Below are 115343 nucleotides of genomic sequence, written 5' to 3'. Positions count from 1 at the left end.
ACTTGGTTAGGACAGGAAGAGCCGCCGGGACAATACCTGGTTTCCAAGCTGGCAAACATGAACTTTTCCCTATTCCTATTCAAGAAATTGAATTATCAGGAGGTACTTGGAACCAAAATCCTGGATACGAAAACTAAAAAACATAAACAGATGAAAACATTAAAATATATATTTAGCTTAAGCATCATTTTAATCGTCTTTTTTAATTGTACGGAAGACGATAATGATTTAAGCTTTATCGAAAATGTTGCAGCACCAACCAACGTCTCAGCCTTGTTTCAAATTACACAAGATAATTCGGGCTTAGTAACTTTAACGCCGAGCGCAGAAGGCGCTGTTTCATATAACATAACACCTGGTGATAATTCAGAAATAATGAACGTAAAACAAGGTTCTAGTGCAGTCCATGTGTATGCCGAGGGCAATTACACTGTTACAATAGAAGCCATTGGTATCACTGGACTAAAAAGCGAGGTTACCAAAGATATAGTCGTGTCTTTCAAAGCACCAGAAAATTTAGTAGTAACCATAGAGAATGATGCTGCACTATCTAAACAGGTAAATGTTGTAGCAACAGCAGATTTTGCTATGTCTTTTGAGGTGTATTTTGGAGAACCTGGTAATGACGATCCTGTTGTTGGCAACATTGGTGAAGCTGTAAGTTATACATACCAAGAAGCTGGAACTTATACCATTAGAGTTGTTGTTATGGGCGGTGCTGTTGCAACTACAGAATACACCCAAGATTTTGAGGTTACAGCTATTTTACAGCCCATTACTAATCCAGAGGTGCCTCCAAGACGTGAAGATTCAGATGTAATTTCAATTTATAGTGATGCTTACACAAACTTAACAGGTGTGAATTTTTATCCTAATTGGGGGCAATCTACCACCTATACTGAAATTGATGTTAATGGAAATAATATCATTCAGTATGGTAATTTAAATTATCAAGGTATCGATTTTGGTTCTAGCATAGACGCTTCTTCTATGGAGTATTTACACATCGATGTTTGGACAGCCGATTTAGCTGCTCTTGAAATTTTCCCAATAAGTGTAGCAACAGGAGAAAAATCTGTTTCAAAAGCGCTTGTTGCCGACCAATGGGTGAGTATCGATATTCCATTAAGTGATTTTACAGATCAAGGATTATCTATGGCAGATATTTTCCAATTCAAGTTTGTTGGTGCAGCATTACCTGGTGGAGGATCGGGAACCATATTTTTAGATAACATCTATTTTTATAAACCATCTTCCATTCCAACAGCACCAGTCGTTAGCGCACCATCGCCAACAGCGCCACAAGCGAATGTGGTATCTATTTTTAGTGACGCTTACACTAACGTAGGTTTGAGTGAATTGAATCCAGACTGGGGGCAATCTACTACTTTAACAAGCGTCAATATTCAAGGGAATAATACATGGCTTTATGAAGCTTTAAATTATACGGGTATAGTAACCGATTATGGTAATCCAACTGATTTAACAGGAATGACTTTTGTTCACTTTGATTACTTTACACCAGATGCAACAACTCTTGGTTTAAAACTAGTTAACACAACAAAAGGCGATGGAGACCCACTTAAAGAAGATATAGAATATGTATCTAGTGTGACTCTGGGAACTTGGGTAAGTGTCGATATCCCTTTGTCTGCTTATACGACAGATATTTCAGCAATTACACAATTAGTATTAGAATCTTCTGGAGCAAAAGTATATATCGATAATCTATATTTTTATACTAATGGCGATGGTAGTGTGCCAACAGTTGCAGCACCGTCTCCAACCATAAACCAAAGTGGCGTTGTTTCTATTTTTAGTGATGCCTATACCAATGTTGTTTTAAATGAAGTGAATCCTAATTGGGGGCAATCCACTACGTTAGCTACCATACAAATTGGGACCAATAACGTTTGGTTATATGAAGCTTTAAACTACACAGGTATCGTAACCGATTATGGCAACCCAACCAATTTAGCAGGCTTTAAATACGCTCATTTTGATTATTTTACACCAGATGCCACCACACTTGGTTTAAAATTGGTTAACACAAACTTTGGGGATGGCAATCCACTTAAAGAAGACATAGAATACTTAGCCAATATAACTCAAGGAACTTGGGTAAGTGTCGATATTCCTTTAGTAAATTATACCACAGATGTTTCAGCAATTACGCAGTTAATCTTTGAATCTTCTGGAGCAAAAGTATATATCGATAATTTTTATTTCCATAATTAAAATTTAGAACGATGAAAAAAATAAATAATGTATTAAGTATCTTATTCATAGCAGTTTTATCTTTTACAAGCTGTCAAGAAGACGATCTTACTTTCGGAAATATTGTAACGCCTTCAAACATTGAAGTATCGGTTACTTATATAGATAATGATTCAGAATCTCCCGCACCAGGGTTGGGTAGTGGTGAAATTAAATTGTCTGCAACAGCCAATAATGCTACAGCGTATCATTTTGTAGTACAAGGACAAACAAAACTTCAAAAATCTGGAAGTGCGTCACACACGTTTACAATGCTTGGCACTAATACCTATGCAGTTACTGTAGTTGCTTTTGGAACTGGAGGCGCTTCGTCTAGCAAAACTATTGAAGTGGACGTATTGGCATTGTATGAACCACCAGCAGATCTATTAACCATGCTTACTTCCAATAGTTCAAGAACATGGAAAATAGCTTCAGAAGTTAATAAACACTTCGGATTGGGACCAATAGGAGGGGCAGAATTTGAATATTATGGTGCTGCTCCAGGAGATAAAGCTAATTCAGGAATGTATGACGACCGATATACTTTTAATATAGATGGAACATTTACACACAACGTAGGCGCAGATGGTTTTGTGTTTGGACGCGACCCATTAATTAATGAGTTGGGCGGATCAGGAGGCACTGTAAACGGTGCAGATATAGAACAATATACATTTGGGTCATACACGGCTCAATGGGTTTTAACAGCGCCTAGTGGTGTTGAAACTTTAAGCTTAACTGGTATTGGTTTTATTGGATATTATGTGGGAGGAAACCATAGTTATCAGATATTTAGCCGTTCTGCGGACGAAATGATTCTTCGGACTACAGATGGAAAAGGAGAATTTGATTGGTGGTTTAGGCTAATTCCAGAATAGAAAAGACAATGTATTAGAATAGGGAGTATTAAATCTCCCTATTTTAAATTAAAAAAGAAAAAATGTTAAAAAAAATGCTTTATATAACCAATATAATTTTAGTGTTTCTTCTGTCCTGTTCAGGAGGAGGAAATGATTCCGAAATAATAGAGGAACCACAAAAAATAATTCCAAAAAATCTATCATTTACGATAACTATTTCAGGTTCAAGTACCACAAATCCAGGTGGTGATGGTTCAGGTAATATTACATGTACCGCCACAGCAACGGATGCCGTTTCTTATGGTTTTAAAGTAGGAAGCGATGCAGAAATAAAAAAGGCTAATGGCGAATTCAATTATACATGTATTACAGAAGGATTAAATGAGTACGTCATAACGGTTTTTGCATATTCTAGCACTGGTAACAGTATAAGCGATTTTAAAAAAGTGGCTGTTTTTGTTACTGAAAGTGGTCCACAATTAGTTTGGTCTGATGAATTCAATACAGATGGTGCTCCAGACGCCTCCAAATGGGGTTACGATGTAGGTAATGGTTGTCCGGACCTATGCGGCTGGGGTAATGGCGAAAAGCAATATTACACAAACAGAGCAGATAACGTAAAAGTAGAAAACGGCATATTAAAAATAATAGCTAAAAAAGAAAACTATGAAGGGTCTGAATATACATCTGTGAAACTATTAACTAAGGGAAAATTCGATTTCACCTATGGACGAGTTGATGTTAGAGCGAAACTACCAAGTGGCTCTGGAACATGGCCCGCCATATGGATGTTGGGCGCCAATATTGATACGGTTGGTTGGCCTATTTGTGGAGAAATAGACATCATGGAACATTGGGGACATAACCCTTCCATTGTTTCTAGCGCAACACATACAACATCATGTTCTGGAGGTTGCCCAAACACTAAAGTTGGCGAAACAACCATAAGCGATTATGCTACTGAATTTCATGTATATAGTTTAGAGTGGACAGAGCATGAATTAAACTTTATTATAGACGGAAACTTAAAGTATAGTTATAAGCCAACAGTTAAAAACAGTAGCAATTGGCCATATTTTGCACCTCAGTATTTAATTTTAAATGTTGCCATGGGAGGCAGCTGGTTTTCTATAGATCCAAATTTTACAGAATCTGTAATGGAGATAGATTACATAAAAGTATATCAATAACATGAAGAAAACTAGCTTAGGTATTTTAATCATTATCTTAACGATTTTCAATGTTTCTTGTAAAGAAAATTCAGAGGATAGTTCCATTGAAAATAAAACCAACTCCATAGAAAAGAAAGTCGCCGATTTATTATCTAGAATGACATTAGAGGAAAAAATTGGTCAGATGAATCAATACAATGGATTTTGGGATGTTACAGGCCCCCAACCTTTAGATGGTGACGCAGCCAAGAAATATGAACATTTAAGAAAAGGCTATGTAGGTTCCATGCTTAATGTAAGAGGGGTAAAAGAAGTTCGGGCTGTTCAAAAAATAGCTGTTGAAGAAACAAGACTTGGGATACCCCTAATAATTGGTTTTGATGTGATACATGGTTATAAAACATTAAGTCCAATACCGCTTGCCGAAGCTGCGAGTTGGGATTTGGAAGCCATTAAAAGATCAGCCCAAGTTGCTGCAAAGGAATCTGCGGCGGCAGGTATAAACTGGACCTTTGCACCTATGGTTGATATTTCAAGGGATGCTCGCTGGGGACGTGTTATGGAAGGAGCCGGTGAAGATCCCTATTTAGGCTCAGAAATAGCCATGGCTAGGGTTCATGGATTTCAAGGTGATGATTTATCATCTCCAGAAACCATTGCTGCTTGTGCTAAACATTGGGCAGGTTATGGTTTTTCTGAATCAGGAAGGGATTATAATACTGTAGACGTTGGCACGTCAACGCTTAACAATATTATTTTTCCACCATTTAGGGCGGCAGTTAAAGCTGGGGTTAGAACGTTTATGAATTCATTTAATGAACTAAACGGCGTACCTGCGACAGGTAATGCTTATTTACAAAGAGACATTTTAAAGGATGCATGGCAATTTGATGGGTTCGTAGTTTCAGATTGGGGGTCCATTAACGAAATGATAGCACACGGCTATGCAAAAGATAAGAAGGAAGCAGCAGAATTATCGGTTATCGCTGGATCGGATATGGATATGGAATCGTATGCTTATGTTGATGAATTGGCTAATTTAGTAAGAGAAGGAAAAGTAAAAGAATCTCTTATTGATGATGCCGTAAAACGTATTTTACGAGTCAAGTTTGAATTAGGTCTTTTTGAAGACCCTTATAAATATTGTGATGAAATTAGAGAAAAAGAAGTAACAGGAAGTAAAGAAATTCAAGACGCTGTGTTAGACATGGCTAAAAAATCCATTGTTCTGCTTAAAAACGAAAATGAAATACTTCCTTTAAAAACGAATGGTTTGAACATCGCTTTAATTGGTGCTTTGGCAGCCGATAAAACCAGTCCGTTAGGAAGTTGGAGAATAGCGGCCGAAGACAGTACGGCAGTATCTGTTTTGGAAGGAATGCAAAAATATCCAGACAATAAATTGACCTATTCAAAAGGAGCAGATTTAACGATAGGTAAAACAGAATTTGCCATAGAGTTGAATATTAATACCGAGGATAAAAGTGGATTTCCAGAAGCAATTGAAACAGCTAAAAAAGCAGATATTGTCGTCATGGTTTTGGGTGAACATGGGTTTCAAAGTGGTGAAGCTAGAAGCAGAACAGATTTAGGTTTGCCAGGCGTACAACAAGAACTTTTAGAGGCTATTTATAAGGTTAATAAGAACATTGTTTTAGTGCTAAATAACGGAAGACCTTTAACAATAACTTGGGCAGATAAACATATTCCAGCAATTGTTGAAGCGTGGCAATTGGGCACACAAAGCGGGAACGCCATAGCACAGGTTTTGTACGGTAATTATAACCCAAGTGGTAAGCTACCTATGTCTTTCCCAAGAAACGTAGGTCAAGTGCCTATTTATTATAATCATAAAAACACGGGCAGGCCTGTTCTTCCTGCTCCAAATGAAGTGTTTTGGTCCCATTATACAGACGAAAGCAATGATCCCCTTTACCCATTCGGACATGGTTTAAGTTATACCACTTTTGCATATACCAATTTGATGGTTGATAAAGTTTCAAATGACATCTTTAATGTTTCTGTAGATATTAAAAACACAGGAAAAGTAGTTGGTAAAGAGGTGATGCAACTATATATTCAAGATGTGTTTTCAAGTATAACAAGACCTGTAAAAGAGTTGAAAGGGTTTCAAATGGTTGAATTAAAGCCAAATCAACAACAAACGATCAAATTTAATTTATCAGAAAATGACCTAGGATTTTTTAATAATGAAGGAGAATTTGTGCTGGAACCTGGTGAATTTAAAGTATATGTTGGAGGAAGTTCGAAAACGGTTTTAGAGTCTAACTTTATAATTGAAAAACAATCCATTAAGTAAACCATGATATTTTTATCATAAACATAAAAGTTAGTTTAGTATTCAATTTAGTTAGTGTTTAAAGGTATGTTATTGGTTAGCATACCTTTTTTTCTTTTCTTTGTAACGAACCCCTCTAAGTAAGTGATGTTACAAGACATTTTAAGAGCAATTCCTTTTGGCATTCTATTGGCATTTACCGTAGGCCCTGTTTTTTTTGTGCTTCTTGAAACAAGTGCTACAAAAGGCTTTAGAAGCGCCTTAATTTTTGACTTTGGTGTTATGCTAGCAGATATTGTTTTTATTTTGATAGCCTTTTTTAGCACCAATAAGCTTTTAGAAAAGATTAAAGACGATCCTAATTTTTTAATTTTCGGAGGAGTTTTATTATTCATTTACGGTTTTATTTCATTCATTAAAACATCAAAATCGTTTAGAGACATTGTTAAGGAATATCATAAAGTAGATATTCAAAAAAAGTACGGAAAGCTATTTTTGAAAGGGTTTTTACTCAATTTTATTAATATCGGTGTTTTGTTGGGATGGGTTGCTATTATTGTGATAGGCAATACGTTAACAGAATCTAAAGACGGCGTGGTTGTGTTTTTGAGCACTATTTTAATTGTTTATTTTTTAATTGATTTGATAAAAATGAGTTTAGCTAAAAAACTAAAACATAGGTTAACACCAAAAAGAATATTCAAAACCAAAAAAATAATAGCTTTAGTGATTCTGGGGTTTGGGGCATTGCTTTTAGTCCAAGGATTTTTCCCTAAGGAAAAAGAAATGATTAAGGAAAGATTTGAGAAAATTAACTCAAAAAAATAAAAGCTTCCAGAGTAAACTGAAAGCTTTTATTGAGGTGTCGAGCGGATTCGAACCGCTGTAGCAGCTTTTGCAGAGCTGAGCCTAGCCACTCGGCCACGACACCAATTTTAAAAAAATCTATCAAAATAATTTTGATAAACAATTGAAATTGTCATTCCCGTGACAACGGGAATCAGTTTGCAAATGTAAAAAAAAATAAGACTTTAATATTGTTAAAAATTATTTTTTACGCTTATCGGTCATTTTAATCGTAACACATTCCACATCACCACCTATAGGCGGATTTAATTTACTAACCCAAACAGTTGCTTTTTTTACTAGTTTATCTTCATTAAAAATCCTATCTAAAATGCGTCTGCAAACCGTTTCTAGTAAATAAGAAGGCTTGTTCATCTCTTCTTTAATAATTCGGTTTAAAAACACATAATCAACGGTATCACTCAAACTATCGGATTTGGCTGATGGTTGTAAATTAGCCTCAACTTGTAAATCTACTCGATAGCTGCTACCTATTTTAGTTTCTTCTTTTAAACAACCATGATGAGCAAATACCCGAATATTTTCAACTTTTATAATTCCCATTATTACTATTTTTAAGTCACCAAAATTACCTAATTTTACACAATATTTTGTTTAAAAAATTAGTTTCTATCCACAAGAAACTGCAACCATACATTTATGTCTGAAGAAAAAAAACCACTTAACTTTTTAGAGCAAATTATAGAAGAAGATTTGGCTAATGGATTACCAAAAAGCAAATTGCGTTTTAGGTTTCCTCCAGAGCCAAACGGCTATTTACATATTGGGCATACCAAGGCCATTGGTATAAGTTTTGGTTTGGGAGAGAAATATAATGCGCCGGTAAATTTACGTTTTGATGATACCAATCCAGCAAAAGAAGAACAAGAATATGTAGATGCCATTAAAGAAGATGTGGCTTGGTTAGGGTATACTTGGGATAAGGAACTGTTTTCATCAGACTATTTCCAACAGCTCTACGATTGGGCAGTAATGTTCATAAAAGAGGGCAAGGCTTATGTGGACTCACAATCGAGTGAAGCTATGGCCGAACAAAAGGGAACACCTACACAGCCAGGTATTGATGGACCTTATAGAAATAGAAGCGTAGCCGAAAATCTTGATTTATTTGAACGCATGAAAAAGGGGGAGTTTGAAGAAGGCTCACACATTCTTCGTGCAAAAATAGATATGCAACACCCAAATATGTTGATGCGGGATCCTATTATGTATCGTATTTTAAAAAAGCATCACCATAGAACAGGTAATGATTGGTGTATTTACCCCATGTACGATTGGACACATGGAGAAAGCGACTATATTGAACAAATATCACACTCCTTATGCTCCTTGGAATTTAAACCTCACAGAGAGCTTTATAATTGGTTTCTAAAGCAAATTATTGATGAAGATAAACTGAAACCAAAACAACGAGAGTTTGCGCGTTTGAATTTAAGTTACACCATTATGAGCAAGCGTAAACTGCTCAAATTGGTAGAAGATAAGATTGTAACAGGTTGGGACGACCCGCGTATGCCAACTATTTCGGGGTTAAGACGTAGAGGCTATACACCAAACTCCTTACGAAAGTTTGTTGAAACGGTAGGTGTTGCTAAGCGAGATAATGTTATTGAAGTATCCTTATTGGAGTTTTGCATTCGTGAGGATTTAAACAAAACCGCACCTAGGGTTATGGCGGTTTTAGACCCTGTGAAACTAGTAATTACCAATTATCCTGAAGGTAAGGAAGAATGGTTGGAAGCTGAGAATAATCAAGAAGATGATTCTGCTGGTTATAGAAAAGTGCCATTTTCAGGAGAATTGTATATTGAAAAAGAAGATTTTAAAGAAGTCGCTGGAAACAATTTTTTCAGGTTAAAATTAGGAGGCGAAGTACGTCTTAAAAATGCATACATTATCAAGGCAGAACGTGTTTTAAAAGATTCAAACGGAAACATTACTGAAATCCATTGTACGTATTCTGAAGACACCTCAAAAAAAGTGAAAGGCACATTGCATTGGGTGTCTGTGAAGCACGCCATTAAAGCAGAAGTTAGAGAGTATGACAGATTGTTTGTGGACGAAGCACCAGATAGCCATTCTGAAAAGGATTTTATGGAGTTTTTAAATCCGAACTCATTAAAGATTATCGATGCTTTTGTGGAACCAAGTTTAAAAGATGCTAAAGTAGGAGAGCGGTTTCAATTTCAACGCATTGGTTATTTTAACGTAGATAACGATTCCACAAAAGAGAAATTAGTGTTCAATAAAACGGTTGGATTAAGAGATTCTTGGGAAAAACAAAAACCTGTTGAAAACACAAATAATCTTCAAAATAAACAGCAAAACAATACGTCTCAACCACAAAGGAAAGCCATTGATGTTATTCAGCAATTAGGTAAAAAATTCACCAATTTTCCAGAGGAAAAACAGTTAAAAGCGAAGGCAGAAATTCAAGAATTGGCTAAAGATATTAGTTACGAAGACCTACAACCTTTATTTAATACAGCAGCAAAGAAGGTTGGGACTCGAATAGCCGTAACCATTGCTTTGGATGTTTTGCTCAAAGGCGGATTACAATCTAATACCGAAATTAATGAATTTATTGCAAAGGCTTTAGAAGACGACAATGAATTGTTGAAATCAGAAGCACAATTGGTATGATATAGTTATATCTTTCTAAAAAACAAGTACTTATAATAAATTTAGTTATATTTATATCCTAACTTTAAACTAGCTACTATGGATTTTATTAACCCTGTTGCAATCGTTCTTGCCGCACTTTCGGCAATGGTTGTTGGTTTTGTTTGGTACAACCCCAAAGTTTTTGGAACCGCTTGGATGAAAGCTGCGGGTATGTCTGAAGAACAATTAAAAACCGGCAATATGTTTAAAATATTTGGCTTGGCCTTATTGTTTGCCTTTATATTAGCATCGGCTATGCCAGCTATTGTCGTTCATCAAATGGGCGTTTATAGCTTGGCCCAAGGCGAATTAGGAATATTACCAGAATATAATGCCTTTTTAGATGTTTACGGCGATGCTTTTAGAACCTTTAAGCATGGCGTGTTTCATGGTGTTTTTGCGGGTATTTTTATTGCATTGCCTATTTTAGGGACCAATGCCGTATTCGAACATAAAAGCGCGAAATATATTTTTATAAACGTTGGTTACTGGATTGTTACTTTAGGTATTATGGGCGGTATTATTTGTGGTTGGAAATAATATTTTATAGATTTTTAACATTAACAAAGACTGAGGTGTTATAACTTCGGTCTTTTATTTTTCTATTGAAAACATATCATATCTATTATTCTTATAAAGAGCTTCCCAAGATTTGGGATAGCATTGTGAAACATGATATTTTTCTACAGCGCCACTATTTAAAAGCTTTGGAAAATGCGTCTCCAGATAATATCCAACTGTTTTATGTGGGCGTTTTTAATGACAATGAATTAGTAGGCGTCGCTATCATTCAACGGGTTCAGTTGTACTTAAAGGATATGTTTAGGCAAACGAAAGTGTCCTGTTTTAAGGAGTTTTTCAGGGCTATGGTTTCCAAAGTTGTAAAAGGCAATATGTTGGTTGTTGGCAACCTAACCCATACTGGCCAACATGGTGTTTTTTTTCAGTCCGATAAAATAACCCAAGCAGAATATTTAAATACAGTGTATGAGGCCATAGAAGCGCTTAAAAAGAACATTAAACAAAATCAGCATAAAAACATAAGAGCCATTATGTTTAAGGATTATTATGAAGACAATTTAATTCATAATGAACAAGGTTTTTTCAATACCTATAAACTACATAAAGTATCTGTTCAACCAAATATGGCTATGCCCATAAAACCAAGTTGGGTTTTAAATGATGATTACATTAAAGATTTTAACAAGAAATATCGAGATAGATATAAAAGAGCAAAAAAGAAATTAGGCGCCATTAAACTTATTGAGTTGGATACCATAACTGTGAAAACGGAATCCAAAAGTCTTTACAAACTATATTTAAATGTATCTAACAACGCCAAGTTTAATACATTTTTTCTTCCGGAAAACCATTTTTATAGTCTAAAATTAGAGTTAAAAGACAGATTTAAAGTTTATGGTTATTTTTTAAATGAAGAATTAGTTGGTTTTTACTCCCTAATTTTAAATGGCAAAAATTTAGAAACTTATTTTTTAGGTTATGATACGGAACATCAATACCCAAACCAATTATACCTAAACATGCTTTATGATATGGCAAATTTTGCTATCGACAATAAGTTTGAAAATGTTGTTTATGCTAGAACCGCTATGGAAATTAAATCTTCTGTCGGCGCCACTCCGAAACAAATGGTGGTTTATGTGAAACACACGAACAAATTTATAAATAGTATCTTAAAACAGCTTTTTAAATTAATGGATCCAACTCAAAAATGGGAAGCAAGGCATCCTTTTAAGGATTAAGTTTAACAAGTTTTTAGCACCATTACTTTTGATAAGTCTTCATTTTAGCGTAATTTTAAGATTAAACATTTTTTATTATGGATGCGACGATACAAAAATTATTGACCAAGATAAGTGAACGCGTAAGAAGTATAGAAGAAAATTACCCTGAGCTACAAAAATATTTGGATGAAACTAGAATAACATTACCACAAAGTAATGATGATTCACAAATAGATAAAAAAGATTTAGAGGATTATTTAAATAGTCTTGACTCAATGGTTGATGAGTACAAAAAAGCCCCATAATTTTGGGGCTTAATTGAAGTTTTGCTAACAGGGTTATTCCTCTTTCTTTTTATTTTTAGCATTTTTCATTGCTTCACCTATTTGATTACTGGCCGTAAAACTGGCAAGCATATCATTTAACATACTATTTGCTGCTTGTGGCGAATTTGGTAATAAAATAAGGTTACTATTGGTATGCTGACCGATAGATTGCAATGTATCATAATGTTGTGTTACCACAATTAACGCAGAGGCTTCTTGCGAGTTAATACCAACTTTGTTTAAAACCATGACAGATTCCTCCAAACCACGGGCAATTTCACGGCGTTGGTCGGCAATACCTTGTCCTTGTAAACGTTTGCTTTCTGCTTCTGCTTTTGCTTTTTCAACGATTAAAATTCTGGCCGCATCCCCTTCATATTGAGCGGCTGTTTTTTCTCTATCGGACGCATTAATACGGTTCATGGCAGATTTTACTTGGGCATCTGGATCTATATCGGTAACTAGGGTTTTAATAATATCAAACCCATAATCTGACATAGCATCATTAAGCTCTGCTTTTACTGCCAAGGCAATATCATCTTTTTTTACAAACACATCATCTAATTTCATTTTGGGTACTTCGGCTCTAACCACATCAAACACATAAGAGGTAATTTGATCGTGTGGGTAGTCTAGCTTATAAAAAGCATCATAAACCTTATCTTTTATCACTCGATATTGTACCGATACTTTTAAACGGACAAACACATCATCCAAGGTTTTGGTTTCAATAATAACGTCTAGCTGTTGAATCTTTAAACTTAGGCGACCAGCAACCCGGTCAACTAAAGGAATTTTCAATTGTAAACCAGAATGGCGGATACTTTGGAATTTACCAAAACGTTCAATAATGGCCGCAGATTGCTGTTTAACAGTAAAAAAGGATGAGATTAAAATAACTAATCCTAAGAAAATGAGTGGGAGATAAATAAAATCAGACATGATAAAGGTTTTAAAAAAAGTTAGAGAATTAATATACAAAAATTATGTTATATTTGAGCATTTAATACAAATGTATGCATTATAAACGCCCTTTGCTATTTGTAGCTCTAACAATATGTTTTGTTACAAAAAGTTTTTCTCAGCGTCCAAGTTATCAAATTACGAATGGTATTGGGATTTTCGCAGGAATTACAAAATTTAACATTACAACCGATAATTTTACAACGGCCCAAGGTGATGGTTTTGGGGGAGGCTTAAGTGCTACGGTTGACATTCCCCATAAATGGTACAATGTGAGTTTTGGCATGCAACTTTCTGAAAACAACATAGGTATTTCCGCAAGGCCAACCATAGTGAGTACCGAAGAAGCATTTGTTGATTACAAAATGTTTGCCGCCCAAGTAGCCATGCTCATGCATATTAAGGTCATTGAAACGTATTTTACCATCGATGTTGGACCTATGATTCAATACAACGGTAAACTTGAAGTTAAGGACAAGGGACAGAAGGATTATTATATAAATAATTATACGAATCTAACAGCAACAGATATTATTAACATTTCCCAATTTAATTTTAATGGTGCCATTGGAGCCTCTGCTGGAATAAAAAACTTTAAGCTGAAAGCGCAGTATATTTATGGTTTTACCAATATTTTAAAGAAACTTGAGAAACAAGACATTGACACTACAGGAGGGGATGATCGATTTAAAGGCAACCAAAATATGTTATTGTTAGGAGCTATGGTTTCGTTTTAGCTAGTGTTCTGTCACTCTGAACTTGTTTCAGGGTCTCATCATACAGTATTCAAGATATTCTCAATACGCTCAACCGTTTCAATTTTACCAATCATAAACATAATTTCAAAAACATCTGGACCTTGTAAAGCACCAACCAAAGCTAGGCGTAATGGCATCATCACTTTTCCAAAACCAATGTTTTTATCAGTAATCCAAGCTTTAATATCTGTTTGAAGGTTTGCCACTGTAAAATCATTGACTGTTTGGATGATAGTAACTAATTCAAGCATTAATTCTGGAGTGTCTTCATTAAATGCTTTTTGCACGGCTTTTTTGTCATACGTTTTTGGTGCTTGAAAAAAGTAAAAACTCAACTCCCATAAATCACTAATAAACGTGGCACGTTCTTTTACAAGGCCCACAACAAGTGCAGCGTAATTAATATCAATATCTGTTAATTGATTGTATTGGGCCACAAAGGCTTCTGCAAGCTCCATATCATTTTGTTCCTGCATATAATGGTGATTAAACCATTTTATTTTTTCTGGATCGAAACGTGCGCCAGATTTATTAACGCGTTCCAAATCAAATGCATTAATTAATTCATCAAGACTAAAAATTTCTTGTTCTGTTCCTGGATTCCAGCCTAAAAAAGCCAAGAAGTTTATCATGGCTTCCGGGAAATAGCCATCTTCTTTATATCCTCTGGATATGTCGTGGGTTAGTGGGTCTTCCCATTGTAAAGGAAACACAGGAAAGCCCATTTTATCACCGTCACGCTTGCTTAATTTTCCAGTACCCGTTGGTTTTAGAATTAAAGGTAAATGCGCAAACTCTGGAGCTTTCCAACCAAATGCTTTGTATAATTGATAATGTAACGCTAATGAAGGCAGCCATTCTTCACCACGAATAACATGGCTAATTTCCATTAAATGGTCATCTACTATATTTGCTAGATGATACGTTGGCATCCCATCACTTTTAAAAAGAACCTTATCATCTAAAATATTAGTGTCAATTTGGATATCACCACGAATGATGTCTTTAAGATGTAATGTCTCATCTTGCGGCGATTTAAACCGAATTACGTATTCGTCACCAGCATCTAATTTGGCCTTTGTTTCTTTAGCGCTTAGCGATAAGGAGTTGCTTAATTTTAATCGGTTATGCCAATTGTAGATAAAGGTTTTCCCTTTTTCTTCATGGTCTTTTCTGTGGAAATCAAGAATTTCTGCCGTATCAAAGGCATAATAAGCATCGCCAGAAACAATCAATTGTTCAGCATATTTTTTATATAAATGTTTACGTTCACTTTGTCTGTAAGGACCAAATTTTTCGTTTTTTCCTGGGCCTTCATTAAATGGGATTCCACACCAATTTAATGAATCAACTATATATTGTTCGGCACCTTCCACATAACGGTTTTGGTCGGTATCTTCAATTCTAAGAATAAAGGTACCTTGATGTTTTTTTGCAAATAAATAATTGAATAGTGCAGTACGCACGCCACCGATATGAAGCGGCCCTGTTGGACTTGGTGCAAAACGAACACGAACGTTTTTGGACATATTTTGTAATTTTGTATGCAAAGATACAATTAACACATTATTATAAACTGTGTACTAAATAAAATTGTAGTTTAGTAAGTTAGAATAAAGCAGAGGATACAGAATGAATCAATTCCAAATTATTCAAGAGAAGCTTGAGGCATTTATTAGGCGCTATTACACTAATGAATTGCTTAAAGGTGCGATTTTGTTTTTTGCCATTGGTTTGTTGTATTTTTTATTCACGCTTTTTGTTGAATATGTTTTGTGGTTAAACACAACGGCGAGAACCATTTTGTTTTGGCTATTTATATTAGTTGAACTTGCTTTGTTGTTTAAATTTATCTTTTTGCCTTTAGCTAAATTGTTTAAGCTTCAAAAAGGGATTGATTATGAAACGGCTTCAAAAATAATTGGTAAGCATTTCCCTGAAGTTAATGATAAGTTGTTGAATGTGCTTCAATTGCAAAAAGAGACTGCACAATCCGAATTATTGTTAGCGAGTATTGAACAAAAATCTTTTGAATTAAGTCCGATTCCATTTAAAACCGCTATTAATTTTAAGAAGAACATTCCGTACTTAAAGTATGCCGCCATTCCAATCTTAATTTTATTGATAACGTTTTTATTTGGTAAGGTTAATTGGTTTAGTGATAGTTTTAACCGTGTGGTGCACTACAAAACAGCGTATGAACCACCAGCGCCATTTCAATTTTTTGTAGTTAACAATGATTTAAACGCTATAGAAAACAATGATTTTACTTTAGTTGTTAAAACTGCGGGAGACGTTATTCCTGAAAGCGCCCAAATTGTTTATAACGATGAAACGTATTTTTTGCAACAAAAGGGCATTGGTGAATTTGAATATGTTTTTACTAAACTTAAAACATCAACAGAATTTCAACTCACAGGAAATGGTGTGACATCGAAACCTTATACCGTTAGTGTTGTAGAAGCACCAACCTTATTGGCTTTTGAAATGGTTCTGGACTATCCTAACTATATTAAAAAGGCCTCAGAAGTTTTAAAAGGTACCGGGAACACAGTAGTTCCTGAAGGCACCAAAGTAACTTGGCAGCTTAAAACTAAATCTACTGACCATGTTTCCTTATTTTCAAAAGACACCATGGCGTTTGAATCGGAAAAGAGCAATGTTTTTAAAGCTTCTAAATCGCTTTATAATAATTTTGAATACACATTAAGCACAAGCAATAAAAATCTTAACAATTACGAAAATTTAGCCTTTAGAATAGACGTGGTTAAAGATGAATATCCAGAATTAAATGTAAAAATTGAAAAAGACACATTGGATATGCAAACGCTTTATTTTTATGGGCAAGTGAGCGACGATTACGGGTTTAGTAAACTTCAGCTTGTTTATTATCCTTCTGATGATGAAACGAACAAACAGTATGAAACGATTTCTTTATCGTCATCAAACATTTCTGAATTCATTACGGCGTTTCCTAATAATTTAAGTATTTCTGAAGGTATTCCGTATGAATTATATTTTCAAGTATTTGATAATGATGCCATTAATAAGTTTAAAAGCGCTAAAAGCACTGTATTTTCATACAGAAAACGCACTAAGGATGAAGAAGACCAAAGGAAACTTAATGAGCAAAGTGAAACTATTAAGGATTTAGATAAATCTTTAAAAAAGTTTGATGAACGAGACAAGGAGTTAGAAGAGCTACAGCAATATCAAAAAGAAAAACAGACTTTAAATTTTAATGATAAAAAGAAATTAGAATCATTTTTGAAGCGCCAAAAGCAGCAAGATGACATGATGAAGAAATTCAATGAAAATTTGAAGAATAATTTAGAAGAGTTTCAGAAAGAGAGTAAAGAAGAAGATACTTTTAAAGAAGACTTAAAAGAACGTTTAAAGGATAATGAAGAACAGCTCAAAAAGGACGAAAAGCTTCTTGAGGAACTGGAAAAACTTCAGGATAAAATTAACAATGAGGAATTAGTAAAAAAGCTTGAAGAATTATCAAAACAGAACAAGAACAAAAAACGTAGTTTAGAACAGCTGCTAGAATTGACAAAAAGATTTTATGTAGAAAAAAAGTTAGATAAGCTAAAAGACGATTTGCTTAAAACCGCTAATGATCAGGAAAAATTGGCTGATGAATCTGAAGAGAATAATACAAAGGAAAATCAAGATAAACTTAATGAGGAGTTTGATGATTTTAAGAAACAGCTTGAAGATTTAAAAAAGGAATCTCTAGGTTTAAAAAAGCCCATCGATATTCCTCAAGACAAACCTCAAGAAGACGCTATTAAAAATGAGCAGCAAAAAGCATCAGAAGACCTGCAAAAGAAAGACAGTGAGAATTTAAAAAACGCTCAACAAAGCCAGAAGAAAGCAGCTCAAAAGATGAAGCAGTTGAGTGAGAAGATGCAATCATCCATGCAAGCGGGAGGAGGGGAACAACTTCAAGAAGATGTTGATATGTTAAGACAAATACTTGACAATTTGGTTTCGTTTTCTTTAGACGAGGAAGATTTGATGGACCAATTTAATTCTATTGATGCTAATCATAATAAATATGCAACTTATTTAAAAAAGCAAAACAGCCTTAGGGAAAATTTCGAGCATATTGATGATAGTTTGTTTGCATTATCCCTTCGTCAACCTAAACTTTCTGAAACTGTTAATAAGGAAATTACAGATGTTTATTTTAATATAGATAAAGCTATAGATCAATTTGCTGAGGGTCGTTTGTTCCAAGGCGTGTCGAACCAACAGTTCACGGTAACGGCTGTTAATAATCTGGCTAACTTTTTAAGTGATGTTTTAGATAGCATGCAAGAGAACATGAGTATGAGTCCAGGTCAAGGCCAAGGCGATATGCAATTACCAGACATTATTATGAGTCAAGAGCAACTTAATAAAATGATGGAGGAAGGCATGAAAGAAGGCGAATCTGGAAAGCCCCAAGAAGGGGAAGGCAAACAAGAAGGAGAAGGTAAAGGCGAAGATGGTGAACAAGGAGAGGATAAGAAATCTGGGAAAGATGACAATAATGCTGGGGGTGAAGGAGAAGGGATGAACAACGATTTAGATGGCAAACTCTACGAGATATACCAACAACAACAGCAATTACGTGAAGCTTTAGAAAAGCAGCTTGAAAAAGAAGGATTAAGTGGTTCTGGACAAAGATTATTGAAGCAAATGGAGGACGTTGAATTAGATTTACTCAACCAAGGTTTTACAAACCAAACACTTCAGAAAATGATGGAATTGCAACATCAATTATTAAAACTCGAAAATGCGACTTTCCAACAAGGGGAAGACAATAAGCGAGAATCTGAAACAAATAAGAATCAGTTCGAGAATAATGCAATCAATCAAATTCCGGCAGCTAAGCAATATTTTAAAACTACAGAAATATTAAATAAGCAAACCTTACCTTTGCAGCAAATTTACAAAACCAAAGTGCAGGAATATTTTAGAAGAGATAATGATTCAATTTAATTATGAAACAGAATTTTCAGTTGAAAATGAAGATCAACTGGCTAGTTGGATTTCCAATGTTATAGTTTCTGAAGGGTTTAAGGAAGACGACATTAATTATATCTTTTGTGATGACGATTATCTTTTTAAGTTGAATGTGGAATTCTTAAACCATGACACTTTAACCGATATTATTAGCTTTGATTACTCTATCGGAAAAATTATACAAGGTGATATTTTCATTTCTATAGAACGTGTTAAAGAGAACGCTAACGATTTCAAAGTCTCATTTCTTGACGAACTTTACAGGGTTATGGTACATGGTATTTTACATTATTGTGGTTATAAAGACAAAACTGAAGAGGACGAAAAATTGATGAGGAGCAAAGAAAACCACTACTTGAAACAGCTGGTTTAATATTCGGCAAATCAGTGTATATTTGCAAACTTTAAAAACCATTTTAATTTACTGTTCCACGTGGAACGTTTTAATTTTAGATTTATGTTTAACGAGATTTATGATGTTATAATTGTTGGAGCCGGTCACGCAGGTAGTGAGGCCGCCGCCGCCGCCGCTAATATGGGCAGTAAAACATTGCTTGTTACTATGAATCTACAAAACATTGCACAAATGTCTTGTAATCCAGCCATGGGTGGTATTGCAAAAGGACAGATAGTTCGAGAAATTGATGCTTTGGGTGGCTATAGTGGTATTGTTTCCGATACGTCGGCCATACAATTTAAAATGCTTAACAAGTCTAAAGGACCAGCTATGTGGAGCCCAAGAGTCCAAAGTGATAGAATGCGTTTTGCTGAGGATTGGCGTTTACTTTTAGAAAGCACGCCTAATTTAGATTTCTATCAAGAAATGGTTTCTGAATTGCTTATTGAGAATGGAAAAGTAGCAGGTGTTAAAACGTCGCTTGGTGTTGAGATAAAAAGTAAAACGGTTGTCCTTACTAATGGTACTTTTTTGAATGGATTAATTCATATCGGCGACAAGAATTTTGGTGGTGGTAGAGCAGGTGAAAAAGCTGCTACAGGTATTACGGAACAATTGGTTACTTTGGGTTTTGATTCTGGTAGAATGAAAACGGGAACACCTCCAAGAGTTGATGGACGATCGTTAGATTATTCTAAAATGATTGAGCAGCCTGGTGATGAACTACCAGAGAAGTTCTCTTATTTGGATATTACAAAACCTCTTCAGAATCAGAAGTCTTGCCACATGACTTATACCAGTGAGTTGGTTCACGATTTACTTCGTGAGGGTTTTGATAGATCGCCCATGTTTAATGGACGGATAAAAAGTTTAGGGCCTAGATACTGTCCATCTATTGAAGATAAGATTAATCGGTTTGCAGATAAAGACAGACATCAATTATTTGTTGAACCAGAAGGGTGGAATACTGTTGAGGTTTACGTGAATGGATTTTCAACATCGCTTCCAGAAGACGTTCAATTTAAGGCTTTGCGTTCTGTAGTTGGTTTTGAAAAAGTAAAGTTTTTTAGGCCAGGTTATGCTATTGAATATGATTATTTTCCACCTACGCAACTAAAGCATACGCTAGAGACTAAGCTTATTGATGGTCTTTATTTCGCAGGTCAGATTAATGGAACAACAGGGTATGAAGAAGCCGCTTCCCAAGGTTTAATGGCCGGTATTAATGCGAGTTTAAAAGTTCAAGAAAAAGAACCCTTTATTTTAAAAAGAGATGAAGCTTATATAGGTGTTTTGATAGATGATTTAATTACAAAAGGAACTGAGGAACCTTACCGAATGTTTACATCTAGGGCAGAGTACAGAACGTTATTGCGTCAAGATAATGCCGATTTGCGATTAACCCCTAAAGGTTTTGAGATAGGTTTAGCTAGTGAAAAGCGTTTACGCAGAATGGAACAAAAGCACAATGAAGCTGAAAAATTTGTTGCTTTTTTTGCTTCGACTAGTATTAAGCCTGAAGAAGCAAATCCTGTTTTAGAGTCTAAAGAATCTTCTTTAATTAAACAATCAGATAAAATGTTTAAGATTTTTTCTAGACCAAATATCACAATTGATGATATGAGAAAGTTTGGTGCGGTTGAAACATATATTCAAGAAAACAATCTTGATAACGAGGTTATCGAACAGGCAGAAATTCAGGTTAAATATTCAGGTTATATTTCTAAGGAAAAGAATAATGCTGACAAACTTAGCAGACTTGAATATGTAAAAATCCCGAAGAATTTTGACTATTCCCAAATTAAATCAATGAGTTTTGAGGCTAGGGAAAAACTTAAAAAAATACAGCCGGTTACGGTGTCGCAAGCTTCAAGAATCAGCGGTGTATCGCCAAATGATATTTCTGTTTTATTGGTTTACATGGGAAGATAATGTTATTGTTCCACGTGGAACGTAAATTTTTGCTAAAGCAAAAAAAGACTTTTTTAAATTTATTTATAAAACATTTTATCTTAATCCAGAAGAATTACTAATAAGTAAACATTCATAAATTCGTGGCAAACGAAAACTCAAATAAGACCTTTTTAAAAGTAAAAGATCATTCTGTATCGCAGGAAGAATTTGATTTAATTCAGAATTCAAAATATGGCTATTTAGAAACGTTTCCTAAACCATCTTCAGATAAATTACCAGATTATTACAAAAGCGATAATTACATTTCGCATACAGATTCAAGACGTAATTTGTTTGAGAAAGCTTATCATTTAGTCAGAACGTTTTCTTTGAATAGAAAATTGAAACTCATTAATTCCTTTTCTTTAAATGGTAAAACGTTATTAGATGTTGGTTGCGGAACTGGCGATTTTTTAGAAGTTGCAAAAAGTAATAACTGGACTGTTTTTGGAATTGAACCCAATGAACAGGCTAGGAGTATTGCCAATAAAAAAACGGAAAATGCCATTTTTGATGTAGATAAACTTTTAGAGTTTAATGCTTCTAGTTTTGATGTGATTACATTGTGGCATGTATTAGAACATTTGCCAAATCTTGAAGAACAAATTAACGTTTTTAAAAAATTGTTAAAGCCTAGGGGATTCTTAATAATCGCTGTTCCAAATTATAATAGTTTTGATGCCATGCATTACCAAGAATTTTGGGCTGCTTATGATGTACCTAGACATCTTTGGCATTTTAACAAACAATCCATCTCCAACCTGTTCAAGGACGTCTCTATGGAAGTTGAAAAAATCAAACCGATGTATTTTGATGCCTTTTATGTAAGTTTATTGTCGGAGAAATATAAATCGGGAAAAATGAATTTTTTTAAAGGATTTTGGATTGGATTGTTCTCAAATTTAAAATCTCTACAAACAAAAGAGGCATCTTCCTTAATTTATATCATTAAAAACACCTGAAATTTATTTTAACAACCTTTAATGCTTTATTGGGACATTAAAAGCAGAATAACCAAGACGGTTTTAGTAAGTGTCTTAAAAGACCTAAAAACCCTGTTTCAATAATAACTAATTATTATTATGATCAATTAAAACGATAATTTTTAGTTATAGTTTAAAATCAGTCTAAAATCTCTTTTTAATTTAGTTTACTTTATTACATTTGTCCGAATTATAATAAACCAATAAAATGAAAAATTTATTTTATATTGTTGTGCTGCTAATGGCATTTACTTCTTGTGAAAAACAAGCTAAAATTGGATTTGTAGATAACGGCACATTGATTAATGATTATCAGAAAAAGATAGACCTTGAAGCTAAATTCCAAATAAAGGAACAAGCTTTTAGAAAAAGATTTGATAGCATTGATAATGCTTTCCAAGTTGAGGCTCAAAAATTTCAAGCTGAGGCTAATAAAATGGCACCAACTACAGCACAAGAAAAATATCAACAGCTTACGCAGCAAAGACAAATGATTGATCAGCAAAAGCAGGGGGAAGCGCAACAATTTCAACAAGAGTTTCAAACAGAAATCGACACTTTAATTGTAGCTGTAAAAAACTTTGTAAAAGATTACGGAAAGAAGAATGGTTACACTTATATTTTAGGGACAAGTGATGCTGCTGCAACTGTGTTATACGGTACAGAGGAAAACGATTTAACAAAAATTATTTTAGAGGATTTAAATGCTGCCGCTAAGAAATAATATTTAAATATAATATTCAAAAAGGCTTAGAAATCACTTCTAAGCCTTTTTTTGTTGCTGTATTTAAACTTTTAAATGTATTTCAATCAGGGTTTTTATGAAGTAAGCGTGTTAACTTTATAGACAAATCGGTCAAAATAATTTTCGAATTTCCGTTACGTTCGATATGGTAAATCGCGTCTTGTAACTCGTCGCTAATTTCTAAAATATTATTGCCGTGAACAAAAGGGGCGAATTTTTCAAGTTTAAAAGTTTCTGTTTTTGGCTCTAAATAAATTAATTCTTGTGCTTTATAATTCAATAATAAAGCTTGTCTAAAAAAATCTAAACAATAGTTTAAAAACTGTTTTTGGGTTTCCCTTCCCGTTTTTGAAATTGTATCGCTCCATGAAATTAAATCGTGTATGGCTTCTTTGTTTCCTTTAGCTTTAAAAGCACTTCGTATCCAGAATATAAACCATTCCTCAAACTGTAAATCTTCAGAATCTTGATAAACCAAATCACACGCCTTATTATAATTACCATTGGATTGATGAGCTATTTTTGTAGCAAGGGAAACATCTACACCATAATTTTTAATTAAAGCGTCTACAATGACATTTTCTGCAAGTGGCGGAAATTGTAATATCTGGCAGCGAGATTTTATGGTATTAATAATTTGTTCTTCGTCTTCAGTAATGAGAATAAAAACCGTTTTACTTGGTGGTTCTTCAATAAGTTTTAAAAGTTTGTTGGCACAAGCCGTATTCATTTTTTCAGCCATCCAAATAATCATCACCTTATAACCACCTTCATAAGCTTTTAGCGATAAGGATTTTACAATATCTTGGGCTTCATCTACACCTATTTGCCCTTGTTTATTATCAACGCCAAGCAAATTATACCAATCAAATAAATTACCATAAGGCTGTTCTTTGACCAATTGGCGCCATTCTTCTAAATAATGACTGGAAACGGGGTGACTTTTAGCTTTATCGCTTGTAGTTACAGGAAAGGCAAAATGCAAATCTGGATGGGATATGTTTTTAAATTTTGCAACACAATCATCTTTACTGTCGTCACTTTTATTGGCACATAAAATAGACTGAGCATAGGCAATAGCCATAGGCAATGTACCACAACCTTCATTTCCTACAAATAATTGAGCGTGAGGTATTCTACCATTGTAAACACTTTGTGTTAAATGGTTTTTTATGTGTTCTTGACCTAAAATATCTTCAAAAAGCATCCGCAAACCTACACAAATTTTTACTATTAAATAGCATCAAATAATGACAGATGACTTCTTTGTAGGTTACCTTTGTCAAATTTAATACAATGAAAAACATCAAAGGAAACATAGTTTTTTTAAAATTCTTTATGGGTTCAATCGTTTTCGTTTAAAAACACATTTTCCAGCTGTTTTTAATTAATTACATTTGTGAATCTAATTAGTTAAATTATATATATGAAAACGCTAAACGATTTTAATTTCAAAAATAAAAAGGCATTAATACGTGTAGATTTTAATGTGCCTTTAAATGAAAAATTTGAAGTGACCGATGCCACTAGAATAGTGTCTGCAAAACCAACCATTATAAAGATTTTAGAGGATGGTGGAAGCTGTATTTTAATGTCCCACTTAGGAAGACCTAAAGGAGTTCAAGACGAATTTTCTTTACAACATATAGTAAAAGAAGTAGAAGATATTTTAGGGGTTGAAGTTAAGTTTATAAGCGAATGTGTAGGCGAGAAAGCGGAAACCGCTGCTACAAACCTGCAACCAGGAGAAGTATTGTTATTAGAAAATTTACGTTTTCATAAAGAAGAAGAAGCTGGAGACAGGGATTTTTCAGAAAAACTAGCAAAACTCGGCGATATTTATGTAAATGATGCTTTTGGTACAGCGCATAGAGCCCATGCATCCACAACAATTATTGCAGATTTTTTTCCAAAAAGTAAATGTTTTGGATATTTATTGGCGCAAGAAATTGAAAGTATAGATAAGGTTATGAAAACAGGAGAAAAGCCTGTTTTAGCTGTACTTGGAGGTGCTAAAGTATCTTCTAAAATCACTATTATAGAAAACATCCTTGATAATGTAGATCACTTGATAATCGGCGGAGGTATGTCTTTCACTTTTGTTAAAGCTCAAGGAGGAAAAATAGGTAATTCCATTTGTGAAGATGATAAGATGGATTTAGCCTTAGATATATTAAAACAAGCTAAAGCTAAAAATGTGCAAGTTCATATTCCTGTGGATGTTATTGCTGCAGATGCTTTTAGTAATGACGCCAATACGCAAATTGTAGACATAAATAAAATTCCAGATGGATGGGAAGGCGTTGATGCCGGTCCGAAATCCATAAAACAATTTCATGATGTTGTTATGCAATGCAAAACAATCTTGTGGAATGGTCCGTTAGGTGTTTTTGAAATGGAAAGTTTTGCAAAAGGAACCATTGCCTTAGGAGACTCTATTGCTGAAGCAACTAAAAAAGGAGCATTTTCATTAGTTGGTGGTGGAGATTCTGTTGCTGCGGTTAAACAATTTGGTTTTGAAGACAAAGTAAGCTATGTAAGTACTGGAGGAGGTGCCATGTTAGAGAGTTTAGAGGGAAAAGTATTACCTGGGATAGCTGCAATCATCGAATAATTTGAATTAAGTTTTTAAATTAACTTAAAAAATACGATTTTAGCCATATATAGCGTTCATTAACAACTGAAACGACATAATATGGCTAAGATCTTATCAACATTTTTTTTCTTCACGTTTTTGGTTTGTAGTTCGCAAATCGAAAAGACCGTTCCTATCATCGAACAAAATCCCAATACGTTAGTTGATAGTACCACGCTAATTTTGAATGACATTAAAACAGTTCAAGATACTACCATATTTAAAGCTGTTTTTGATAATGAGCATGCTGCATCATTAGATAAAAAATGGCTGGAAGATTTGTATAGTAATACACTTTTTGATAGTATTTACGAATCTGTGACAGAGCTTAATTTTGAAAATGTAGATTATCCAGAACTTCCAACAGACACTTTAAAAGCGAGATTAAAAGAGCTTGATGCCAGAACTCCTTTTAATGTAGAATACAATCCGGCTTTAGAAAGCGTTATTAAATCATATTTAAAAAACAGAAGGGAATCTTTACAGAAGCTAATAACCTTGAGTGCTTATTATTTCCCAATGTTTGAGCGGGAATTGGATAATTATAATATTCCTTTGGAAATTAAATATTTGGCAGTCGTAGAATCGGCTTTAAAACCAAGAGCAAAATCAAGAGTAGGAGCCACTGGTTTATGGCAGTTTATGTATAGTACAGGGATATTATATGGGCTAGATGTAAGCAGTTACGTTGATGAACGTAGTGACCCTATAAAATCAACAGAGGCAGCAGCAAAATATTTGGAAAAATTATATGAAATATTTGGTGATTGGGATTTGGCTTTAGCCGCCTATAATTCAGGACCAGGTAATGTAACAAAAGCTATTCGTCGTTCTGGGGGATATCAAAATTACTGGAACATAAGGCACAATTTACCTCGTGAAACCGCAGGTTACCTACCCGCATTTTTAGCCAATATGTATATTTTTGAATATGCTGAACAACATGGTTTTAAAAAATTGAAACCAGAATTTGCCTATATAGAAACAGATACCATTAGAGTAAAACAAATGATTACTCTTGATCAAGTTTCTGAAGTGACCGATGTAGATATAGAAGAACTTCAGTTTTTAAATCCATCTTACAAATTGGATATTATTCCTCATGTTAAGGGAAAAGATTATACGTTACGTTTACCTATGTCTGTGCTTGGCAATTTTGTAAGTAATGAGGATACTATTTATGCCTACGCTAAAGCAGAATTCGATAAAAGGGAAAAACCATTGCCTCAATTTTCTGAAACAAAAGACAAAACGATTTATGTGGTTAGGTCTGGAGATTATTTAGGGAGGTTATCTAGAAAATTTGGTGTAAGAGTCAGTCAAATTATGCAATGGAATGGTCTGAGAAGTAATGACATACGTGTTGGGCAGCGGTTAACCATTTATCCAAGTAATTATGTGGCTGCTACAAGTACTGCAAAAACCGTATCAACACCTGCAAAGACTTCTTTAACAAGTAACATTTCTGGAGATATTATAACCTATACAGTTAAAAGTGGCGACTCCCTTTGGAGTATTTCACAAAAATTTCCAGGAGTTTCTGTTCAAAATATTAAAGATTGGAACGATATTAGTGGTAGTAAATTAAAACCGGGAATGAAACTTAAAATATCTAAAGGATAATTCCTTCTAACCTAATATTTATTATGCAAAAAGTTCTTTTAGTTACAGGTATATTGTTACTTGTTTTGTCGTGCAAAGATGGGAAGTCCTCCAATGAAAAAGTTTATTTAGATTCTACAGGAAAGATAAACGACGTGTCGGTTGTTATGGATAACGATTTGTGGAGTGGTACTATTGGAGAAGCTCTTAGAAACATGCTGGCATCACCTGTTTATGGCCTACCACAAGATGAACCAATGTTTAATATCAACCAAATACCTTCTCAAGTTTTTTCTGGGTTTGTTACAAAAAATAGGACCGTTCTTATAATTAAAATTGATAAAGAAGCATCCATTTCTTTTGATAATGATGTATATGCAAAGCCTCAGCGAGTTATTACTATTTCAGGAAAAAATAATCAAGATATTATAAATCAAATTAATGAAAATGCACCTAAAATAATAAGCACGTTTAAAAATATAGAGATATTCCATAAACAGCAACAGATTAGAAAAGTATTATTCAATACGAAGTCTATTCAAGAGAAGTTAAAATTAAATTTAGATTTTACTACGGCTTACAGGATTGCAAAAAATGAAGATAAATTCTTTTGGATTAGAAGAGATATCAATACAGGGTTTTTAAACATCCTGCTTTATGAATTGCCGTATGATGCGATAAAACGAAATGACAGCATTATAAATCAAATAATCACCATTAGGGATTCTATTGGTAAAAAGTATATAGAGGGGCCTGTAGAAGGGTCTTATATGACTACTGAAAATGCCTACACACCGTTTAATACAGAAACTATTTTAGATAATAAACCAACTTTAGAGACCAAATCCATGTGGGATGTACATAACGCTGTTATGGCAGGCCCTTTTATAAACTATGCTATTGAAGATAAAATAAATAATAGGTGGGTCATTGCAGAAGGTTTTGCTTATGCGCCTTCAGTTGAAAAGCGAGATTTAATATTTGAATTAGAGGCCATAATAAGGTCAATTAAAATTCAATGATATATTTAAATTATATAATGATAAGACAAAAAGCCCAACACAATATTTATGTTGGGCTTTTTGTATAAAAATAATTAAATGTTATTTTTTCTTATCGTCACTTTTATCATCATCGCCTTTACTGGCATCTTTAAATTCTTTAATGCCACTTCCAAGACCTCTCATCAATTCAGGAATTTTTTTCCCCCCGAATAACAACAAAATAACTACCACTATTAAAATAATTTGTGGAGCGCCAATAACCAATGGTAACATATATAAGTTCATAATGAATATATTTAAAGAACAAAGTTAATAATTTAACTTTAATTAAATCGTTTCTAACATAACTTTAGCAAAAAGAAAGGCAATGCGTTGATGTAATTTTATTTAATTTTGTTTTTAACATGGATGAAAGAAAAAAAAGGCCAAAAAGATTAAAGAGAAAACTACTTGATAAATACCGTCTAGTAGTTCTCAATGAAGATACTTTTGAAGAACGCATATCTTTAAAGCTTACACGGTTAAATGTGTTTGTACTGGTTTCTTTATCTGCTATTTTGTTGGTTTTATCCACCCTTATTTTAATTGCATTTACACCCTTAAGAGAATATATACCAGGATATTCTTCTACAGCATTAAAAAAACAAGCTACTCAGCTAACGTTTACAGCTGATTCTTTACAACAAATTATAAACATGAACGATAAGTATTATGAATCTATCAAGAAAGTATTGCAAGGTGATGTAAGTAAGGTAGATTTTAATAAAGACTCTATTATTCAAGCCGTTAAGATTGAAGTTAATGAAGTAGATTTAAGACCCAATCAAGAAGATTCCATTTTACGGGAAAAAGTGGATAAAGAAGATAAATACAATTTATTTGAATCTGCTAAATCAGGAACAAATTTTGTTTTGTTTCCACCAGTAAATGGAACCATCAGCGAACCCTATAATTTAAAGGAAAGACATTATGCGGTAGATTTGGTGGTTGCTAAAAACACACCTATTAAGGCTACAGCTGATGGGTCTGTAATTTTTGCAGAATGGACCGCAGAAACAGGATATGTTATTATTTTAGAACATAGTCAAGGTCTACTGTCTGTATATAAACATAATGCGTCTTTGACTAAAGCACAAGGCGATTTGGTTAAAGCAGGAGAAGTGATAGCCACCTCAGGAAACACTGGTGATTATACTACAGGTCCTCATTTACATTTTGAACTTTGGAATAATGGCTATCCTATTAACCCAACAAACTTTATAGATTTTAAATAATGCTATCAATAAAATCTGTCCTTGCAAAACCATTTGCAAAACGCATTTACAATAGTGTTCAAAAATGGGCAAATAATCCCATTGAAACACAACAACATGTTTTTAAAAACTTGATAAACCAAGCAAAGAATACACAATTTGGAAAGGATCACGATTTTAGAACTATAAAAACGTATGATGATTTTGTTAATCGAGTGCCGATAAGGGATTATGAGCTGTTGAAACCTTATGTTGACAGAGTTGTAGCAGGAGAAGAACATGTTCTTTGGAAAGGAAAGCCCTTGTACTTTGCTAAAACATCAGGCACAACTTCTGGAGTAAAGTATATTCCCATTACAAAAGAAAGCATGCCTTTTCATGTGGAATCAGCTAGAAACGCTATTTTGTTATATATCAATGAAACCGGAAAAAGTAGTTTTGTTAATGGAAAGATGATTTTTTTACAAGGGAGCCCTATCATGAAAACCCAGAACGGCATTCAAGTTGGTAGACTCTCAGGTATTGTAGCCCATTATGTTCCTAAATATTTACAAAAAAACCGTATGCCTTCTTGGGAGACAAATTGTATAGAAGATTGGGAAACTAAAGTGGAGGCCATCGTTGAGGAAACCTTGCCTGAAGAGATGACGGTTATTTCTGGAATTCCTTCATGGGTTCAAATGTATTTTGAGAAAATCCATAAAAGAACAGGAAAAAATGTAGGCGACGTTTTTAAAAATTTTAACCTATTTATTTTTGGAGGCGTTAATTACGAACCATACCGAGCTAAATTTGAAAACCTGATTGGCAGAAAAGTTGACAGTATAGAACTGTATCCTGCCAGCGAGGGTTTTTTCGCTTATCAGGACAAACAGAACGAGAAGGGCATGTTACTACAGCTTAATTCTGGTATATTTTATGAATTCATTAAAGCTGAGGAATTTTTTGATGAAAACCCAAAACGAATCACCGTAAAAGATGTTGAGATTGGCATAAACTATGTCATGATTATATCATCAAACGCAGGGCTTTGGGCTTACAATATTGGCGACACCGTTGAGTTTACCTCCGTTAAACCATACAGGATCATTGTGTCAGGCAGAATTAAGCATTTTATTTCTGCTTTTGGTGAGCATGTCATTGGTAAAGAAGTCGAACAAGCCATGCAAGAAGCAACGCATGATACAGATATTAGAGTTACAGAATTTACGGTAGCACCTCAAATAAATCCAGAAAACGGATTGCCTTACCACGAATGGTTTATAGAGTTTGAAAATGAACCTGAAAGCCTTTCGGCATTAGCCAAAAAAATTGATGAATCGCTTCAAAATCAAAATAGTTATTATTTGGATTTAATACAAGGCAATGTGTTGCAGCCACTTAAAATAACTAAGGTAAAAAAAGACGGATTTCAAGAGTATATGAAGTCTATAGGTAAGCTTGGCGGACAAAACAAAATACCACGTTTATCTAACGACAGAAAAATTGTTGAGGCTTTTCCTCACTCAAGTTTGTATAATTAGTATTACCTTTACACCGCTTAAAAATGGTTATGAAAAACAAAAAACATCACGAAAGGACTAGGGCGCAAGAGAGCTCAAATGCTATCGAAAGGATGTATATAACTATGCGCCATTTATTTAATCGCGGGTTTTATAAACCTATGGGTATTTCGGGCGAAACTTTAAGACAATCTTTATTACTTTTAAGACCAGAAATTTATGGTTCCATAGGAGAAGAAAAAGCAGAATTGGCAGGCTTACTTTATGTGATTGATAGATTGCCACAGGGTATTGAAGAATGTACTTTCATTAATTTAACAAGTGATGAAGGTTATTCCAACTCGCATTTTAAACCCATCATTCCAGAAAAAAGAAAAAGAAATTGTTATAGAATTGATGCCGAGCAAATGAATATTGAGATTACCAGAGGACGCTCAGAAATCTATGATATTTTAACGCATTTGACCTTTCTATTTGTGGAATCCCATAAAATTAGTAACCGAGTGCTCATTCATGAGGAAGGGGCAACCACTAGAGATTGGGAAAAACTTGAAAAAGCAGTATTATCAAAAAAGAAACTGACACAACCAGAACGGGAAGTCGCCATTACCCACATGGCTAATATCTTAGGAAGAACATTTAATGAACTCATATCGGTTTACGATGATTTTGCAACACCAACACAACCAGAACGGTTACTGCATATTGTATATTGGTTAGGCAAATTAGCTATAGAAGAACAACTTGATAACAGTAAGCGCACCATAACATTTAGCCCGGTTTTAAGAGAACGCCTCGGACATCATATTCATGGCGAAATATGGGCAGATTCCATTAAGGACACACTATATAAGAACGGATTGTTGGAAAGACCTATTCATATAATAAGTGCTAACATGCACAGCGTTATGAATACCTTATTTGCCCCCGAAGCTTTAAAAATAGATTTTCCAAAGAAAGATGTTTATGAAGTTTATGAGCATCTTAGTAAAAAGGAAAATCAAGACATTCGAAATAAGGTGACTATAACAGCGTTAGAAAGCGGTATGACTTTTATTGAAGATACTTCAGGTACCAATATAGACGTTCAAATTTTTGATACTAGTAAAATAGATTTTGATAAGATTGACATAAAAGCGAATAATGAAGCCTTAAAATCAAAAAAACCTATTATTTTAGTCATGGATTACGCATTTGGCGAACAGGCATATGAAACCATTGACGAGCTTTTAAAACCATATAAAGTAAAAGGGTCTAAAATTCTATTAAATGTCGAATCTGTATCTATTATGGGAAAAGCGGGTATTTTAGAAGGAGGTAAAGGAGATATCATGATTCCATCGGCCCATATTTTTGAAGGAACAGCGGATAATTATCCGTTTAAAAATGAGTTAAAAAAGGAAGATTTGGAAGGTCAAGGCGTTGATGTTTATGAAGGTGCCATGATTACCGTTTTAGGCACATCACTTCAAAATAAGGATATTTTAAAATTCTTTTACAATTCCACATGGAATGTGATTGGTTTGGAAATGGAAGGTGCCCATTACCAAAAAGCCATTCAAGCGGCGTCTAAGGTTAGAAGAAGCATCAGTCCAGATGTAAAAGTGAGATACGCCTATTATGCAAGTGATAACCCATTAGAAACAGGAAGCACATTAGCTTCAGGGGGCTTAGGGACTACGGGCGTAAGACCAACCTATCTTATAACAAGAAAAATATTAGAACAACTATTCAACTAACAGCTATAGAATCATGAGTAAAGAATTGCCACAACCACAACCATCTGAAGAAGTAGATTTAGGACAATTGTTTAAATTAATAGGCAATGCCTTTGATCGGTTTTTTAAATTTGTAGGCAGCATTTTTAAAGGCATATTTGGTGTTATTATCCTCTTTTTGCTTTTTCTTCAAAAAAACTTTATAAAATTTGTTATTGTTGGCGCTTTAGGTTTAGCTATAGGATTCTATTTAGATAGTACCAAACAAACAACATATATTTCTACTATGATTGTAGAACCAAATTTTAACAGTGTGCAGCAGTTGTACAACAATATAAATTTTTATAATGAATTGGCTGACGCTGAGGATTCTACCGCATTAGCAGATGTCTTACAAATTACAGAAAAACAAGCCGGTACAATCAAAGAGTTTAAGGTTGATTCATATTCTGATGAAAATCAAAAAATATTGTTGTTTGATAGGTTTGTCCGCAGTTTAGACACAACCACTCAAAAAGCCATAGACATGGAGTCGTATCTCAAAAATTTCAATTCTTTTGATGCACGGTTCCATACCGTATCTGTTATTGCAACAGATAATAGCATCGCAAAACAAATTCAACCTATAATTGTCAATTCCATTTCAAGTAATGATTATTTTAATCTTCAAAAATATATTAGCGATGTTAACATTCAGTTACAAGATAGTTTATATAATAAGCAATTTAAAGAGATAGACTCATTACAATTACTTTATAAAAAAGTGATGCTTAAAGAAGCAGAGCGCCCAATGCAAGGTACGGCTATTAATCTCGGTGAAAATGGAAGTAATGACAATAAAGAGCTTGCATTGATAAATAAGATGGATGAATTAAAATCTAGTTTAGTAGAACTTAATGAAGAACGCGCCAATAAATCTAGTATTTTGAATGTTATTTCTAATTTTCCCAATAAGGGAGTTAAAGTAAAAGGCATATTAAAAAGTTATAAGTTTCTTGTGCCATTAGTGATGTTGATTTTAACATTGTTTATTTTCGCACTATTATCAACGAATACTTACCTAAAGAATTATAAAAAAGATTAAAGTATGACTATTTTAATTACTGGCGGAGCAGGGTTTATAGGCTCTCATGTAATAAGATTATTTGTTGAAACCTATCCAAATTACCATATTGTTAATTTAGATGCTTTAACCTATGCTGGTAATTTAGAAAATTTAAAGGATATTGAAGACAGACCCAATTATACATTTGTTAAAGGCGATATTACCAATGAAGTTTTTATAAATGATTTGTTTGAAAAATATAAGTTTGATGGGGTTATACATTTAGCTGCAGAATCGCATGTAGATAGGTCCATAAAAGACCCATTAGCGTTTGTGAAGACCAATGTTATAGGCACGATGATTCTCTTAAATGCGTTCAAAAACACTTGGAAAGATAACTTTAGCAATAAATTATTTTATCATATAAGTACCGATGAGGTTTATGGTACTCTAGGTCGAACAGGATTGTTTACCGAAATGACATCCTACGATCCAAATTCACCGTATTCAGCTTCCAAAGCAAGTTCAGACCATTTTGTGAGAGCTTATGGAGAAACTTATGGCATGCCGTATGCCATTACAAATTGCTCCAATAATTATGGTCAGAATCAGTTTCCAGAAAAATTAATTCCGTTATTTATTAATAATATAATAAACCATAAGCCATTACCGGTTTATGGTGATGGTAATTACACAAGGGACTGGTTATATGTAAAGGATCATGCTGTTGCTATCGATTTGGTTTTTCATAAAGGAAAAAATAAAGAAACCTACAATATTGGTGGTTTTAACGAATGGAAAAATATTGATTTGGTAAAGTTGCTTTGTCAGCAAATGGATGAAAAGTTAAACAGAGAAAAAGGCAGTTCAGAAAGATTAATAACCTACGTGAAAGACCGTCCAGGACACGATTTAAGGTATGCTATTGATGCATCAAAAATCAACCAAGAGTTAGGCTGGAAACCATCGGTAACTTTTGAAGAAGGATTAAACAAAACTATTGATTGGTATTTAAATAATGAAGAGTGGTTGCATAGTGTGATTAGTGGAGATTATAAAACGTATTACGAAAAGCAATATAATAATTAAAAATGAGTAGTTACAAGGTTATATGGTTAAAAAGTTAAGAGGGGACAGCACAACTATAGATTTGAACTATGGATAAAATTAAATCTCATAAGGATTTAAAAGTGTGGCAGGAGTCTATGGATTTTGTTGTTATGATTTATGATATAACAGAACAGTTTCCCTCAAAAGAAGCCTTTGGATTGACGTCTCAATTACGTAGAGCTTCTGTTTCAATACCATCCAACATTGCAGAAGGCGCAGGAAGAAAAGGAGGTAAAGAATTCGCTAGGTTTTTATATATTTCTATGGGATCTCTTTCAGAAGTAGAGACTCAATTAGAAATTTCCTTTAGGGTAGGATATATTAAAGAGATTGAGGAAGTAAACAAACGCATCTATTTTATTAGGAACATGCTTTCAAACCTAATTAAGCGGTTGAATAGTTAGAAGGTTAAAAAGTTAGAAGGTTAGAGAGTAACGGACATTAAATGAAGACAACAGTTTAAAAATATATAACGAGTTAACAACTATAAATTAATGCTTTGGATAAGATTTATTTAAAAACACAATTAATAATTGAAATAAAAAAAACAGCTTTCAGAAGCTTTCTGAAAACGTGTTTGATATAACCACTAAACCTTATCACCTTTTAACCATATAACTATATAACCCATAACCTTGTAACTATCAAACAATGAAAGGCATCATATTAGCAGGAGGCTCAGGAACCAGATTACACCCATTAACATTATCGGTTAGTAAGCAACTAATGCCTATTTATGACAAGCCCATGATTTATTATCCACTTTCTACATTAATATACGCAGGAATTAATGAAATTTTAATCATTTCAACCCCTAAGGATTTACCATTATTTAAAGATTTATTGGGGGACGGGAAAAAGTATGGATGTAGATTTGAATATGCCGTTCAGGAAGCACCGAACGGATTGGCAGAAGCTTTTATAATAGGTGAATCTTTTGTAGGTAAAGATAAAGTTGCATTAATATTAGGAGATAATATTTTTTATGGTACAGGTTTGGCAAAACTGTTACAAGCAAATAATAATCCCGATGGAGGCATTATTTATGCTTATAGAGTACACGATCCAGAACGTTACGGTGTGGTAGAATTTAATGATCAGGGGCAAGCCATTTCTATTGAAGAAAAACCAGAAAAACCCAAATCAAACTATGCCGTCCCTGGCATTTATTTTTATGATAATTCTGTCGTTGAAATTGCGAAAAACATACAACCCAGCCATAGAGGAGAATTGGAAATTACCGATGTTAATAAAGCATATTTAAAACAAGGCAAACTAAACGTAAGCATTTTAGACAGAGGAACGGCATGGTTAGACACAGGGACATTTCAATCACTCATGCAAGCCTCTCAATTTGTTGAAGTGATTGAGGAACGCCAAGGTCTAAAAATAGGAGCTATTGAAGGCGCAGCTTACGAGATGGGTTTTATTACTAAAGACGAATTTATAGCTTTAGCAGAACCTTTATTAAAAAGCGGTTATGGTAAAAATTTATTAGGATTACTTAATAAAAATTAATGATAGCAAAAGAAACGAAATTAAAAGGTTGCTTTATATTAGAACCAATGGTTTTTGAAGACAGTAGAGGCTATTTTTTTGAAAGTTTCAATCAAAACACATTCAATAAATTGATTGGTCAGCACATAGATTTTATTCAAGATAATGAATCCTTTTCTGTAAAAGGAACATTAAGAGGTCTTCATTTCCAAAATGGTGAATTTGCTCAGGCTAAATTAGTGCGGGTTGTAAAAGGAAGCGTTCTAGATATAGCTGTAGATATAAGGAAAGACTCAGATACTTTTGGAGAATATGTTTCTTTAGAATTATCAGAAGATAATAAAACACAATTATTTATCCCATGTGGGTTTGCCCATGGATTTGTGGTTTTAAGTGACACGGCCATTTTTTCATATAAATGTGACAATTTTTATAATAAAAAAGCTGAAAGCGGCATTATTTATAATGATGAAGATTTGAAGATTGATTGGAAATTAAATCAAGAGGAACTTGTTATATCAGAAAAAGATTTGAAACTCCCACCTTTTGAAAAGGCAATTTTATGAATTTTATGAATGATACTGTTTTAAATACACCAATAACCAAATTCGATAGCTATAACCCACAACCAATAGCCATATTAGTTACTGGGGCTGGTGGACAATTAGGACTTACTATACAAGAATTATATTCTGGCATTAGTTCTTTAGATTTTATGTTCACTTCTAAATCTGAATTAGATATTACTAACAAAAGAGAGATAGAGATTTTTTTTGAAAAGTATAAATTTGATTATTGCATAAATTGTGCGGCTTTTACTAATGTAGAACAGGCCGAAAAAACACCAGATTTAGCCTATAAAGTTAACGCTGAGGCTGTAAAAAATATAGCCGAGTCCTGTAAAAAATATAATACCATATTAATTCATATTTCAACAGATTATGTGTTTGATGGAGAAAAGGGAACGCCATATACCATAGAAGACTTACCAAACCCCATTAATGAATATGGTAAATCTAAATTATTGGGGGAACATCATATTCAGGATATCTTAAACAATTATTTTATTGTTAGATCCTCTTGGTTATACAGTAAAAAGTATGGCAAAAATTTTTATAGGACTATTTTGGAGTTGGCCAACACAAAAAAGGAGTTGGCTATTACTACAGAACAAATAGGATGCCCAACTAATACCGAAAGTCTAGCAAGAGCTATTATAGATTTAATGGTTAATAAGTCAATAGAATATGGGGTAAAACATGTTTCAGATGATAAAGTGATGACGTGGTATGATTTTGCAAAAGAGATCTTGTCAGAAAATAAATTAAATAACAAGACCAAACTTGTAAAAACTAGTAATTATGTTACTTTTGCCAAGCGACCTAAAAACTCTATTTTATTAAATGAATAACAACCAAATGAAAAAAAAAGTAGCATTAATTACAGGTGTAACGGGACAGGATGGCGCTTATTTAAGTGAGTTTCTATTAAAAAAGGATTATGAAGTACATGGTATTAAAAGGAGATCGTCCATGTTCAATACTGATAGAATCGATCATTTATATCAAGACCCTCATGTAGAAAATAGAAATTTTTATCTCCATTATGGCGATTTAACCGATAGTACCAACCTAACAAGAATTATCCAAGAAGTTCAACCAGATGAAATATACAATTTGGCAGCCATGAGCCATGTACATGTATCTTTTGAAATGCCTGAATATACTGCTAATGCAGATGGCATAGGAACTTTAAGATTATTAGAAGCCATTCGACTTTTAGGAATGGAAAAGAAAACCAGGATTTATCAAGCCTCTACATCAGAATTATACGGTAAAGTGCAAGAAGTTCCGCAAACTGAAACCACGCCATTTTATCCAAGAAGCCCGTATGCTGTTGCAAAAATGTATGCTTATTGGATAACCGTTAATTACAGGGAAGCTTATGGGATGTATGCGTGTAATGGCATATTATTTAATCATGAATCACCCATACGAGGGGAAACATTTGTAACACGTAAAATAACCAGAGCAACCTCAAAAATTGCTTTAGGGCTACAAGAAAAAATATTTCTAGGAAATTTAGATGCCCAAAGAGATTGGGGGCACGCTAAAGATTACATTCGTGTGATGTGGATGATTTTGCAGGCAGATGAGGCAGAAGATTGGGTCATTGCTACTGGAAAAACAACAACCGTTAGAGATTTTGTGAAGATGTGTTTTAACCATGTAGGTATTGAACTTGAGTTTAAAGGAAAAGGAGCCGATGAGAAAGGCTATATTAAATCTTGCCACAACCTAAAATATCAGTTAGAAATAGGTAAAGAAGTTATTGCTGTTGACCCAAAGTATTTTAGACCAACTGAAGTTGATTTGCTTATTGGGGATGCCACCAAAGCTAAAGAAAAACTAGGGTGGATTCCTAAATATGACTTAGTAGCATTAGTGAAAGATATGATGACAAGCGACATTAAACTCATGGAAAAGCAACAATATCTTAAAGACGGTGGTTATAAAATTAAAAACTATTTTGAATAGGTAATCACAGTCATTACGAAGAGTTCCGATAGTTATGGGAAGACTGAAGCAATCTCTTTGTAGAGATAAAGAATTTAAACTTAGAACCAATAGGAGTAAAATTTATGAATAAGGATTCTAAAATATACATTGCAGGACACAGAGGATTAGTAGGAAGTGCCATTTTAAAAAATCTTCAGGAGAAAGCGTATAATAACATTGTGACAAGAACCCACAAAGAACTTGATTTAACAAATCAGGTTGGTGTAGAAAATTTTTTTAAAGAAGAAAAACCTGAGTATGTGTTTTTGGCAGCGGCGAAAGTAGGAGGTATAGTAGCAAATAACAGATATAGAGCCGATTTTATTTATGAAAACATGATGATTCAAAACAACGTGATTCATCAAAGCTATATTCATAATGTAAAAAAACTATTGTTTTTAGGAAGCACCTGTATTTATCCTAAAAACGCACCCCAACCCATGAAAGAAGAGTACCTGTTAACAGATACTTTAGAATATACCAATGAACCGTATGCCATTGCTAAAATTGCAGGCATAAAAATGTGTGAAAGTTATAATTTGCAATATGGTACCAATTTTATATCGGTTATGCCCACCAATTTATATGGACCCAATGATAATTTTGATTTAGAGAAATCGCATGTATTACCAGCTTTAATAAGGAAAATTCATTTAGCAAAATTATTGTACGAAGGTAGAAATGATGAGGTTATTGCAGATTTAGGGTTAAACACTATAGAAGAAGCTAAAGACTATTTAAATAAATTTGGTGTTTTTGCCACTAGTGTTGAGATTTGGGGCTCAGGAAAACCAAAACGGGAATTTCTTTGGAGCGAAGATATGGCAGATGCTTGTGTGTTTATAATGGAAAACAGAGATTTTAAAGATTTAATTCCTTCTTCCCTTTGGAGAGATGCCGAAGGCAAAGGGAAAGGGGCAGAAATAAGAAACACACACATAAACATAGGTACAGGCGAAGATATTTCTATTAAAGAACTTGCTGAAACAGTTAAAAATATAGTTGGCTTTAAAGGTGAATTAGTTTTTAATTCTAAAAAACCAGATGGGACCATGAGAAAGCTAACAGATGTATCTAAGTTAAATACTTTAGGCTGGAAGCACTTAGTTGAGTTAGCTGAGGGAATTAAAAAGGTTTATGAATGGTTTTTAAGCCAGAAAGGACAAGGGTAATAAAACAAGATTTGGATTCGGTAGCTCATGAGTTTATACTATAGATCGAATGATTTCTAACAACATAAGATATGAAGAATATTATAAAAAAGTTTGTATTAGTTATTGCCGAGATAGGCGCTCCATTTACCTTTTTTTCGTCAATTTGGTTGAAATTTGTCACAAAGGCGGGCATTGGTATATTTGGTGAAAAAATCTTCATGACTTTTGGGATTTTACCTGTGTTAGACCATTATTATCAACCTTTGATTAATCCGAAAAAACATTTAAATAAATCTTTAAGAGATGATAGAAAACTCCCAGGGATAGATTTTAATATAGATGAACAATTAAATTTGATTTCAAAATTTGACTACAATGATGAACTCATTAAATTTCCAATCAACAAAAGAAAAGACGTAGAATTTTTTTATAACAACGGATCTTATTGCTCTGGAGATGCAGAATATTTGTATAGTATAATTAGGCACTATAAGCCTAATAGGATTATTGAAATTGGAAGTGGGTATTCAACACTAATGGCGCAGAACGCAATTAAAAAAAATAAAGCTGAAAATCCTTTATACACTTGTCATCATATTTGTATTGAGCCCTATGAGATGCCTTGGCTTAGGGAATTAGACGTGGAATTAATAAGAGAATTAGTAGAAAAAACCAGCACAGATATTTTTGAAAGGCTAGAAGCTAATGATATATTATTTATAGATTCTTCACATGTAATTAGACCACAGGGGGACGTGCTGTTCGAATTTTTGGAATTGCTGCCAACAATTAAACCAGGTGTTTTAGTTCACATACATGATATTTTCACTCCAAAGGATTATTTAAACGAGTGGGTCATTAAAGATCATAAATTATGGAATGAGCAATATATTTTGGAAGCTTTTTTAACATTTAATCCCAATTATAAAATTATTGGAGCATTAAATTACTTATCCCATAATTATACAAAGAAATTTAAAGATAAATGCCCTATTTTCGCTACACAACTTGAAAGGGAGCCAGGTGCATTTTGGATTATGAGAAGCTAAAAATTAGCATAATTATAGCATTTAGGTGCTTATGAATATAAAAAATTAATTAAGATTGAATCTTAATATTTAAATAAGGCATAAAATATTTATTAAAAAAGAGAATAATGGGTACAAAGAAAATTACATTAAAAAAAGTAAAAAATAAAATTTCTAACATTATACTGATAAATTTAAGGAGGATATTTAATGTGCTTGGATATCAGATCTCAGAGAATACTGATAAAAGCAAAATATTAGAACTTATTAAGACTGTTAGGCCTTATGAAACAAATTTAGGGCTAGTAAGGTTAGGTGGCATTGAGGACGGAGGATATGTTGTTCCAAATGATTTGATTGGGATAGAGGCTTGTTTTTCTCCTGGCGTTGATAAAGAAAGCGGATTTGAAATAGATTGCTTAAAACGAGGCATGCAGGTCTACATGGCAGACAATAGCGTTGATAAACCAAATATTGACAGTTCAAAATTTAATTATAATTTTATAAAGAAACATATTGGCACAACATCTAATGAAGATTATATAACATTTACCGATTGGGTCAATAGCAGTAATATTGAAACAAATAGAGATTTGCTGTTACAAATGGATATTGAAGGAGCAGAATACCTTACCATACTTTCTGCCGACGAATCTATTATTAAAAGATTTAGAATCATATTGATTGAGTTCCATTTTCTTGAAAGATTATGGAACGATGATTTTTATTCACTGGTAGAACCTGTTTTCAAAAAACTTTTAAAAACCCATACGTGTATACACATTCACCCAAATAATTGTTCAAAAATAGTCAAACATAATAACATACAAATACCACCCGTATTAGAATTTTCTTTTATTAGAAATGATAGATTTACCAATAAAGAGCCTCAGGTTAATTTTCCAAATGAATTAGATAATACTAATTTAAATAACATTCCAGATGTAATTCTGCCTAAAATTTGGTATGCCGACTAATTTATCAAAATTATTAAAAGAGGAATTACAATTATTTTATGACTAATAAGTTCATTTTTAAAATTAGATCATTTTTTTTATCAGGAAGCGAGTTATCGATTAAAGTAAAAAAGAATGTTGTTGGTCTAATATTTATAAAAGGTTATAGTTTGATAATAAGTTTTTTATTAGTACCAATTACGCTGGAAATTTTAGGCAGTTATAAATATGGAATTTGGATCACTATTTTTAATATACTAGCTATGATTCAGATTTTAGATATTGGAATAGGAAATGGGCTAAGAAATATGCTCACCAGTTCTAATGCAACTAATAATATAAACAAAGCAAAAGAATACGTCAGTACAGCCTATATAATGTTAGGTTTTATTTCTTTATTGTTATGTGCTTTATTTATTATTCCATGGAATTATATTGATTGGGCGGGTGTATTTAACACAGACAACTCGCTTAAAAATGAGATTAAAGAATTAATTGGCATAACGTTTGTCTTGACTTTAATGTCATTTTTTTTAAATTTAATTAATATCATTTTAACAAGTTATCATAAACCGGCTTTATCTTCTTTAATTTTTGCTTTTTCAAATACAATTGTACTGGCTCTTTTTTTAATTTTTAAAGTAAGTTTAAAGGAAAATCTTATTGTTATTGGATTGATTTATTCAGCTGTTCCTATCATTGTTTTAGTGGTGGCAAGCATTTTGTTGTTTTCTCGAAATTATTATCTTATTAGACCCTCTTTCAGGTACTTTAAAAGGGAAAGAATTAATGAATTATTATCATTAGGTAGTAAGTTTTTTATTATTCAAATTTCAATATTAATTATTTTTCAAACAGATTCACTCATAATATCCCATTTTTTAGATCCATCAGAAGTAACTCCATATAGTATAGTTTACAAATATTTTTCAATAATTAGTACTGTTGTTACTATTATTTTAACCCCTTTTTGGGCAGCATATAGCCATGCGAATGAAAAAAAAGATTTTCTTTGGATAAAGAATATATTAGTAAAGCAATTTAAAAGTTTTATTCTTGTAATAGTTTTAATTTTCTTAATGTTAATAGTATCTAAACCTGTGATAAGTTTGTGGCTGGGTAATAATTTATCAATTTCTCTGAGCTTAATTATTAGTATGGCAATTTTTACCCTGATTAATGTTTGGAATATTGCTATTGGAACATTTTTAAATGGAATAAATAGGATTAAAGTTCAATTAATATGCAGTGTTATAGGGCTTATTATTAATATACCGTTATCAATTTATCTCATCAAAGAATATGGAGTAACAGGTGTTATAATAGCAACCTCGATGTCATTATTGTTTTTTTCTATTTTTGGAGCAAGAGAAGTATTAAAAGTTTTAAAGGAGCATAATAATTTTTTATTAAATAGATAATGATAAAATTAAAACAAAGCTTTTTTTTATTGGCCATAAATTTAATCAATATAATATCAGAGCTATTTGCTATTGAAACGAATTTTTTTATCTTTATAAGATCATTATTACTAAAAGCCACAGGAATTAATATACAAGGTAAATGTTTCATAGATAAGGGTTTTAGATTTCTTTACCCACGAAATATTACTATAGGTACAAATGTAAGTCTAGGACATTATAATAAAATATGGGCTTTTAACAAGGTTTACATAGGTGATTATGTACAATCTGCCATAGGTCTTATAATTATTTCAGGAAGTCATAACAGTAGCGATTTTAGTCCAATAACTGAAAATCAAGACATAATTTTAGAAGGTGAAAATTGGATTGGGGCAAACGTAACTATTATTGGAGGTGTAACTATAGGAAAAGGCACTATTATTGGTGCTGGCTCTATTGTTGTTAAAGATTTACCTCCTTACAGTATATGTGCAGGAAACCCTTGTAGAGTCATACGTAAAAGAGAACCTTCAACCCTTGTTGTTTCTCCTTTTGGAAAATATAAACCTGAGTTTTTTAAATAATGAAGGATTTATTAAGAGACATAAAAAACCTAACAGATGATTTTAGGGGCGCTTATAAAAGAAAAGGTTTATTAAGGGATGATTTACTTAAGGTTAGGGTTTCTTCTCATAGAGGAGCGTATAATGACTTTATTATAGACCAAACCCCAAATAGGTCGGGGATTATTAATAACACAATTTTCTATAATAGTTTATATTCTGATTTTGATTTTGTAATAAATAGGCCCAACAAAGGAATTAATTATAAAAAGGACAAAAGTTTTTTATTGCATATAGAACCACCATCTTACGTAAATAAATTGGGTTTATCTTCTATAAATATATTAAATAAGTTCAATAAGGTATATACTTCAGACCCGTACTTGATAGAAAAAAATGATGAGAGGTACATACCATCGGCACCATACGTACATTGGCATTTAGGTTCCAATAGCCATATCAATAAAGTCAAAGACGAATATATAATTGATTATGATTTTTTATTACATGCTGACTATCCAAAAAAAACGGATAATTTTTCAGTTATCAATTCCAATTTAATGAATATTGGAGGTCATAAAGTTAGAGCAGAATTTTTAGAAAAATTTTGTAAAACAGGTTATGATTTTAATCTGTATGGAGGTCATAAATGGTCTGAATTTAAACAGTATATAGATAATGCACCAAATGGTAAATGGTTTCCCTATTCTAAAAGCAGGTATATACTTGTCATTGAAAATGAGAAAGCACCCTTCTATTGGAGTGAAAAATTTGCAGATGCTATTTTATGTTATGCTACACCCATTTATTATGGTTGTAGCAATATGGCTGATTTTTTCCCGGAAGGCAGCTACTATCCAATTGACATACAAAGGCCGGATGCCATTGAAGAAATAATATCCATAGTGGAAAGTGATTTTCATGAAAAAAATATAGAAAATTTAATAAAAGCTAGAACGTTAATATTCGAAAAGCATAATATGTTTAGCTTTATGAATAGGGTCATAAATGAAAACTTATAATAAACAATGGTGACACTTGTTAATTTTGCAGATAAAAAATTTAGAAGAAATCAAAAATGGAACAGTGCTACGGCAAGATTATTTGGCAAAGTGGATAAAGTAATTGAATATAGTCCTGATGATATTGAAAAAAGTCAATGGGATTTGCACAAAAGTTCTCAAAAATATTCTAAAGGATTTGGGAATTATTTTTGGAAACCTTATTTAGTTAATAAGGCCTTAAGGGAAGTTAAAGATGGAGACTATTTGTTTTCCGCTGACAGTGGATCGATTTTCATTAAAAGCATTATACCACTTATTAAACATTTAGAAAAAAACAAAAAAAACATTCTTTGTTTTAGGCTTCTTTTAATTGAAAAGCAATGGACAAAAAGAGACGCTTTTATTTTAATGGATTGCGATTCTCCTAAGTATACAGATACTCCTCAAATCACTTCTACATTTGTTTTAGTGAAAAAATGCAAGGAATCCATTGAGTTTTTGAATGATTGGGAACAGTATTCGAAAGACATTAGAATTTTAACCGATGATAAAAGTGTTTTGGGCCCTGACTACCCAGAATTTTTGGAGCATAGGCATGATCAATCGATTTTAAGTTTACTTTGTAAAAAAAATAATAATGTCTTAATAGAAGGAGACATGAGTGATTATGGTTGTTTTCCATATAAATATTTATTTGATTCAAGGCATATTTTTGATAAGGACATGTTAAACAATTCTTCAAATTATATTTTTAAGGGTACAGCACTTTCGAATAGAAGAGTGCATCCGTTAATTTATTTTTTAAAACATAGTGTTAGGTCAATTTTATATAAAATAGGTATTAGGATTTAATCGTTACATAATGAATAACCCATTTTTAGTAAGTATAATCACTGTTTGTTATAATAGCGAAAACACAATTAAGGATACCATTGAATCTGTTTTAAACCAAACATATCCTCATATAGAGTATATTGTTATTGATGGAAATTCCAAAGATCAGACATTAAATATTATAAAATCCTATGAAAGAGAATTTAAAGAAAAAAGCATTTTATTTAAATGGATAAGCGAACCAGATAAAGGTATTTATGACGCTATGAATAAAGGCTTGAAGATGGCCTCTGGAGAGTTAATAGGAATTTTAAATAGTGATGATTGGTATGCTATCAATACAGTTTCAGAAATCATTGAAATAGGACATAGGGAAGATTTCTGTGTTATTTCAGGAAAGAAAACGAAAGTAGATGCTAATAAAAATGTAAAACAAACAGTCCAAAATAAAAAAAACATCAAGAAATATATATATAAAACCATGCCTTTAAATCATCCAGCGACATTTGCGCATAAAAATGTTTATAAACAAATAGGTGATTTTAATACCGACTACAGACTGTCCGCGGATTATGATTTGATTTTTAGAGCATTTAATGCCAAAGCTAAATTTATCTTTACTGATGAAGTTCTTGTCTATATGAGAAATACGGGAGCAACTCACCAAATAAAAAATCTGTTTGTCACTGCTCGAGAAGATTTATTAATAAGAAAAAGTAATGATGTAAAGCTGGCTTATTTTTATTATCTTAAAAGAATTACTTTTAACATTTTGGTAATATTTAGAAATATTCTAAGAACCCTTTTTTAGATAGATTCCATGTTAAAGAAACTATTTTTTTTATTTATTTTTTTAGCACCTTTCACTAGTTTTTTTGCTATATCTCCTTGGTTAAGATTGCCTGTTATCATTAACCAATTTCTTTTCTTTGCATTACTATTAAGTATTTTGATTAGTGGTAAAGTATTAAAAAATTGGCTAGTTAAAGAAGACTTGTTTTTAGTTGGATTTTTAATCCTTGTATGGATAAGTTTTTTCCTTGGTTTTAAAGAGCAAAGGAGTTTTAATCATTCATTAGCTTACACAAACAGCATCATTTTTTACTTCTTTCTTTCAAAATATGTTATTCATCTTTTAAATATTCGAACTATAGAAATAACGGCAATTGTATATAAATCTTTTCTGTTTTGTTCATTTATTATTGTTGTAGATTTTATTGGTATTAATTATTTCGATTTTAGTCTTAGAAAAGTTTATGCTCCAGTAGTTGATGGAGCGGTTAGTAATATGAATTACTTTGTTAGAGGAAATATGTTTAGAGTAGGCGGCGTTGCAGAAGAACCAGGACAGATGGCAAATTTTTATAATATTTATTTTGGATTTGCCTTATGCTATTTATATCAAAAAAAGGAGTTTTATAAAATTAAACGGGTTTTAATTTTATTTTTAATTTCTCATTTTGCGTTGTTTTCTAGTGCAGGTATGACATTAGCATTATTAGCATTTTTATTGATTTTCATTTGGAATAGATTAAAGAAATTTTCAATTAAAAGAAGCCAATTAAATTGGATAGCGGGAAGTTTTTTTGTTTTTTTGATTATTGGGATTATTCTTTTTTCAAGTAAAATTGAGAAGAGTATAAGTGAGTTTTCTGAAATTATAGACAAAATAACATTTAATGAGAATCCCAACGAAGTAACTTCAAGCGGAGCAAGGCTATATCAATGGAACAGAGCACTGTATAATTTTTCTAAAAACCCCATTCTTGGAAACGGACCGGGTTATGGCGTAGATGAAGATGCAGAAGGGTATTTAAGTGTTTATTTAACAATTCTATCAGACGTGGGTGTTTTAGCTTTTTTATTTTTTATTTTGTTTCAATTATCACTTCTTTTGAAAGTATTATCCACTAAAGGGGTTTTGCGAGATTTTCTTTTATTCTCTGTTATAACTTCATTTCTCCATTTAGTAATAATAGCTGATTTTTATCAAGCCCCTGTTTGGATTTTATTTATTGTAATTCAACAATATCATAGAGAAATTAAATTAAATATGCTATGAAAATCATACATGTTATAACTGCTTTTGGATTAGGTGGAGCTGAAAAACTATTGCTGGAAATTGTAAACAGGCAGATATTAAAAAATGATGTCCACCTAGTATATTTTAAGGGAACAGATTTATTATTACCCTACTTGGATAATAAAATTTGTGTAAAGAAAATTCCCTTAACCATATCTACAACAAAAGAATTAAGAAAGTATTTTAAGAATATCAAGCCAGACGTTATACATACGCACCTTGGACATGCAGATATAATAGGTATTTGGAGTGCTAGAAATTTAAAGACAAAAATATTTTGCACAATGCATAACATTTATATACAACAAAATGTATATGATAATTTTTATTTTATAGTATATAAATTTTTGTTCAAAATAGCATCTCCTCATACTAAGGTTATTTCCATTTCTAAAAGTGTAGAAAAGCATGTTTTAGAAAGATTAGGCTTACCAAAAAACCGCTCCTTTTTAATTTATAATGCCATACCCCCTAACATCATTAAAGAAAATAATAATCCAGAAAAAAGAAAAAAAGCCAATGATAAAATCACGCTTTTATTTGTAGGAAGGCTAAGTAAACAAAAATCTGTTCATACATTATTAAAAGCTGTAAAGTTATTAAAAGAGCAGGGATATCAAAAATCAATAAGGGTCTTAATAGTTGGCGATGGGGATTTAAGATTTTCTTTAGAGTCATTATCGAAAGAATTAGAAATTGAGGAAATAGTTAATTTTGAAGGACAAACTACTAATGTAGAACCCTATTTTTCTGCGTCAGATATCTTTATTTTACCATCAATTTGGGAAGGATTTGGAATTGTAATTTTAGAAGCTTTCAAATTTAAACTAGCGGTCATAGCTACTGATATTGAAGGGCCTTCAGAACTCATTGAAAATAATGTAAATGGATTACTTATAACACCCAATGATCAAAATGAATTAGCCGAAAAAATCAAATTATTAATAAATAATAAGTTTCTGAGATTGCACTTGGGCGAGAAAGGTTTTGAATCATTTAACAAAAAGTATCATATAAATAATTACATGGAAGATTTAGATGGATTGTATGAAAAAAATTGAATTATCAATTAAAGACTTATTTAAAAGAAATAATAAATTAAGTTTATATCTCACTTATATTTTTATTTCTATCTCTTTTCCATTGACTTATGGGCTTTTAATACCTGTAATACTGGGGCTTTTTACATATCAAATTTATAAGGTTTATATTAATAAACTTAAAACAACAGATTTCTTGGAAAACTGCTGGTTTATTTTAATATTCTCGTTAGTTTTTTTTAGAAGTGTCCACACCATAGTATTATTAATTTTTCTTTTTTTTATCTTCATCAAAAGAAATCAATTAGCTTCCAATAAGACAAATATATCTTTTAAATTTGAGAATTACATTTTAATTTTTTTTACTTTAATTGTAATTGATAATTTTTTTCATGGAAACTTTTTCAAAGGTCTAGACACTTATCTTTATTTACTTCTATACCCTATCTTGTTTATATCCCTCAGAAAAATACATTTTTTAATTTCACTCACCAAAACAATAAAAGTTTTTATAAGCTCTGTTTTTGTTTCTCTTTTTTATCTTACTATACTTAACATTTTTTACGCAGACAATATTATAACTACAAATATTAATTTTTCTGAATTTTTAGACCTTTCCCACGTGTACTATGGAATGTTTTTAGGCTTAGCCGGTTCCCTGTTGGTATACTTAAAAGTAAATGGTGCCTCTTACATATCAAAAAGAATAGATATTTTTTTATTCTTGATTTTGCTGTTATTTATAATTTATATAGGCGCAAGAATATCTTTAATAGCCGTAATATTAGTTACATTATTAGGGATTTACAATCTTGTTCACCTAGAATGGTACAAAAAAGTAATAATATTAATCATTATAGCCATTGGAGTGTTCTCTTTGAGTTTTAAGTTTATTCCTAGAGTCAAGCAAGGTTATGATTCTATTACGGATGTATATAAATTCGTGATAAATAAAAAGGAAGATGATTTAAAAAATTATTCATGGGAAAACATGAATCAAAGGTATTTGGTATTGGATTATACTATTAAAGAATTAAAAAACAATTTAGTATTGGGAATTGGAATAAAGAATGTAAAAGATGTTATTAGTAATAAGATAATTGAAGATGGGCATTTACATTTTGAACCTTTAAACACTCACAATCAGTATCTTCACTTTTTCTTGGGAATGGGTATTTTTGGATTTGTATATTTTATATTTTTACTATTTATTTTCTTAATTAAAGTGCCTCAAGGAATATATTTTTTATTGTTTTTTTTAATAGTTATGCTTACAGAATCTATTTTGGTTAGAGTAAAAGGTATTTCATTGTTTTTTATTTTTTATCTCATATTTTCATATAATAGAAAAGTAGTTTAGACTTTTTATTGTATTATTTCACATTTTGTTTTCTTAAAAGCAATTTCAAAAGGATAAAAGGTAATATAATATTAATATTCCCCTTTGTAAATTTGTTCTAAAATTTTAAAGTTTTTATCTCTGTCAAAGAGCATATTAGCTCTAATCCCAGAATTAACTTCCAATTGTTTTTTTAGCGATTCATTATTGTAAACCGCCTTTATACCTTTTATAAAATCTTCAACAGAATTACATAAAAACCCATTATATCCATGTTCAACAGCATCTTTGTTGCCAATTACATTATTAGCAATGATGGTTTTTTCAAGTACCATGGCTTCAATGATGGTAAAAGGCAAACCTTCCCACAGTGAGGTCTGTAAGTAAACATCAAAATCATTTACCCCCCGTAAAGCATTTTCTCTTTTCATCCAACCAGTGACTGTTATATTTTTAGCAGACAAGGTATCTTTCAATTCACCATCACCAATCCATACAAAATTTATAAATGGCATTAGTAATGCTATTTCATTAAATAAAAAGGGATTTTTTTGTGAACTAATTCGCCCCATAGTTCCTACAGTAAATATTTTCTTATTAGAGTTTTTTTCATCGTGTTTTAATTTATATACGTCATTAATTTTAACGCCATTTCTAACTAAAATGGCTTTGTTTATTTTTTTTGCATATTCATACTCTGTATCACCACAAGCTATAGTAATGCCCCCAAATACTTTAGTTATGGTCTTCTCGATAATTAAGAACATATTCTTTTTAAAATTTGAAATGTCTTCTCTTAAAAAAGAATAGCCATTTGGTGTATAATAAATTTTAGCAGTTGGGCAGGCTTTGGCGGCAATTTTACCAATAACACCTGATTTTGAAGAATGAAGGTGTATAACATCAGGTTTTATTTTTCTAATTTCTTTTGCAAGTAATATTGTGCTTATTAAATCTTTAATGGGAGATATTTCTCTATTCATATTAACTTCTATAAGTCTTATGGATTTGGGAAAATCTATTTCAAATTTATCTATATCTGTATCTTTTCTTTTACCACTATAAATAACAAAAGATTCTATTTCAGAAACCGAATCAAAATATTGACAAATATCCTTGATATAAGTATAAACCCCTGCAGCAAAAGTTTCGGAAATATGAAGCACTTTAATTTTTTTCATAATAACAAAATTAAAACTATTTTTGTGACTGTGTAACAAAATTCATATAATAGATTTTTATTATCCAGATGTTCCCATATCTTAACAAATTTCCCCAAAAAGAATGAATTATAGACAAGGTAGATATTCAAAACTTATTAAACCGGTAATATGGTTTACCGATTTAATTATACTTAATGTGACTATTTTTCTTTTTCCAATAAACTTAAATAATTATTCTTTTTTTGTTACTTATATATCTGTGTCATGGATAATAATTTCATTAAAAAATAATTTTTATGAAATTCACAGGCATACAAGGGTCGTTCAAATAATAGCATTACTTTTTAGGCAAATGATAATTTTCGCAATCATTTTGTATGCTTACATGGGGTTTTTTAAGCAACCAGATGTTGGAAGATTGGCTCTAGCTAAGTATCTGCTATTTGCGGCCATATTGATTTTTTTATTTAAATTTTTAACGTTTTTTTTGCTAAAAAAATTCCGTTCAGTTTTAAGAGGTAATGGGAGAGATGTCATTGTAATTGGTGAAAATGCTAAAACAAGGCAACTCATACAAACTTTTAAAACAAGGTCAGATTTCGGTTATCGTTTTAAGGCAGAATTTTCAGTTAATAGTCCAGAATTTTCATTAGATAAATGTTTTAATTATATTATAGAACACAATATAGATGAAATATATTTTTCAGTTTCTGAGTTAACAAATAAACAAATAAACAGGTTAATTGATTTTGCCGATAATAATTTAAGAACACTTAAATTTATACCAGATAATAAAGATATTTTTTCTAAAAAGCTTAAGTATGAATATTATGATTATACACCCATACTTTCTTTAAGGGAAATCGCATTACATGATCCCATAAATGCTTTTGTTAAAAGAACGTTTGATTTAATATTTTCATCAGTAGTTATCTTGTTTATATTATCATGGTTAACACCACTCATGGCTATTTTAATTAGACTGGAATCTAAAGGTCCAATATTTTTTAAACAAAGAAGACATGGATTAGACGGCCAAGAATTTAATTGTCTTAAATTTAGATCTATGTCAGTAAATCTTAAGACAGATGACTTACATGTAAAGAAAAACGACATGAGGGTTACCAAAGTAGGTAAGTTTATTCGCAAGACCAGTGTAGATGAAATGCCTCAATTTTATAATGTATTTTCAGGAGAGATGTCCATTGTAGGGCCTAGACCCCACATGACATCATTATCTGAAGTATACATGCAAAAGGCAGATAAATATATGCTTAGGCACAATGTAAAACCAGGAATAACGGGTTTAGCTCAGATAAGCGGTTATAGAGGAGAAGTTGAAACTGATGCAGATATAATAAACAGAGTAAAATATGATATATTTTATGTAGAAAACTGGTCTTTATTGTTAGATCTGAACATAGTAATTCAAACAGTAATAAACATGTTTAAAGGAGAAGGCAAAGCATATTAAAAATAAAACAACAAAAATGAAAAAAGTATTGATTACAGGAGCTGCAGGCTTTTTAGGCTCGCATTTAACCGACCGTTTTTTAAAGGAAGGGTATTACGTGATTGGGATGGACAATTTCATCACGGGTGATAAAAAGAACATTCAACATTTGGAGGAGAATCCTAATTTTGAATTTATAGAGCACGACGTCACAAAGTATATTTCCATTGATGGTGATTTGGATTATATTTTACATTTTGCCTCACCAGCAAGTCCTATTGATTATTTAAAAATCCCTATTCAAACCTTAAAAGTGGGTTCTTTAGGAACGCACAATTTATTGGGGTTGGCCAAGGATAAGAAAGCACGGATACTAATCGCATCAACATCAGAAATTTATGGAGATCCTTTAGTGCATCCACAAACCGAGGATTATTACGGTAACGTCAATACCATTGGTCCAAGAGGCGTTTATGATGAATCGAAACGTTTTCAGGAATCCATAACCATGGCTTACCACAGATTTCATGGTGTAGAAACCCGAATAGTCCGAATTTTTAATACTTATGGACCAAGAATGAGGCTTAATGATGGTCGTGTTATACCAGCGTTTATGGGACAAGCCCTAAGAGGTGAAGACTTAACCATTTTTGGAGATGGCTCGCAAACACGTTCCTTCTGCTATGTAGACGATGAGGTTGATGGGATTTATAGATTACTTTTAAGTGATTATGCTTATCCTGTAAACATCGGTAACCCAAATGAAATTACCATCAAGGATTTTGCTGAGGAAATCATTAAGTTAACTGGAACGAAACAAAAAGTCATTTATCAAGATTTACCGGTTAATGACCCCATGCAAAGACAACCAGATATCTCTTTAGCAAAAAAATTATTAGGCTGGGAACCTAAAGTGGATAGAGCAGAAGGTATGAAAATTACATATGAATACTTTAAAAGCCTTACCGAAGAAGAGCTTTACAAAAGCGAACATAAAGATTTTTCTAGTTATACAACCAAATAGGATATAAAAATAACGGCGGATAGTAATTTTCATTATCCGCCGTTATTTTATCTGTTCATTTTGAAAGTTCTAGTCTCAATCATAATGCCCATGTTTAATTCTGAAGCTTATATTTCAGAAGCAATAAACAGTGTTATCAATCAAACTCATATAAATTGGGAATTGTGGCTCATTGATGATGCGTCAACAGATAAAACCCTAGAAATAGTCCAATCGTTTCTAAACGTACATACCAACATATATCTTATAAAAAATGACACCAATCTTGGGGCTGCCATAACTAGAAATAAAGGTATTGAAGCTGCCAAAGGCGATTATATAGCTTTTTTAGACGGAGACGATGTATGGAAACCAGAAAAACTAGAAAAGCAACTAGCTTTTATGGAAGCGAATTATTGTGATGTGTGTTTTAGTAGCTATAATTTAATAAATGAAAAAGGAGAGCTATTAAACAAAACAATAAAAGCATTACCGACACTGACTTATAAAAAACTTTTAAAAAGTAATTATGTTGGAAACTTAACAGGAATTTATAATGCCAAAACATTGGGCAAAATAACCTCGTATAATCTACGTAAACGACAAGACTGGCTACTTTGGCTGACTGCAATTAAAAAGTCCGGGAAACCCGCTAAAAGCATTCAAGAATCATTGGCATATTATAGAGTGAGGGAAGCATCCATGTCTTCAAACAAATTTAATTTGATAAAATACAATTATTGGGTTTACAGAAAGGGATTGGGATTTTCAACAATAAAATCTATGTATTATATGTTTCTGTTTTTATTTGAACATTTTTTTATTAAATCAAAACAAACAGTGATTACAAATAAGATTTAAACTGCTTTAGTTTACCTCGATTACTTCTTTCTAAAGCTTCTTTTCTCTCAAAATGAATCGATAACCCAGGTTCTAAATAGGTTTCAATCGCTTTATTAATGTCTTTAATTTTTTCTCTAGAAAGTTCTTCTCTACTGGTATAGCTTATTTTAAAAGTATCTATTTTAAGTTGTTCAATAATAAATTCTTTGACGTTTCCACCATCTTCAATAACGGTTTTTGTCACATAGTAAAACGTTAATCCTGCTGCTTTATTTCCGCTGGGCAGCACTACAATATCATTGGTTCTACCTATCAATGTTTCAAGAATGGGTTTGTTGGCGGTGCTATTTTTTGAAAGTTTTCCAATATCACCCAAGTCATATCGAATAAACGGATGTGCTTTATTATAAAGCGATGTTATAACAACACGGCCTTCTTCACCGTATGGCAAAACATGGTTGTTTTCATCAAGAATTTCAACAAACAAATCGTCATTATTCACCATCCATTCGCCATTTTTATTCTGAAAGGCAATCAAGCCTAATTCGGCAGCACCATATTCATTGATTATGTGTATGCCAAGATAAGTTTCTAATAACTTTTTATCGTCTTCAAAAAGCATTTCAGAAGTCACGATACATGCTTTTAGTGTTGGGCAAACATTTTTAAGAACTATGTTTTTTAATTGTAAAAACTTGGCAAATTGAACAATGGAACTTGTATAACCATTGATATAATCAAACTTGGTTGATTTGAATTTGACGAGGTTTTTTTCAAATTGGGCATCACTCAAATCAAACACTGAGAATCGATAACGATTGCTTAAAAAATCCTTAAACCGTTCTTTGTAATATCCTTTTGTATTCAAAGGAAACCCATAAAAACGTGCTTGTTTAGAGGTGTTGAAATCTAAATCGAACCAACCATATCTGTCAATAAAACCTGCCCAAGTTAGTGCATGGCAAAACCTGTCTTTAGCAAAAATAAATGGGTCGCCTGATGATCCCGATGTTTTATTGATATAAACATTTTTTTTTGAAAACCCTTCCGAAAGGCGATTCATCAAAGGTTGTTGCAAATCGCGCTTCGTCATTACTGGAATACTATTCCAATCTAGCGTATCGGCATTTTTAGCAAATGTTTTATAAAACGGATTATACTTTAAATGATAAGAAACAATGTCTTGCTTTTTGGTTTCAATATAAGAAGTAAATTCTTTTTCATTTTGAATAGCTTTCAAAGCCGTTTTGGCTTTCTCTATAGGAAAGCCATTAAATTTTAATGAAAGATCAAACAAATTCAAGTGAAAACTAATTTTTGTAAAGTAAATAAAAAATATTCTTGAATTCGGCTCATTAATTTTATTTTTGCACTTGAAAACTCGATTTTAATGCATTGCATTAAAACATTAATTTGTCATTCCCATGTAAATGGGAATCTAAGAAACACACATACAAGAATGAATATTTTAATTCTAGGTTCTGGCGGAAGGGAACATACATTCGCTTGGAAAATTGCTCAAAGTCCGTTATGTAAACACTTGTTTGTAGCGCCAGGTAATTCTGGAACAGCAGAAATAGCAACCAATGTTACTATTGGCGTAACCGATTTTAAAGCTATAAAAGCATTAGTTTTAGATAAACATATTGATATGGTTGTGGTTGGGCCAGAAGATCCATTAGTACATGGTGTCCATGATTTCTTTTTAAATGACGCCGCCATTAAACATGTTTCTGTAATTGGTCCGCAAAAAGCGGCGGCACAATTAGAGGGCAGTAAAGAATTTGCCAAAGAATTTTTGTTCCGACATAATATTCCAACGGCAGCGTATGAAAGTTTCACAAAAGAAACCGTTGAACAAGGCTATGCTTTTTTAGAAACGTTGAATCCGCCCTACGTATTAAAAGCCGATGGTTTGGCAGCTGGTAAAGGCGTTGTTATTTTGAATGATTTAAATGAAGCTAAAGCAGAGTTAAAAAGCATGTTGGTGGATTCTAAATTCGGACAAGCAAGTACCAAAGTAGTGATTGAAGAATTTTTGGATGGCATCGAATTAAGTTGTTTTGTATTGACAGACGGTAAACATTATAAAATATTGCCAACAGCTAAAGATTATAAACGTATAGGTGAAGGCGATACCGGATTAAATACAGGTGGTATGGGAGCGGTGTCTCCAGTGCCTTTTGCTACCGACGAATTTCTTAACAAAATTGAAGAACGGATAGTAAAACCTACTATCACCGGCTTTAAAAAAGATAACTTACCTTATGTGGGTTTTGTGTTCATCGGATTGATTAAAGTTGGTGACGACCCCAAGGTGATTGAATATAACGTCCGCATGGGCGATCCAGAAACGGAAGTTGTGTTACCTAGGCTGAAAAACGATTTTGTAGACATTTTGCAAGCCATGTCAAATGGGACATTAGACAAAATCAACATTGAAATTGATGAGCGTGCCGCAACAACCATCATGTTAGTATCCGGAGGCTATCCGGAGGATTATGAAAAAGGAAAAGAAATTACAGGTATTGATACTATTGAGGATTCCATTGCTTTTCATGCGGGAGCTCAATTAAAAAATGGCGTAGTGGTAACCTCTGGAGGCCGTGTTATGGCAATCACGTCTTATGGAAACACGTACCAAGAAGCCATAAAAAAATCTTATCAAAATATAGTAAAACTACATTTCGATAAGATGTATTATCGGAAAGATATCGGTTTCGACTTATAAATAAGAATGGGCTGAAACGCTTTTATCTTCTTCGTTGTTATCGTTGAATGTTTTTAGCTGAATCATCCAGTAAACCATGGCAACAAAGCCAATAATAAGGAAAATCCAAGAGAAAGCATTGGCTAAAAACCAGCTTTCAAGTTCTAATGCTCTTAAGGCATCATAAGGTGCAAAAAGCACATTAACAAATAAATCCTCTATAGCGTAAAAGAAATCTTTCATGTGTTCGTTTTAATTGTTTTACCTAGGTCACATGCAACTTTCAATATAAAAATATTTAGATATAAAAATATTTAAAATATATCAGTTTCATAGTTAGTATATTTACAAAGCAAAAATACAAAAACGGTTAATGATAACAAGTATTTTTAAAAAATCTAAACCAATAAATTTCATTATTGTTTTTTTTATTACGCTTTTAGCTTTTATAACGGCTAAATCAAAGCTAGTAATTGAACCAGTAGATGCAAGTTATATTTTTGAGCAAATAGGCTTGTTCTTGTTTTGTTTTGTTTCTGTTTTATTGGTTAATTTTATAGTAAGTAAGCATAGTTTAACAAAAAAGAATAGTTACGAAATTCTACTTTTTAGTTTGTTTTTATTGGCGATAACCCAAACAACCGCCAATACAAATATTCTTTTTGCGAACTTTTTTATTTTACTTAGTTTAAGAAGAATTATAAGTTTACGCTCCATGATTACTCCAGAAAAAAAGCTATTTGATGCTGCTTTTTGGATAGCAGTAGCGTCGCTATTTTATTTTTGGGCCATTTTGTTTTTTATAATGATATTCGCGGCACTATTTTTATATTCAGTCAATAATATTAAGCATTGGCTAATTCCTTTTGTTGGCATTGCAGCGGTATTTGTTATTGCCATAAGTGTTTCCATAATTTATAACGATAATTTTTTTGGTGTTTTTAAAAGCCATCCAGAAGTAAGTTACGATTTCAATAAATACAACACACCTCAATTCTTAATTGCCATCACTATGTTGTTATCGTTTGGTATTTGGGCTTCTTTGTTTTATATACAAAGCATTAAAAACAAGAAGAAAGCATTTAGGCCAGCGTTTAAAATTATTTTTTTGGCCATTGTTGTTAGCTTTATCACCGTTTTTTTGGCACCAAATAAAGATGGAAGTGAGTTTTTATTTATGTTTGCGCCGTTAGCAATTATTATAACTAATTATATAGAAACCATTCAGGATAAGTGGTTTAAGGAAGTATTTCTCCTAACGCTTATCACAGTGCCTTTTATAATATTATTTCTGTAGTTTTTCACCAAATGCTAAATCGCCAGCATCACCAAGTCCGGGAATAATATAGCTTTTTTCATTCAGTGTTTCATCTATGGCTGCAATCCATAAATGGGTAGAGTCATTAAAATGGGTATTTACAAAGTCAACCCCATCTTTTGCGCCAATAATACTTATTAAATGAACTTCTTTAGGGATTCCATAAGGCTTTAAAGCTTCAAAAGTGGCCACCATCGATTGTCCTGTAGCCAACATGGGGTCAGCCAAAATAAGTATTTTATTTTCTAAACTGGGGCAGGCCAAATATTCTACAATGATTTCAAAACTTTCTGGGTTATGTGTATGATGTCTGTAAGCGGAAATAAAAGCATTTTCAGCAGCATCAAAATAATTAAGTAAACCATTATGAAGTGGTATGCCTGCTCTTAAAACAGAGCATAGAACAATATCATTATCAAATAAATTAATATCACAATGTCCTAAAGGCGTTTCAATGGTTGAAGATTTATAGTTCAAAACCTTGCTCATTTCATATCCTAAAATCTCACCAATACGTTCAATATTCCGTCTAAAACGCATACTGTCTTTTTGAATGTGAACATGTCTAATCTCAGATACAAACGTGTTTAATATCGAGTTTTGGTGTGAAAGGTTATGGATATGCATAGTGTGTTCTATCTTTCATATTTGAATGTTAAAGTTAATTATTTAGACTTATATTTACGGTTATCATACCAATTTTAATAAAATGGAAACCGTGAACCTACAGAAATCGAAAGGATATTATTTATGTTTAAATTTTGTAGGTTTGCACTTTAAAATTAATACATCATGTTTACAAGTAAAGCGAATAAAATATTTCAGGACGTTATTGAAAAATACCATGTTATTAACAGCGTAGCACAGCCATTTGAAAACGCCTATTCAAAAACCGATTTAATCGAGCATTTATTATATAGAAAATGTTGGATTGATACCGTACAATGGCATTATGAAGACATTATTCGCGATCCGCAAATCGAGCCAGTAGCAGCTTTAAACTTAAAGCGTAAAATTGATGCATCAAATCAAGACAGAACTGATATGGTGGAGTATATTGATAGTTATTTTTTAGAAAAATATAAGGATGTTACTCCAAAGGCAAATGCAACAATCAATACCGAAAGCCCAGCTTGGGGCATTGATAGATTATCTATTTTAGCTTTAAAAATTTATCACATGAACGAAGAAGCCACGCGTACGGATGCTTCTGACGGACATAGAGCTGCCTGTAAAGTAAAACTAGATGTTTTGCTAGAGCAACGTGTAGATTTGTCAACAGCTATTGACACATTGCTTTATGATATTGAAAGCGGTGATAAGTACATGAAAGTTTATAAACAAATGAAAATGTACAACGACGATGAGCTAAACCCTGTATTAAGAGGGCAGAAATAATTTGTAATTCCTGCGAAATCGGAGATTCACGAATACAATAATTTTAAATATGAATCAATGAGTAAGGCAGGAATCTCATCCTTATAATTTAAAATGTCCAACTCAAAGCACATATTGGTTATTCGTCTTTCATCTATGGGCGATGTGGCTATGACGGTACCTGTGTTACGTGCCTTGATAGAACAAAATCCGCAACTTAAAATCACTGTTTTAACACGTCAATTTTTCTTTCCTTTTTTTAGGGATTTACCAAATGTGTCTCTATTTTCTTTTGCCATTAACGGTAAACATAATGGCGTTTTCGGACTTTTTAAACTTTCTAAAGAATTAAAAGTGTTAGGGATTAATGCCGTAGCCGATTTACATAATGTATTACGAAGCAATATCTTAAAATTCTTTTTTTTCGGAAAACCATTCGTTCAAATTGATAAAGGTAGAACAGAAAAAAAAGCATTGATTTCTGGGGAGCGATTTCAACAATTAAAATCAACCCATCAACGCTATGCTGAGGTTTTTATTAAACTAGGATTCAGCTTAGATTTAAGCAATCCGTCATTTCCAAAGCCTAAAAAATTAAGCTCAAAAGTTTCAGAAGCATTAGGAAATAAAACAACGAAATGGATTGGAATCGCTCCTTTTGCAGCCTACGAAAGTAAAATGTATCCTTTAGATTTAATGAAAGAGATTATTGAGTCACTTTCAAAAGATTATACAATTATTTTATTTGGAGGAGGAACCAAGGAAACGAGTATTTTAAACCATTTTGAATATGAATTCGAAAGTGTAATGAATATATCAGGTAAATTCACCCTTGATGAAGAATTAGATGTGATTTCAAATCTTAGTATCATGTTGTCTATGGATTCTGGAAACGGTCATTTAGCCGCTATGTTGGGTGTAAAAGTGGTTACTATTTGGGGGGTTACACATCCATTTGCTGGGTTTGCGCCATTTAATCAACCAGAAGATTATGCGTTAACGGCAGATAGAAACCAATATCCTAAAATTCCAACATCGGTTTATGGGAATAAATATCCACAAGGTTACGAAAACGCCGCTGGTAGTATTTCACCGAAAACCATTATTGAAAAAATAGAATCAATAGTAGGCTGATCAGTGAGTGAAAATTAGAGTTATTTTAAATCTACAGAGAGCACATAATCGTCTGCGGTGATAAATAATTTTTTTTCATCCAACCCAAAAGCACAGTTGGACGTTCTTTCGCCGGTAAATATTTGTGCCAACAAAATACCTTCGGGATTAAAAATCCAAATACCTCCAGGGCCGGAAGCAAAAACAACATCCTTTTTATTAATTTTCAGCCCATCGGGCAAGCCAAGGTATCCTTCTTTATCAATAAAGGAAGTGACGTCATAAAACAACTGTTTGTTTTGTACTTTTCCAGGGGTAATAATAGCATATTTATACCATACAGCTTTTAGGGGATTAGATTGGCTCACGTAAAGTGATTTGCCATCTTTTGAAATACCAATGCCATTTGGGAACTCAATATCTTTATCTAAAAGTATTAAATCGCCCGAGGTTAGTAAACAATAAACACCTTGAAAATCTAACTCTTTGCCCGAGTCCTTTAATAAGTTGGGTAACCCATAAGGTGGGTCTGTAAAATATAGGTTTCCATAAGTGTCATATACTGCATCATTGGGGCTATTGAGTTTTTTACCTTGGTAATTGTCAACTATAGTTGTGTATTCAGGTTTTGGGTTATTCAAAGGGGCATCCATTTTTACCACTTTCCTTTCACCATGTTGAAGTAAAACCAATTCACCTTGGTCGTTAAGCAGTAAACCATTGGAGCCTGGTTCACTTCCTTTAAAATCTTCATCAAAACTCCCAGAAGGGTGTAAATAAGTGATGGTATCATTATCAAATAATTTGTACACTTTATTCTTGGGGATATCAGAGAAAAGCAAAAAATCGCCATTTTCAACCCATAAGGGGCCTTCGGTCCAAGTAAACCCACTTGCCAAAACTTTAACTGTGGTATTTGAGTCAATAATTTTTAAGGCCTCGTCGTTTAAAATTTCAATTCGAAATTTAGATGAAGTATTTTCATCAATTTCCATTTTAGAGGATTTAGCGTGTTTGCAATTACTGCACAAAAGGGCTATTGTGATAAGGGCTATTAAAGATTTTTGCATAATTTTAAAAAATTTCTGATTACCAAACTCCATCAAAAAAGGATTAAATGTAATTAAAAATTTTAAGCAAAAATGGCAGTAGTATTATATATCATCATAATCAACAACAACTGTTGGTGTTGTAGGTTGCGCTTGACACGTTAAAATAAGACCTTGAGCAACTTCGTTTTCGGTTAAAATATTGTTTTGCCTCATAATCACTTCACCTTCTTTTAAACGGGCTAAACAGCTACTACAAATACCTCCTTGGCATGAGTAGGGCGCATCTATATCTTCATCTAAAGCAGCTTCTAAAATGGTTTGTTTTTGAGACATTTCAATGGTTGTTTCCTCATCGTCCACAATAATAGTGGCTTTTGTTTTACCAGTTATTGTGGTTTCTTCGATAATGTCGGCCACTTTTGCAGCTTTAAAAAGTTCAAAATGGATTTTATCTGAAGTAATTCCATGCTCGGTCAAAACATCTTTTACAGTGTGAATCATGGTTTCTGGTCCGCACAAATAAAAAGCATCAATATCAATATGTTTGTATTTGTTTTTAACCACAAGATTTACCGTACTTTTTTCAATTCTGCCAAAAAGAGCATTATCTTCTTGTGCTTGGCTAAACACAAATTGAATTGAAAATCTATCTTTATATTGGTGTTGAAGTTCTAATAACTCATTTAAAAACATGGTGTCTTCAGTGGTTTTATTCCCATAGACGAGAATAACCTTACTATGTATTTCTTCCTCTAAAGCACATTTTATAATACTTAAAACAGGTGTAATGCCACTGCCAGCAGCAAAAGCAGCAAGGTTTTTAGTTTTATTATCATTTGGTTCAAATACAAAACGGCCTTTGGGAATAGCGACATCTAAAACATCGCCCACTTTTAATTCATTATTTGCAAAAGAAGAAAATGTGCCATCTTTCACTTCTTTTATAGCCACTTTTAACTCATTACTTTTAGGTGAAGAGCAAATGGAATAATCGCGTCTTAATTCATTACCATTAATATCTTTTTTAATGGTAATGTACTGTCCAGCTTTAAATTGAAAAGACAATTTCAAGTTTTCAGGAACGTCAAAAACAACGCTAATGGCTTTATTGGCTTCCTTATTGATATTTTTTACTATGAGTTTGTGAAATGACGACATTTATTATGTTTTTTGCAAAAGTAGGGAAGTAGATTTGTAAATTTAAATTTTGATTGTAACAATTACGGCAAAATTTTTACTAATAAAAAGAAATCTAATTCATAAACGAAATCACTAACCTTTAAAAAGCCCAAAATAATGAAAAAAGTATTACTATTATTATTCTTATTTGCTCCTGTTTTAACTCAAGCCCAAGACACTTCTGAATTTAAAAAAGAAACCATTGAGTTTATTAAATTAACGGGTTCTGGAGCCGCTTTTGATAATGCCATTTCTCAAATAGGCGCAATGGTGTCTGAAGCCAATAAAGAAGCTTATCAAAAAGAAGCCATCGCTACTTTAAATGGACTATACGATAAATTAGCAGATTTATACATGTCTGAGTTTACTCAAGATGAAATAAAAGAATTAGTTGCTTTTTACAATACGGATTTAGGAAAAAAACTTGCAGAAAAACAATTAAGCTTAACTCAAAGAGGCATGGTACTTGGACAATCATGGGGAATGGAATTGCAAGGAATCGCCCAAAAATATAACTAGCCAAAATGATGGTAAAGCATTTTTTAAGTTTAGAGTGGAAGTCGTTTTTAAGGTCTGCTAGTTTTGGGAAAAGCTTAGGCATTAAAATATTTATGGGATTTATAGCGCTCTATTTTATAATACTTTTTTTAGGAATGGGATTGCTTTTATATCCTGGTCTTAAAAAGACATTTCCAAATAAAGACCCCTTGCTAATTGTTAATAGCGTACTTTTTTATTGGATTTTAGCTGATTTAATTTTTAGGTTTTTCTTTCAAAAGCTTCCAGTAATGAGTGTGAAACCACTTTTACAATTACCAATTAAAAGAAGGGATATTGTAAACTTCGTTTTAGGAAAATCCGCTTTATCGTTTTTTAATTTTTTACCACTTTTTGCAATTGTGCCTTTTGGTATTACATTAATAGTTAAAGATTATCCTACTAGTGCAGTTTTAGGATGGATGATAGGGTTGGTTTTAGTAACGCTAATAATTAATTTTTTAAATTTTATTATTGAAAGTTTCTCTGCCGAAACCGAATTATCGATTCTTCCGATTGTTTTATTAACAGGAGGTTTGTATGCCTTAAATCATTTTAATATTATTTCTTTTAATGAAATCATATCCAACGGGTTTAATGCTATTTACAACGCGCCATTACTCAATTTAACCCTATTGATTATACTTGGTATATTGTATTGGTTTAATTTTAAATTATTAAGACAAAAATTATTTTTAGACAGCGGCTTAAAAACAAAAATTAAAGAGGTAAATGCATCTAATTTAGAATGGACAAAAAACTTTGGTGACATTGCTCCTTTTATGAAATTGGATTTAAAACTTATTTGGCGTAACAAACGAACAAAATCCTCGGTTTGGATGCTGGCTTTAGGGCTGCTTTATGGGTTGTTTTTTTATCCACAACCAACTTATCAAAATTTACCATGGTTTTTTGTATTTATAGGTGTTTTTTCAACGGGAATTTTTTTAATAAACTTTGGTCAATTTATTCCTGCTTGGGATAGCGGTTATTATAAATTGCTAATGAGTCAAAATATTAAGTACGAGCAATATTTAAAATCAAAATTTACTCTAATGTCCGTAAGTGTGATTATACTTTTTGTACTGGGCATTCCATATGTGTTTTTTGGATGGAAAATTTTATTGGCACATTTTGCTGCGGCTATATACAATGTAGGTGTCAATACACATGTTATTTTGTATGGAGGCTCATTTAACAGAAAGAAAATTGATTTAAGCCAAAAAGCTGCATTTAATTATCAAGGTACTGGAGCGGTACAATGGCTTATTGGGATACCTTTGTTAATTCTTCCAATGGGCTTATTTGCGCTCTTTTACTTTCTAGTTGGGTTTGAGGTGGCGTGTTTAATAATAGCTGTCTTTGGAGTTGCAGGTATTGTGCTGCATCAAAAATTAATGAGAGTTATTACTGCAAAATATTTAGAGTCAAAATATAAAATGATTAATGCTTTCGATGAAAACAAATAACACATTGCAAAAATGATAACAACATCTAATCTTTCAAAAAAATACAATAACAATTTAGTTTTAAATATCGAATCGCTAGACATTCCTAAAGGACAAAGTTTTGGCTTAGTTGGAAACAATGGAGCTGGTAAAACCACTTATTTTAGTTTGCTTTTAGATTTAATTCAACCAACAACAGGGTTTATAAAAACCAATAATATCCAAGTAAATGAAAGTGAAGAATGGAAACCTTTTACATCTGCTTTTATTGATGAAAGCTTTTTAATTGGCTATTTAACCGCCGAGGAGTATTTTTATTTTATAGGTGAGCTTCGAAACCAAAACAAAGCAGATGTTGGTGCTTTGTTATCACAATTTGAGGATTTTTTTCATGGGGAGATTTTAAAACAAAAAAAATATCTGCGAGATTTAAGTAAGGGAAATCAAAAAAAAGTTGGTATCGTGGCGGCATTAATAGGAAATCCTGAAGTCATCGTTTTAGATGAACCTTTTGCAAATTTAGATCCCACCACACAAATAAGGCTGAAAGGCATTATTAAGGATTTAGCTGAGAAAAAAGGGGTAACAGTTTTAATTTCTAGTCATGATTTAATGCATATTACAGATGTTTGCGAACGAATTGTTGTATTGGAAAAAGGCGAAATAGTCAAAGACCTAGCAACAAACAAAGCCACTTTAAAGGAATTGGAAGCCCATTTTACCAATTAACAACTCGTCTAAAAATTGTTTGATTTTAGAAGTTAATCAAAAAAGATGTTTATTTTTACCCAAGTACATACTATAAACACTAGTTTGTAGTTATTTATTTTGACTAGCAACAAGGGTATTGAAAACATTTTTTAAACTAATAACAGTTATAGGCTGCTCCATTTTTCTAGTAACAGGTTGTTCAAGAAAAAAAGACAAATTCATTAGCCGCAATTTTCATGCAGTAACGGCAGAATACAATGCACTTTATAATGGCTATAATGCTTTGGAAGAAGGACGCAATAATTTAAACGAAAGTTATTTCGATAATTATTGGGAGATATTACCTATTGAGCGCATGGAAGTCTTTGAGGACATTATACTGCCTGGGCAATCTCAAAACGAATCTTTTTCCCGTGCAGAGGAAAAGGCAGTTAAGGCCATTCAAATGCATGGAATGGATATTGAAGGCAAAGAGAAAAATCCACAAATCGATGAAGCGTATTTATTATTAGGAAAGGCCAGGTATTTTGACCAACGTTTTGTTCCAGCACTTGAGGCGTTTAACTACATATTATATAAATACCCCGCCAGCGATAAAATTAATCAGGCTAAAATCTGGAGAGAAAAAACCAATATCCGTTTGGAAAATGATGAGCTGGCTATTAAAAACCTAAAGCGGTTATTAACACAAGAAGTTTTAGAAGGTCAAGATTTAGCAGACGCCACATCTATTTTAGCTCAGGCTTATATTAATAGAAAATCAATTGACAGTGCGATTACAAAATTAGAAATTGCCGCAAATGCCACAAAAAAAAATGAAGAACAAGGGCGTTATCGTTTTATTCAAGGGCAACTTTACAACTCGTTAGGTTATAAAGACAGCGCTGTTTATGCCTTTGATAAGGTGGTCAAATTAAACCGAAAAATTCCCCGTATCTATCTTATTAGTGCCGAAATAGAAAAAATAAAGAATTTCGATTACGAAAATGGCAATAAAATTGAGTTATTGGAATTTTTAACAGATCTTGAAGAAAACAGAGAGAACCGCCCGTTTCTAGATAAAATATATCATCAGATTGCAGAGTTTTATCTTAAAACTAATTCAGAAATATTATCCAAAGAATACTATAATAAGTCGTTACGAACAAATTCGCGAGATGATATTTTAATGGCTCGTAATTATGAAATTCTTGGTAACATGAATTTTGATAAATCACTTTACAGAGATGCCGGCAACTATTTCGATAGCACGATGACTAAATTGGCAGAAAACTCTAAAGAATATAGAACCATTCAGCGAAAAAGGGATAATCTTCAAGATGTTATATATTATGAAGGTATAGCCCAAACGAATGATAGTATTTTGAAAATTGTTAATTTACCAGAATCCGAGAGGTTGGCTTACTTTGAAACGTTTGTAGAGCAACTTAAAATTCAAACAGAAAAGCAAAAGGAAAAACAAGAAGCCCAAACAAGAAACCAAGGTCTTGTAACCGTAAACAATAACCCAGGAAATGTAACACCACCCTCAAGATTAGGAGGCACACCAAACCAAGCGGCTTCATTCTATTTTTATAACCCAACCACTGTAGCCTATGGTAAAAACGAGTTTATTAAAATTTGGGGAGATAGAACATTAGAAGACGATTGGCGATGGGGCGTTAAAAATACATCAAACACCATTACAGATGTTTTGGGTAAGAATGCCTTGGCTTCAGCTACCGAAACCGAATTATTTGACCCCCAATATTACATGTCTAAAATTTCTTCTGAAGAAAAAGACATTGATAGTATTTCTAGAGAACGCAATTATGCATACTATCAATTAGGATTGATTTATAAAGAAAAATTCCAGGAGTACGAATTGGCTAAAGACAAATTCCAGAATTTACTTGAAAGCAACCCAGAAGAGCGATTGATATTGCCTTCTAAATACAACCTCTATAAGATTTATGAAGCTTTAGGCGAAAATGATGAAGCCAATATTGCGAAAAACGATATTATTTCAAATTATCCAGAATCAAGATATGCGACTATTTTGAGCAATCCGGAACTTGCTTCTGCCAAGGACGAAAATAGCCCGGAAAGTTTATATGAAGCATTGTATGCGAAACTTGAAAACCAAGAGTATGAAGAGGTAATCTCTAAAACCGAGGAGTATATTACTATGTTTGATGGTGAACCCATCGTGCCTAAATTGGAATTGTTAAAAACAACAGCGTCAGGACGTTTGTATGGTTATGAGGCCTACGCCAAAGGTATTAATTATATTGCTATTACCTACGCCAATACAGCCGAAGGTAAACAGGCTCAAGATATTGAAGGACAAGTATTGCCTAAAATTTTGAGCAAAGATTTTGTGCCAGATTCTCCCGACGATAACTTTAAAGTGGTTTTTAGCTTCGATAATTCTAAAAAAGAAAATATTGAAAGTTTCAAAGGAACATTAGACACGATATTAAACAACTTAAAGTATTATAAATTAAGTTCATCAAAAGATGTTTATAATAAAGACACCACATTTGTTATTATTCATGGTTTAAAAAATGAACAAATAGCAAAAACCTTCGACCAATTATTAACTAAAGAAGATAAACAAAAAATTAAGGAACCCTACTTTGCAATATCATCTGCAAATTATCAAATCATTCAAATTCATAAGAATTTAGATATGTATTTAAATATTGGCAATAATTAAATAATAATAGTATGTTCTCTGATAATAAAAAAGAAAGACAAATGGTAGAAAACACATCAAATCAAAACATTATTTCGCTAGGCACAAAAATTGTGGGCGATTTTAATAGTGAGGGCGATTTTAGAATAGACGGCACCATTGAAGGCAATATAAAAACAACGGGAAAAGTTGTTGTTGGTAAATCGGGTGTCATTAAAGGGACACTGCAAGGCACAGATGCTTATTTTGAAGGTAAATTTTCGGGTAAGTTAGCACTTTCAGGCACATTAACTTTAAAAGCATCGGCACATATAGAAGGCGAAGTTGTTGCAGGTAAATTGGCTGTAGAGCCAGGAGCCGCTTTTAATGTAACGTGTATCATGAAAGGCACCGTAAAAGAAATGAATAAAAGTGAGCAACAACGACAACAAGAAACCGGGAAAACAGCTTAATAATTATGTTAAATTTTCCGGCATTGCATTTCAAATGATTGCAATTATATGTCTTTTTGCTTTCTTTGGAGTTTGGCTTGATGGAAAATTTCCTAACAACTTTAGTGCTTACACTTTGATTTTTTCACTGTTAGGTGTTGCGCTTGCAATGTATTTTGTGATTAAGCAAGTAACAAATATGAATAAATGAATAAAAATTTAAAACCTTTCTTAGTTGTTTTAATAACTTTTACCCTTCTTTTATTTACCCTTCAATATTTTGCTGTAGAGCATTTAAAACAGACAAAAACTTTCTTCTTTAGTACTTGGAGTATTTATGTTTTTCATTTTTCTGCAACTTTATTTATTTACCTTTTTATTGTTTTTGTTCAAAAAACTTTTTCAGATAAAACTGGTTTTGCATTTATGGCTTGTAGTATATTAAAGATGATAGCAGCCATTATATTTCTCTTGCCTCTCATTCTTAATAAGGAAAAATCGGTTTTAAACGATATTATTACTTTTTTTATTCCTTATTTTTTATACTTGTTATTAGAAACAGTATTTACTGTGAAAATGCTTAACCACAAATAGTTTTTTTATCTAAAGATGAGTATTTTTAAACACCAAACTTTTTTTATGGTAAAAACTTTAAAATATTAATTAAAACTGTACATTTGCACCGAAATTTTAAGACGATAAATTTTTATTAAAAAAGGTATGGTGATAGCAAAAAAATCTATCAAATTAATCGCAATATTAATTTTTGTTATGCTTCCGTTTTTTGCAATAGCATCAGATGGTGGTGAAAATAAAGAATTCAACGCAAGCGAATTAATTAACGATCACATTGGCGATTCTCACGAATTTCATATTGCAGATTGGCACGGTCACCCCATCTCTTTATATCTTCCAGTAATTTTATGGACAGAGAACGGATTAACTGTTTTTTCATCTTCAAAATTTCATCATGATAATTCTGGTGAGCACGTTGTAGAAGTTAACGGTCAAGAATTTGTTAGACATAACGAAGTTATTTATTATGCAGATAAATACGAAACACTTAGTGAAGAGGATAAAGGAGCATTCAACTTTGAAGCACGACCTTTAGATTTCTCTATAACAAAATTAGTGTTTTCAATGTTAATGTCTGCTCTAATATTATTTTTATTATTTACAGCAGTTGCTCGTTCTTATAAGAATAATAAACAAGCACCCAAAGGGTTAGCTGGCTTTATGGAGCCGTTAGTCACTTTTGTGAGAGACGATATTGCTATTCCAAATATTGGAGAGAAAAAATATGCCAAATATATGCCTTATTTATTAACCATATTTTTCTTTATATGGATTAACAACTTAATTGGGTTAATACCATTTTTTCCATTCAGTTCAAACTTAACAGGAAATATTTTTTTTACATTTGTTTTGTCTTTTATCACATTTTTCATTACGTCTTTTAATGGAAATAAAGATTACTGGAAGCATATTTTAACGCCACCAGTACCAAAAGCATTATATCCTATCATGGTTCCAATTGAAATTATTGGAATTTTCACCAAGCCATTTGCATTAATGATACGTTTATTTGCGAACATTACTGCGGGTCATATTATTATTCTGAGTTTAATTTCTCTTATTTTTATATTTAAAAGCGTTTTTATTGCACCAGTTTCTGGAGCATTCGTTTTATTTATGAGTATATTAGAGATGTTAGTTGCTGCTTTACAAGCATATGTATTTACATTGTTGTCAGCATTATTTATTGGTCAGGCCGTAGCAGAGCATGACCATCATTAATTTGAGTTTTTAATTATTAACTAAATAAATTTATTACTATGGTATTAGCTGGAATCGGTGCTGGATTAGCTGCAATTGGAGCAGGAATCGGTATTGGAAGAATTGGTGGATCTGCGATGGATGCTATTGCGCGTCAACCAGAAGCTACTTCAAAAATTCAAACTGCAATGATTATTGCTGCGGCACTTATTGAAGGTGTTGCACTTTTTGCAGTCGTAGTTGCTTTAATTGCAAAATAATTTTTGAAATAGAGACTAAGTTTTCCCAAAACGGTTGGTTTTGGGAAAACTTTAAATAAAAATAATTAAATAAATTAGATATGAACTTTACTGCACCAGAAAGTTTGATTTTTTGGACTACGATAATATTCGTAATATTCTTTTTCTTATTAAAAAAGTTTGCTTGGAAGCCCATTTTGGTAGCTGTTAAAAGCAGAGAGGAATCTATTAATAATGCATTAAAATCTGCTGAAAAAGCAAAATTAGAAATGCAAAATCTTCAAGCAGATAACCAAAAGTTATTGCAAGAGGCAAGATTGGAAAGAGAATCCATGTTTAAAGAGGCTAGAGACATAAAAGTGAAAATGATTGAAGACGCCAAAGGCGAAGCTCAAGATCAAGCTAATAAAATAATAGAACAAGCTCAAGCAGCTATTGAAAGCGAAAAGAAAGCTGCTATTGCTGAGTTGAAATCTCAGGTGGCTAACTTATCTATAGAAATTGCTGAGAAAGTAATGCGTGCAGAATTATCTAGTAACGATAAACAACTAAAATTGGTTGAGTCGATGTTGGGTGAAACAAAATTTAATTAAGAATCATGGCAGGAGCAAGAGCAGCAATACGTTATGCAAAAGCAGTTTTAAGTTTAGCTTCAGATGAAAAAACAGCTGATGTTGTAAATGCTGAGATGAAACTTATTGCCAAAACTATTTCACAAAGTAAAGATTTAAGCGATGTGTTTAAAAGTCCTGTGGTAAGTTCATCCATAAAAAAATCTATTTTATTAGAGGTTTTTAAAAATTCCAGTAAGTCTATATTAAACTTAATAGATACTTTAATAAGTAATAACAGGATTGATATTTTAAGTGATGTTGCACAAAAATACAATCAGTTATTTGATGAATCTAAAGGTATAGAACTAGCTACAGTAACTACTGCGGTTGCTTTAACAGATGATTTAAAAAAGAAAGTGTTAGCAAAAGCTAAAGAGCTAACAGGGAAAGATATTGAGGTTGAAAACGTAATCGATGAAAGCATTATTGGTGGGTTTATTTTGCGTATAGGTGATATTCAGTATAATGCGAGTATTACAAATCAACTAAGTAAATTAAAAAGAGAGTTTATATTAAATTAAAAAAGGGTTAAACGAAGATGTCTAACATCTAGCGTCTAAGATCTAAATACTAAAAAAGATGGCAGAAGTAAAACCAGCTGAAATATCAGCAATCTTAAAAAAGCAACTATCAGGTTTTGAAGCAAGTGCTTCATTAGATGAAGTAGGAACTGTATTAACCGTAGGTGATGGTATTGTACGTGCTTACGGATTGGCTAATGCTCAATATGGAGAGTTAGTTGAATTTGAAGGCGGCTTAGAAGGTATTGTACTAAATCTTGAAGAAGATAATGTTGGTATTGTATTATTAGGACCTTCAATAGGTATTAAAGAAGGGTCTATAGTAAAACGTACATCTCGTATTGCTTCTATTAAAGTTGGGGAAGGTATTGTTGGACGTGTTGTAGATACCTTAGGTAATCCAATCGATGGGAAAGGTCCTATTTCTGGCAAAACTTATGAAATGCCTTTAGAGCGTAAAGCACCTGGAGTTATTTTCCGTGAACCAGTAACTGAACCATTGCAAACTGGTATTAAATCTATCGATGCGATGATCCCTGTTGGTCGTGGACAACGTGAGTTGGTTATTGGCGACCGTCAAACGGGTAAAACAGCGGTTTGTATAGATACCATCTTAAATCAAAAAGAATTTTATGATGCAGGAAATCCTGTATATTGTATCTATGTTGCTGTTGGACAAAAAGCCTCAACAGTAGCTTTAATTGCAAAAACATTAGAAGAAAAAGGTGCTTTGGCATATACAACTATTGTAGCTGCTAATGCTTCAGATCCTGCAGCGATGCAAGTATATGCGCCATTTTCAGGAGCATCTATCGGTGAATATTTTAGAGATACAGGTCGTCCAGCTTTAATCATCTATGATGATTTATCGAAACAAGCCGTAGCTTACCGTGAGGTATCCTTATTATTACGTCGTCCACCAGGACGTGAGGCGTATCCTGGAGATGTTTTCTATTTACACTCTCGTTTATTGGAGCGTGCTGCAAAAATCATCAATAATGATGATATCGCTAAGAATATGAATGACTTACCGGATAACTTAAAACCTATCGTCAAAGGAGGTGGTTCATTAACGGCATTGCCAATTATTGAAACACAAGCAGGAGACGTTTCGGCATATATCCCAACAAACGTAATTTCGATTACAGATGGACAGATTTTCTTGGATGGGGATTTATTTAACTCTGGTGTACGTCCAGCAATTAACGTGGGTATTTCGGTATCTCGTGTGGGTGGTAACGCACAGATTAAATCCATGAAAAAAGTAGCTGGTACTTTAAAATTAGATCAAGCGCAATATCGCGAACTAGAAGCGTTTGCTAAGTTTGGATCAGATTTAGATGCCGTTACGTTAAACGTTATTGAGAAAGGCAAACGTAATGTGGAGATTTTAAAACAAGCTCAGAACGATCCATTTAAAGTAGAAGATCAAGTAGCTATCATCTATGCAGGATCTAAAAACTTGTTAAGAGATGTACCTGTTGAAAAAGTAAAAGAATTTGAAATAGATTATTTAGAATTCTTAAGAGCGAAACACAGCAATGTATTAGCCGATTTAAAAGCAGGTAAATTAACCGATGAGGTTACAGATACATTAACAGCTGTAGCAAAGGATTTATCTAGTAAATATAGAGCGTAATCCCCTCTTAATCTCCCCAAAGGGGAGAAATAGGAACGAATATTAATTTTATTAACTAATCAATCCCTCTCCTTTTGGAGAGGTTAGGAGAGGAAAATGGCGAATCTAAAAGAAATACGTAACAGAATAACATCGGTGTCTTCAACCATGCAGATTACCAGTGCCATGAAAATGGTATCGGCTGCAAAGTTAAAAAAGGCGCAAGATGCTATTACGGCAATGCGTCCTTATGCAGATAAGTTAACCGAACTTTTACAAAGTTTAAGTGCAACTTTAGATGAAGATTCTGGAAGTAAATTTTCTACGCAGCGAGAGGTAAAAAAGGTTTTAATCGTTGCAATCACGTCTAATAGAGGCTTGTGTGGGGCTTTTAATTCCAATATTATAAAAGAGGTTAATAGATTAACAAAATTAACCTATGCCAACCAAAATGTGTCTTATATAGCAATTGGTAAAAAAGCTAATGATGCATTCAAGAAAACAAATAAAGTTATTGCTAACGAGAGTCGTGTTTTTGATGATTTAACTTTTGACAATGTCGCAGAAATTGCTCAAATGTTAATGGATAAATTTGTTGCTGGCGAGTTTGATAAAATTGATATCGTTTACAATAAGTTTAAAAATGCCGCAACACAAATAGTAACAACAGAACAATTTTTACCTATTGTTCCTGTTGAAGGAAGCGCTAGTAATAATTCTGATTATATTTTTGAACCTTCAAAAGTGGAAATCGTTGAGCAATTAATTCCAAAGTCTTTAAAAACACAATTGTATAAAGGGGTTAGAGATTCTTTTGCAAGCGAACACGGCGCTCGTATGACCGCAATGCATAAAGCAACAGATAATGCAACAGAATTAAGGAATCAATTGAAATTAACATACAACAAAGCACGTCAAGCCGCAATTACTAACGAGATTTTAGAAATTGTTGGTGGAGCGGAAGCTTTAAACAATTAGACGGAGCTTTTGCGGAGTCAAATTTTAAAAAGAAGGAAGCTTTAAACAATTAGACAGAGCTTTTGCGATGTCAAATTTTAAAAAAGGCTGAAGCTTTAAATTAATAATTGTCATACTGAACTTGTTTCAGTATCTCACCAAAATATCAAACCTCACTTTTTAAGTGAGGTTTTTTTATGGCATTACTTTTGAAACGGATATCTTTAATAATTCAACACATATGAAAACATTAAAAAAATTAGCGGCTTTACTATTAATGACCCTCTTTATGGTAACCTTTTCTCAATGTTCAAGTGCACAAAAACTTCAAAAAGAAACACCTTTTAAAATTGGCGACGTATATTATCAAGCATGGAATTCTGGAATAAATGAAGGGTCATCAGGAGTGAATATTTTTATAAACATTGTTTCAATTCCAAATAATATAACATTGGATAGCATCTATTTTCAAGGCAAAAAAACAAAGCTTGAATTAGAAACCGCGTCAATGGCTGTTGGCCGTTTTAAAATTAAATCAAATCGAAAACAAGATATTATTATGAGCAATGCCCCGTATGCCGAATATGGCAATAAGGTCCCAAAGATTCCAGAAAAAATACCATTTGAACTAAAGGATAATGAATGTATTGTGAGTTACCAAGAAGACGGGATTATTAAGTATTTCAAAATTAAAAACATCATCAAAAAAGAAGCGATTAACCACCCAATCACACCAAATAATAACTAATAAGCCAATCGTTGCAAATCGATTTATAATACTGTATTTTTATCGCTACAAATACTTTCACTTTTGAGCGGATTAAAATCTCTTTTTAAGCAAACAGCTATTTATGGTTTAGCAACGGTGCTTCCACGAATGCTTAGCTTTTTGTTGGTACCGCTTTATACAACTGAAGGGGTGCTTTCATCGGTTGCCGAATATGGTAAAGTCAATATTATTTTTTCATACTTTGTTATTTTTAATGTCATTTTAGCTTACGGAATGGAAACGGCTTTTTTTCGTTTTTTTAATAAAGAAAATGCCAAAAGCCAAGTAATTGGTACTTCTACAATTTCACTTTTAATATCTTCTTTCGGATTTTTTGCCTTAGCATTACTATTTCAAAATCAAATAGCTGCTTTCATAGATATTAAAGTTGAATACATCTATTTAGTTATTTGGATATTATTGTTGGACGCTTTAGTTATTATTCCATTTGCTTGGTTACGAGCTATACAACGACCAATGCGTTATGCGGTGATTAAAATTTTGAATGTTACCATCAATTTGGGACTTAATTTGTTTTTTCTTTTAGCATTAAAAGATTTGGCTCAAGAGCATTCGTTTTTTGGAAGTATTTACAAAGAGAATTTTGAAATCAATTATATATTTATTGCCAATCTTATAGCCAGCGGCATCACTTTGTTGATGGTATTATCATTTTATTTAAAGATGACGTATGTTTTCAATAAAGTGGTTTGGAAACAAATGATGCGTTATGCCATTCCAGTTTTGATTGCTGGTGTTGCGTTTTCCATTAATGAAACTTTTGACCGTATTTTATTAGACAAATTATTGCCAGAAAGTATTGCAGAAACCGAGATCGGAATGTACTCAGCGTGCTATAAATTAGCGTTGTTCATGACACTTTTTGCCACAGCTTATAGATTAGGTATTGAGCCCTACTTTTTCAGCCACTCTAAAAGCGAAAACCCTCAAAACAACTATGCAAAAATCTTAAACTTTTTTGTGGCTTTTGGGTCTATCATTTTATTATCGGTTGTCGTTTTTGCAGATATTATTAAACCAATAGTTATAAGAAGTGAGGCCTATTATGAAGCTATGTGGGTTGTTCCAATTATTTTGTTGGCTAATTTCTGTTTGGGAATTTATCACAATTTATCAGTTTGGTACAAAATCACAGACCGTACTAAGTTTGGTGCTTACATTTCAGTCTTTGGAGCCATAGTAACTTTGGCTTTAAATTTTTGGTTAATTCCTATTATGAGTTATAAAGGTTCTGCCATTGCGACGCTTTCTGCCTATGGTTTGATGATGTTTTTATCCTATTATTTTGGAAGAAAATTTTATCCAATTCCTTATGATTTGAAAAAAATCGGCTTGTATTTATCTATTTCTATCTTGTTTTCTTTCCTGTCATTTTATGTCTTTAGAGAAAATTATCTTGTTGGAATTCCATTGTTAATCGTATTTTTGACTATTGTCTATCTTTCAGAAAAAAATCAAATAAAACAACTATTAAAACGCTAAAATGACCATCAAAATCATCAATAAATCCAGTCACAATTTACCAAACTATGAAACTATAGCCTCAGCGGGTATGGATTTAAGAGCCAATATAACCGAACCAATTACGTTAAAACCCTTAGAAAGAACCATTGTAAAAACAGGGTTGTTCATCGAGTTACCTATTGGTTTTGAAGCACAAGTTCGCCCACGTAGCGGATTGGCAGCAAAAAAAGGCATTACGGTTTTAAACGCACCAGGCACGGTTGATGCCGATTATAGAGGTGAGATTGGCGTTATTTTAGTGAATATATCGCACGAGGATTTCATTATAGAAAATGGCGAACGTATCGCACAACTGGTTATAGCAAAGCACGAACGTGCTGAATGGATTGACGTAGAAGAACTTTCAGAAACATCAAGAGGAGAAGGTGGATTTGGGAGTACGGGAGTTAAATAATGGAAGAATTACGATTGACGATTTTAGATTGATATAGAAAACAATTGTGAATTCGTAGTAAACAAATAAACACCTCAACAAATTAACGAATCAACTTCAAAGTATGAAAATAATAGTACCTATGGCAGGCCGTGGCTCGCGTTTAAGGCCACACAGTATTACAGTGCCTAAACCATTAATTCCAGTTGCCGGACAGCCTATTGTCCATCGGTTGGTAAAAGATATTGCCAAAGTTTTGAAACAACCGATAGAAGAGGTTGCTTTTGTACTTGGAGACCCTTCTTGGTTTGGTGACGAGGTTGTTGACAGCCTTAAAAAATTAGCTAACGATTTAGGGGCTAAAGCATCCATTTACCGTCAGGATCAGCCTTTGGGTACTGGGCATGCCATTATGTGTGCCAAGCCGTCTTTATCAGGGCCTGCCGTTATAGCTTATGCCGACACACTTATTAGAGCTGAATTCGATTTAGATCCAGCCGCAGATAGTGTTATTTGGACTAAACAGGTTAATAATCCAGAAGCTTATGGCGTTGTTAAATTAAATGATAAGCAAGAAATCATTGAGTTAGTGGAAAAACCTAAAACCTTTATTAGCGACCAAGCGGTTATAGGGATATATTATTTTAAAGATGTTGCCGTTTTAAAGGATAAATTACAAGAAGTTTTAGATGAAAACGTTATGAACGGTGGCGAATATCAAATTAATGATGGTATTAAGCGTATGATGGCAGATGGGAAGGTTTTTAAAACAGGAACTGTTGATGAATGGATGGACTGTGGTAACAAAGCCATCACTTTAGAAACCAATACAAAAATGTTGGGCTTTTTAATAGCTGATGGAGAAGAACAATTAATAGCCACTTCGGTAAAACTTGATAATTCAAAAATAATAGAACCTTGTTTCATTGGTGAACATGTTATTTTAAAAAATACAACCATCGGACCAAATGTATCGATAGGAAACGATTGTGTGGTAGAAAACGCAACTGTTAAAAATAGTTTAATTCAAACCCATACCGTTATAAAAAACGCTAATTTAGATAACGCCATGATAGGAAATCATGTTGCGTATGATGGTAATTTTACGAGCATCAGTATTGGAGATTACTCGGTTTTGGAATAATTCCTGCGAAGGCAGGAATCTACATGACGTCATTTGGAATGACTATTTGAAACGGTTAAAAGGATGGGATTAAAAACATGAAACGAACATTAATTACAGCAATTTTATTTTTAGGAATCTTATGTATTCCTTACTCGTTTCATGCTCAAGTAGATTTTAACCAAAAACCTACGGACGATTTAGGGGATGTTGAAGATCAATTCCAAGAATACTTTTTTGAAGCCATGAAACAAAAAAGTATTGAGAATTATGACCGTTCCATTGAAGCCCTTTTGAAGTGTAAAGAATTAGATAAAAACGTACCTGTTATTTATTACGAATTAGGAAAAAATTATAATCAGCTTAAAAATTTTGGTTCTGCAGAAGATGCGTTAAAAGAAGCCGTTGCAAAAGAACCAGATAACGAGTGGTATTTAGATGCCCTTTACGAGTTTTACATAGAGCAAAACGATTTTGATAAAGCCATTAATACGGTTAAACAATTAGTAAAGTTTCATCCAATAGACTACAAGGAAGATTTGGCTGGGTTGTATTATAAAACTAAAAAATTTGATGATGCTTTAAAAATTCTTGATGAACTTGATTTGGAATTTGGCATAGCGGTTTCCAGAGACATTATGCGTAATAGAATATATGAAGTTACCGGCAGAAAAGATGATCAAATAAAAAATTTGGAATTCCGTATTGATAACAATCCTGATAAAGAGTCTAATTACATAGCACTGATTTTTAGATATAGTGAAAATAACGACAAAGAGAAAGCCTATGAAACGGCTAAAGAGCTATTAAAAATAAACCCAAATTCTCAAGTAGTTCATTTAGCGTTATATAAATTTTATTTAGATGATAATGATGCTGAAAAAGCTATTCAGTCTATGAAAATCGTTGTAAACAGTAATGAAATAAGACCAGAAGCCAAACTAAAAGTGCTTTCAGATTTTGTAAATTTTGTAAAAATGAATCCTGAATATGAGGCAGATTTGGTAGAAGCTACGGCTTTGGTTGGAGGAAAAAATGATGGAAAATCACTGTTGGAATTAGGCCAATATTATTTAGCAAAAAACGACAAAGGCAACGCCTTAAAATACTTTGAAGAAGCATTAAAAACAGATGTCGATAATTTCAATATCATAAAAAATGTGTTATTACTTCATTTAGATTTAAAACAGTATAAGGAAGCCAACGAAAAAAGCAATAAAGCCCTAGAAAAATTTCCATCACAACCTATTTGCTATTTAGTAAACGGCGTTGCTTTAAACGAATTAAACGAACCCAAAAAAGCTGCCGAAATGTTGGAGTCTGGTTTGGATTGGGTTATTGACGACATTAAAATGGAATCCGATTTTTATACTCAGTTAAGTAAGGCATATACTCTATTAAACAATACGGCGAAGGCAAAATCGTTTAGTGATAAAGCCAAACAATTAGAAATTCAAAATTAATTCAGTATCCCTTTGAAAAAACATCCCCATATCTTAAGTGTTTTATTGCTAGCATTTGTTTTTTTTACAAGCTGTAAATCAACTAAAAGAATAGCTTCTGGAGAAGCTAATTTAGATTTATCGGCAAAGCAATTAATAAAAGCAAACGCAAAGCAATCGCCAGAGTTTAAAACCTTACAAGCTAGACTTAAAATTTCTTATTCTTCAGAAGATGATGAGCAAACACATTCGGTAACGTTTAGATTAAAGAAAGATGAAGTTATTTGGATAAATTCGGCATTTTCGGTTATTAGAGCCATGATAACGCCTGAAAAAGTGAGCTTTTATAATAAATTGGACAATACGTTTTTTGAAGGCGATTATAAATATTTAAGTGATTTATTGGGTACGGAATTAGATTTTGAAAAGGTTCAGAATTTATTACTTGGTGAAACCATATTCAGTTTAAATGATGATGATTATAGCGTATCGATTATTGATGACTTATATGTGCTTCAACCAAAAAAACAACAAAAACTTTTTGAAATATTCTATATATTAAGTCCGTTGCATTTTAAAGTAAAGTCACAACAAATTTCTCAGCCTAGCGATTTTAGACATTTACAAATAGACTATTTAACCTACCAAGAAGTTAATAAGCAACCGTTTCCAGAAAACATTAAAATTATTGCGGTGGAAGCAAATAAAGAAATGATTGCAACACTGGAATTCAAATCAGTATCTTTGAACGAAGATTTAAGATTTCCTTTTAGTATTCCATCTGGTTTTGATGAAATTAAACTTAAATGATACACTACAAATACATAATAAAATTACCCATTCTTCTTATATTTTTATTAAGTAGTGTTTTTGTTTTTTCTCAAACTAATAAGCAAGCAGAACTCGAGGCGCGTCGGCAAGAATTACGCTTGGAAATACAGAAAATCAGCCAATTACAGGCGGAAAATAAATCCAAACAAAAATCAGAATTATCACTTATACAAGAATTTAATTATAAAATTAGTGTGATAAATAATTTGATAAAAGTGACCAATCAGCAAACTAATTTATTAACCCGAGATATTAATAATAATCAAAAAAGAATCACTAGTCTTCGTAAAGAATTAGAAGAGCTAAAAAAAGATTATGCAGCTATGATTGTAAAATCTTATAAAAATAAAAATCAACAAAGTAGAATCATGTTTTTACTGTCCTCGGAAGATTTTAAACAAGCTTATAAACGTTTGCAGTATATTAAGCAGTATTCAAATCATCAGAAAGAACAGGGAGAAACTATTAAAGCAAAAACAATCGAGCTGCAAGAGATTAATAGTAATCTACAAAAACAGAAGAACGATAAGCAAAATCTGATTGCCGAAAATAGAGAACTTCAACAATCTTTAGAAAAAGAACGCGCACAGCATCAAAGTTTAATGAATTCCATTAAGAAAAATATTAATGTATTTACATCTCAAATTAGGGAAAAGCAACGTGAATCAGATAGAATTGACAGAGAGATAGAAAATATTATTAAAGCGGCTATAGCAAGTTCCAATAAAAAGGCTGGAAACACAGCTACAGCAAGCAGTTCTTCCAATTTTGCTTTAACAGCTGAAGAAAAAGTATTAGCGGCAAACTTTGTAGCTAATAAAGGTAAATTACCATGGCCTTTAGAAAGAGGATATGTTATTGTAGGCTATGGTGCTCAACCCAGTCCTGTTGATAAGTCAATTAAGATACAAAGCAATGGAGTACGTATTGCAACTCAAAAAGGCACTCAAGCAAGAGCTGTTTTTAATGGGGAAGTGAGTAGAATTGTTTTAATTAAAAATTCCAATCCTTTTGTGATGATTCGCCATGGTAACTACTTTACTGTGTATAAAAATCTATCTAAAGTATATGTTAAGGAAGGTGATAAAGTGTCTACGAAACAATCTATAGGTGAGGTTTTTACAAATCCCGTTGACGGTGAAACTGTTTTGAGTTTTATTGTTTTTAAGGAAGCCCAAACTGAAAACCCAGCTTCTTGGATATACAAAATGTAGTTTTTTGTCATGCTGAATTTATTTCAGCATCTCATATTTTAAACAAACAAAGCTCTTAATTCTGTTGCGTCCCTAGGCTTGATTTTACCAGCTAATACAAGACTTAGTTGTTTACGACGTAAAGCAGCATCAAAACGTTGTTTTTCCAATTCAGTTTCTGGAATTAACTCAGGAACGCTTAAAGGCTTGCCATTTTCATCGACAGCCACAAAGGTATAAATGCCTTCGTTAGCCTTCGATTTTTCTCCAGACACCCTGTCTTCTATCCAAACATCAATATAAACTTCCATAGAGGTTTTAAATGCCCGTGATACTTTTGCTTCGACGGTTACAACGGTACCCAATGGTATGGGTTTAGAAAAAGCAACATGGTTAACCGAAGCCGTAACTACAATGTTTCTGCAATGGCGACTAGCCGAAATACTTGCAGCACGATCCATGCGGGCTAGTAGTTCGCCACCAAATAAACTGTTTAGGGCGTTGGTTTCACCAGGTAAAACCACATCGGTAAGGATTGTTTTAGAATGCTCGGGAGTTTTTGCTTGCATGACTGTAACTTTATTGATTGTAAAGGTACTATGCTTTTAAATATTAAAGAAGTAAAACTAATCTAACTTTTATAGTTCTAATTTTCTACTTTAACTATAAACATTTCTTCGTTAAAGGGAGATTTTACTTTTGAATTCATTGATTTAGTCGCAGTTTCCAAATCATTAAATTTCTCAGTATAAATATAATAGCAAAGATTATCACTATCAGAAAAGAAATTAATATTAGATTGTCCGTTAGATTCTAGGATTTTTATAAACTTGTTTCTTTCAGTGGTATCTTTATACGTATTAAATACTAAGTAAAAACCACTTTCTATATTTTTTACACCTTTTAGAATTTGAATAATATTCGGACTTTTCAAAAATTTAGAATCGTTTTTTGTGTTTTTAGAAATGGTATTTTTTGTTGCGTTAACATCCTCTTGTTCAGATAAACTGTTTTGAAAATTTGTGTTTGTGGTCGAGTTTTTTTTATTAAGAACATTAGTAGATGTTGTGGTGTCTACTTTTAACCAAGCATCTTGGTTATGTGTTTTTTTAATGGTCCTTAATTCGTTTAAGGCCTCTAGTCTATCTTCATAACTGCCATAAACGACTTCATGCAAACCATATTTATTAACGCCAATTTTTCGAGCGTTAAAACCTAAAGCTTTTAGTTGCTCAATTTTTTTGTCACAATTCTCTTCTATTCTAAAAGCTCCAGCTATGATATGATAATTACCAGATTGTTTGGTAACATTTATGGTAATAGCAGGAAGCGAATTCAAATTAAACGTAGCCTCTTGGATTTTAGCATCCAATTGTTGCGCGGCTTCTTCTTGAGCCATTTGGTTGTAGGCTTCAATCTGATTAACATAATAATTTGAAACAGCAAAACCTCCAACGGTCAAGGCAATTAAAGCCACGGCAGCATATTTTAAATACGGTCTGGATTTACGTTTTTCCTGGGTAAATGTAAGAGGGATAACTTTTTCTAGTTGCTCAACTTCTGTTTTGTAAACCTCCCTAGCAATGGCAGGAGATACAAATTGAGACAAACCAAAAGCATCGGTTAAATAGTTTAAATGATAAGATGGTTCGAACTGAATTTTACCTTCATTATTAAACACTAAATCACCAATATTATCAAAAGAAATGGTTTTTCCTTGTGTTAAATTATCTTTTAAACTTTTTACACGTGTTTCTATTTTTTGAATAGCAATTTCAAAAGGAATTTTCTCTACATCTGCGATATAATGCGCTAACAAACCATCATTTTTTTGGATTTGCTCATTAAATGATACCACTTTTTTTGGCGGGTAAAATGTATTGTTAGAGTTATCAATAGATGCTGTAGCTCGGTGTGTTAAAAAAGCTCCGAACTCTGGAACAGTCACGCACTCGTATCTATAAAGTAAATCGCTTATGTAGGTTTCTAATTGCATAAAACAAAGTTAAAAAATTATACTTGTGGATAAAATTTAGACAGAAGTATTTATTAACAGTGTAAAAATTCCTTTACTTTAGATTTTTATTCAAAATCTTATAATGACCGAAACCGATTTGCTTTACACGTTGGCGTTGCAACACGTACCAAATATTGGAGATATCATAGCGAAACGATTGATACAACATTGTGGTTCTGCTGAAGCTGTTTTAAAAGAGAAAAAGCACCATTTACTTAAAATTGATGGTATTGGAAGTGTTATTTTAGGAGATTTGTTTGGAAGCCATCATTTAAAAGAAGCCGAAAAAGAGATCGTGTTTATAAAGGAGAATAATATTAAGGTATCTTATTTTAAGGATGATGGTTATCCTGAAAAGTTAAAGCACTGTATCGATGGCCCCATTTTATTATTCCAATCGGGAGCCATTAATTTAAAACAGCAACGCATTATAAGTATTGTAGGCGCTAGAAAAATCACTACTAGTGGCATGGCGTTTTGCGAAGATTTGGTCGAAAAACTTGCCATTTACAACCCAGTCATTGTTTCGGGATTTGCTTATGGAACCGATATTACAGCGCATAAAACAGCAATAAAACATCAATTGCAAACCATAGGTTGTTTAGCACATGGACTGAATAAAATCTACCCCAAAGCGCATAAACGGTATATGGTAGATATGGAAAAAAATGGTGGTTTTTTTACCGATTTTTGGAGTAGTGATGCCTTTGATAAGAACAACTTTTTAAAGCGAAATAGAATTATTGCTGGGTTAAGTGAAGCGACCATTGTTATAGAATCTGCCGAAAAAGGAGGAAGCTTAGTGACGGCCGATATTTCAAATTCATATAACAGAGATGTGTTTGCCGTTCCGGGAAGAACAACCGATTTGCAAAGTACAGGCTGTAATAATTTAATAAAGCACCAAAAAGCACACATGCTAACAAACCCATTCGATGTGCCTTACATTTTAAATTGGAAATTGGAAGAGGAAACCAAACCAGCCATACAAAAGCAGTTATTTGTAGAGCTTGACGACACTGAAAAAGTCATTTATAATTACCTAAAGGAAAACGACAAACAGCAACTAGATGGTATTGCCATTAATTGTAGCCTGCCGATTTTTAAAGTTGCCAGTGTCTTGTTGAATATGGAACTTAAAGGGGTTATTCGGCCTTTGCCAGGGAAATTGTTTGAGGTTATTTAAGATTGTCATTCCTGCGAAGGCAAGAATCTCATTAATTCAATCCGAAAACCAAAAAAGTAATTCAATTAATATTTAGAAATATTTTAGATAAGATTCCTGCCTTCGCAGGAATGACACAATTTAATACCCAACTTTTCCTCTAACTCTCTTCAGTACATCATTAGCAACCAATCGCGCTTTTTCAGCACCAACAGCTAACGCAGCATCAATCTCGTTGAGGTTATTCATATAGTAATTATAACGTTCGCGTGGTATAGCAAATTTTTCAATAATGAGATCAAATAACGCTTGCTTAGCATGTCCGTAACCATAATTGCCGTTTTCATAATTAGCTTTCATGGTTTCTACTTGTTCTTTATTGGCTAATAAACTATAAAGAGCAAAACAGTTACATGTTTTCCAGTCTTTTGGTTCTTCAAGTGGTGTGCTATCTGTTTCAATAGACATAATTTGTTTCCGTAGCTTTTTATCATCTAAAAAAATATTGATGGTATTATCTCTACTTTTACTCATCTTTTCACCATCCGTACCCGGAATAAGCATGATGTTTTCTTCAACTTTTCCTTCAGGCATTACAAAAACCTCGCCCATTTTTGCATGAAAACGAGACGCTGCATCGCGGGTCATTTCAATATGTTGCAATTGGTCTTTTCCAACAGGAATAATCTCAGCATCGTATAATAAAATATCGGCAGCCATAAGCATTGGGTAGAAAAACAATCCAGAATTTACATCTTCCAATCTATCGGCTTTATCTTTAAAACTATGGGCCAACGTTAAGCGTTGGTAAGGGAAAAAGCAACTTAAATGCCAAGATAATTCGGTTACTTGTGGAATATCACTTTGTCTGTAAAACACTGTTTTTTCAATATCCAATCCAAACGCCAACCAAGTAGCCGCCACCGAATACGTGTTTAGTCTCAGTGTTTCAGCATCTTTTATTTGTGTGAGCGTATGTAAATTGGCAATAAATAAAAATGAATCGTTTTTTGGGTTGTTTGCCATGTCTATTGCCGGAATAATAGCGCCTAAAATGTTTCCTAAATGTGGTGTCCCCGTACTTTGTATGCCTGTAAGTATTCTTGCCATAATATTTCCTGCGAAAGCAGGAATCTTTTTAATTAAACTAAAAAAGCAAAGGTAATTGTTTTAGTAAAATAGCTCAATACAATTGTGTATTTTTGATATATATGATCGTATTTAAATACATTTTCTGGGCCCTGTATCGTATTTGGTTTTACATACTTGTAGCACTTCCTATTTTTATTGCGTTTCCTATTCTGCTAATTTCTATATCAAGGGAATCATGGTATCCGTTCTTTTTTAAAATAGCTAGAATTTGGGCAAAAATTATTTTAATAGGGATGGGTTTTAGATGGAAAATTGAAAAAGAGCAAACTCCAGAAAAATATAAAAGCTATATGTTTATTGCCAACCACACGTCTATGGCGGACATCATGCTCATGTTGGTTGCTATAAAGAATCCATTTGTTTTTGTGGGAAAAAAAGAGCTTGCCAACATTCCTTTATTTGGATTTTTCTATAAGCGTACCTGTATTTTGGTTGATAGAACCTCCGAAAAAAGTAGAAAGGCCGTTTTTTTAAGAGCACAACGGCGTTTGCAATCCGGATTGAGCATTTGTATTTTCCCTGAAGGCGGCGTGCCAGAAGAACATATAGAATTGGACGACTTTAAAGATGGTGCTTTTAGGCTGGCAATAAACCATCATATCCCAATTGTTCCAATAACGTTTGCCGATAATAAAAAGCGGTTTTCTTATATTTTTTTTAGCGGAAGCCCTGGTATAATGCGTGTTAAAATCCACAAATTTTTACCAACGGAGTCCTTAAACGTTACCGATACCAAAGCATTAAATAGTGAGGCTAGGAACATTATTTTAAATCAATTAATGGTTTTAAAAAAATAAAAACTGCCTCAGGGGAGAGGCAGTTTTTTTCGATATTGCTTTCCATAGCATTAGAAAACAATATCCAGATCTAACCAAAAACCTAAAACTTAATTCCGAATCCGGTATAAACACCTATAAAATAAGGTTTAAAATCGCCAGATGTATTATTAAATGTGTTGATTTGGTATTTAAACATAGGTTCTAAATTCAAATTAATTTTTTTAGAAACCTTATAGTCCAATCCAAAACCAAAATTAGCACTGTAACTTGTTTTATTAATATTGCTAGCTTCCCCAATAAGTGTTTTGTTTCCTTCAAAATCCGAATACAATTCATTACCATTTAAAAAGAAAGAACTAAAACCACCAATAACATTGATTCCTAATTTTTTATCGGAAAGCAAATATTTTATTTCTAAAGGAATTTCAATAAAACTTAATGATTGATTGATGGATGTATTTACGCCTGTCGTTGTTGCAAATGATTGAGAACTTTTATCAGCAAAATTTTGAGTACTTAACACGGAAATATCATTGGCTTCATTATCCAATTCGGGCTTTACATTTTTTAAGACACTAATGCTTGAACGTCCACCAATTGCTTGAAAAGCAACCACATTATTGGTGTTATAGCCTAAATTTACTTTATTGATTCCCGAGCGAACACTTATCTTGTTATTTATGGCATAACTGGCACTAACGCCGTAGCTCATGTTGGTCTCAGAACTTTTAGAATTGTTATTAAACTGAGGGTCTATTGAAGAACCTTTTCCCAAACTATTGAAAAAAACAGGCGCAGCGTTTGGGGCAACACTCCACCTATTTAAATCTTCTTTTTCTTCTTCATTACTGTTTTTGGCTATTTCTATGGCTTCTTCAATGGTAAGCTGATGTTGTTCTGTTACGCTGTCGGTTTTTGTTTTTTCAGGAGCATCGGTTTTTACATCAGCAATATTCGATTCTTTACTGTTTTTATTCGTGTTAAATAGATTATCTATCTTAGTTTTATCCAATTCAGCTTTATTTGTTTCAGGAGGTTGATTTGTTTTATCTTCTGAAGTATTTGCTAGCTCTATATTGTTTTCTGTATTGTTTTTTGTTTGAAGTAAGTTATTATTGTTAATTGAATTTTTAATGGATTCAACAGTATCATCATTTTTTATTGTTCCATCATTTTTGGAAGCCTTATTTGCGACGGATGATGCATTTGATGGATTCAATACATTTTCATTTTTATGGGTCGTTCCAACATTATCAGATGTATTTGGATCCGTTTCAGAAGCATTATTATTGGTAATTACGTCTGTATTTTTTATGATATTATTGTTTGGGGTGTTATGATTGTCATCATTGTTTTCATTATCTGTTTGATTCAAATGGTTGTTTCCATCAGTATCAACTACTTGGTTTGGGTTTCCATCAGTAGTTATGTTATTAGTATTAAAATAACCATTGCCAATAGTTAATAATAACAACAATAAGGCGGCTACGCCAGCGTAACGCCACCAAATAGGAACCACTCTGCGTTTCTTTTTTTCTTTTAATTGGGCTTCAATACGTTTCCATACAGCATCATCAGGAGTTACTTCAAAATCCTTGAATTTTTCCTGAAACAATCTGTCTATATGTTTTTTATCACTCATTTTATAATGACTGTAAATGTTGTTGTGTTCTATAATTTTCAATGGTTTGCTTCAAAATCTGTCTAGCCCTTGCTAAATTCGATTTTGAAGTTCCTACAGTAATACCCAACATCTCCGAAATATCTTTATGTGAATATCCATCTAGCACATATAAATTGAAGACCAATCGATACCTGTCTGGTAGTTCTTGAATGATTTGCAGTAGGTATTTAAGGGAAATATCGTCATCATCAATGTCAATCTCTATATCTTCACTTATGTCTTCGTTTACTATATTTAAAACCTTTTCGCTTCTGTATCGCTGCAAAGCAGTGTTTATAACAATCCGTTTTATCCAGCCTTCAAAAGAACCTATATTTTTATATTGTTTAACTTTATTAAAGATGGTCAAAAATGCATCTTGCAGATTATCTTCCGCTTCGGCATAGTTGCGCGAATACTTCAAGCATATTGGAAACAATTTACTCGCATAGAGCTCATACAGTTCTCCTTGTGCTTTGGTATCATTAATTTTACAATTTTCTATGAGTTGATCTAAACTCAAATTAAACACGAATTAATTAACGCTTATTTTAATTGGTTACAGGAACTTCAATGATTAAATATTGATTGTCGCCGTTATCATCTTCTCCTTGCCAAAATTTAAAAATATAACTACCATTGCTGGTTACATGAAAATTAAAAGTGGCTTCTACCAATTCGTTCTCAAGATCTTCACAATTATTGTTTAAATATTTATAATCTATAACAGCCACCGTACGTATGTTGTTGTCTTTGTCATAATAAAACTCCCTGAACAAATGACAGGTAGAGGGCCTTAAATAAGAAACTGTAATAGGATATGTTTGCCCCATGGTAAATGAGTCTGGTATATCAACGCTTTCAATGGGTAATATTTCCAAATTGAAATCTTTGCCATCATCATCCAAACTACAAGACCCCATTAAAATTAATATAAAACTAAGAATTAAAATTTTTTTCATAACAAATTAAGATTTGAAATTTATAATAGCTTTTCTTGTTAGATGCTGAAATAGCTAAAAGGTTGCGTTATGAAACAAAAAAATCCCGAGAAGTTTCGGGATTTTAAAATTAATTTAATCTTCTGAAGAAGACCCTGCCTTAGCTATTTTTCTAACCTTGGCTTCCAGCTCGTCCATAAGTTCTGGATTGTCTTTTATAATGGCTTTTACCGCATCTCGGCCTTGCCCTAATTTAGTGTCTTCATAACTAAACCAAGAACCACTTTTTTTAATGATTTCATTTTCTACTGCAATATCCAATACTTCGCCAACTTTTGAGATGCCTTCACCATACATAATATCAAATTCGGCAGTTTTAAAAGGTGGTGCCACTTTGTTTTTCACCACTTTGACTCTGGTTTTATTACCAGTAACATTGCCATCTGTTTCTTTTATTTGTGTGGAACGACGAATATCCAACCTTACCGAAGCATAAAATTTTAACGCGTTACCACCCGTTGTAGTTTCGGGATTGCCGAACATCACACCAATTTTTTCACGTAATTGGTTAATAAAAATAACGGTACAATTGGTTTTGCTAATAGAGCCAGTTAATTTTCTTAATGCTTGCGACATTAAACGGGCATGTAATCCCATTTTAGAATCGCCCATTTCGCCTTCAATTTCACTCTTTGGGGTTAATGCCGCTACAGAATCTATAACAACAATATCGATAGCACCAGAGCGTATTAAATTATCGGTAATTTCTAAAGCTTGCTCACCGTTATCTGGTTGGGAAATAATAAGATTATCGATGTCAACACCTAGTTTTTCAGCATAAAACCTATCGAAGGCATGTTCTGCATCTATAAAGGCTGCAATGCCACCTGCTTTTTGAGCTTCGGCAATAGCATGTAACGTAAGTGTTGTTTTTCCAGAAGATTCTGGGCCATAAATTTCAATAACTCTACCGCGAGGATAACCACCAACGCCTAAGGCAATATCCAAGCCTAGTGACCCCGATGAAATAACTTCAACATCTACGACTGCTTTGTCGCTCATTTTCATGACGGTGCCTTTCCCGTAAGCTTTATCTAATTTATCTAATGTAAGTTTAAGGGCTTTTAATTTTGCTTCTTTTTCGCTGCTCATTTTTAATTTTATTTTCTGAAGAAATTCATGCTAAAATAGTATAAGTTTTTTCATCTTACAATTTTATAACGCAACCTTTATAAACATTTTGCATCTACTATTTAAAGTGGGGAAATTTTTGCTATGAAATGAGCCATTTATGAAAAAGTAGAATGTCAAAAAAATGTTTAGTTAGTTTGTAAAGCACTTTGTTAAAGCAAAGTGCTTTTTTTACGCCATAAATTTTGGACTGTTTTTAAAAGTTGTACTTTTGCAATCATCTTAATCTTTTAAAAGATTCCTTCCCTTAGGGAAGGTTAGGATGGGAATATTTTTTTAACCTTAAAAACATTCGTATAGCATGCAACTGTACAATAAATTAAGTGCTAAAGAAAGGGCCGAATTAATCGATAAAACAGGAAAAAATCGATTAACACTTTCTTTTTACCAGTATGCCAAAATAGGCAATCCACAACTTTTTAGAGACCATTTATTTATTACTTGGAACACGTTAGATGTTCTTGGTAGAATTTATGTTGCCCACGAAGGCATTAATGGCCAATTATCACTTCCTGCCGATAGATTTAATGAGTTTAAATCACATTTAGACACTATTGAATTCCTTAAAGACATCCGTTTGAATATTGCGGTTGAACAGGATAACAAATCCTTTTTAAAACTTAAAATTAAGGTTCGAGATAAAATTGTGGCTGATGGTTTAAACGACGATACATTCGATGTTACCAATAAAGGTGTTCATGTAAATGCTGAAAAATTTAATGAGCTTATTGAAGAAGAGAAAACCATTTTGGTTGATATGCGTAATCACTATGAAAGCGAAATAGGACATTTTAAAAACGCCATTACGCCCGATGTTGATACGTTTAGGGAGTCTTTAGATATTATTGAATCCGATTTAAAAGACCACAAGGAAGACAAAAACTTGGTGATGTATTGCACGGGTGGCATACGTTGCGAAAAAGCGAGTGCCTATTTTAAACATAAAGGATTTAAAAACGTCTATCAGTTGGAAGGGGGTATTATAGAATATGCCCGACAAGTAAAAGACCAGAATCTTGAAAATAAGTATTTAGGACAAAACTTTGTGTTTGATGACCGTCGAGCAGAGCGCATCAGTGACGATGTTATTGCGCATTGCCACCAATGCGGGGACCCTTTTGATGTACATACCAATTGCGCCAACGAAGCGTGCCATTTACTATTTATCCAATGTCCAAAATGTAAAGAAGAGATGGAAAACTGTTGCTCTACAACGTGTATGGAAATAAACAGGTTGCCTTACGAAGCACAAAAAGAGCTAAGAAAAGGACAAGGCAATAGCAACGACATCTTTAAAAAAGGACGCACCGACCATCTGCCCCATAAAAAAGATTTGCGTAATATTTTCGACCATTTTAAAACCAATAAAGTCTAGTTCTATCATGCAGAAAATTGAATTAATGGCGCCTGCAGGAAATTTTGAATCCTTGCAAGCCGCTTTAGATAATGGTGCCGATTCTGTTTATTTTGGCGTGGAACAACTTAATATGCGTGCTAGGGCATCTATTAATTTCACTTTAGAAGACTTACCCGAAATTTCAAAACGCTGCAAAGCTAAAAATGTTAGAACCTATTTAACATTAAACACCATCATTTACGATCACGATTTATCCATTGTAAAAACCTTGGTCAACAAAGCAAAAGCAGCTGGGATTACGGCTGTTATTGCCATGGATCAAGCGGTTATTATGGCTGCCCGCGAGATTGGAATGGAAGTACATATTTCAACACAAATAAACATTACCAATATAGAAACAGTTAAGTTTTATGCCTTGTTTGCAGATACCATGGTTTTGAGCAGGGAATTGAGTTTACGACAGGTAAAAAATATCACCGAACTCATTGAAAAAGAACAGATAGAAGGCCCGTCAGGTAAACTTATTGAAATTGAAATTTTTGGTCATGGCGCTTTGTGTATGGCAGTTTCTGGTAAATGCTACATGAGTTTACATGCATATAATTCTTCCGCAAACAGAGGTGCTTGTAAACAAAATTGCCGAAAAAAATATACGGTTATTGAACAGGAAACGGGTTTTGAAATGGAAATTGATAATGAGTATATCATGTCCCCAAAAGATTTATGTACCATAGATATTTTAGACCAAGTTGCCGATGTGGGCATTAAAGTTTTAAAAATTGAAGGGCGTGGCAGAGCTCCAGAATATGTTGCAAAAGTGATTAAATGTTATCGAGAAGCCATTGATGGTTTAGCCAATAAAACTTATAACAAAGAACAGGTTATTATATGGATGCAAGAACTCGAAAAAGTGTATAATCGAGGTTTTTGGAATGGCTATTATTTAGGTCAAAAATTAGGTGAATGGAGCAATGGCTCTGGTTCGTATGCCACTCAAAAGAAAGTATATATTGGTAAGGGAACCCACTTTTTTCCTAAACCTCAAATAGGGGAATTTAAAATCGAAGCTTTTGATATTTCTGTTGGCGACACTATTTTAATTACTGGGCCAACAACGGGTGCGAAAGAAATTGAGGTAACCCAAATGATGGTAAACGACCAGAAATTAAGCAAAGGCACCAAAGGCGATTTGGTAACCATCCCTCTTGGTTTTAGAATCAGGCCATCGGACAAATTATATAAAATTGTTGAAAATAAAGTAGAAGCTTAATGGTTGTTATCACGTTGCAACGCAACAAATGTATTGGGTGTAATTATTGTGTAGAATTGGCGCCAAAACAATTTCAAATGTCTAAGAAAGATGGAAAATCTGTATTACTGCACGGCCTAGAGAAAAAGGGATTTTTCACTTTAAAATCCAGTAACGAACAAATTTTAGATGATTGTAATAACGCATCAAAAGCCTGCCCCGTAAAAATAATAAGTGTAAAATCTGTGTAAAAAGGTTCAAAACTTTTCAATGTATTTTTACAAAAAACGAGGATATTTTTTTACTATTTTAAAGTAAGCATAATAATCTTATCTTTACCTTTTCAAATAATTATGAACCTTCATTCGTAATAATTTAATTATTAACGAATTCAATATATAAATATATGGCTTGCGCAAGTTGCTCAACGAAAGATGGTCAGCCAAAAGGCTGCAAAAATAATGGTACTTGTGGTACAGACAGTTGTAATAAACTAACCGTTTTCGATTGGTTAGCTAATATGTCCTTACCAAATGGAGAAAAGCCGTTTAACTGGGTTGAAGTTCGGTTTAAAAATGGCAGAAAGGAATACTATCAAAACACTGAAAATTTAACGTTAAGCATTGGTGATGTTGTGGCTGCACAAGCACCTTCTGGACATGATATTGGTATGGTTACTCTTACGGGTGAATTGGTGCGCGTTCAAATGAAACGTAAAAATGTTTCAGAAACTCCAGAAGAAATTTTTAAAATCTACCGAAAAGCAAGTCAAAAAGATATCGATATTTGGTCAGAAGCACGTGACAAAGAGGAGCCTATGAAGGTTAAAGCACGTCAATTTGCCATAGACCTTAGATTAGAAATGAAAATCTCTGATATTGAATTTCAAGGTGATGCAAGCAAAGCAACGTTTTATTACACAGCAGAAGAACGGGTTGATTTTCGTGAGCTTATTAAAGTATTCGCTCGCGAGTTTAGAACGCGTATAGAAATGAAACAAGTAGGTTTTCGTCAAGAAGCATCCAGACTTGGTGGTATAGGATCTTGTGGTCGCGAATTATGTTGCTCCACTTGGTTAACGGACTTTCGTTCGGTAAGCACCTCTGCGGCCAGATATCAGCAACTGTCTTTAAATCCACAAAAACTTGCAGGGCAATGCGGAAAATTAAAATGCTGTTTAAATTATGAGTTGGATTCTTATCTTGATGCCTTAAAAGGATTTCCTAAAACAGAAATTAAGCTTAAAACCGAAAAAGGAACTGCAGTGTGCCAAAAAACGGATATTTTTAAAGGACACATGTGGTATGCCTACGAAGGTGAGTGGATGAATTGGCATAAAATAACAACCGTTCAAGCGAATGAGATTATAGCTTTAAATAAAAAGAATCAACCAGTAGCAAGTCTAGAAGAATATGCTTCAGAACTTACAGAAGATACTAAATCAGAATTTGAAAACGTTGTAGGACAAGATAGTTTAACACGTTTCGATAGTCCAAAACCTAATAACAAACGTAAAAACAATAAAAGAAAAAACAACAACGGAAAAAAAAACTATAAGAAGAAACCTCAAGAAAGTAAAAATGTTGCGAAGTAATATCCTTTTGTTTGTTTTAGTGTTTTCTTTAGTGGTAGTATCGTGTGACTCCAATCGTGTTTATGACGAGTATAAATCGGTTCCAAACACTTGGAACAAAGATTCTGTAATAAGTTTTAAAATAAATCCTCCAGATTCTTTAAACCATTACAACTTGTTTGTTAATTTAAGGAACACAAATAATTATAAATACAACAATTTGTTTTTAATTGTTGAAATGGTTTTTCCTCACGGGAAAACAATAAAAGATACTTTAGAATATAAAATGGCCGATCCAACAGGTAAATTATTGGGTACTGGATTAACGGATATAAAGGAAAATAAACTTTGGTATAAAGAAAAAATCGTTTTTAATGAAGCGGGAGATTACACAGTTAATATCCAACATGCTATGAGAGAAAATGGAAAAGTTAATGGTGTGGTTGATTTGGAAGGCGTTACAGATGTTGGTTTTAGAATTGAAAGAACAAATAATAATTAAATGTCAGTTCGAGTAATTCGCCAAAAGCGAATTGTATCGAGAACTATTATAAAATTAAAAATTTGATTCTCGATACAAATTTTACACATAAAAAATGTGTAAAATTCACTCGAATTGACAAATTTTTATCAAAATGCACAGTAAGTAGATTGTATTATATAGATAAAGTACATGGCAAAAAACAATAAAACAGCAGAAACTCAAGATTTTTCAAAATACATTCGATGGTTTTGGTGGACATTTACAGGAGGCATCGTTTTTGTGATTTTAATTTTTTTATTGGCTTCATGGGGTCTTTTTGGTGAAATGCCAGACCATACGGTTTTAGAAAATCCCAAAACAAATTTAGCTGGTGAAATTATTTCTTCAGACGGAAAAACGCTAGGTAAATTCTATTTAAATGATAACAGAACCCCTGTAAGTTATGAGGATTTATCTCAAAATTTAGTAGATGCTTTAATTGCTACTGAAGATGCTCGTTATCGAAGTCATTCAGGTATTGATGCCCTTGGAACGTTAAGGGCTGTTGTAAAGTTAGGAAGTGGCGGTGGTGCAAGTACTATTTCTCAGCAATTGGCAAAACAATTATTTCATGGTGAGGGCTCAACTAATATTGTTGAAAGGGTGCTCCAAAAAGTCAAGGAATGGATTATTGCCATTCGTCTAGAGCGTCAATACACTAAAGAAGAGATTATTGCTCAGTATTTCAATATATATGATTTCTTAAATAATGCAGATGGCATTCGTAGTGCTTCGAGAATTTATTTTGGAAAGGAGCCTAATGAACTTGATGTAAAAGAATCGGCTATGTTAGTGGGGATGTTTCAAAACTCGGCGCTTTACAATCCTAGACGAAATCCTGTTGGAGTGAAAAACAGAAGGAATGTAGTTTTGAGACAAATGGAGAAGTATGATTTTATTGATGAAAAAACAAAAGATTCACTTCAAAAAACAGATTTAGGATTAAATTATTCTCCAGAATCACACCGCGAAGGAATAGCAACATATTTTAGAACCTATCTGGATGGATTTATGAAGGATTGGATTAAAAACAATCCGAAACCAGACGGCACTAAATATAGCTTATATAATGACGGATTAAAGATTTACACAACCATTGATTCTAGAATGCAAAAATATGCTGAAGACGCTGTAGAGCAGCATATGCCTAGGTTGCAAGCAGAGTTCTTTAATCAGAATACCCCAACTAGAAATCCGACAGCACCATTTTTGGATCTAAAAAAAGAAGAAGTAGACGCTTTGCTTTTACGTTCTATGAAACAATCAGAACGATGGAGAATAATGAAAGCATTAGGAAAGACAGAAAAGGAAATTCAAGAATCATTCAAAAAACCAACACACATGTCAGTTTTTGAGTGGAAGGATGGTAAAGCTTCAGAAAAGGATACTATCATGAGGCCAATGGATTCCATTCGTTATTATAAATCATTTTTACGTACCGGCATGATGTCTATGGATCCGCAAACAGGGCATGTCAAAGCTTGGGTTGGTGGGATTAATTATAGGCATTTTCAATATGATATGGTAAAACAAGGAAAACGCCAAGTAGGTTCTACGTTTAAACCTTTTGTGTATTCTGCAGCTATAGACCAGATACATGCATCGCCTTGCGATCTGTATCCAGATACGCCTTTCTGTATTGAAAAAGGGAAATATGGGAATGTGGAAGATTGGTGTCCACAAAATTCTGGTGGAGCAAACGATTATGGTGGCACGAGAACTTTAAAAAATGCTTTAGCAAACTCGGTTAATACCATTACCGCTAGGTTAATGGATAAAGTAGGGCCACAAATGGTGATTGATATGGTTAAAAAATTAGGGGTTGAATCGGATATCCCCGTAGTACCATCGATTGCTTTGGGAACAGCAGATTTAAGTGTCTATGAAATGGTTGGCGCCTATGCGGCATTTGCTAATCAAGGGGTGTATACAAAACCTGTTATGGTAACCAGTATTGAAGATAAAAATGGTACTATTTTGTATCAGTTTAAACCAGAAACACGTGACGTTTTAAGTGATGAGGCAGCTTATGTTACCGTGAAACTTTTAGAAGGGGTTGTTGAATCTGGCTCGGGTGCAAGATTAAGAAGAACCGGAGAACCCTATGGCATTTATAAAGAAGTTATAACAGGATTTCCGTATGGTTTTACAAATCCAATCGCTGGAAAAACGGGAACAACCCAAAACCAAAGTGATGGTTGGTTTATGGGCATGGTGCCTAATTTAGTAACCGGTGTATGGGTTGGAGGGGAAGAGAGATCTGTCCATTTTAAATCCATTACTTATGGACAGGGAGCTACAATGGCATTACCAATTTGGGGGTTGTATATGAAAAGTTGTTATGCAGATAAAGACCTAAATGTTTCAATCGGTGATTTTGAAGCGCCTGCCAACTTATCAATAAATGTGGATTGTTCCATTACATCATCTGGAAATGCAATGGATGATGATTCGGATGGCATTCCAGACGATTTAAGTTTTTAAACAGTCATGTTTTGGACTAATTAAAATTTATTCTTGCGAATAGTTACTCCCTCAATTTTGCTTTGAGCCATCTCCAATTCATTTCAGCAATATTGCTTATTGAAATAGATTCGGGGCATTCTACCTCACATGCCCCTGTAAACGTACAACTGCCAAAACCTTCAGGTATTTTGGCATCTAGCATAGACTAATGATTTAAATATGGGTTGACTAAGTATTCATCAAGAATAATTCTCAAATACCACAACATTTATAGCTAAGCAGATAACGTCAACCTAAATATTGAATTAAACATAACATCTAAGCCTCCATTTTAGAAATCAAAGATTTGTTTAAAATAGGGCCTAAATTGCTATTTTCATTAAAAAACAAAACGTTAAACTTCTTCCTCATGCAAAACCAATATGGGGATTGAGCTACTAAAGGTCTGTTTCAAGGTTACACTATCATCAAATATTCGCGTTAAAAGGTCTTTCTTACTTCGAATAAGGCAAAGTAAATCTGCATTATTTTCGGTTAAATAAGTATTTATATCCTTATTAATATTACCAGAACCTTGAATGTTTTTGACTTTTAGATTTAAATCACCATACCGTAATTCATCTAAATGAAACTCATCTGTTGTACCCAAAGCAACATGCAAAGCTGTAGTAGTACTATCATTTAATTTTGAAATTAAACTTAAGGCACTAAGATTGGTTTTTTCTAATAATTTTATATTATTTAAAGCAAAAATGATATTCAGAGGACGGTTTAAATTATATTTAGATGGTACAACGACAACAGGTGCTTTAGTTTTTGAAATAACACCACCTGCAATACTTCCTAAAAAAACCTCCTTAAGACCACTTGCGCCGTTAGTTCCCATTACAATTAAATCAAAAGCATCTGAATTTCCATAACTAACGATGGCTTGCACAGCATAACTTTTAACGAGCTGTGTTTTAAACTGTACATGTGGAGACGTTTTCTTAATTTTCTCTAATAGGGTTTTTAATTTCTCTTTCGCATCTTTTATTAGGAGACCATCAATAGATTTCATCATTAATGCTGTAGAATGAGTGCCAAAAATATGCAATACTGTAACTTCTAATGGTGAAGAGTTAAATATCTGGCATGCATAGGCTAAAGCCTTTTCTGAGGTTTCTGAAAAATCAACTGGAACTAGAACTTTTATCATTGTTAGTTAGGTTTTGAATAGTTATAAAATTACGTAAAAAAATAAAATTAAAAGACTTTTCTGCAAGATCTTGAATGTTTATAGTCTTATTTTTAATTCAACATATTATCAGTTAAAACGAAATATTATAACAAACTACGCTTTAGGTTTATAATAAAATCTGATATATGTCAGTCCTTCATCAAAATTAATTTAATATTTTAGTAAAGTTGATATTGCAATTTTCATGTAAAATTCGAAGTATTCAACCATTTTTATAAAAATTTAAATTTAAAATAACATGAAATTATTAGACAATATTCTACTAGGAGAAGATTTTGGTAAGTCTTCAAAAAATACTTTAGAGTCTGCTATTATCTTAGCTAAAACGTTTAATTCTAAAGTAACACCAATATTTGTACTTCCAGACGATATTGTTAATGAAAAAGCTAAAAATTTACTGGAGGATGCAGCATCCCAAAAATTAAAAGAAACAATAGAGAATATAGCAAAACATGGCATAAAAACTGGTGAACCATTATTAAGACATGGTTCTGCTATAGATGCTATTGCTAGAGCTGCTGTAGAAATTAATTCAAATCTGTTAGTTTTAGGCGCTGGTGATAGCTCCGTAAAACAAAATTTTAAGCTAGGAACTACAGCAGAACGTATTATTCAGAAAAGTGAAAAACCAGTTTTTGTTGTCAAGGAAAAGACGTCTTTAAATATTAGACAAATACTTTGTCCAATTGATTTTTCTCCAGCCTCTCAACGCGCATTAACAAACGCTATCATTATCGCTAAAAAATTTAAAGCACAACTTACAATTCTATCGGTATGCGAAATTCAAACAGCATCTTGGTTTATCACAAATGAAGTGACAGAAATGGAAAATAAAGCCAGATGTGAAAAACATAAGGCCAAATTTGAAAGTTTCTTAAAAGGATTTAGTCTTTCTGGTTTGAATTGGCTGCCAGAAATACCTCAAGGCATTGCGGCCGAAGAGATTTTAAAAACAGTATCAAAAAAATCAATAGATCTTTTGGTAATGGGTACTGCAGGCAGAACTGGCTTAAACCGTTTAATGTTAGGTAGCGTTACAGAAAAGGTAATTAGAGAAGTGCCATGTTCGTTCTTGACTTTAAAATCTGAAGATGCCTTAAGTTTAAGTTTAGACTCAAGTATTAAAGACCTAGAAGGATATTACAAAGTTGGCGTACAGCTTTTGGAAAATGGTTTTTATGATGAAGCGTTAGGTCAATTTAAGGCTTGTTTAAATATTAATAACATGCACATACCTTCATATATTCAAGCAGCAAAAGTCTATGACAGTATTAATGAGCCAGAAAAGGCTAAACTATATCGCAACCAAGCCTTTGATATTAAAGAAAAATTATCCTATGGTAAAATTGAAGATGAAGTTCGTAAATTGAGGGGAAGCTAAGTAACAGATGGATATGCAAAAAGCAAAAGGAAAAGTAGTTAGTGTAAATGAGTCACTTGTGGGTGTTATAATTACCCAAGGGGCCGTGATGAATGGTGAAGTAGCTTACATAGTTATCGAAGATGGCAAACGCCTAAAATCTGAAGTAATTGATGTAAAAACTGGACAGTTTGTGTATTTACAAGTTTTTGAAGATACAAGCTGGATGAAGGCGGGTGATTTGGTTGAATTTTCTGGATTACTTTTAGCTGTAAAATTAGCCCCTGGAATTTTAGGTTCTGTTACAGATGGACTTCAAAATCCACTCTATGAATTGGCCAAGAAAGAATGGTTTTTGGAGCGAGGTTTAGAGGTAGAGCCTCTAAATAACAAAACAAAATGGCATTTTACACCAACTGCAAATAAAGGCGGGTTTGTAACAGGGGGTGATATTTTAGGTGCTGTTCCGGAAAAAATTTTTAAGCATAAAATTTTTGTACCGTTTTCTCTTCAAGGTGTTTTCGAATTAATTGAAATTGCTCCAGAAGGTGATTACACCATAGATGAGACCATTGCCAAAATAAAGGATGAGGCAGGAGCCGTTCAAGAGCTAACGATGTCTTTTGAGTGGCCCGTGAAAATGGCGATGCCTTTTTATGAACGTTCTGTTCCTGAAAAACCTATGCCAACAGGCATACGCATTTTAGATGCCTTATTTCCTATTGCTTATGGTGGCACAGCTTGTAACCCCGGGCCATTTGGTGCTGGTAAGACTGTGCTCCAACACAGTTTGGCAAAACATTCACAAGCCGATATTGTTATTATCGCTGCCTGTGGTGAAAGGGCTGGTGAAGCTGTAGAGGTTTTTAAGGATTTTCCAAAACTCTTAGATCCGCGTACAGGTAAATCCCTTATGGATCGCACATACATTGTTGGAAATACCTCTTCTATGCCAGTAGCTGCAAGGGAAGCGTCTGTTTACCTAGCAACATCCGTTGGTGAATATTATAGAAAACAAGGCCTCAATGTGCTAATCTTGGCAGATTCAACATCGCGTTGGGCACAAGCTTTAAGGGAAACCTCTGGCAGAAAGGAAGAGATTCCTGGACCAGAAGCATTCCCTATGTACATTTCAACATTAATTTCAGCTTTTTATGACAGAGCTGGTGTGGAAATATTTAAGGACGGAAGTTCGGGGTCGCTTAGTATTATTGGTACTGTATCTCCAGCAGGTGGAAATTTTGATGAGCCTGTAACTCAAGCAACATTACTTAGCACAGGGGCATTTTGGGGTTTGTCCAGAACCTTATCTGATGCTCGTAAATATCCCGCAATAGACCGAATTGATAGTAATTCACAATATCCTTCACTCTTAAAAAAAGAGGAAGTAGCTCATTTGTTAGAGCTGCTTCGTGATGGAAAATCAATAGCCTCTAACATTCTTTTAATGGGTGAAAAAGGTATTACAGACGAAACCTATATTCGGTATCATAAAGCAGAGCTTTTAGATGCTGTATTTCTTCAGCAAAATAGTTTTGATGAGGTAGATGGAGTTTCCAACCCTAGCCGTTTGCGAATTATGTTTGACATGATTTTAAAAATTATTGATGCTCCTTTAAATCTAAAAGGAAAAGACAAGATAAGATCTCATTTTAATTTTATAAGACAAGCTTTTTTAGATTGGAATTACATGAAAATAGATGACACGAACTTTGATGAACAGAATTCAAAACTTTTAAACTTGATTAAACAAAGAGCTTATGCTACAGAAGACCTATGATAAAATAGATAGTATTGGACGCTCTATACTTAGTATAAAAGCAAAAGGTGTTCACAATAAGGAACTGGCCGAAGTTATTTATCCAAATGGCGATAAAGCCTTTGCTCAGGTTATAGCTATTAATAATGAACAAGTAACCCTTCAGCTTTTTAGTGGGGGATTTGGTGTATCTACCAATTGTAAAATCCGGTTTTTAGGAAAGCCTATCCAAGTAGGTTTTTCAGATGATATGTTAGGAAGAGTATATTCTGGAAATGGAAAACCTATTGATGGTGGTCCAGAATTATTAACAGATATGGTAAGGATTGCAGGGCCATCCATAAATCCTGTAAAACGATTGATTCCCAAGGAAATGATTCGTACAGGTGTTCCCATGATAGATGTTTTTAATACATTAGTTCGTTCTCAAAAAATACCCATATTTGCCAAAGCAGGTGAACCGTACAATCGTCTTTTGGCTAATATCGCTACACAAACAGATGCGGATGTGATTATCATTGGTGGAGTAGGATTGAAATATGATGAATTCCATTATTTCAGACAACGCATTGAGGAAGCTGGAAGTAAAAATAAAACCATCATGTTTGTGCATACGCATAGAGACTCTATCGTTGAAGGTCTGATGGTGCCTGATTTAGCTTTGGCAGTTGGGGAGAAGTTCGCCCTTCAGGGTAAGAATGTTTTTGTGCTATTGTCCGACATGACACAATGGTCAGATTACCTAAGGCAAGTCGCCAATGCGCAAGATCAAATCCCAGCAAATCAAGGTTATCCTGGCGATTTATATTCCCAACTTGCTAGTCGTTATGAAAAAGCCGCAGACATAGATGGCGCAGGTAGTTTAACCATTTTGGGAGTTACCACCATGGACGATATTACACATCCCGTACCAGATAACACGGGTTATATTACAGAAGGTCAATTTTATATGAAAGATGGTTATCTTGAACTATTTGGTTCTTTAAGCCGTTTGAAACAGCAAGTAAATGAAACCACAAGAGAAGACCATAGAAGCATTATGAATGTTATGGCCCGGCTATTATCAGAAGCGGAAGAGCGGGTGAAAGCGCAAAAATTTGGATCTGTAAAAGATGATTATTCTTTTAGATTGTTAGATTACCGTAAAACATTTCAGAAAGAACTCATGGATCCCTTTAGATATTTAGAATTAGAAGATGCGCTAGACCTTTGTTGGGATATTTTAGCTCGCTATTTCAAAAAGGAAGAAGTGGGACTTTCATCCAAACTCATTGACTCTTTTTGGCCAAAAGAAGGACAGTATAAAATTTTAAAACCTCACAACAATGAGTGATAAGAACTTAGAAAATTTAATAGAAACCATAAAGCGAGAAGCTATTGAAGCTGCTGATATAAAAGTTGCTGAGATTTTGGAAAATGCTAAAAAAGAGGCAGATGCTATCATTAAATCTGCGGAAGCAAAAAAAGCATCCTTGATAGAAGAAGGCGAAAAAATTGCGGAATCTACCATCAATAAAGGTCAAAATGCCCTAAAACAGGCCGCAAGAGATTTAACTATTATACTTCATAACGATATAAAACATTTATTTAATGAAGTTTTACAGCAAGAAGTTGATGCATCGTTTACGCCGGATCTTGTTAAAACTGCTGTTTTAAAAATTTTAGAGCAAATAGGTACAAATACAGAAGTACAACTGCCCGATTCTTTAAAAAATGAAGTAGCTGTTTATATTCATAAACAACTTCAGCAGTCAAAAGATGTAACAAAAATCAGTGCCAATTCTTCCTTAGTTAAGGGTTTTGCAATAGCTAAAGAAGAGGAAGGCTGGAGCTACCAGATTACACCTAAGGAGGTGACGGAACTTTTAAAATCGCAATTAAGTAATCAATGGAAAGAAATTTTAAGCTCTAAACAGTAATTATGATAAGTGGTAATCTTGAGTATTTAATGACTAGTCTGCCTCATTTGCAGTTTACTAACTCGGTTGAAGCTAGAAATCGTGTATATGCTATTTTTAAGGCGTATGCATTAAATGAAGAGTCTTCATCACTTACAAACGTACTAAACCAAGAAGCTGCCAAATACCTATCACCCGAAAAAGAAAAACTTTTCAATCAAATAGAATTAAAAACAATACATGCATCAGAATTTCAAAATAGTAAATACAGCGTATTATCTGGTTTTTCAACTTTCTATTTAGCATTAAAACACAAACTGAAATCACTCAGGGAAACTCGAAATGAACCCTCTGAATTAACCAATACATCAAGCAACACACTAGTGTTAGAACCCGGCAATCCTTTGGAACAAGAAATTCAAATTATGCATTTGCAATGGGAAGAAGTAGAAAATCTGTCTATTGGTCATTTTTCAGATTTTGACGCCCTTGTAGCTTACAAGATAAAACTGTTTTTGATGCAAAGATGGTGGAGTTTTGATGAAGCAGTTGGATTCGAGAAATACTTAGATTTAATAAAAATGAGGAACGATGGGTGAGAAGATTTTAATGAATAAAAACACCCTTGCCGCGCTAAAATTAGAGCTGAAGGAATATAACGTAGCACTGCCTGTTTTTGAAATGAAAGAGCAACAGTTGAAAGTCTTGATTCAGTCTATCACAGAGCGTATCTCTAAATTAGAGGCCTCTGTAGAAAGCACAAATGAAGACATGAAGCCTTGGGTAGGTGTGTTTGCAGAAGATGTTGAAGATTTAAACCATGCTGTGAAAGTAAAAAAATTGACTACCAAATCCAGGGAAGTAGCAGGGGTACCTATAAAGGAGTTTGAAAATATTGATTTTGAAGACACAAATATAGACACCTTTCATACCCCTTTTTGGGTGGATGCCGCTGAAGAACTGATTAAAGATCAAAAGACCAATTTAAAAATATTAGAGTTGGAACAAAACAATATGCTATTGGTTCAAGAAGAGTTGGACGAAGCGAGGCGCATGAAAAATGCATTAAAAGAGGTTTTTATTCCCGAAACAGAGGATAATATTAGAAAAATTGAGATTTATCTGGGTGATGTAGAACGTTTAGCTATTGGTTGTGCCAAACTCGTAAAAAAGAAAAAACAATATAAAAAAGCCGTTTTATGATTGTTAGGATGAAAGAAATATTCCTTTTTACTTCATCAAAAAAAGCAGATGAATCCATTTATCAACTTGGTGAATTGGGTGTTGTGGATATACAAGAAATTAATGTATCTACAAATTCTACTATTGAACGTCATAAAAACAACATTAAGGATACAGAGGACGCTATTGCGTATTTAGAGGCGCATGAAAAAAAATCTAAAAATATTGAAAAAACGGGTCCTTATTTAATACATGATCCTAAAAGAATGGTTGAAAGAATCCTGAAAGCGAAAGACTTTGAGGTCAGTTGTAATAATCGCTTAGAATACCTAAATCAGCAAATAAAGTGGTACCACACTTGGGGTGAAAATGTAAAAACAAAACACATTGAGTATCTCAAAGAAAGAGGTATAAATCTAAAATTATATTTACTAGATAAACAACTTATTTCAACCATAGAGAAACAACATACCATTTTCGTTCTTGGTGAATTTGAGGATAAAGTTCTTACTGCACTTTGCAGTTTATACCCATCAGAACAATTGGAGTTCAAAGAAGTTGACATACCAAAAGAAACCTTTGAAAGTTTACAAGAACAAATCTTAAGAAAAGAGCGGCAACTTGTAGAACTAGAAGTCTTTCTAAATAGCCACGTAAAATACAAATATGTTTTAAAGGATTACCTATCATCTTTGGGCAATTACTTAGCTGCGGAAGAAGCTATAGAACACATGGGTACTATTAAAGATACATGTAGATATCTTAAAGGTTACCTTCCAAAAGTCGATATAGCGCGTTTTAAAATTGTAGCTAACAAGAATAATTGGGGTTATCATATCTCAGAACCTCAAGAGCCAGAGCATGTGCCTGTTTATATTAAAAATCCAAAGTGGATTGAGATTATAAATCCCATAATGAAATTTATAGATATTTTACCGGGCTATAAAGAAGTAGATGTTTCTATTTATTTTCTTATGGCTTTTGCCTTGTTTTTTGCCATGCTTGTTGGAGATGCTGGTTATGGGCTTATTTTCCTGTTTATCACCTTAATATTTAGAAAAAAATTACAAAAGCAGATGCGTATTTTGATATTGGTTTTAAGTATATCAACCATCATATGGGGTGTTTTAAGCGGCACTTATTTTGGTTCTTCAGAAATTGCTCAAATGCCCATATTTAAAGGTTTAATAATAGATAATATTGCTAGTTTTGGTATAGACAATGTATCATTTATGATGCACCTATCTTTTCTTATTGGTGCTATTCATTTAAGTATTGCTCATAGTGTAAGAGGTTTACAATTTATAAATTCTATAAAAGTGCTGAGTCAATTAGGGTGGATAGCCTTGGTTTGGGGACTTTTCTTCATCACAGAACAATTGGTTTTAGGTATTCCTATGCCTTTTTGGGGACAATGGCTTTTTATTGCTGGTGGACTTTTGGTAACCTTATTTTCAGCAGAAAACAAAAACTTTTTTAAAAGTATATTAACATCCATTGCAAATTTGCCGTTGAGTTTAATAAGTGGGTTTTCAGATATTGTATCTTATGTAAGACTTTTTGCGGTGGGTATGGCTACTGCTGCGGTAGCTGCAAGTTTTAACGGTATGGTATTGTCTTCCGGAATAGAGAACATGGGTTTTTTAGAAATTTTAATGGCTGCTATTGCTCTTTTATTAGGTCATGCTTTAAATATCGCATTGGCACTTATGGCAGTTATGGTTCATGGCATTCGATTAAATATGTTAGAATTTGCTAGCCATTTAGGTGTTGATTTTTCAGGTGAAGCTTATCGGCCCTTTAGGCTTATCTCTGATGAAAATTTAAAGAAACCAGAAAAAATAAATACTAAGTAAAATATAATAACCACAATAAATGACACTATTATGATAGAAATAGCAATAATTCAAAATGCAGTTCAAGGTTTAGGAGACATGGGCTTGTCCTTAAGTATCGCTTCAATTGGCTCTGCCATAGGAACAGGCATAGCTGGTATGGCAGCAATTGGTGCATGGAAAAAAATGATTACAAACGGACAAAAAGCATCAACGGCCATGCTCATTTTTGTTGGCGCACCTTTGTCTCAGGTAATTTATGGGATGATTTTAAAAAACGCCATAGCAGATGCTAATTTAGCCCCAGAATCATATATATGGCAAATTATAATTGGTTTGTTTGCGGGAGCTGCAATGGCTGGTTCTGCAATTTTTCAAGGTAAAACAGGTGCCCGAGCCTGTGATGCTATTGCCTCGGGAGCGAATGATACTGCAAAATATATCATGGTAATTGGTATTGTAGAAACAGTGGCTTTATTTGTGATGATTTTCACAATGACTGGTTTGCCAGGAAGCTAAACTAAATCAATTTTTTTAATAAAATAGAGAGCCATTTTTTTCAAAGGCTTTTTTATTTCGTATTTTTAAGAGGATAAATTAATTCTTATGATAAATAAGGAAGTTGCAAATGTTCAAGAGGCCTTAAAGGGTGTGACGGACAATATGGTTTTAATGCTTGGGGGCTTTGGGCTAAGTGGTATTCCAGAAAAAGCCATTGCCCAACTTGTAAAACTGGGTATTAAGGGTTTGACCTGTATCTCCAACAATGCTGGTGTTGACAATTTTGGTCTGGGGTTGCTTCTTCAAAAGCATCAAATAAAAAAAATGATTTCATCTTATGTGGGTGAAAATGAAGAATTTGAACGCCAAATGCTTTCTGGGGAATTGGATGTTGAATTAATACCGCAAGGTACTTTAGCCGAACGATGTAGAGCAGCACAAGCTGGATTTCCCGCATTTTATACACCAGCGGGCTATGGTACCGAAGTTGCAGAAGGTAAAGAAACCAGGGAATTTAACGGAAAAATGTATGTTTTGGAATATGCTTTTAAAGCTGATTTTGCTTTTGTAAAAGCATGGAAAGGCGATGCGGCTGGCAATTTAATTTTTAAAGGAACAGCTAGAAATTTTAATCCCGTTATGTGTGGTGCTGCAAAAATAACGGTTGCTGAGGTTGAAGAATTAGTACCACTTGGAACGTTAGATCCGAACCAAATTCACATTCCTGGGATTTTTGTCCAACGTATTTTTCAAGGTAAACATTATGAAAAACGGATAGAACAAAGAACTGTTAGACAAAAAGATTAATCAATTTAATAATTATATAATTTGAAGATGAGGAACGATTCAGAGAATTTAATTGTGAGATTGACATTTGAATTAGCACTTGATGTAGTTTCTTTTTCAGAAAAAATAAGAGCTAATAATAGGTTTGAAATGGCTTCGCAAATTTTTAGAAGCGGAACCTCAATTGGGGCTAATATTAGAGAAGCTCAAAATGCTGAAAGCAAAAGAGACTTCATTCATAAATTTAAAATTTCAGCAAAAGAAGCAGATGAATTAGAATATTGGTTGAAACTTTGTCAATCATCTGAACATTATCCAAATCCAGATGAAAAATTATTAAAAAATTTAAAATCTGTCATTTTAATTATATCTAAAATTATATCATCAAGTAAAAAAGCATAATTGACTAACTTTCAAATCAGCACATTAATAAATCAGAGCATGTTAGATAAAATAGGAATTGCAAAACGGTTAGCAAAAGAACTTAAAGATGGCTACTATGTCAATTTGGGAATAGGGATTCCTACTTTGGTAGCCAATTATGTTCCTAAAGGCATAGCCATTGAGTTTCAGAGTGAAAACGGTGTATTGGGCATGGGCCCATTTCCTTTTGAAGGTGAAGAAGATGCCGATATTATTAACGCAGGAAAACAAACCATAACAACGTTGCCAGGAGCTAGTTTTTTTGACTCTGCTTTAAGTTTTTCAATGATTCGTGGTAAACATGTCCATCTCACTATTCTTGGGGCTATGGAAGTAGCTGAAAATGGCGATATAGCCAACTGGAAAATACCCAATAAAATGGTAAAAGGAATGGGAGGTGCCATGGATTTAGTTGCTAGTGCAGAAAATATCATCGTTGCCATGATGCATACCAATAAAGAAGGTGAATCAAAATTGCTTAAACGGTGTACTTTGCCATTAACAGGCGTTGGGTGTATAAAAAAGATAGTAACTAATCTAGCAGTGCTAGAGGTTACAAATAAGGGCTTTAAACTTCTGGAAAGAGCTCCCGGGGTTTCTATTGAGGATATAAAAAACGCTACCGAAGGCACACTAATTATAGAAGGCCATATTCCAGAAATCACTTTTTAAACTACGAAAATCCACCTTAAATCGACGAAATGTCCAACAAAAAATAAATTTCATCGATTTTTTTTGTTTTTAAACAGATATTTAAAAATAATGTTACATATTAGCAATCCTCAAATAAGCCAAAATTAACCATAGATTTCCCCAAATCTACCTTAAACTTAGTACTTATGAATTACGCAGCTAATCTACCTGAACTACCTACAAATGAAGACAGCAAATTCAAAGAAACATTAAGAGAGAATTTGCAGTTTTTTAAAAGCCTACTTTACATTACAAAAAAACTATTCATGCTATAATCCTTTGGGTATAGCATGAATAAGTTTTTTGGTGTATTCTTTTTTTGGATGGTTGTAAATCATATCGGCATCATCTAATTCCTCAATGTGTCCTTGATTCATGACCAATAATTGATCGGACATATATTTCACTACGGCTAGGTCGTGTGAAATAAAAATATAAGTAAACCCAAAAGTGGCTTTTAATTCGTTCAACAAGTTTAATACTTGTGCTTGAACTGATATGTCTAAAGCAGAGACGGACTCATCGCAAACAATTAATTTTGGTTGTAACGCTATAGTTCTGGCTATACCAATACGTTGGCGCTGACCACCAGAAAACTCATGAGGATATCGGTTGTAATAGTCTTCAGATAAACCAACCCGATTTAAAATGTCGATCACTTTTTCTTTTCTTTCTTTATCAGAATTATAAAGCTGATGGACTTTCATGGGTTCCATAATTGCTTCTCCGACAGGAATTCTTGGGTTTAAAGAAGAATAAGGGTCTTGAAAAATAATTTGAATGTCTTTTCTAAGGTTTCTGGTGTCGGTTTTAGAAAGTTTTGTAATATCAATACCTTTATATAAAATTTTTCCAGCAGTGGCTTTATCTAATTGAAGAATGGCATTGCCTAAGGTTGATTTTCCACAGCCAGATTCACCAACCAGTCCTAATGTTTCGCCTTCAAACAATTTAAAACTAACATTATCGACCGCTTTAAAGGATTTTGGTTTTGTAAACCATCCCGATTTTGAAACATACTCCTTTTCAACATTTATAACTTCCAATAAAGGTGGTTTACTGTATAATGTTTCATGATTTTGTTTTCGCTGTTCTGAAGTTATGATGTCTTTCGATACGGAATTATTCAAATAATCTTGAATAGTAGGTAATACTTTTAATCTTGTTTTTAAGGAAGGGCGAGAATTAATGAGTGCTTTTGTATAGGTATGTTGAGGTGCTTTAAAAATATCTGAAACCGTTCCCTGCTCAACAATTTCTCCTTTATACATCACTAAAACCCTGTTGGCAATTTCAGAAATAAGCGCTAAATCATGCGTAATAAAAATGATGCTCATTTTAGTTTTAGCTTGCAACTCTTTTAATAATTCGATGATATTTTTTTGAACGGTAACATCGAGTGCGGTAGTTGGTTCGTCGGCAATTAAAATATCTGGTTTACATGCTATGGACATCGCAATCATAACACGTTGTTTTTGTCCGCCCGAAATTTCATGTGGATAGGCCTCATATACACGATTTGGGTCAGGTAATTTTACCTGTTCAAAAAGCGATAGGGTTTCTTGTTTGGCTTGTAACTTGGATAGGTTTTCATGTTGCAATAGGATTTCCTGAACTTGTTTCCCGCAAGTCATGGACGGATTTAAAGAACTCATGGGTTCTTGAAAAATCATGGCTATTTTTTTGCCTCGAATGGTTTGAAACGATTTTGATGATAAGGTTGTTAAATCATTATTCTCATACATGATACTACCGGAAGTTATTTTGCTGATATTTTTTGGAAGCAATCCTAAAATAGCTAAAGAGGAAACCGATTTTCCTGAACCAGATTCACCAACAATGCCCAATATCTCATTTTCAAATAAGTTATAGAACATATTATGAATCACTTCATTTATTCCAAATGAAATGGAAAGGTTTTCAACACTTAATATGCTCGTTTTCTCCATTTAAATATGAATAATATCATCGTCAGTTAATATGGAATCACCACGAAGGCGCAAGAATATTTGAGCTACCGCTACGGTGTCTTTTTCACAATAGGTAATAATCCTATCAATTTGATTTTCTTCATAATACACTCGGTAAACTTCGCTGCCATCAATATCATCTTTAGGGGATGGAATGCCTAAAATATGTGTTAAAAGTTTTAAAGAGGTGTAGTTTTTATAATCACCAAACTTCCATAATTCCAAAGTATCTAAATGTGGTACTTCCCAAGGTTTTTTGCCAAAAAGATTGAGTTTATGTGGCAATTCTATATTGTGAATAATCATGCGACGAGCGATGTATGGAAAGTCAAATTCCTTACCATTATGTGCACAAAGTACATGTTTTGTTTCGCTAAAATGAGTTATGAGTAGGTTTTTAAAATCCTTTAAAATTTTTATTTCATCTCCAAAAAAGGACGTAACCCTGAATTGCCTTGTATCGCCCTGAAGTTTAAAATAACCCACCGAAATACAAACTATTTTGCCAAATTCTGCCCAAATACCAGCGCGTTCATAAAAGTCTTCTGCGCTTTCATCTTCTTTTCTTTGGTATTTCGATTTTAAGTCCCAAAGGGTTTGTTTGGTTTTATCTAAATCAGAGAACTGTTGCACTTCAGGAACGGTTTCAATATCTAGGAATAATATGTTTTCTAAATTTAGTTTTGAGATCATTTAATGAAGTGTTTGCTTATTGTTAAACATTATGAAATCTGATATTTGTTAATCATTTTTTCAATTTGAAGACGGTGCCTTAAGATATGAACAATGGCATGTTCTATAATTCCTTCTAAGTCATAAGTTGACCATGAGGTTTTGATTAATGTATTTAATAATTCGTCATCTGTCAACAGCCATTTATCTTCAAAAGTTTTAACGGTATAGTCAAACATTTTGTCGAGCTCTAATACGCCTTGATTTATGTTATCAATTTCTATTTCATAAACAACATAGCTATTTCCAAATCTTTTTCTAATATGATTTGCATAAACATATCCTGAACGAACAACATGAAGAACTATATTTTTTATTGATTGAAAATCTTTTTCAGCTTCTTTGTTGTAAATTTTCATAAATTCTGCATTAGGAATTTTCAATAATAATGTTTTTAATTCATTAAGTGCTTTTTCGTATTCATCAGTTAAAGCTCCTATAGCACCTTTTCTATATATATTCTGCATATCAAAAATTTCAAGTTATTTTCTCCCCATCATTTTATAGGCTTCTTCTATATAAACCGTAACATCATCGGAAAATTGGCCAACGCCTGCATCGGGCGATTTTTTATGTCCTAACCGCACAATAATCACATTATCATTAGGCTCAACAATCACATATTGCCCAAGATGCCCGCGCATCATAAAAAAATGTTTGTCACCAACATCTTTTAACCACCATCCGTAGCCATATTGTGGACTTTCTTTAAATCTTGGGGTAATCGATTTTATCACAAAGGCAGAATCCAATACTTGTTTTCCGTTCCATTTACCATAGTCTTTATATAGTTTTCCAAAACGCGCGAAATCTTTGGCGTTGCTGGAAATACAACAAAATGTTTTTGCCAATTGGTTTGTGTCATCGTCCAATTGCCAAAGTGCATCTTCAGTGGCGCCTAATGGTTGCCAAAAACTTTCTGAAAGATATTGTGCGAGTTTTTCACCTGTTGCTTTTTGAATGATCATGCCCAATAATTGAGTGTTGCCACTTAAATATTCAAATGATTTTCCAGGCGTTTTTACAATTTTTTGGGTTAATATGGTTTTTTCTAAATCGGACGCATAATTAGCTCGAGCGGTTACTGAAAATGGGCCTGTATAATTTTCTACCCAATCCAGCCCAGAAGCCATGGAAGCCAAATCGCCCACGGTCGTTTTTGTATCATTATATTCAGGATAAAAATCACTAATGGGTTGATCCAAACTTTTTATATGCCCTTCCATAATAGCTTTACCGAGCAGCGATGTAGTAATGCTTTTTGCCATGGAAAAAGAATTGGTTTTCGAATTGGCATTAAAACCATCATAATAATTCTCAAACCAAACACTGTCATTTTTTATAATGACATAAGCCACGGTTCCCCAATCTGTATTGACTTTAGAAAGCTTTTCGGTCTCTTTTACTGAATTGTAATTTTTATGAAGAGGCCATGGTTGTGGGTTGTTTCCCTTTTTTATAGTATCATTTTCAAAATAGGGGTAATCATCAATAAAAGCAGTCGTGTGGCCAGTAAAATACACAATACGAGCTCCTCTTATAATGTAACTATAACCAGTAATATAAAGTAAAGCAACAATGAAAATTATACTAATAATAATCCATTTAAGGAATTTTTTCAAGAATTTCATGTAAGTTATTTAGTAGAAATAAATATACTAATTTATGGTGAATTTCTTGATATTATAAAAATGTGAACGTTAAAATAAAGATTGTTGCTTAAAGGGACTTTCATGATGTAACAACCATTCTTTACGATGAAGTCCACCAGCATAACCTGTTAAACTACCATCTTTACCAATAACACGATGGCAAGGCACAATAATCCATAATGGGTTTTTGGCATTGGCGTTTGCAACAGCACGAATCGCTTTTACGTCGCCAAGTTGTTTTGCTAAATCTAAATAAGAAACCGTTTTTCCATAAGGAATTTGCTCTAACTGTTTCCAAACTTGTTTTTGAAAATTGGTGCCTTCGGGATTTAATTTAAGGTCGAATTTTTTTCGTATGCCTTGAAAGTATTCTTGTAATTGAAACGCGCAATCCTCAAGAAACACCGGAATAATATCAGTTATTTTTTCTTTAGATTCCTGCTTTCGTAGGAAAGACAAATTATTCGATTTTCCTTCGGAAAGTTCTATATTATCTAAAACTATTACAGATGAAATGCCATTTACATCACCACTGATTTTAGTGTAACCTATAGGCGATTTGATGATGCACTCATCCATTTATTTAGTCGATTTGGTCTTTTTCGTCAATAATACCAAGTCGTTTTGCACGGGCTTCCCAACTTTTTCTTGCCAAATGTTGTAAGTCGGCAATGTTATCACTCTCATCCATAATTTCAAACCCTAGTAAGGTTTCAATCACATCTTCCATAGTAACGATACCACTTACGGAACCATATTCATCAACGACCAATGCCATATGGTTTTTACTATTCACTAATTGATCTAACAATTTAGGAATCGCGAGGGAACGATTGACAATAATGATATTTCGCTTGATATCAACCAATTTTTTGCTGTTGTTAT

At 33.1% G+C, this 115343-nt stretch carries 111 protein-coding genes, 1 tRNA gene and 1 pseudogene (2 of these 113 cut by a window edge); 86 read left to right on the top strand and 27 right to left on the bottom strand.

The window, feature by feature from the left end:
• The 6 genes from CSW08_RS06915 to CSW08_RS06890 all read left to right on the top strand — a co-directional run.
• Nucleotides 1-137, top strand: partial view of a RagB/SusD family nutrient uptake outer membrane protein gene (locus tag CSW08_RS06915; RefSeq protein ID WP_106659178.1) — the end only. It extends 1345 nt beyond the left edge of the window; the window shows 137 of its 1482 coding nt (coding positions 1346-1482); its start codon lies off the left edge, out of view; its stop codon occupies nucleotides 135-137.
• A gap of 13 nt (nucleotides 138-150) precedes the next feature.
• Nucleotides 151-2238, top strand: a complete 2088-nt coding sequence (locus CSW08_RS06910; RefSeq protein ID WP_157831435.1) for a hypothetical protein — start codon at nucleotides 151-153, stop codon at nucleotides 2236-2238.
• A gap of 11 nt (nucleotides 2239-2249) precedes the next feature.
• Entirely contained in the window at nucleotides 2250-3137 is an 888-nt protein-coding gene (locus tag CSW08_RS06905) for a glucan endo-1,3-beta-D-glucosidase (RefSeq protein ID WP_106659176.1), read from the top strand.
• Nucleotides 3138-3199: 62 nt separating this feature from the next.
• Complete coding sequence (locus CSW08_RS06900) at nucleotides 3200-4309, top strand: glycoside hydrolase family 16 protein (protein ID WP_106659175.1); 1110 nt, start codon at nucleotides 3200-3202, stop codon at nucleotides 4307-4309.
• 1 nt (nucleotide 4310) lies between these two features.
• Nucleotides 4311-6611 carry a beta-glucosidase BglX gene (gene bglX / locus CSW08_RS06895; RefSeq protein WP_106659174.1) on the top strand — a complete coding sequence of 767 codons (2301 nt, stop codon included), beginning with the start codon at nucleotides 4311-4313 and terminating at the stop codon, nucleotides 6609-6611.
• 126 nt (nucleotides 6612-6737) lie between these two features.
• Entirely contained in the window at nucleotides 6738-7418 is a 681-nt protein-coding gene (locus CSW08_RS06890; protein WP_106659173.1) for a LysE family translocator, read from the top strand.
• Between the two features lie 32 nt (nucleotides 7419-7450).
• Here the strand turns inward: CSW08_RS06890 and CSW08_RS06885 are convergent.
• Together CSW08_RS06885 and folB are read right to left on the bottom strand one after the other, a co-directional pair.
• A tRNA-Cys gene (locus CSW08_RS06885) sits at nucleotides 7451-7521 on the bottom strand.
• A gap of 116 nt (nucleotides 7522-7637) precedes the next feature.
• Nucleotides 7638-8000 carry a dihydroneopterin aldolase gene (gene folB / locus CSW08_RS06880; RefSeq protein ID WP_106659172.1) on the bottom strand — a complete coding sequence of 121 codons (363 nt, stop codon included), beginning with the start codon at nucleotides 7998-8000 and terminating at the stop codon, nucleotides 7638-7640.
• Nucleotides 8001-8096: 96 nt separating this feature from the next.
• On the opposite strand from folB, the gene CSW08_RS06875 reads away from it, so the two are divergent.
• The 4 genes from CSW08_RS06875 to CSW08_RS06860 all read left to right on the top strand — a co-directional run bounded on the left by CSW08_RS06875 (nucleotide 8097) and on the right by CSW08_RS06860 (nucleotide 12171).
• Nucleotides 8097-10100 carry a glutamine--tRNA ligase/YqeY domain fusion protein gene (locus tag CSW08_RS06875; RefSeq protein WP_106659171.1) on the top strand — a complete coding sequence of 668 codons (2004 nt, stop codon included), beginning with the start codon at nucleotides 8097-8099 and terminating at the stop codon, nucleotides 10098-10100.
• A gap of 78 nt (nucleotides 10101-10178) precedes the next feature.
• Nucleotides 10179-10661, top strand: coding sequence for a DUF1761 domain-containing protein (locus CSW08_RS06870; RefSeq protein ID WP_106659170.1), 483 nt, complete (start codon nucleotides 10179-10181; stop codon nucleotides 10659-10661).
• Between the two features lie 65 nt (nucleotides 10662-10726).
• Nucleotides 10727-11884: a GNAT family protein gene (locus tag CSW08_RS06865; protein ID WP_238987215.1), complete on the top strand. Its 1158-nt coding sequence runs from the start codon at nucleotides 10727-10729 to the stop codon at nucleotides 11882-11884.
• A 77-nt stretch (nucleotides 11885-11961) separates the two neighbouring features.
• On the top strand, nucleotides 11962-12171 hold the full coding sequence (locus tag CSW08_RS06860) for a hypothetical protein (RefSeq protein ID WP_106659168.1): 210 nt from the start codon (nucleotides 11962-11964) through the stop codon (nucleotides 12169-12171).
• A 33-nt stretch (nucleotides 12172-12204) separates the two neighbouring features.
• On the opposite strand, the gene CSW08_RS06855 is transcribed toward CSW08_RS06860, so the two are convergent.
• Nucleotides 12205-13134: an SPFH domain-containing protein gene (locus CSW08_RS06855; protein ID WP_106659167.1), complete on the bottom strand. Its 930-nt coding sequence runs from the start codon at nucleotides 13132-13134 to the stop codon at nucleotides 12205-12207.
• A 74-nt stretch (nucleotides 13135-13208) separates the two neighbouring features.
• Here CSW08_RS06855 and CSW08_RS06850 point away from each other — a divergent pair, with 74 nt between their 5' ends.
• The gene (locus CSW08_RS06850; protein ID WP_106659166.1) at nucleotides 13209-13892 is read left to right on the top strand and encodes a hypothetical protein; all 684 of its coding nucleotides are present in this window, start codon (nucleotides 13209-13211) and stop codon (nucleotides 13890-13892) included.
• A 38-nt stretch (nucleotides 13893-13930) separates the two neighbouring features.
• Here CSW08_RS06850 and gltX read toward each other — a convergent pair whose 3' ends face one another.
• Nucleotides 13931-15442 carry a glutamate--tRNA ligase gene (gltX, locus tag CSW08_RS06845; RefSeq protein ID WP_106659165.1) on the bottom strand — a complete coding sequence of 504 codons (1512 nt, stop codon included), beginning with the start codon at nucleotides 15440-15442 and terminating at the stop codon, nucleotides 13931-13933.
• A 103-nt stretch (nucleotides 15443-15545) separates the two neighbouring features.
• Here gltX and CSW08_RS06840 point away from each other — a divergent pair, with 103 nt between their 5' ends.
• From CSW08_RS06840 to CSW08_RS06820, 5 genes are all read left to right on the top strand, one after another.
• Complete coding sequence (locus CSW08_RS06840) at nucleotides 15546-18905, top strand: DUF4175 family protein (RefSeq protein ID WP_106659164.1); 3360 nt, start codon at nucleotides 15546-15548, stop codon at nucleotides 18903-18905.
• On the top strand, nucleotides 18892-19302 hold the full coding sequence (gene ybeY / locus CSW08_RS06835) for an rRNA maturation RNase YbeY (protein WP_106659163.1): 411 nt from the start codon (nucleotides 18892-18894) through the stop codon (nucleotides 19300-19302). Before CSW08_RS06840 ends, ybeY begins: the two co-directional genes overlap by 14 nt.
• A gap of 84 nt (nucleotides 19303-19386) precedes the next feature.
• Nucleotides 19387-21258, top strand: coding sequence for a tRNA uridine-5-carboxymethylaminomethyl(34) synthesis enzyme MnmG (gene mnmG / locus CSW08_RS06830; RefSeq protein ID WP_106659162.1), 1872 nt, complete (start codon nucleotides 19387-19389; stop codon nucleotides 21256-21258).
• A gap of 122 nt (nucleotides 21259-21380) precedes the next feature.
• Nucleotides 21381-22241 (top strand): class I SAM-dependent methyltransferase, encoded by an 861-nt coding sequence (locus CSW08_RS06825; RefSeq protein WP_106659161.1) that lies wholly within the window; start codon nucleotides 21381-21383, stop codon nucleotides 22239-22241.
• 229 nt (nucleotides 22242-22470) lie between these two features.
• On the top strand, nucleotides 22471-22986 hold the full coding sequence (locus CSW08_RS06820) for an OmpH family outer membrane protein (RefSeq protein WP_106659160.1): 516 nt from the start codon (nucleotides 22471-22473) through the stop codon (nucleotides 22984-22986).
• A gap of 82 nt (nucleotides 22987-23068) precedes the next feature.
• Here CSW08_RS06820 and CSW08_RS06815 read toward each other — a convergent pair whose 3' ends face one another.
• Nucleotides 23069-24214 carry a DNA polymerase III subunit gene (locus CSW08_RS06815; RefSeq protein WP_106659159.1) on the bottom strand — a complete coding sequence of 382 codons (1146 nt, stop codon included), beginning with the start codon at nucleotides 24212-24214 and terminating at the stop codon, nucleotides 23069-23071.
• Between the two features lie 219 nt (nucleotides 24215-24433).
• Between CSW08_RS06815 and CSW08_RS06810 the strand changes: the two genes are divergently transcribed.
• From CSW08_RS06810 to CSW08_RS06800, 3 genes are all read left to right on the top strand, one after another.
• Nucleotides 24434-25621, top strand: coding sequence for a phosphoglycerate kinase (locus tag CSW08_RS06810; protein WP_106659158.1), 1188 nt, complete (start codon nucleotides 24434-24436; stop codon nucleotides 25619-25621).
• Nucleotides 25622-25702: 81 nt separating this feature from the next.
• Entirely contained in the window at nucleotides 25703-27265 is a 1563-nt protein-coding gene (locus tag CSW08_RS06805) for a lytic transglycosylase domain-containing protein (RefSeq protein WP_106659157.1), read from the top strand.
• A 23-nt stretch (nucleotides 27266-27288) separates the two neighbouring features.
• Nucleotides 27289-28266 carry a DUF4837 family protein gene (locus CSW08_RS06800; RefSeq protein ID WP_106659156.1) on the top strand — a complete coding sequence of 326 codons (978 nt, stop codon included), beginning with the start codon at nucleotides 27289-27291 and terminating at the stop codon, nucleotides 28264-28266.
• A gap of 81 nt (nucleotides 28267-28347) precedes the next feature.
• On the opposite strand, the gene tatA is transcribed toward CSW08_RS06800, so the two are convergent.
• Complete coding sequence (tatA, locus tag CSW08_RS06795) at nucleotides 28348-28533, bottom strand: twin-arginine translocase TatA/TatE family subunit (RefSeq protein ID WP_106659155.1); 186 nt, start codon at nucleotides 28531-28533, stop codon at nucleotides 28348-28350.
• Between the two features lie 119 nt (nucleotides 28534-28652).
• Here tatA and CSW08_RS06790 point away from each other — a divergent pair, with 119 nt between their 5' ends.
• The 21 genes from CSW08_RS06790 (at nucleotide 28653) to CSW08_RS06690 (ending at nucleotide 50356) form a co-directional block, all read left to right on the top strand.
• Nucleotides 28653-29522 (top strand): M23 family metallopeptidase, encoded by an 870-nt coding sequence (locus CSW08_RS06790; protein ID WP_106659154.1) that lies wholly within the window; start codon nucleotides 28653-28655, stop codon nucleotides 29520-29522.
• On the top strand, nucleotides 29522-31024 hold the full coding sequence (locus CSW08_RS06785) for a GH3 auxin-responsive promoter family protein (protein WP_106659153.1): 1503 nt from the start codon (nucleotides 29522-29524) through the stop codon (nucleotides 31022-31024). The genes CSW08_RS06790 and CSW08_RS06785 overlap by 1 nt, the downstream gene beginning before the upstream one ends.
• Before the next feature lie 29 nt (nucleotides 31025-31053).
• Nucleotides 31054-32742 carry a DUF6909 family protein gene (locus CSW08_RS06780; RefSeq protein WP_106659207.1) on the top strand — a complete coding sequence of 563 codons (1689 nt, stop codon included), beginning with the start codon at nucleotides 31054-31056 and terminating at the stop codon, nucleotides 32740-32742.
• A 13-nt stretch (nucleotides 32743-32755) separates the two neighbouring features.
• A complete protein-coding gene (locus CSW08_RS06775) occupies nucleotides 32756-33805 on the top strand; it encodes a hypothetical protein (RefSeq protein ID WP_106659152.1) in 1050 nt (349 codons plus the stop codon).
• 3 nt (nucleotides 33806-33808) lie between these two features.
• Entirely contained in the window at nucleotides 33809-34855 is a 1047-nt protein-coding gene (rfbB, locus tag CSW08_RS06770) for a dTDP-glucose 4,6-dehydratase (RefSeq protein ID WP_106659151.1), read from the top strand.
• A gap of 68 nt (nucleotides 34856-34923) precedes the next feature.
• A complete protein-coding gene (locus tag CSW08_RS06765) occupies nucleotides 34924-35280 on the top strand; it encodes a four helix bundle protein (protein ID WP_106659150.1) in 357 nt (118 codons plus the stop codon).
• Between the two features lie 247 nt (nucleotides 35281-35527).
• Entirely contained in the window at nucleotides 35528-36394 is an 867-nt protein-coding gene (rfbA, locus tag CSW08_RS06760; RefSeq protein WP_106659149.1) for a glucose-1-phosphate thymidylyltransferase RfbA, read from the top strand.
• Nucleotides 36394-36939: a dTDP-4-dehydrorhamnose 3,5-epimerase gene (gene rfbC / locus CSW08_RS06755; RefSeq protein ID WP_106659148.1), complete on the top strand. Its 546-nt coding sequence runs from the start codon at nucleotides 36394-36396 to the stop codon at nucleotides 36937-36939. The genes rfbA and rfbC overlap by 1 nt, the downstream gene beginning before the upstream one ends.
• Nucleotides 36936-37784 carry a dTDP-4-dehydrorhamnose reductase gene (rfbD, locus tag CSW08_RS06750; RefSeq protein ID WP_238987214.1) on the top strand — a complete coding sequence of 283 codons (849 nt, stop codon included), beginning with the start codon at nucleotides 36936-36938 and terminating at the stop codon, nucleotides 37782-37784. The genes rfbC and rfbD overlap by 4 nt, the downstream gene beginning before the upstream one ends.
• A gap of 7 nt (nucleotides 37785-37791) precedes the next feature.
• Nucleotides 37792-38910, top strand: coding sequence for a GDP-mannose 4,6-dehydratase (gene gmd / locus CSW08_RS06745; RefSeq protein WP_106659205.1), 1119 nt, complete (start codon nucleotides 37792-37794; stop codon nucleotides 38908-38910).
• A 104-nt stretch (nucleotides 38911-39014) separates the two neighbouring features.
• On the top strand, nucleotides 39015-40103 hold the full coding sequence (locus tag CSW08_RS06740) for a GDP-L-fucose synthase family protein (RefSeq protein WP_106659147.1): 1089 nt from the start codon (nucleotides 39015-39017) through the stop codon (nucleotides 40101-40103).
• Between the two features lie 71 nt (nucleotides 40104-40174).
• On the top strand, nucleotides 40175-41134 hold the full coding sequence (locus tag CSW08_RS06735) for a class I SAM-dependent methyltransferase (RefSeq protein WP_106659146.1): 960 nt from the start codon (nucleotides 40175-40177) through the stop codon (nucleotides 41132-41134).
• Nucleotides 41135-41241: 107 nt separating this feature from the next.
• The gene (locus CSW08_RS06730) at nucleotides 41242-42090 is read left to right on the top strand and encodes an FkbM family methyltransferase (protein ID WP_106659145.1); all 849 of its coding nucleotides are present in this window, start codon (nucleotides 41242-41244) and stop codon (nucleotides 42088-42090) included.
• 38 nt (nucleotides 42091-42128) lie between these two features.
• Nucleotides 42129-43490: an MATE family efflux transporter gene (locus CSW08_RS06725; RefSeq protein WP_106659144.1), complete on the top strand. Its 1362-nt coding sequence runs from the start codon at nucleotides 42129-42131 to the stop codon at nucleotides 43488-43490.
• Nucleotides 43490-44056, top strand: a complete 567-nt coding sequence (locus CSW08_RS06720) for an acyltransferase (protein WP_106659143.1) — start codon at nucleotides 43490-43492, stop codon at nucleotides 44054-44056. The genes CSW08_RS06725 and CSW08_RS06720 overlap by 1 nt, the downstream gene beginning before the upstream one ends.
• Nucleotides 44056-45057 carry a hypothetical protein gene (locus CSW08_RS06715; protein ID WP_106659142.1) on the top strand — a complete coding sequence of 334 codons (1002 nt, stop codon included), beginning with the start codon at nucleotides 44056-44058 and terminating at the stop codon, nucleotides 45055-45057. Before CSW08_RS06720 ends, CSW08_RS06715 begins: the two co-directional genes overlap by 1 nt.
• Nucleotides 45058-45063: 6 nt before the next feature.
• Nucleotides 45064-45891 (top strand): hypothetical protein, encoded by an 828-nt coding sequence (locus CSW08_RS06710; RefSeq protein WP_106659141.1) that lies wholly within the window; start codon nucleotides 45064-45066, stop codon nucleotides 45889-45891.
• A 10-nt stretch (nucleotides 45892-45901) separates the two neighbouring features.
• Complete coding sequence (locus tag CSW08_RS06705; protein ID WP_106659140.1) at nucleotides 45902-46684, top strand: glycosyltransferase family 2 protein; 783 nt, start codon at nucleotides 45902-45904, stop codon at nucleotides 46682-46684.
• A 9-nt stretch (nucleotides 46685-46693) separates the two neighbouring features.
• Entirely contained in the window at nucleotides 46694-47935 is a 1242-nt protein-coding gene (locus CSW08_RS06700; RefSeq protein WP_106659139.1) for an O-antigen ligase family protein, read from the top strand.
• Complete coding sequence (locus CSW08_RS06695) at nucleotides 47932-49017, top strand: glycosyltransferase (protein WP_106659138.1); 1086 nt, start codon at nucleotides 47932-47934, stop codon at nucleotides 49015-49017. The genes CSW08_RS06700 and CSW08_RS06695 overlap by 4 nt, the downstream gene beginning before the upstream one ends.
• Nucleotides 49004-50356: an O-antigen ligase family protein gene (locus tag CSW08_RS06690; protein WP_157831434.1), complete on the top strand. Its 1353-nt coding sequence runs from the start codon at nucleotides 49004-49006 to the stop codon at nucleotides 50354-50356. The genes CSW08_RS06695 and CSW08_RS06690 overlap by 14 nt, the downstream gene beginning before the upstream one ends.
• 71 nt (nucleotides 50357-50427) lie before the next feature.
• On the opposite strand, the gene CSW08_RS06685 is transcribed toward CSW08_RS06690, so the two are convergent.
• On the bottom strand, nucleotides 50428-51516 hold the full coding sequence (locus CSW08_RS06685) for a glycosyltransferase (RefSeq protein WP_106659136.1): 1089 nt from the start codon (nucleotides 51514-51516) through the stop codon (nucleotides 50428-50430).
• A gap of 103 nt (nucleotides 51517-51619) precedes the next feature.
• On the opposite strand from CSW08_RS06685, the gene CSW08_RS06680 reads away from it, so the two are divergent.
• The 3 genes from CSW08_RS06680 (at nucleotide 51620) to CSW08_RS06670 (ending at nucleotide 54815) form a co-directional block, all read left to right on the top strand.
• A complete protein-coding gene (locus CSW08_RS06680; RefSeq protein WP_106659135.1) occupies nucleotides 51620-52972 on the top strand; it encodes an exopolysaccharide biosynthesis polyprenyl glycosylphosphotransferase in 1353 nt (450 codons plus the stop codon).
• A gap of 16 nt (nucleotides 52973-52988) precedes the next feature.
• Nucleotides 52989-53975: a UDP-glucuronic acid decarboxylase family protein gene (locus CSW08_RS06675; protein ID WP_106659134.1), complete on the top strand. Its 987-nt coding sequence runs from the start codon at nucleotides 52989-52991 to the stop codon at nucleotides 53973-53975.
• An 84-nt stretch (nucleotides 53976-54059) separates the two neighbouring features.
• Nucleotides 54060-54815: a glycosyltransferase family 2 protein gene (locus CSW08_RS06670; RefSeq protein ID WP_203226856.1), complete on the top strand. Its 756-nt coding sequence runs from the start codon at nucleotides 54060-54062 to the stop codon at nucleotides 54813-54815.
• On the opposite strand, the gene CSW08_RS06665 is transcribed toward CSW08_RS06670, so the two are convergent.
• Nucleotides 54799-56100 (bottom strand): phenylacetate--CoA ligase family protein, encoded by a 1302-nt coding sequence (locus CSW08_RS06665; protein ID WP_106659132.1) that lies wholly within the window; start codon nucleotides 56098-56100, stop codon nucleotides 54799-54801. The genes CSW08_RS06670 and CSW08_RS06665 overlap by 17 nt on opposite strands.
• Nucleotides 56101-56256: 156 nt before the next feature.
• Here CSW08_RS06665 and purD point away from each other — a divergent pair, with 156 nt between their 5' ends.
• Complete coding sequence (purD, locus tag CSW08_RS06660; protein ID WP_106659204.1) at nucleotides 56257-57528, top strand: phosphoribosylamine--glycine ligase; 1272 nt, start codon at nucleotides 56257-56259, stop codon at nucleotides 57526-57528.
• On the opposite strand, the gene CSW08_RS06655 is transcribed toward purD, so the two are convergent.
• A complete protein-coding gene (locus CSW08_RS06655) occupies nucleotides 57523-57750 on the bottom strand; it encodes a DUF6341 family protein (protein WP_106659131.1) in 228 nt (75 codons plus the stop codon). The two genes, purD and CSW08_RS06655, sit on opposite strands and share 6 nt — an antisense overlap.
• A gap of 130 nt (nucleotides 57751-57880) precedes the next feature.
• Between CSW08_RS06655 and CSW08_RS06650 the strand changes: the two genes are divergently transcribed.
• Nucleotides 57881-58804 carry a DUF6427 family protein gene (locus CSW08_RS06650; protein WP_106659130.1) on the top strand — a complete coding sequence of 308 codons (924 nt, stop codon included), beginning with the start codon at nucleotides 57881-57883 and terminating at the stop codon, nucleotides 58802-58804.
• Here the strand turns inward: CSW08_RS06650 and upp are convergent.
• A complete protein-coding gene (gene upp, locus CSW08_RS06645; RefSeq protein ID WP_106659129.1) occupies nucleotides 58793-59452 on the bottom strand; it encodes a uracil phosphoribosyltransferase in 660 nt (219 codons plus the stop codon). The two genes, CSW08_RS06650 and upp, sit on opposite strands and share 12 nt — an antisense overlap.
• A gap of 165 nt (nucleotides 59453-59617) precedes the next feature.
• On the opposite strand from upp, the gene CSW08_RS06640 reads away from it, so the two are divergent.
• On the top strand, nucleotides 59618-60223 hold the full coding sequence (locus tag CSW08_RS06640) for a DUF4254 domain-containing protein (protein ID WP_106659128.1): 606 nt from the start codon (nucleotides 59618-59620) through the stop codon (nucleotides 60221-60223).
• Between the two features lie 93 nt (nucleotides 60224-60316).
• Entirely contained in the window at nucleotides 60317-61336 is a 1020-nt protein-coding gene (locus CSW08_RS06635) for a glycosyltransferase family 9 protein (protein ID WP_238987212.1), read from the top strand.
• A gap of 20 nt (nucleotides 61337-61356) precedes the next feature.
• Here the strand turns inward: CSW08_RS06635 and CSW08_RS06630 are convergent, their stop codons facing one another.
• Nucleotides 61357-62310 carry an SMP-30/gluconolactonase/LRE family protein gene (locus tag CSW08_RS06630; RefSeq protein ID WP_238987211.1) on the bottom strand — a complete coding sequence of 318 codons (954 nt, stop codon included), beginning with the start codon at nucleotides 62308-62310 and terminating at the stop codon, nucleotides 61357-61359.
• Nucleotides 62311-62469: 159 nt separating this feature from the next.
• Complete coding sequence (locus CSW08_RS06625) at nucleotides 62470-63525, bottom strand: ferredoxin--NADP reductase (protein ID WP_106659126.1); 1056 nt, start codon at nucleotides 63523-63525, stop codon at nucleotides 62470-62472.
• 138 nt (nucleotides 63526-63663) lie between these two features.
• Here CSW08_RS06625 and CSW08_RS06620 point away from each other — a divergent pair, with 138 nt between their 5' ends.
• The 20 genes from CSW08_RS06620 to CSW08_RS06525 all read left to right on the top strand — a co-directional run bounded on the left by CSW08_RS06620 (nucleotide 63664) and on the right by CSW08_RS06525 (nucleotide 82372).
• Nucleotides 63664-64065 carry a DUF2059 domain-containing protein gene (locus CSW08_RS06620; protein ID WP_106659125.1) on the top strand — a complete coding sequence of 134 codons (402 nt, stop codon included), beginning with the start codon at nucleotides 63664-63666 and terminating at the stop codon, nucleotides 64063-64065.
• Nucleotides 64066-64070: 5 nt separating this feature from the next.
• Nucleotides 64071-65552 (top strand): DUF5687 family protein, encoded by a 1482-nt coding sequence (locus tag CSW08_RS06615; RefSeq protein ID WP_317044923.1) that lies wholly within the window; start codon nucleotides 64071-64073, stop codon nucleotides 65550-65552.
• 12 nt (nucleotides 65553-65564) lie between these two features.
• A complete protein-coding gene (locus CSW08_RS06610; RefSeq protein WP_106659124.1) occupies nucleotides 65565-66260 on the top strand; it encodes an ABC transporter ATP-binding protein in 696 nt (231 codons plus the stop codon).
• 118 nt (nucleotides 66261-66378) lie between these two features.
• Nucleotides 66379-68940 (top strand): type IX secretion system periplasmic lipoprotein PorW/SprE, encoded by a 2562-nt coding sequence (porW, locus tag CSW08_RS06605; protein WP_106659123.1) that lies wholly within the window; start codon nucleotides 66379-66381, stop codon nucleotides 68938-68940.
• An 11-nt stretch (nucleotides 68941-68951) separates the two neighbouring features.
• The gene (locus CSW08_RS06600; protein ID WP_106659122.1) at nucleotides 68952-69371 is read left to right on the top strand and encodes a bactofilin family protein; all 420 of its coding nucleotides are present in this window, start codon (nucleotides 68952-68954) and stop codon (nucleotides 69369-69371) included.
• A complete protein-coding gene (locus CSW08_RS06595; RefSeq protein ID WP_106659121.1) occupies nucleotides 69331-69561 on the top strand; it encodes an AtpZ/AtpI family protein in 231 nt (76 codons plus the stop codon). The genes CSW08_RS06600 and CSW08_RS06595 overlap by 41 nt, the downstream gene beginning before the upstream one ends.
• Nucleotides 69558-69944 carry a DUF6168 family protein gene (locus tag CSW08_RS06590; RefSeq protein ID WP_106659120.1) on the top strand — a complete coding sequence of 129 codons (387 nt, stop codon included), beginning with the start codon at nucleotides 69558-69560 and terminating at the stop codon, nucleotides 69942-69944. Before CSW08_RS06595 ends, CSW08_RS06590 begins: the two co-directional genes overlap by 4 nt.
• 126 nt (nucleotides 69945-70070) lie before the next feature.
• Nucleotides 70071-71147: a F0F1 ATP synthase subunit A gene (atpB, locus tag CSW08_RS06585; protein WP_106659119.1), complete on the top strand. Its 1077-nt coding sequence runs from the start codon at nucleotides 70071-70073 to the stop codon at nucleotides 71145-71147.
• 38 nt (nucleotides 71148-71185) lie between these two features.
• Entirely contained in the window at nucleotides 71186-71386 is a 201-nt protein-coding gene (gene atpE / locus CSW08_RS06580; RefSeq protein WP_106659118.1) for an ATP synthase F0 subunit C, read from the top strand.
• Nucleotides 71387-71466: 80 nt separating this feature from the next.
• Nucleotides 71467-71958 (top strand): F0F1 ATP synthase subunit B, encoded by a 492-nt coding sequence (locus CSW08_RS06575; RefSeq protein WP_106659117.1) that lies wholly within the window; start codon nucleotides 71467-71469, stop codon nucleotides 71956-71958.
• A gap of 5 nt (nucleotides 71959-71963) precedes the next feature.
• Nucleotides 71964-72500, top strand: coding sequence for an ATP synthase F1 subunit delta (atpH, locus tag CSW08_RS06570; RefSeq protein ID WP_106659116.1), 537 nt, complete (start codon nucleotides 71964-71966; stop codon nucleotides 72498-72500).
• A gap of 58 nt (nucleotides 72501-72558) precedes the next feature.
• Complete coding sequence (gene atpA, locus CSW08_RS06565; protein ID WP_106659115.1) at nucleotides 72559-74139, top strand: F0F1 ATP synthase subunit alpha; 1581 nt, start codon at nucleotides 72559-72561, stop codon at nucleotides 74137-74139.
• A gap of 96 nt (nucleotides 74140-74235) precedes the next feature.
• Nucleotides 74236-75096, top strand: coding sequence for an ATP synthase F1 subunit gamma (gene atpG, locus CSW08_RS06560; RefSeq protein ID WP_106659114.1), 861 nt, complete (start codon nucleotides 74236-74238; stop codon nucleotides 75094-75096).
• 220 nt (nucleotides 75097-75316) lie between these two features.
• Nucleotides 75317-75823 carry a hypothetical protein gene (locus CSW08_RS06555; RefSeq protein WP_106659113.1) on the top strand — a complete coding sequence of 169 codons (507 nt, stop codon included), beginning with the start codon at nucleotides 75317-75319 and terminating at the stop codon, nucleotides 75821-75823.
• Between the two features lie 63 nt (nucleotides 75824-75886).
• Nucleotides 75887-77347 (top strand): oligosaccharide flippase family protein, encoded by a 1461-nt coding sequence (locus CSW08_RS06550; RefSeq protein ID WP_106659112.1) that lies wholly within the window; start codon nucleotides 75887-75889, stop codon nucleotides 77345-77347.
• A gap of 1 nt (nucleotide 77348) precedes the next feature.
• Complete coding sequence (gene dut, locus CSW08_RS06545; RefSeq protein ID WP_106659111.1) at nucleotides 77349-77783, top strand: dUTP diphosphatase; 435 nt, start codon at nucleotides 77349-77351, stop codon at nucleotides 77781-77783.
• Between the two features lie 103 nt (nucleotides 77784-77886).
• A complete protein-coding gene (locus CSW08_RS06540; protein WP_106659110.1) occupies nucleotides 77887-78906 on the top strand; it encodes a sugar nucleotidyltransferase in 1020 nt (339 codons plus the stop codon).
• A 77-nt stretch (nucleotides 78907-78983) separates the two neighbouring features.
• Nucleotides 78984-80348: a tetratricopeptide repeat protein gene (locus CSW08_RS06535; RefSeq protein WP_106659109.1), complete on the top strand. Its 1365-nt coding sequence runs from the start codon at nucleotides 78984-78986 to the stop codon at nucleotides 80346-80348.
• Between the two features lie 12 nt (nucleotides 80349-80360).
• On the top strand, nucleotides 80361-81137 hold the full coding sequence (locus CSW08_RS06530) for a DUF4292 domain-containing protein (protein ID WP_238987210.1): 777 nt from the start codon (nucleotides 80361-80363) through the stop codon (nucleotides 81135-81137).
• Entirely contained in the window at nucleotides 81134-82372 is a 1239-nt protein-coding gene (locus tag CSW08_RS06525; RefSeq protein WP_106659108.1) for a murein hydrolase activator EnvC family protein, read from the top strand. The genes CSW08_RS06530 and CSW08_RS06525 overlap by 4 nt, the downstream gene beginning before the upstream one ends.
• A 38-nt stretch (nucleotides 82373-82410) precedes the next feature.
• Here CSW08_RS06525 and CSW08_RS06520 read toward each other — a convergent pair whose 3' ends face one another.
• Together CSW08_RS06520 and CSW08_RS06515 are read right to left on the bottom strand one after the other, a co-directional pair.
• A complete protein-coding gene (locus tag CSW08_RS06520) occupies nucleotides 82411-82920 on the bottom strand; it encodes an acyl-CoA thioesterase (RefSeq protein WP_106659107.1) in 510 nt (169 codons plus the stop codon).
• Between the two features lie 77 nt (nucleotides 82921-82997).
• Complete coding sequence (locus CSW08_RS06515; protein WP_106659106.1) at nucleotides 82998-84347, bottom strand: HU domain-containing protein; 1350 nt, start codon at nucleotides 84345-84347, stop codon at nucleotides 82998-83000.
• A gap of 103 nt (nucleotides 84348-84450) precedes the next feature.
• Here CSW08_RS06515 and dprA point away from each other — a divergent pair, with 103 nt between their 5' ends.
• Nucleotides 84451-85554 (top strand): DNA-processing protein DprA, encoded by a 1104-nt coding sequence (dprA, locus tag CSW08_RS06510; RefSeq protein ID WP_106659105.1) that lies wholly within the window; start codon nucleotides 84451-84453, stop codon nucleotides 85552-85554.
• Nucleotides 85555-85674: 120 nt separating this feature from the next.
• Here dprA and trpS read toward each other — a convergent pair whose 3' ends face one another.
• Nucleotides 85675-86643 carry a tryptophan--tRNA ligase gene (gene trpS, locus CSW08_RS06505; protein ID WP_106659104.1) on the bottom strand — a complete coding sequence of 323 codons (969 nt, stop codon included), beginning with the start codon at nucleotides 86641-86643 and terminating at the stop codon, nucleotides 85675-85677.
• 101 nt (nucleotides 86644-86744) lie between these two features.
• On the opposite strand from trpS, the gene CSW08_RS06500 reads away from it, so the two are divergent.
• Nucleotides 86745-87482 (top strand): lysophospholipid acyltransferase family protein, encoded by a 738-nt coding sequence (locus CSW08_RS06500; RefSeq protein WP_106659103.1) that lies wholly within the window; start codon nucleotides 86745-86747, stop codon nucleotides 87480-87482.
• A gap of 82 nt (nucleotides 87483-87564) precedes the next feature.
• Here the strand turns inward: CSW08_RS06500 and CSW08_RS06495 are convergent, their stop codons facing one another.
• The 4 genes from CSW08_RS06495 to recA form a co-directional block, all read right to left on the bottom strand.
• Nucleotides 87565-89106, bottom strand: coding sequence for an outer membrane beta-barrel protein (locus tag CSW08_RS06495; protein ID WP_106659102.1), 1542 nt, complete (start codon nucleotides 89104-89106; stop codon nucleotides 87565-87567).
• A 1-nt stretch (nucleotide 89107) separates the two neighbouring features.
• Nucleotides 89108-89650: an RNA polymerase sigma factor gene (locus CSW08_RS06490; protein ID WP_106659101.1), complete on the bottom strand. Its 543-nt coding sequence runs from the start codon at nucleotides 89648-89650 to the stop codon at nucleotides 89108-89110.
• A 28-nt stretch (nucleotides 89651-89678) separates the two neighbouring features.
• Nucleotides 89679-90089, bottom strand: a complete 411-nt coding sequence (locus tag CSW08_RS06485) for a hypothetical protein (protein ID WP_106659100.1) — start codon at nucleotides 90087-90089, stop codon at nucleotides 89679-89681.
• Nucleotides 90090-90203: 114 nt separating this feature from the next.
• Complete coding sequence (gene recA, locus CSW08_RS06480; protein WP_106659099.1) at nucleotides 90204-91220, bottom strand: recombinase RecA; 1017 nt, start codon at nucleotides 91218-91220, stop codon at nucleotides 90204-90206.
• Between the two features lie 340 nt (nucleotides 91221-91560).
• Here recA and trhO point away from each other — a divergent pair, with 340 nt between their 5' ends.
• The 6 genes from trhO to CSW08_RS06450 all read left to right on the top strand — a co-directional run bounded on the left by trhO (nucleotide 91561) and on the right by CSW08_RS06450 (nucleotide 98445).
• The gene (trhO, locus tag CSW08_RS06475; protein ID WP_106659098.1) at nucleotides 91561-92634 is read left to right on the top strand and encodes an oxygen-dependent tRNA uridine(34) hydroxylase TrhO; all 1074 of its coding nucleotides are present in this window, start codon (nucleotides 91561-91563) and stop codon (nucleotides 92632-92634) included.
• A gap of 7 nt (nucleotides 92635-92641) precedes the next feature.
• Entirely contained in the window at nucleotides 92642-93886 is a 1245-nt protein-coding gene (locus tag CSW08_RS06470; protein ID WP_106659097.1) for a peptidase U32 family protein, read from the top strand.
• On the top strand, nucleotides 93886-94116 hold the full coding sequence (locus tag CSW08_RS06465; protein WP_106659096.1) for a ferredoxin: 231 nt from the start codon (nucleotides 93886-93888) through the stop codon (nucleotides 94114-94116). Before CSW08_RS06470 ends, CSW08_RS06465 begins: the two co-directional genes overlap by 1 nt.
• Nucleotides 94117-94271: 155 nt before the next feature.
• Nucleotides 94272-95459 (top strand): PSP1 domain-containing protein, encoded by a 1188-nt coding sequence (locus CSW08_RS06460; protein WP_106659095.1) that lies wholly within the window; start codon nucleotides 94272-94274, stop codon nucleotides 95457-95459.
• Nucleotides 95446-95940, top strand: a complete 495-nt coding sequence (locus CSW08_RS06455; RefSeq protein ID WP_106659094.1) for a gliding motility lipoprotein GldH — start codon at nucleotides 95446-95448, stop codon at nucleotides 95938-95940. The genes CSW08_RS06460 and CSW08_RS06455 overlap by 14 nt, the downstream gene beginning before the upstream one ends.
• 171 nt (nucleotides 95941-96111) lie before the next feature.
• Complete coding sequence (locus CSW08_RS06450; RefSeq protein ID WP_106659093.1) at nucleotides 96112-98445, top strand: penicillin-binding protein 1A; 2334 nt, start codon at nucleotides 96112-96114, stop codon at nucleotides 98443-98445.
• A 43-nt stretch (nucleotides 98446-98488) separates the two neighbouring features.
• Here the strand turns inward: CSW08_RS06450 and CSW08_RS18245 are convergent.
• Nucleotides 98489-98611 (bottom strand): annotated as a pseudogene (locus CSW08_RS18245) (succinate dehydrogenase/fumarate reductase iron-sulfur subunit); the annotation flags it as partial.
• Nucleotides 98612-98821: 210 nt separating this feature from the next.
• On the bottom strand, nucleotides 98822-99625 hold the full coding sequence (locus tag CSW08_RS06445; RefSeq protein WP_106659092.1) for a universal stress protein: 804 nt from the start codon (nucleotides 99623-99625) through the stop codon (nucleotides 98822-98824).
• 280 nt (nucleotides 99626-99905) lie between these two features.
• Between CSW08_RS06445 and CSW08_RS06440 the strand changes: the two genes are divergently transcribed.
• The 11 genes from CSW08_RS06440 to CSW08_RS06390 all read left to right on the top strand — a co-directional run bounded on the left by CSW08_RS06440 (nucleotide 99906) and on the right by CSW08_RS06390 (nucleotide 110083).
• Entirely contained in the window at nucleotides 99906-101048 is a 1143-nt protein-coding gene (locus tag CSW08_RS06440) for a universal stress protein (RefSeq protein ID WP_106659091.1), read from the top strand.
• 13 nt (nucleotides 101049-101061) lie between these two features.
• A complete protein-coding gene (locus tag CSW08_RS06435) occupies nucleotides 101062-102807 on the top strand; it encodes a V-type ATP synthase subunit A (RefSeq protein WP_106659200.1) in 1746 nt (581 codons plus the stop codon).
• Nucleotides 102788-104119 (top strand): V-type ATP synthase subunit B, encoded by a 1332-nt coding sequence (locus CSW08_RS06430; protein ID WP_106659090.1) that lies wholly within the window; start codon nucleotides 102788-102790, stop codon nucleotides 104117-104119. The genes CSW08_RS06435 and CSW08_RS06430 overlap by 20 nt, the downstream gene beginning before the upstream one ends.
• On the top strand, nucleotides 104112-104705 hold the full coding sequence (locus CSW08_RS06425) for a hypothetical protein (protein ID WP_106659089.1): 594 nt from the start codon (nucleotides 104112-104114) through the stop codon (nucleotides 104703-104705). Before CSW08_RS06430 ends, CSW08_RS06425 begins: the two co-directional genes overlap by 8 nt.
• Before the next feature lie 2 nt (nucleotides 104706-104707).
• Nucleotides 104708-105283 carry a DUF2764 family protein gene (locus CSW08_RS06420; protein ID WP_106659088.1) on the top strand — a complete coding sequence of 192 codons (576 nt, stop codon included), beginning with the start codon at nucleotides 104708-104710 and terminating at the stop codon, nucleotides 105281-105283.
• Nucleotides 105276-105887: a V-type ATP synthase subunit D gene (locus CSW08_RS06415; RefSeq protein ID WP_106659087.1), complete on the top strand. Its 612-nt coding sequence runs from the start codon at nucleotides 105276-105278 to the stop codon at nucleotides 105885-105887. Before CSW08_RS06420 ends, CSW08_RS06415 begins: the two co-directional genes overlap by 8 nt.
• Before the next feature lie 8 nt (nucleotides 105888-105895).
• A complete protein-coding gene (locus CSW08_RS06410; protein ID WP_157831433.1) occupies nucleotides 105896-107722 on the top strand; it encodes a V-type ATP synthase subunit I in 1827 nt (608 codons plus the stop codon).
• 30 nt (nucleotides 107723-107752) lie between these two features.
• The gene (locus CSW08_RS06405; protein ID WP_106659085.1) at nucleotides 107753-108220 is read left to right on the top strand and encodes a V-type ATP synthase subunit K; all 468 of its coding nucleotides are present in this window, start codon (nucleotides 107753-107755) and stop codon (nucleotides 108218-108220) included.
• A gap of 87 nt (nucleotides 108221-108307) precedes the next feature.
• Nucleotides 108308-109009, top strand: a complete 702-nt coding sequence (locus tag CSW08_RS06400) for a CoA transferase subunit A (RefSeq protein ID WP_106659084.1) — start codon at nucleotides 108308-108310, stop codon at nucleotides 109007-109009.
• 27 nt (nucleotides 109010-109036) lie between these two features.
• Nucleotides 109037-109390, top strand: coding sequence for a four helix bundle protein (locus CSW08_RS06395; RefSeq protein WP_106659083.1), 354 nt, complete (start codon nucleotides 109037-109039; stop codon nucleotides 109388-109390).
• Nucleotides 109391-109429: 39 nt separating this feature from the next.
• The gene (locus CSW08_RS06390) at nucleotides 109430-110083 is read left to right on the top strand and encodes a 3-oxoacid CoA-transferase subunit B (RefSeq protein WP_106659082.1); all 654 of its coding nucleotides are present in this window, start codon (nucleotides 109430-109432) and stop codon (nucleotides 110081-110083) included.
• 290 nt (nucleotides 110084-110373) lie between these two features.
• Here the strand turns inward: CSW08_RS06390 and CSW08_RS06385 are convergent, their stop codons facing one another.
• The 6 genes from CSW08_RS06385 to CSW08_RS06360 all read right to left on the bottom strand — a co-directional run.
• Entirely contained in the window at nucleotides 110374-112053 is a 1680-nt protein-coding gene (locus CSW08_RS06385) for an ABC transporter ATP-binding protein (protein WP_106659081.1), read from the bottom strand.
• A complete protein-coding gene (locus CSW08_RS06380) occupies nucleotides 112054-112767 on the bottom strand; it encodes a 3'-5' exonuclease (protein ID WP_106659080.1) in 714 nt (237 codons plus the stop codon).
• Nucleotides 112768-112796: 29 nt separating this feature from the next.
• Nucleotides 112797-113273: a DinB family protein gene (locus tag CSW08_RS06375; protein WP_106659079.1), complete on the bottom strand. Its 477-nt coding sequence runs from the start codon at nucleotides 113271-113273 to the stop codon at nucleotides 112797-112799.
• A gap of 15 nt (nucleotides 113274-113288) precedes the next feature.
• Nucleotides 113289-114428: a serine hydrolase domain-containing protein gene (locus tag CSW08_RS06370; protein WP_106659199.1), complete on the bottom strand. Its 1140-nt coding sequence runs from the start codon at nucleotides 114426-114428 to the stop codon at nucleotides 113289-113291.
• Between the two features lie 78 nt (nucleotides 114429-114506).
• The gene (locus tag CSW08_RS06365) at nucleotides 114507-115037 is read right to left on the bottom strand and encodes a methylated-DNA--[protein]-cysteine S-methyltransferase (protein ID WP_106659078.1); all 531 of its coding nucleotides are present in this window, start codon (nucleotides 115035-115037) and stop codon (nucleotides 114507-114509) included.
• Nucleotides 115038-115041: 4 nt separating this feature from the next.
• On the bottom strand, nucleotides 115042-115343 hold the final stretch of the coding sequence (locus CSW08_RS06360) for a CNNM domain-containing protein (protein WP_106659077.1). Its footprint extends 817 nt past the window's final position; the window shows 302 of its 1119 coding nt (coding positions 818-1119); its start codon lies beyond the right edge, outside the window — the gene reads right to left on this strand; the stop codon is at nucleotides 115042-115044.

This window comes from Confluentibacter flavum, assembly GCF_002843175.1.
In the GTDB taxonomy this organism is placed as follows: domain Bacteria; phylum Bacteroidota; class Bacteroidia; order Flavobacteriales; family Flavobacteriaceae; genus Confluentibacter; species Confluentibacter flavum.
This window is presented reverse-complemented; position numbering and strand designations above follow the sequence as displayed.

What these genes read in the sequence shown, in the direction of transcription:
- CSW08_RS06910 (WP_157831435.1), top strand. Translation starts at nt 151, where the DNA reads ATGAAAACATTAAAATATATATTTAGCTTAAGCATCATTTTAATCGTC.
- CSW08_RS06905 (WP_106659176.1), top strand. Translation starts at nt 2,250, where the DNA reads ATGAAAAAAATAAATAATGTATTAAGTATCTTATTCATAGCAGTTTTA.
- CSW08_RS06900 (WP_106659175.1), top strand. Translation starts at nt 3,200, where the DNA reads ATGTTAAAAAAAATGCTTTATATAACCAATATAATTTTAGTGTTTCTT.
- bglX (WP_106659174.1), top strand. Translation starts at nt 4,311, where the DNA reads ATGAAGAAAACTAGCTTAGGTATTTTAATCATTATCTTAACGATTTTC.
- CSW08_RS06890 (WP_106659173.1), top strand. Translation starts at nt 6,738, where the DNA reads ATGTTACAAGACATTTTAAGAGCAATTCCTTTTGGCATTCTATTGGCA.
- folB (WP_106659172.1), bottom strand. Translation starts at nt 8,000, where the DNA reads ATGGGAATTATAAAAGTTGAAAATATTCGGGTATTTGCTCATCATGGT.
- CSW08_RS06875 (WP_106659171.1), top strand. Translation starts at nt 8,097, where the DNA reads ATGTCTGAAGAAAAAAAACCACTTAACTTTTTAGAGCAAATTATAGAA.
- CSW08_RS06870 (WP_106659170.1), top strand. Translation starts at nt 10,179, where the DNA reads ATGGATTTTATTAACCCTGTTGCAATCGTTCTTGCCGCACTTTCGGCA.
- CSW08_RS06860 (WP_106659168.1), top strand. Translation starts at nt 11,962, where the DNA reads ATGGATGCGACGATACAAAAATTATTGACCAAGATAAGTGAACGCGTA.
- CSW08_RS06855 (WP_106659167.1), bottom strand. Translation starts at nt 13,134, where the DNA reads ATGTCTGATTTTATTTATCTCCCACTCATTTTCTTAGGATTAGTTATT.
- CSW08_RS06850 (WP_106659166.1), top strand. Translation starts at nt 13,209, where the DNA reads ATGCATTATAAACGCCCTTTGCTATTTGTAGCTCTAACAATATGTTTT.
- gltX (WP_106659165.1), bottom strand. Translation starts at nt 15,442, where the DNA reads ATGTCCAAAAACGTTCGTGTTCGTTTTGCACCAAGTCCAACAGGGCCG.
- CSW08_RS06840 (WP_106659164.1), top strand. Translation starts at nt 15,546, where the DNA reads ATGAATCAATTCCAAATTATTCAAGAGAAGCTTGAGGCATTTATTAGG.
- ybeY (WP_106659163.1), top strand. Translation starts at nt 18,892, where the DNA reads ATGATTCAATTTAATTATGAAACAGAATTTTCAGTTGAAAATGAAGAT.
- mnmG (WP_106659162.1), top strand. Translation starts at nt 19,387, where the DNA reads ATGTTTAACGAGATTTATGATGTTATAATTGTTGGAGCCGGTCACGCA.
- CSW08_RS06820 (WP_106659160.1), top strand. Translation starts at nt 22,471, where the DNA reads ATGAAAAATTTATTTTATATTGTTGTGCTGCTAATGGCATTTACTTCT.
- CSW08_RS06815 (WP_106659159.1), bottom strand. Translation starts at nt 24,214, where the DNA reads ATGCTTTTTGAAGATATTTTAGGTCAAGAACACATAAAAAACCATTTA.
- CSW08_RS06810 (WP_106659158.1), top strand. Translation starts at nt 24,434, where the DNA reads ATGAAAACGCTAAACGATTTTAATTTCAAAAATAAAAAGGCATTAATA.
- CSW08_RS06805 (WP_106659157.1), top strand. Translation starts at nt 25,703, where the DNA reads ATGGCTAAGATCTTATCAACATTTTTTTTCTTCACGTTTTTGGTTTGT.
- CSW08_RS06800 (WP_106659156.1), top strand. Translation starts at nt 27,289, where the DNA reads ATGCAAAAAGTTCTTTTAGTTACAGGTATATTGTTACTTGTTTTGTCG.
- tatA (WP_106659155.1), bottom strand. Translation starts at nt 28,533, where the DNA reads ATGAACTTATATATGTTACCATTGGTTATTGGCGCTCCACAAATTATT.
- CSW08_RS06790 (WP_106659154.1), top strand. Translation starts at nt 28,653, where the DNA reads ATGGATGAAAGAAAAAAAAGGCCAAAAAGATTAAAGAGAAAACTACTT.
- CSW08_RS06785 (WP_106659153.1), top strand. Translation starts at nt 29,522, where the DNA reads ATGCTATCAATAAAATCTGTCCTTGCAAAACCATTTGCAAAACGCATT.
- CSW08_RS06780 (WP_106659207.1), top strand. Translation starts at nt 31,054, where the DNA reads ATGAAAAACAAAAAACATCACGAAAGGACTAGGGCGCAAGAGAGCTCA.
- CSW08_RS06775 (WP_106659152.1), top strand. Translation starts at nt 32,756, where the DNA reads ATGAGTAAAGAATTGCCACAACCACAACCATCTGAAGAAGTAGATTTA.
- rfbB (WP_106659151.1), top strand. Translation starts at nt 33,809, where the DNA reads ATGACTATTTTAATTACTGGCGGAGCAGGGTTTATAGGCTCTCATGTA.
- CSW08_RS06765 (WP_106659150.1), top strand. Translation starts at nt 34,924, where the DNA reads ATGGATAAAATTAAATCTCATAAGGATTTAAAAGTGTGGCAGGAGTCT.
- rfbA (WP_106659149.1), top strand. Translation starts at nt 35,528, where the DNA reads ATGAAAGGCATCATATTAGCAGGAGGCTCAGGAACCAGATTACACCCA.
- rfbC (WP_106659148.1), top strand. Translation starts at nt 36,394, where the DNA reads ATGATAGCAAAAGAAACGAAATTAAAAGGTTGCTTTATATTAGAACCA.
- rfbD (WP_238987214.1), top strand. Translation starts at nt 36,936, where the DNA reads ATGAATTTTATGAATGATACTGTTTTAAATACACCAATAACCAAATTC.
- gmd (WP_106659205.1), top strand. Translation starts at nt 37,792, where the DNA reads ATGAAAAAAAAAGTAGCATTAATTACAGGTGTAACGGGACAGGATGGC.
- CSW08_RS06740 (WP_106659147.1), top strand. Translation starts at nt 39,015, where the DNA reads ATGAATAAGGATTCTAAAATATACATTGCAGGACACAGAGGATTAGTA.
- CSW08_RS06735 (WP_106659146.1), top strand. Translation starts at nt 40,175, where the DNA reads ATGAAGAATATTATAAAAAAGTTTGTATTAGTTATTGCCGAGATAGGC.
- CSW08_RS06730 (WP_106659145.1), top strand. Translation starts at nt 41,242, where the DNA reads ATGGGTACAAAGAAAATTACATTAAAAAAAGTAAAAAATAAAATTTCT.
- CSW08_RS06725 (WP_106659144.1), top strand. Translation starts at nt 42,129, where the DNA reads ATGACTAATAAGTTCATTTTTAAAATTAGATCATTTTTTTTATCAGGA.
- CSW08_RS06720 (WP_106659143.1), top strand. Translation starts at nt 43,490, where the DNA reads ATGATAAAATTAAAACAAAGCTTTTTTTTATTGGCCATAAATTTAATC.
- CSW08_RS06715 (WP_106659142.1), top strand. Translation starts at nt 44,056, where the DNA reads ATGAAGGATTTATTAAGAGACATAAAAAACCTAACAGATGATTTTAGG.
- CSW08_RS06710 (WP_106659141.1), top strand. Translation starts at nt 45,064, where the DNA reads ATGGTGACACTTGTTAATTTTGCAGATAAAAAATTTAGAAGAAATCAA.
- CSW08_RS06705 (WP_106659140.1), top strand. Translation starts at nt 45,902, where the DNA reads ATGAATAACCCATTTTTAGTAAGTATAATCACTGTTTGTTATAATAGC.
- CSW08_RS06700 (WP_106659139.1), top strand. Translation starts at nt 46,694, where the DNA reads ATGTTAAAGAAACTATTTTTTTTATTTATTTTTTTAGCACCTTTCACT.
- CSW08_RS06695 (WP_106659138.1), top strand. Translation starts at nt 47,932, where the DNA reads ATGAAAATCATACATGTTATAACTGCTTTTGGATTAGGTGGAGCTGAA.
- CSW08_RS06690 (WP_157831434.1), top strand. Translation starts at nt 49,004, where the DNA reads ATGAAAAAAATTGAATTATCAATTAAAGACTTATTTAAAAGAAATAAT.
- CSW08_RS06685 (WP_106659136.1), bottom strand. Translation starts at nt 51,516, where the DNA reads ATGAAAAAAATTAAAGTGCTTCATATTTCCGAAACTTTTGCTGCAGGG.
- CSW08_RS06680 (WP_106659135.1), top strand. Translation starts at nt 51,620, where the DNA reads ATGAATTATAGACAAGGTAGATATTCAAAACTTATTAAACCGGTAATA.
- CSW08_RS06675 (WP_106659134.1), top strand. Translation starts at nt 52,989, where the DNA reads ATGAAAAAAGTATTGATTACAGGAGCTGCAGGCTTTTTAGGCTCGCAT.
- CSW08_RS06670 (WP_203226856.1), top strand. Translation starts at nt 54,060, where the DNA reads ATGCCCATGTTTAATTCTGAAGCTTATATTTCAGAAGCAATAAACAGT.
- purD (WP_106659204.1), top strand. Translation starts at nt 56,257, where the DNA reads ATGAATATTTTAATTCTAGGTTCTGGCGGAAGGGAACATACATTCGCT.
- CSW08_RS06655 (WP_106659131.1), bottom strand. Translation starts at nt 57,750, where the DNA reads ATGAAAGATTTCTTTTACGCTATAGAGGATTTATTTGTTAATGTGCTT.
- CSW08_RS06650 (WP_106659130.1), top strand. Translation starts at nt 57,881, where the DNA reads ATGATAACAAGTATTTTTAAAAAATCTAAACCAATAAATTTCATTATT.
- upp (WP_106659129.1), bottom strand. Translation starts at nt 59,452, where the DNA reads ATGCATATCCATAACCTTTCACACCAAAACTCGATATTAAACACGTTT.
- CSW08_RS06640 (WP_106659128.1), top strand. Translation starts at nt 59,618, where the DNA reads ATGTTTACAAGTAAAGCGAATAAAATATTTCAGGACGTTATTGAAAAA.
- CSW08_RS06635 (WP_238987212.1), top strand. Translation starts at nt 60,317, where the DNA reads ATGTCCAACTCAAAGCACATATTGGTTATTCGTCTTTCATCTATGGGC.
- CSW08_RS06630 (WP_238987211.1), bottom strand. Translation starts at nt 62,310, where the DNA reads ATGGAAATTGATGAAAATACTTCATCTAAATTTCGAATTGAAATTTTA.
- CSW08_RS06625 (WP_106659126.1), bottom strand. Translation starts at nt 63,525, where the DNA reads ATGTCGTCATTTCACAAACTCATAGTAAAAAATATCAATAAGGAAGCC.
- CSW08_RS06620 (WP_106659125.1), top strand. Translation starts at nt 63,664, where the DNA reads ATGAAAAAAGTATTACTATTATTATTCTTATTTGCTCCTGTTTTAACT.
- CSW08_RS06615 (WP_317044923.1), top strand. Translation starts at nt 64,071, where the DNA reads ATGATGGTAAAGCATTTTTTAAGTTTAGAGTGGAAGTCGTTTTTAAGG.
- CSW08_RS06610 (WP_106659124.1), top strand. Translation starts at nt 65,565, where the DNA reads ATGATAACAACATCTAATCTTTCAAAAAAATACAATAACAATTTAGTT.
- CSW08_RS06600 (WP_106659122.1), top strand. Translation starts at nt 68,952, where the DNA reads ATGTTCTCTGATAATAAAAAAGAAAGACAAATGGTAGAAAACACATCA.
- CSW08_RS06590 (WP_106659120.1), top strand. Translation starts at nt 69,558, where the DNA reads ATGAATAAAAATTTAAAACCTTTCTTAGTTGTTTTAATAACTTTTACC.
- atpB (WP_106659119.1), top strand. Translation starts at nt 70,071, where the DNA reads ATGGTGATAGCAAAAAAATCTATCAAATTAATCGCAATATTAATTTTT.
- atpE (WP_106659118.1), top strand. Translation starts at nt 71,186, where the DNA reads ATGGTATTAGCTGGAATCGGTGCTGGATTAGCTGCAATTGGAGCAGGA.
- CSW08_RS06575 (WP_106659117.1), top strand. Translation starts at nt 71,467, where the DNA reads ATGAACTTTACTGCACCAGAAAGTTTGATTTTTTGGACTACGATAATA.
- atpH (WP_106659116.1), top strand. Translation starts at nt 71,964, where the DNA reads ATGGCAGGAGCAAGAGCAGCAATACGTTATGCAAAAGCAGTTTTAAGT.
- atpA (WP_106659115.1), top strand. Translation starts at nt 72,559, where the DNA reads ATGGCAGAAGTAAAACCAGCTGAAATATCAGCAATCTTAAAAAAGCAA.
- atpG (WP_106659114.1), top strand. Translation starts at nt 74,236, where the DNA reads ATGGCGAATCTAAAAGAAATACGTAACAGAATAACATCGGTGTCTTCA.
- CSW08_RS06555 (WP_106659113.1), top strand. Translation starts at nt 75,317, where the DNA reads ATGAAAACATTAAAAAAATTAGCGGCTTTACTATTAATGACCCTCTTT.
- dut (WP_106659111.1), top strand. Translation starts at nt 77,349, where the DNA reads ATGACCATCAAAATCATCAATAAATCCAGTCACAATTTACCAAACTAT.
- CSW08_RS06540 (WP_106659110.1), top strand. Translation starts at nt 77,887, where the DNA reads ATGAAAATAATAGTACCTATGGCAGGCCGTGGCTCGCGTTTAAGGCCA.
- CSW08_RS06535 (WP_106659109.1), top strand. Translation starts at nt 78,984, where the DNA reads ATGAAACGAACATTAATTACAGCAATTTTATTTTTAGGAATCTTATGT.
- CSW08_RS06525 (WP_106659108.1), top strand. Translation starts at nt 81,134, where the DNA reads ATGATACACTACAAATACATAATAAAATTACCCATTCTTCTTATATTT.
- CSW08_RS06520 (WP_106659107.1), bottom strand. Translation starts at nt 82,920, where the DNA reads ATGCAAGCAAAAACTCCCGAGCATTCTAAAACAATCCTTACCGATGTG.
- CSW08_RS06515 (WP_106659106.1), bottom strand. Translation starts at nt 84,347, where the DNA reads ATGCAATTAGAAACCTACATAAGCGATTTACTTTATAGATACGAGTGC.
- dprA (WP_106659105.1), top strand. Translation starts at nt 84,451, where the DNA reads ATGACCGAAACCGATTTGCTTTACACGTTGGCGTTGCAACACGTACCA.
- trpS (WP_106659104.1), bottom strand. Translation starts at nt 86,643, where the DNA reads ATGGCAAGAATACTTACAGGCATACAAAGTACGGGGACACCACATTTA.
- CSW08_RS06500 (WP_106659103.1), top strand. Translation starts at nt 86,745, where the DNA reads ATGATCGTATTTAAATACATTTTCTGGGCCCTGTATCGTATTTGGTTT.
- CSW08_RS06495 (WP_106659102.1), bottom strand. Translation starts at nt 89,106, where the DNA reads ATGAGTGATAAAAAACATATAGACAGATTGTTTCAGGAAAAATTCAAG.
- CSW08_RS06485 (WP_106659100.1), bottom strand. Translation starts at nt 90,089, where the DNA reads ATGAAAAAAATTTTAATTCTTAGTTTTATATTAATTTTAATGGGGTCT.
- recA (WP_106659099.1), bottom strand. Translation starts at nt 91,220, where the DNA reads ATGAGCAGCGAAAAAGAAGCAAAATTAAAAGCCCTTAAACTTACATTA.
- trhO (WP_106659098.1), top strand. Translation starts at nt 91,561, where the DNA reads ATGCAACTGTACAATAAATTAAGTGCTAAAGAAAGGGCCGAATTAATC.
- CSW08_RS06470 (WP_106659097.1), top strand. Translation starts at nt 92,642, where the DNA reads ATGCAGAAAATTGAATTAATGGCGCCTGCAGGAAATTTTGAATCCTTG.
- CSW08_RS06465 (WP_106659096.1), top strand. Translation starts at nt 93,886, where the DNA reads ATGGTTGTTATCACGTTGCAACGCAACAAATGTATTGGGTGTAATTAT.
- CSW08_RS06460 (WP_106659095.1), top strand. Translation starts at nt 94,272, where the DNA reads ATGGCTTGCGCAAGTTGCTCAACGAAAGATGGTCAGCCAAAAGGCTGC.
- CSW08_RS06455 (WP_106659094.1), top strand. Translation starts at nt 95,446, where the DNA reads ATGTTGCGAAGTAATATCCTTTTGTTTGTTTTAGTGTTTTCTTTAGTG.
- CSW08_RS06450 (WP_106659093.1), top strand. Translation starts at nt 96,112, where the DNA reads ATGGCAAAAAACAATAAAACAGCAGAAACTCAAGATTTTTCAAAATAC.
- CSW08_RS06445 (WP_106659092.1), bottom strand. Translation starts at nt 99,625, where the DNA reads ATGATAAAAGTTCTAGTTCCAGTTGATTTTTCAGAAACCTCAGAAAAG.
- CSW08_RS06440 (WP_106659091.1), top strand. Translation starts at nt 99,906, where the DNA reads ATGAAATTATTAGACAATATTCTACTAGGAGAAGATTTTGGTAAGTCT.
- CSW08_RS06435 (WP_106659200.1), top strand. Translation starts at nt 101,062, where the DNA reads ATGCAAAAAGCAAAAGGAAAAGTAGTTAGTGTAAATGAGTCACTTGTG.
- CSW08_RS06430 (WP_106659090.1), top strand. Translation starts at nt 102,788, where the DNA reads ATGCTACAGAAGACCTATGATAAAATAGATAGTATTGGACGCTCTATA.
- CSW08_RS06425 (WP_106659089.1), top strand. Translation starts at nt 104,112, where the DNA reads ATGAGTGATAAGAACTTAGAAAATTTAATAGAAACCATAAAGCGAGAA.
- CSW08_RS06420 (WP_106659088.1), top strand. Translation starts at nt 104,708, where the DNA reads ATGATAAGTGGTAATCTTGAGTATTTAATGACTAGTCTGCCTCATTTG.
- CSW08_RS06415 (WP_106659087.1), top strand. Translation starts at nt 105,276, where the DNA reads ATGGGTGAGAAGATTTTAATGAATAAAAACACCCTTGCCGCGCTAAAA.
- CSW08_RS06410 (WP_157831433.1), top strand. Translation starts at nt 105,896, where the DNA reads ATGAAAGAAATATTCCTTTTTACTTCATCAAAAAAAGCAGATGAATCC.
- CSW08_RS06405 (WP_106659085.1), top strand. Translation starts at nt 107,753, where the DNA reads ATGATAGAAATAGCAATAATTCAAAATGCAGTTCAAGGTTTAGGAGAC.
- CSW08_RS06400 (WP_106659084.1), top strand. Translation starts at nt 108,308, where the DNA reads ATGATAAATAAGGAAGTTGCAAATGTTCAAGAGGCCTTAAAGGGTGTG.
- CSW08_RS06395 (WP_106659083.1), top strand. Translation starts at nt 109,037, where the DNA reads ATGAGGAACGATTCAGAGAATTTAATTGTGAGATTGACATTTGAATTA.
- CSW08_RS06390 (WP_106659082.1), top strand. Translation starts at nt 109,430, where the DNA reads ATGTTAGATAAAATAGGAATTGCAAAACGGTTAGCAAAAGAACTTAAA.
- CSW08_RS06385 (WP_106659081.1), bottom strand. Translation starts at nt 112,053, where the DNA reads ATGGAGAAAACGAGCATATTAAGTGTTGAAAACCTTTCCATTTCATTT.
- CSW08_RS06380 (WP_106659080.1), bottom strand. Translation starts at nt 112,767, where the DNA reads ATGATCTCAAAACTAAATTTAGAAAACATATTATTCCTAGATATTGAA.
- CSW08_RS06375 (WP_106659079.1), bottom strand. Translation starts at nt 113,273, where the DNA reads ATGCAGAATATATATAGAAAAGGTGCTATAGGAGCTTTAACTGATGAA.
- CSW08_RS06365 (WP_106659078.1), bottom strand. Translation starts at nt 115,037, where the DNA reads ATGGATGAGTGCATCATCAAATCGCCTATAGGTTACACTAAAATCAGT.